This is a genomic window from Paucibacter hankyongi, assembly GCF_037482915.1.
Taxonomy (GTDB): Bacteria; Pseudomonadota; Gammaproteobacteria; order Burkholderiales; family Burkholderiaceae_C; genus Paucibacter_A; species Paucibacter_A hankyongi.
In genome coordinates, this window is sequence record NZ_JBBHJX010000015.1 from 1 (window position 1) to 115,343 (window position 115,343).

The following is a 115,343-nucleotide window of genomic DNA, read 5'->3' on the forward strand; positions in this document are numbered from 1 at the left end:
GGTGCAACGGGTTTAGTTTGGCTGGCTTGTTCTGGGTTCCTACCCCCTATGACTGGTGCATCAACAAAAATTTCGTGGCCCGGCAGTTGTGCCTGAGACAGGACCGTTACTGCCGCTCGGAGCGGTGAGTTTCGTGCCGGACTGAACGCCCGGTTTGGGCACCTTGCTGCCGCTCGAGCTTGGCGTTTCGATGTTCAATGCTGACTGCGTTTGAACACTTTGGCCTTGTCGGTGAGTTGTCACCGGGAACGCATTTAAGAAGAACTTAGAATGACGGTCAGCATCGGGGCAGGTGCCTCTGGTGATGGACTTCCTTATGCAAGGCTTGTACGAGGCTGTTGCAAGAACATTTGCAAGAACTCGGTAGAGTCATGTGTGAAAAACCCAGTATTTATGCGGGTTGGCGACTCGAGTTCAAGTGACCCCGGCCCACCATTGCAAATTCTGCCCAGCGGCAGAAGCGTTCATAAAGCCCTAAGTTTTTAAACACTTAGGGCTTTTTTCTTGTTCAATGCGACGACTGGCATGTGTTGTTGGTTCTCGTTCCATGGGTGCGCTATGAAAACCATTCTTCCCCTGCAATTGCTGCTGGCTCCGGCAAAAACTGACCCTCAGCCTTTGATCCTGTATCACGGCAAAGGTTGCTCCGATGGTTTTGCGGCGGCCCTGGCGGCTTGGATCTATTACGAGGGACAGGCTGAGTTCATCGGCTTGGATCACGGGCAAGTGCAGTCGATGGCCGATCTGCCGCCAGTCACTGGGCGTACGGTCTACATCCTTGACTTCTCATTCCCGGCGGAAATTCTGCAAGGCATTGAAGACGCCGGCGCGGCCAAGCTCGTGCTGCTGGACCATCACAAGAGCGCGGCCGAAAAGCTCACCGGCTTTGCTTGTCGCTGCGGCGTGCTGCATTTCGATATGAGCAAGTCCGGCGCGCGCCTGGCCTGGGAGTTTTTCCATCCCGACGCGGACATGCCCGCCTTGGTGCGCTATGTTGAGGATCGCGATATTTGGGCTTGGCAATATCCCGAAAGTGGCGCCTTCTTGTCCGCGCTGGACATGGAAGAAAAAGAGTTTTCCCGCTGGCAGGAGATCTCGGCCTTCACTCCCGAGCAACTGACGACCTTTATGGCACGCGGTGCGGCGATGGACGAGAAGTACCGCAAGCTCTGCGCAGACTTGGCGGAGGGCGCCCAGCCGCTCACCTTCAATGGCATTGAGGGGCTAATGGTCAATGCCCCTGGCATGTTTCACAGCTTGGTAGGCGATTTGTTGTCGGCCAAGTCAGGCACTTTTGCGCTGATGTGGAGCGCCGGGCAGGGCGGGGCGGTGAAGTGTGGGCTGCGATCGCAGCGCAACTTTGACTGCATCCCGCTGGCCGAAAGCATGGGCGGCGGTGGGCACGCGCAGGCGTGCGGCTTCCGGATGGGTGTGGAGCGTTTGCCGGGCTTGCTCAGCGGCAGCTTTGACGCGCTGAATGCGACTCAACAGCCCGGCAACTGAATCACTTTTCGAAGGTCAGCAGTTCGCTGGGAACGACCTTGATGGCAGCCAGGCACTTGCCCTTGGCTTCGGTGAATTTATTCAGCTCGCCCACTTCGCAGCGGTCGCCGCCATGCACTTGCAGGCGCGCGATGTCCCAGCAGGCAATGCCGTTGAACTGCACCGATTTGCTGCGCACTTCACTGGGCTTGATCCAGGCAAAGCTGGTCAGCTGGGTGGAGTGAATCAGGCCGTTGGCGCGGTAGGCCGAAAAGTCCGGCACCAGATTGCGCAGCTCAAACGGCAGCTTATTGGCCAAGGCCAGCTCAAAGGTGCAGCCGCCGGGGCTCTCAACGCGGCGAGTGATCTGCAGCTCCAGCATATTGTCCAACTTGACCTCGGCCTTTTCCTCGGGGGCCGACGCTGCGCCGTCCTTGGACTCGATGAATCGCCAGGTGCCGTTGTCCTTCAGCAGAACGCGGCGGCCCTTTTTGTCGACCAGTTCGAAATCGGCCCGCGCGGGGGCGGTGAACGCAAGGGCCAAGCCCAGCAGTGCTGCGCCCAAAAGAACGGTACGTCCCATGCTCTAAGTCCTTCGAAGAATGATGAATGCTGTGTTTGGATGAAAGGGACCCGCATCGGTACGGCCTGCCCTGATCATGGCGCGAGGCCAGGGGAGCGATTGTGCCGTCAATCAGTTGCTGGCGACCAAGCTCTCACCATGCAGTTGGCGCTCTTGTCGATCCAGCCGAAGCAAATGATCTTCGATGAAGTCCTTCTCAATCAGACTGCGCTCCAGCCGTCCTTCCAAGGCCTGCAGCTGTTTGCGTAATTTTTGCAGTTGGCTTTCATCGTCTTCGCTGCGCTGCAAGGCCTCTTGCAACTGAGCCTGGGCCTGCTGCAGTTGCTGGCGCTCCTTCGCGCTGGGGTCGGTGCGAGCGCGTGAGCTGTGCAGCTGCCGTTCGGCTTCTTGCTGCCGCTGCAAAGCGCTGGCCAATTGATCTTGGAGTCGGCGGCGCTGCTGCAGCACACGCTCCAGTTCCACCTGAACCGCACCGGGTTTCGTGGAGGCTATTTGGTAAGTGTCATGTCATAGCTGGCAAGACAGCTTGTTGACGGTAGTAGTTTGCCTCAGCTTCAGCGGGTGGGATGTGGCCAATGGGTTCGAGCAGCCGAACATTGTTGAACCAAGCCACCCAGGTCAGCGTGGCCAATTCAACCTCCTCGCGGGACTTCCATGAGGTGCGCCTGTGGATGACCTCGGCTTTGTATAGGCCGTTGATGGTTTCGGCCAGGGCGTTGTCATAGCTGTCTCCGGTGCTGCCGACCGAGGATTCGATGCCCGCCTCGCCCAGGCGCTCTGAGTAGCGAATGGAAAGATATTGCGAGCCTCTGTCGGAGTGATGAATCAGACCGCCGTCTTGACTGGGTTTGCGTGCGTAGACCGCTTGCTCCAGCGCGTCGAGAACGAAGTCGGTTTGCATGGAGGTGCTCACGCGCCACCCGACGATGCACCGAGCAAAGACATCCACCACGAAGGCCACATAGACAAAGCCCTGCCAGGTGGAAACATAGGTGAAGTCCGCAACCCAGAGTTGATTGGGGCGGGTGGCTTTGAACTGCCTGTTTACCTTGTCCAGTGGGCAAGGTGCTTTGGGATCGGCAATGGTGGTGCGCACCGGCTTGCCACGCACCACGCCCCGCAGCCCCAGTCGGCGCATCAGTCGCTCCACGGTGCAACGCGCCACGCAGACCTGTTGGCGCCGTAGTTGGAGCCATACCTTTCGAGGACCATACACCCGCAGGTTGTCATTCCAGACCTGGCTGATCTGGGGTAACAAATCCTCATCCCGCTTGCGCCGGACGCTGCGCTTGGTGGGGTCCCGCAGCTTGGCCATATGGGCGCGATAGCCGGAGGGTGCCATCTCCAGAGCTTGGCAGATGGGCTCGACACCCCACTGATGGCGGTGCTGTGCAACGAAGGCCCTCAGTTCTTGATGCGGCGGTCGAGCTCCGCCTGGGCGAAAAACGCGCTGGCCACCTTCAGGATCTCATTGGCCCGGCGCAACTCCTTGACCTCGCGTTCCAGCTCTTTGATGCGAGCCATGTCCATGCTCGTCGGGCCAGGTCTTTGTCCCAAATCCTTCTCTTGTTGCCGAACCCAACGTCGCAAAGTGTCGCAATTGCAGCCCATCTTGGCTGCCACCGAGCGAATTGCAGACCATTGGGACTCGTGCTCGTCCTGACATTCCAGAACCATTCGAACGGCTCGTTCGATCACCTCGGGGGCGTACTTCTTTGACTTATTCATAGCTCCATTCTCGTAAGTTGGAGCCTCCATGAATCTCGGTGCGGTTCAGATGGCGACCGGCTTGCTGGCCCATGACTGCTGGGCTCGATGGCTGCGGAGTGTCAGCGCAGTTCGGCAAGGTAATCGGCCGAAAAGCGCGGGGAACACCGGCTACTTCAGGGGTGGGGTCCGCTCTTGTGCGCTTTGCGCGCAATAGTTGGCGATTTGTGCCCGCCATGTCGCGTGCAGCCCTCGTTTTTTGGAGTGTTTCGGGGCCATTTGTGGTGCGACTCGCACAATACCCGAATGGATACAGTGGACGCAGTGGTGATTGGTGCCGGGGTGGTGGGCCTGGCGATTGGGCGGGCCTTGGCTCGGCAGGGCCAGGAGACGCTGGTGTTGGAGCGCGAAGCCCGCATCGGCAGCGGGGTCAGCTCACGCAGCAGCGAGGTCATCCATGCGGGCCTGTATTACCCGCCGGGCTCGCTGAAGGCCAGGCTTTGTGTCGAAGGGCGCGCCATGCTCTACGACTATTGCGAGACGCATCAGGTCGGGTATCGGCGTTGTGGCAAGTTGGTGGTCGCCAGTGATGCCGCTCAACTGGCCGGCCTGCAAGCGCTGGCGGCCAAGGCGCTGGTCAATGGGGTCGACGATCTGCGTTGCTTGAGCGCAGCCGAAGCGCGCGCGCTGGAACCGGCCTTGCGTTGCGAGGGTGCTTTGCTGTCGCCGTCCACCGGCATTGTCGATAGCCATGGGCTGATGCTGTCGCTACAAGGCGAGTTGGAGGCGGCCGGTGGGGCCGTAGCCCTGTGCTCCACCGTGCAGCGTCTGCGCCCGCAGGCCGGTGGCTGGTGTTTGGAGGTTGAAACGGGCGGCGCCGTGATGGAGTTGCTGGCCCGCCGGGTCGTCAATGCGGCCGGTTTGTGGGCGCCGCGGCTGGCCCAGCAGACCGAGGGACTCGGCGCGGCTTATCGACCCGCCGCGCACTTCAGCAAGGGCTGCTACTTTGCCTTGGCCGGCCGCTCGCCCTTTGACCGCTTGATCTACCCCTTGCCGCAGGACGCCTGGCTGGGCGTACACCTAACCCTGGATCTGGCGGGGCAGGCCCGCTTCGGGCCGGATGCGCGCTGGCTCGAGGCCGATATCCACAGTCCCGATCAAATCGATTACGCCGTGGAGGCGGAGCGCGCGCAGGCCTTTTATGCCGATGTGCGGCGCTATTGGCCGGGCTTGCCCGATGGTGCTTTGCAGCCGGCCTATAGCGGCGTGCGACCCAAAATTCATGGGCCGGGCGAGCCTGCGCCGGACTTCCGTATCGATGGCCCCGCCCAGCATGGCTTGTCCGGTTTGGTCAATCTGCTCGGCATCGAGTCACCGGGGTTGACCAGCAGCCTGGCGCTGGCGCGCGAGGTGCTGCTGCGACTGGAACTGGCCTAAGCCTAAGGCCCTAACGCCCCAAGAGCCAATGCCTTAAGCGCAAGACCTGACCCCAAACAGGGATCGGTGCAAGGCGATGCGGTTGTGACGCCACAACTTGGCCCTGAATCCGGCGTTAATTGAGTGCTTGGCCGGCGCCGATAGCGGGGTAGAGTAGCCGGGTGTCGATTGACCCGGGCCCAGGATGCTGATGCGTGCATTTCATCGTCGCTCAATTCGTCAACGGATCTTCCTGCTTGCCCTGGGCGCCTTCTTGCCGGCAGCCTCGCTGCTGGGGGCCAATCTACTGGCCGACGCGCGACGTAGTGAGGCTGCCGCGCATGAGCGGTTGCGACTCGTGGCCGACACCGTTGCGGCGGGCCTGGAGGCGACGCTGCAGCGAACGCAGGCGCAGCTGACCCGTATCGCCGCGCGGCCGCAGGTGCGGGCCTTGGACGCCAAGCACTGCGATCCCTTGATCGCCAGCTATGTGCAGATCAACCCGGAATTCACCACCCTGGTGGTGCGGGACCGCGAAGCCCGAGCCCTGTGCTCCTATCTGCCTCGCGCCATGGACTCAGTGGTGGTGAGCCGCTCCGCGTGGTTTGAGCAAGCCCTTGCCCACGACGGCTTCTTGGTCAGCGGGGCCCTCGTGGGGGCCAGCAGCGGCCGCTGGGTGTCGCCGATGTCGATGCCGATCTATGACATGGCGGGCACCAAGGCGGGCTTGCTGCTTGGCTCTCTCGACCTGCTGCAATTGAACGACGAACTGCTGGCGGGGTTGCCGCCGCATACCTTGCTCACGGTCATCGACCAAACGGACAAGGTGGTGTTGCGCTCGACCGAGCTGGCGGGGCAGGTCGGCAAACCCTTGTCGCGAGCGGCGTCCGCGCCGGGGTTGGCAACGGGCATGTCTGCGGAGCTGCCACCGGGTTTTTATCGCGCACTCGATCAGGACGGCGTGTCGCGGCGGTATTACAGCCGACCGGTGGCGGGCAGCGACTGGCGCTTGCAAGTGGGGCTGTCTGAAGACGCGTTGTTTGCCGAGCACCGCGCTAGGCTGCAGCGCAGCTTGTGGCTCAGCCTGGGCGCGGCGATCTTGACCCTGGTCCTTGCCCTGCGTTTGGGGCGCAGCATCATTGCGCCGATCTCTTCGATGACAAAACGATTGGATGAAGAGGCCGGCAATGATCGGGTGACATCGGATGAACTGGCGGAGAGTGGTGAGATCGAGCGGGTCGGGATCGGTCTCCAGCGCGTGCTGGTGGCACGGCGCGAGTCCGATGTGGCCTTGCGCGACAGCGAGGCGAATTACCGCGCCCTGGTCGAAAACTCGCCGGACTTGATCGCCAGCATCGACAAATGGGGGCGTTTCTTCTTTGTCAACAACGCCACCGAGGCGGTCTTCGGGCTGGCGCGGCAGGACTGTGTCGGTCAGTCGGCGCTGAGTTTTACTCATCCGGATGACCGTGAACCGACGCTACAGACCTTGCGGGCTTGGCTGGATGCGGGCGCGGCCTCGGTCTTGAAGCTGGAGAACCGGCAACTCGGTCGCCATGGGCGCCTGCACTGGTTGCAGTGGCATATCTGTGCCGTGCGAGGCAAGGATGGTCAAGTGCAACGCTTGAGCTGTGTGGGCCGCGACGTCACCGAGGTTCGCGAGCAACAGCGTCTGCTGAACGACACCCAGGCGGTTGCGCACATCGGCAGCTGGCGCTTGGACATCAAAACCGGTGAGCGCACCTGGAGCACCGAGACCTACCAACTCTATGGCGTGGAGCCGGGTGTGCCCTTGCCGCCGGCCTTTGGAGTCACCTACCTCGATCTTTTGCATGACGATGACAGGGCGGCCGTGCAGGCTTGGTTTTCCGCCTGCATGGCCGGCCAGTCGCCCGGCGGTATCGAGTTTCGGGTCCGTCCGCTGGGCGGCGTCAGCCGTTGGTTGCTGGGCTTTGGTGCGCTGGAGCGAGGCGCCGATGGCGAGGTGCTGAGCCTGCTCGGCACCGTGCAAGACATCAGCGAACGCAAGCTGGCCGAGGAACGTCTGCATCGGGCTCAACGGTTCAGCGGCGCCGTGATCGACGCGCTGACCGAGCAGATCGCGGTGTTGGACTCAAACGGTGTGATCGTCACCGTCAATCGGGCTTGGCGAGAGTTTGCCCGCAGCAACGGCGCCACTGGGCTGGCCGCCGAATCCATTGGCGTCAACTACCTGGAGGTGTGCCGGTCAGCCGGCGCTCAGTTGTCGGCAGATGAGGCCGCACCGGCCTTGCAGGGCATAGAGGCGGTGCTGTCAGGTAGTCGGTCTGAATTCAGCCTGGAGTACCCCTGCCACTCGCCGACACGGCGGCGCTGGTTCCGCATGCGCGCTTATGCGCTGGGATCACTCGGGGGCGGCGCGGTGATCAGCCATGAAGACATCAGCTCGCGCTGGTTGGCCGAGGAGGCGCTGGCGCAGAGTGAAGCGCGTTTCAAGGGGGCATTTGAATGCTCGGCCGTCGGTATGGCGCTGGTGTCCACAGAAGGTACTTGGCTGCGGGTCAATGCCAAGCTGTGCCAGATGTTCGGCTATTCCGAGCCTGAAATGTTGAGTCTGGACTTCAGGCAGCTCAGCGTTATGGACGATCTGCAGGCTGATTTGCGGGATATGCGCCGTGTCTTGCGCGGCGAGATCGACTCCTATGTGATGACCAAACGCTATTTCCACAAGGCGGGTCATGTGGTGTGGGGCTTGTTGTCGGTCGCGGCGGTCAAGGACGAGCAGGGTCAGGTCTTGCATTTGGTGACACAGGTCCACGACATCAGCGAGCAAAAACAGGCCGAGCAGCAGCTCTTGGCCGGCAAGGCCTTGCTGAAGGAATCGGCTCAGCACACCCAAGCCATTTTGGACAATATGGAAGATGGGGTGATCAGCATTGATGCCCAGGGCCTGATGATTTCCTTCAGCCAGGCCGCCAGTGAGATTTTTGGTTATGCGCCCGACGAGGTGCTGGGGCGCAATGTGTCGATGCTGATGCCCGAGCCGCATCGCAGCCATCATGACCATTACCTGGCGCTCTATGCAAAGGGCGGCGAGGCCCGCATGATTGGGCGGCCGCGAGAGCTGGAAGGGCTGCGCAAGGATGGCAGCTTGTTCCCGATGCTGCTGTCGGTGTCGGAGTTGACGCGCGAGGGGCGCAGCAGCTTTGTGGGCTTGGTGCGCGATATTTCATCCCGGCAACGGCACCTCGAAGAGATGCACCGGCTGGCCTTTTATGACCCCTTGACCGGCCTGCCGAACCGGCGCCTGCTCTTGGACCGACTCAGCCAGTCGATGCTGGCCTCGGGCCGCAGCGGCGAGCACGGCGCCTTGATGCTGCTGGATTTGGACCATTTCAAGCTGCTGAACGACAGCCTGGGCCATGAAGCCGGCGATGAGCTGCTGCAGCAAGTCGCCGAGCGACTGCGCGTCCATGTTCCCGAGGGCGACAGCGTCGCTCGCTTTGGTGGCGATGAATTCGTGATTCTGTTGGAAACCTTGGGGGTTCACAGCGCCGAGGCCGCCAAGGCGGCCGAGCAGGTGGCGGAGCGTTTGCTGCAGGTGCTGGCTCAGCCCTATTTGTTGAGCGGGCAGGAGCATGTCTGCACGCCCAGCATTGGCATCGTGGTATTCATCGGCGAGCAAGAAGACCGTCAAGAGCTGCTGAAGAAGGCCGATGTGGCGATGTACCAGGCCAAGGCCGGCGGCCGCAACCGGGCTTGTTTTTATGATCCGGTCTTGCAGGCTTCGGTGTCGGAGCGGCAGGCGCTGGCGCGCGACATGCGGCAAGGCCTGGCGGCGCAGGAGTTTGTTCTGTTCTACCAGCTGCAGGTCGATGCACAGGCCAAGCCGGTCGGCGTTGAGGCGCTGGTGCGTTGGCAGCACCCGGCCCATGGCTTGATGTCGCCGCTGTTCTTCATTCCCCTGGCGGAGGAAAGCGGGCTGATTCTGCCGCTCGGCCAATGGGTGCTGGAAACCGCCTGCGCGCAGCTGCGCAGCTGGGCCGAGGACCCTGTCACAGCGTCTTGGAGCATGGCGGTCAACGTCAGTGCCTTACAGCTGGCGCAAGCGGATTTTGTTGACTCGGTGGCGGCGGCATTGCGGCGCACGGGCGCCAATCCCTATCAGCTCAAATTGGAGCTGACCGAGAGCATGCTGGTTGCAGATGTGGAGGACGTCATCACCAAGATGCGCGCGGTCAAGGCCTTGGGCGTGGGCTTCTCCTTGGATGACTTCGGCACCGGCTACTCATCGCTGTCGATCTTGAAGCGCCTGCCGCTGGATCAGCTCAAGATCGATCAGTCCTTTGTGCGTGATCTGCTGACCGACATCAATGATGTGGTGATCGCGCGCACCGTGCTGGCTTTGGGTCAGAGCCTGGGGCTGAAGGTGATCGCCGAGGGCGTGGAGGGCGCAGGGCAGCTCGAGATCTTGAGCAAGATGGGCTGCCAAGCCTTCCAAGGTTATTACTTTGGCCGACCGGTGCCGGCGCAGGACTTGTTGGGCGCGCGCTGAGGTTCGGCTCAGACCGTGGCTCAGACTTTGGCTCAGGCCTTGGTTTCGCCCCGCGCTGTGGCCTCGGCGGTGTCGCACGCCCAGTTGCCGTCCCGCAGCAGCTGATAGGGCCTAAAACCGGTCTTGTAGGCCATCTTCGGGCTCTCGCCGATCCAGTAGCCCAGGTAGAGATGGTTGAGCTTCAGATCACGGGTCTGCTGAATTTGCCACAGCACGTTGTAGGTGCCATAACTGGCGCCCTCTTCGGGCTCGTAAAAGGTGTAGACGGCCGAGAGACCATCGCTGAGGATGTCCAGAATGGACACCATCTTCAGGGCCAGGCTGCCGTCGGCCTGCGGCTCACGGAACTCCACCAAGCGGGTGTTGACGCGGCTTTGCAGCAGGAACTGGGTGTACTGGTCGACGCTGTCGTGGTCCATGCCGCCGCCCGAGTGGCGGCCGGTTTGGTAGCGCAGATAGAGCTCGTAATGCTCTTGGCTATAGCCCAGGCGCATCACCTTGGCTTGCAGGGTTTGGTGTTGGCGCCAGGCGCGGCGTTGGCTGCGCGACGCTGCAAATTCGGCCACCGGTATGCGCATCGGCACGCAGGCCTTGCAGCCCTCGCAAAAGGGGCGGTAGGTGAACAGGCCGCTGCGCCGAAAGCCCGCCGCCACCAGGCCCGAGTAGGCGTCCGCATGGATCAAGTGACTGGGCGTGGCCACCTGCGAGCGGGCCTGCCGGTCAGGCAAGTAGCTGCAAGGATAGGCGGCGGTTGCATAGAACTGCAACTGCGTCAGCGGAAGTTCCTTCGGGTAGGTCACGGTCGAATGGGGGCTTGATGGTCGGGGCCGGTTTTCAGCATGGTCTGCGTATCCTGAGCGTCAGTATCACCGGTGGGCTCCTTGTCGCCACCGCGCAGGGCCCAAAACGAGGGATGAAATGACCAATCGGCTGGGGCTGGCTGCGCCAGGCTGCGCTTCAAATGCGCCTCGAAGGCCTCGCGTGGCACTTCGGCCGCGCCGAGCGAGGCCAGGTGCCGGGTATTTTGCTGGCAGTCGATCCAGTCGATGCCATGGCGGCGGCACAGGCAGACCAGGGCGGTCAGCGCAATCTTGGAAGCGTCGGTGCGGCGCATGAACATCGACTCGCCGAAGAACATGCGGCCCAGATTGATGCCGTAAAGCCCGCCCACCAAATGGCCATCGACCCAGGTCTCGATGCTGTGCACGCAGCCCATGCGCGCGCGCCAGTCCAGGTAAGCCGCTTGCATCTCGGGCAGGATCCAGGTGCCGGATTGGCCCTCGCGCGGTGCGCCGGCGCAGGCGCTCAGCACCTCGGGCAGGGCGCTGTCAACGCGGATTTCGCAGCCCGGCGTGCGAATGAAATGCTGCACCGTTTTGCGCAGCGAGCGTGCCAGTTTGAAATTGGCGGTCTGCAGCACCATGCGGGGATTCGGCGCCCACCACAGCGGCGGCTGTTGCGGCCCGTACCAGGGGAAGATGCCGCGCGAATAGGCGGCCAGCAAGCGCTCCGGGCGCAGGTCGCCGCCGGCGGCCAGCAGGCCGGGGGCGTCCGAGTCCGGCCCCAGCGCAGTGTGGCTGGGCGGGAAGTCCAGCGTGTGGTCATCAAGCCAAGGGATCATTGGCAATATGGTAGCGTGCCGCCCATGAAAATCACCGTCTACGGCATACCCAACTGTGACAGCGTCAAACGGGCGCGCGTCTGGCTCACCGATCAGGGCCTCGAATACGAGTTCCATGATTTCAAAAAGGCCGGCGTGCCGGCACAGGACTTGAGCGACTGGTGCGCAGCGCTGGGCTGGGAGCGGGTGCTGAACCGCGCCGGCACCAGCTGGCGCAAATTGGATGAGGCGACCCGCGCGGCCGTGCTGGACAGCGCTTCCGCCCAGGCCGTGATCATGACTCAGCCGAGCCTGATCAAGCGCCCGCTGCTGCGCTGGGCGGATGGTCGTCTGACCGTGGGCTTCTCGGCCGAGCTGTTCTCGGCGCACGCCTGATCCCGGCTTGGTGCATGGCTTGCACCTGCTTGGTGCTTTGATGGGCCAACGCGGCGACCCGTGATGCAAAACGGTGCGTAATTGGTGCCCCGTTTCAGGCATCTTTCTTGCTGAATTGGTGCATCAAGTCCCGCCTTCGGTGCGCCGCAGGTGGGACTGACCCGCTCCACCTCATCAAAGCAAGCCCGGATCCGCGATGGAAAATCTCAAACAAAGCGCCGACGCGCTCTTCATTCTGCTCGGCGCCATCATGGTGCTGGCCATGCACGCCGGCTTTGCCTTTCTTGAACTGGGCACCGTGCGCAAGAAGAACCAGGTCAATGCCCTGGTCAAGATCCTGGTGGACTTCTCGGTCTCCACCATCGCCTATTTCCTGCTTGGCTACACGGTGGCCTACGGCACCCATTTCTTCACCGGCGCCGAGACCTTGGCCTTGAAGAACGGCTATGAGTTGGTCAAGTTTTTCTTCTTGCTGACCTTTGCGGCGGCGATTCCCGCCATCATCTCCGGCGGCATTGCCGAGCGCGCCCGCTTTGGCCCGCAGTTGGCGGCCACGGCCGTCATCGTCGGCCTGATCTACCCGCTTTTCGAGGGCGTGGCTTGGAATCAGGCCTTTGGTTTCCAGGGCTGGTTGAAGGGGCAATTCGGCGCCGAGTTCCATGACTTTGCCGGCAGCGTCGTCGTCCATGCGGTGGGCGGCTGGATCGCCCTGGGGGCCGTGCTCTTGCTGGGCCCGCGGATGAATCGCTACCGCAAGGATGGCGCGATCAGTGCGCATCCGCCGTCCAGCATTCCCTTTCTGGCGCTGGGCGCCTGGGTGCTGGCGGTGGGCTGGTTCGGCTTCAATGTGATGAGCGCGCAAACGCTGGACAAGATGAGCGGCCTGGTGGCGGTGAATTCATTGATGGCGATGGTGGGCGGCACCTTGGTTGCCGTCTTGATGGGGCGTAACGACCCAGGCTTTGCCTACAACGGCCCCTTGGCCGGCTTGGTGGCCGTGTGCGCGGGCTCCGACGTGATGCATCCGATCGGTGCCTTGGTGGTGGGCGGTGTGGCCGGCGCCATCTTCGTCCGCATGTTCACCTTGACCCAGAATCGCTGGAAGATCGACGACGTGCTGGGTGTTTGGCCGCTGCACGGTCTTTGCGGCGCCTGGGGCGGCATCGCTTGCGGCATCTTTGGCCAAAGCGCCTTGGGCGGGCTGGGTGGCATCAGCTTTGTGGCGCAGTTGCTCGGTACGCTGGCCGGTATCAGCTGGGCGCTGCTGGGCGGTTTTGTGGTCTATGGCCTGTTGCGCCGCTTTGTCGGCCTGCGCTTGACGCAGGAAGAAGAGTTTGATGGTGCCGACCTGTCGATCCATAAGATCGGCTCGACGCCCGAGCGCGAGGTCAGCTGGTAAGCTCGGTGCTCCTCCCGATTTCGCTTCAAGCTTCCATGTTCACAGGCATTGTTCAAGGCGTCGCCAGCGTCGCCGCCATCACCGACCGACCCGGCCTGCGCAGTTTCACGCTGCAATTTCCGCCGGGTTTTTGCGCCGGTCTGGAGATCGGTGCCAGCGTGGCCAGCGACGGGGTCTGCCTGACGGTGACGCGGCTTGACGCCGAGGCGCAGCAGGCCGACTTTGATGTGATGCAGCAAAGCCTGGCCTTGACCACGCTGGCCGAGTTGAAACCGGGGAGCCGCATCAATGTAGAGCGTGCGGCGCGAGACGGCGCTGAGATTGGCGGCCATCCGCTCAGCGGCCATGTCGATTTCATGGCCACGGTGGCCGCAATTCGACGCCCCGAAAACAACCATGTGATCCGTATCCAGGTGCCTGCCCCGTGGATGCGCTACATCTTCGCCAAGGGCTATATCGCCATCAACGGCGCCAGCCTGACCGTGGCCGAGGCCGGCCGTGAGTCGGGCGGCGGCGGTTGGTTCGAGGTCTGGCTGATTCCCGAGACGCTGCGCATGACCAGCTTCGGCGATAAAGGTGAGGGCGCGCGGCTGAACATCGAGATCGAGCGTCAGACCCAGGTCTTTGTGGACACGGTGCGTGAGGCCTTGGACGAGAAGCTCGGCCCGCTCTTGCCAGCGCTGGAAAAGCTGCTGCAACAGCAGGGCTTGGACATCGACAGTCTGGCCACGCCGCCGGCCCGTTTGCCGGGTACCTAACGGGGTCAATCGCCGGTACAACGAGTCACAAGGGTCAAGCCGAGGCGCTGACCCTGTTCGACCTTAGTGCGGCTCGTCGGCCAGCGCCGGCCAGAGGATGCTGCTCAAGACATCGCTGTGCTGGGCTTGACCGGCACCAATGCCGGCGCCCACCAAGGCCAGCCGGGTGGCGGTACCACCGGCGAGCTTGCCGTCGAGTTGCTGGCGCACTTCGGCCACGTCGCGTTCCGCCATCGGCCGGCACAGCAGTTGCAAGCTCAGGCCGTGCGGCAGGGCGCCAATCCGGAGTCCAGACACCACACCGGCTTCGCCTTCCAGCAGACCCATCGTGACCTCGGCGATGGTGCGCGCCACGATGCGCGGCAATTCAGGCAAGGGGCCCTGATGCAAGATCGGCAGGGTACGCAGTTCGAGGCAGTGATGCGTTGCCAATTGACGCCGCAAGGTCACCAGCAACTCATGCTGGGGTTCGCTGCGGGCCGGGGCTACCCTGTCATGCACAAGGGGCTCAGGCGATTGCTGCAGGTCCGCCAGCAAGAGTTGCGAGGTTTCCAGCGCCGACTCGACGAATTCTTGAGCGCGCCGATGGGCCAGCCGACTGCGCCGCGAGCCTGGGCGACCGAGTTGTTCGAGTTGGCTCAAGGCCAGCGACAAGGCCTTGGTCAGCTCTTCCTGCAGGCCACGGGCCAAGCCAGGAGCGACCTGTTGCGGGCCGGCCGATTTGGCCTTGGAGAGGCCAAGCTCTTGCTGTATCGAGGGCATTGTTATCTCCCTTGAGGCGCCGGCAACCGACCATGCGCCGCCAAGGACAGCGCATGCGATCAACCGAAAAGCCAGGGGCCGATGCTATCGACGTGCCCGCTGCGCTGTCAATCGATATGCGTCGTTTTGGCGCGCAGCACCGTCACTTGTGGTCAGAAGTTCGGTAGAAACCTGGGCTTCTACGAGTAACTTGCCTCATGCTGGTCGCGGGTTTCAAGCACTGGCGTATCAGGCGTTCGAGTGTTTCGGAATATCAATAAAGTTTGATGTGAATTGAATACAAAGCGGCTCGGCCCTCCTACACTGCGATGCCATTCGATCAAGGCCCTTCGGTTCTTGATCAGTGAGGAGTGCTATGGATACATCGTCGTTGACGCCTGTTCAGCAACTGCGCTTGTGGTTGAGTGCATCCGCCGAGGATCAGGTGGCCGCCCTGGACGGCCTGCCGGTCGGCGCATTGCTGGACCACTGCCTGCTGAGCCTGGAGACAGGGCAAGCCGCAGCGCAGCATGAATTGAGCGTGTTGCAGGCCTTGATCGAGCGTTGGCTGCTGCGTTTTCGGGCCGATATTGCCGCCTTTCCGGACCCCGCCGTGGCAGTGCTGCAGCGGCAAAAGGCGCAACTGCTGGACACCTGCGCGGCCTTGGAACGCTTGCAGCAAAGACTGCTGCGGCTCCATGCCAGCCCAGCCCAAGCGCCAGACTGGACGCCTGCCCAGGCGGTCAACCCCGCGGGCGCTTGGCCCCGTTTTCGAGGCCCGCAGGCTGGGCGAGGGCATTGGCGCCGGGTGCAGGCGCAGCGTTAGCGCTTGGCGCTTGGCGCTTGGCGCTAAGGGTCAACTGGCGCGGTGTAGCTTGGCGTGAATCCGCCGGGTGGTTCGCCAAACCAGCCACAGCACCGCCGGGATCAAGGTGCCGACGGCAATTTCAGGGTTGACCGGCAGCCCGGCCGACTTCAGCGCCTTGGCGCCGTACAGTAGCAGGCTGATCACGTAATAGGAAATCGCCGCGATCGAGAGGCCTTCCACCGTGGTTTGCAGGCTCAGTTGCAGGTCTTGTCCGCGGGTCAGCTTGGCCAGCAGTTGTTGGTTTTGATGTTCGGTGGCGATGTCCACCCGGGTGCGCAAGAGCGCGCTGACGCGTTCGATTCGTTGCGACAGCGAGGCCAGTCGCTGGCTGGTGGCCGCCACAGTGGCGATCGCCGGTGACAAGCGGCGCTGCATGAATTCGCCCAGCGTTTGGGTGCCTGGGATCGGCTTTTCGCGCAATTCGGCAATGCGCTGGCGTACCAAGTTAGCATAGGCCTCGGTGGCAGCGAAGCGGTAGGCATGTTCGGCGGTGGCGCGCTCCACCCTTGCAGCCACATGGATCAAGGTGTCCAGCAACGCGCTCTCCGAAGTCAATCGAGCTTCCAACTTCAGCGTCACCTCGGCCAAGCCGGCCTCGGCCTCGGCCAGCACCGGCGCCAAGTCCTTGGCCACCGGCAGGCCGCGCAAGGCCATCAGCCGGTAGATCTCCAGCTCCAGCAGTCGCTGCGAGATGCGGCCGGCACGGGTCGGGCTGGTGCCCTTGGGGGCGATCACCAGCATGCGTTCGAAGCCGCTCGCCCGCAGGCGGAAATTACTCACCACCATCGAGTGGCCGAGACCCGCCAGTTCCTCGGAGTTGCCCATCATCGAGGCCAGCACCGTGCGCCCGCCAAACCATTGCTGGGCCAGCGCCAGTGCCTCCTCGGGCGGATTGATGTCCTGCTCCACCATCACCAGCTTGACAGCGGCCACCGTGCGCCCGGGCAGGCTGCGCAGCCATTCGGCATCAACGGCCAGCCCGCTCAGCAATTCCGGTTCGCTGGCGCCCAGCAGCGCACGCTCCGGCAACGCTTGGACAATGGCATAACGGGTGAACTCACTGTGGCGTTCCCACTTGACGGTGTGACCGTCGCCGCGCAGGCGCAAGAAGTTGCCCTGCATATCGGCCAATTGCAGATCGGCCTGGCCGGGCAGGCGGCGCAGGTGCTGGCACTCCATCTCTCGGCTGACACCCTCATTGAGCAGGGCCACCGTGACCACTAACGCCGGCAGCCTGATGCGTGCCGAGGGGCGGGCATGCACCTCATCATGCAGGGTCTGGCGCAGACCGTCATCGGGCGGCAGGATCCGCGCAGGCGCTAGGCAGACAGAAGCAGGGCCAGCGGCTTGCTGCTGAGTGTGGCCTGGGGGCACTCCGAGGGTCGAGGACGGGCTGGAGTTTGGGCTTAGGTCAGGGTCTTGATCGAGGGTCATGGCGAATCGGCTTCATGGCTGGACAGGGGCAAGAAATTCGATGGGCTGTGCGAGTTTCTTGAATCGCCGTGTCGCAAACATGAAGGCGCCGGCAGGATGTGCCGGCGCGCGTGGTGCATATTCGCCGAGCCCGCGGTCGCCATGTGTGGACGCCGCGGACCCCTGGGGCCAAGTTTAGGCCAAGTAAGAGAGAGTTACGCCAGGTTACGCAACTCCCGCAGCGCCACCGACAGCATGGCCAGGTCCACGCCCTTGGCCTCGCTCAACTCGGCCAGCAGCTTCTGGGCGCGTTCCAAGGCGTCGTGGTTGCGCTGGTCCCAAGCCGCCAGCATGCTGGCAGCGTCGGCGGCACCTTCGCTGTGGCCCAGCACATCGTGGGCAATCGAGCGTTGCAAGCCCGAGAGATCGTCGCCCAAGGCGGCCTTGGCCTGGGTTTGCCAATAGCTGCCCGCGGGCAGCGCCTCGATTTGCAGGCGCAGTCGCTCCAGACCCAGGCGTTCGCCCAGGCTGGCATGGACGGCGCAGACCACCTCGATCGGTTGCTGCGTGGCGTCGGCAATCTCGGCAATGTCGAGGGCCGCGAACAAGGATTCGGCACTCAGCACCTCTTGGGCAATTTCGCTCGGCACGCCAGCCTCGATCCAGCCCTCCGCCCGGGCTGACAGGACTGCCTCGCTGCCAAGGCGCCCGCGCAGGGCCGCAACCGCCGGTGCAAAGCGCTTGAACAGCGCCTCCATCGGCTCGTTGAGACGCCGGGAACGCAGGAACCACATCGTCGCGTGGCTGCCCAGTCGGCCCAGATCATTGATCATCTCGGCCTGCACCGCATCGGGCACCTTGTTGTCGAGCGCCTCGATCTTCAGCCACAACGGCACATAACCGAACACCTCACGGGTGGCCAGGTAGGCGCGCACGATCTGCGCCGGTTTGGCACCACAAGACTCGCTGAGGCGGTGCACAAAGGTCGAGCCGACTCGGTTCAACATGCTGTTCAGCACGTGGGTGACGATGATCTCGCGTTTCAGCGGGTGGCGCGGGATGTAGCCGGCAAACTTCTCGCGCAGCAGCGCGGGGAAGTAACGCTCTACCGCCGTGCCAATCCAGCCGTCCTCGGGCAGGTCCGAGGCCATCAGCTCATCCGACAGCCACATCTTGCTATAGGCCAGCAACACCGCCATCTCAGGCCCGGTCAGGCCGACACCGCGGGCCTTGCGTTGCTGAATCTCTTCATCGCTGGGCAGGAACTCGATGGCGCGGTTCAGCAGGCCCTGCTTTTCCAGGAAACGAATGAAGCGCGCTTGCTGGTCGATCAGGGCCACGCCCTGGCGACCGGCAATCGACAGCGCCTGGGTCTGGAAGTAGTTGTCGCGCAGCACCAGCGCGGCCACTTCGTCGGTCATCTGCGGCAGCAAGGTGTTGCGCTGTTTCAGCGTCATCTCGCCATCGCCCATCGCCAGGCCCAAGAGGATCTTGATATTGACCTCATGGTCCGAGGTGTCCACGCCGGCCGAGTTGTCGATGGCATCGGTGTTGATGCGCACGCCATGCAGCGCCGCCTCGACGCGACCGCGCTGGGTGCAGCCCAGGTTGCCGCCCTCGGCCACGACCTTGCAACGCAGCTCGGCGCCATTGATGCGCAGACCGTCGTTGGCGCGGTCGCCCACGTCGGCATGCACCTCACCGCCGGACTTGATATAGGTGCCGATGCCGCCGTTGTAGAGCAGGTCAACCGGCGCCTTCAAGATGGCGCTGAGCAACTCGTTCGGCGGCAGTCGATCGACCGTGATGCCCAAGGCGGCTTGGGCCTGTGGAGAAATCGGGATCGACTTTTCCGAGCGCGCCCAAACGCCGCCACCGGGCGAGATCAGCGAGGCGTCGTAGTCGGTCCAGGCCGAGCGCGGCAGCTTGAACAGGCGCTCGCGTTCGGCAAAGGAAACGGCCGCGTCCGGACTCGGATCGATGAAGACATGGCGGTGGTCAAAGGCCGCCAGCAGGCGAATGTGGGGCGACAGCAGCATGCCGTTGCCAAACACGTCGCCACTCATATCGCCGACGCCCACCACGGTGAAGTCCTGGCTTTGCGTGTCGACGCCGAGTTCGCGGAAATGCCGTTTGACCGACTCCCAGGCGCCGCGGGCGGTGATGCCCATCGCCTTGTGGTCGTAGCCGACGCTGCCACCGGAGGCAAAGGCGTCGCCCAGCCAGTGGCCGTACTCCGCGCTGACCGCGTTGGCATAGTCGGAGAAGGTGGCTGTGCCTTTGTCGGCGGCCACCACCAGATAGGGGTCATCCTCGTCCATGCGCCGCACCTGGGGCGGTGGCACCACTTGCGAGCCGGCGTAGTTGTCGGTCAGGTCGAGCAGGGCGCGCAGATAGTCTTGGTAGCAGGCAATGCCTTCCTTCATGAAGGCCTCGCGGTCAGCGGCCGGCGGTGCCTTTTTCAGCACGAAGCCGCCCTTGCTGCCGACCGGCACGATGACGGTGTTCTTGACCATCTGCGCCTTCACCAGGCCCAGCACCTCGGTGCGGAAGTCTTCCGGCCGGTCCGACCAGCGCAGACCGCCGCGGGCGACCTTGCCGCCACGCAGGTGGATGCCTTCGAAGCGCGGCGAGTAGACGAAGATCTCATACAGCGGCCGTGGCTCCGGCAGACCCGGCACCTTGTGCGAGTCGAGCTTGAAGCTGAGGAACTGGCGGCGTGGGCCGGCCGCGCCGCTGTGGCCGACGCCGGTGCGCCAGAAGTTGGTGCGCAGCGTGGCCTGGATCAGGGCCAACAGTTGCCGCAGCACCCGGTCTTCTTGCAGATTGGAGACTTTTTCGAGCGCACGCTCGATGCCATTGACCTGGGCGGTGGCGCCGAGTTCGTCATGCGCTTGCGGGTCGAAGCGCAGCTTGAACAGTGTCACCAGCATGCGCGCAATGCGTGGGTGCGCCGCCAAGGTGGCCTCGATGGCCGATTGCGACAGCGCAAAACCCACCTGGCGCAGGTACTTGGCGTAGGCGCGCAGCACCACGATTTCGTCATTGGCCAGGCCGGCGCGCAGCACCAGGCGGTTGAAGTCGTCGTTCTCGACCTCGCCATTGAAGACCTGCGCAAAGGTGTCCTCAAACAAACGCGCCAAGGCCTCGGGCTCGATCTCGTCGGAGACACTGGCCTGCAGCTCGAAATCATGCAGCGAAACCGCCGCGCCGGCGTTGCTGGCATCGGCAATGCGGTGGTTGTGTTCGCCCAGCACCCGCACGCCCATATGCTCCAGCATCGGCAAGCTGTCGGACAGGACCACGGCGCCGCCCATGCGGTAGACCTTGAAGCCCAGCGTGCCGGACTCCGCGCCCAGCGGCCGGTACAAGGCCAGGGCCAAGGGCGCATCGGTGCTCAGGCTGGCCAGCTTGACCACATCGGGCACGGCGGCGCGTGGGCTGATGCGCTCGCGATAGCCGGCCGGGAAACCCGCGCTCCAGCGCTTGAACAATTCCAGACCGCGGGCCTCGCCCTCGGCGTCGATCAGCGCGTCGCGCAGATCATCGTCCCAGCGGCGCGCGGCGGCGGTCAGTTTGGCCTCCACGTCCTTGCGGTCAAACACCGGCACCTGGCCCGGTGTGGTGCGCACGGTGAAGTGAATGCGGGCCAGGACCGCGTCACTCAACTGCACATCAAACTCGGCACTGCTGCCGCTGAAGACCTGCATCAGGATGGCCTGGAACTTGATCCGCATATCGGTCGAGTAGGCCTCGCGCGGTACATAGACCAAGCAGCTGAAGAAGCGGTCAAAGGGATCGCGGCAGACGAACAGACGCAGACGCTGGCGCTCGCCCAGGGCCAGGATGCCCAGCGCCGTCTCGAACAGCTCGTCATTGGAGATCTGGTACAGATCGTCGCGCGGATAGGTCTCCAGAATATGCTGCAGCGCCTTGGCCAGGTGGCCGCCGGGCGGCAGGCCGGCGCGTTGGGTGATGGCATCGACCCGGCCGCGCAGCAGCGGGGTCTCGGAGACGCGCGCACTGTAGGCGGTGGAGGTGAATAGGCCGATGAAACGGTGCTCACCGACCACTTCGCCGGCCGCGTTGTAACGCTTGACGCCGACGTAATCGGTATAGCCGGCGCGGTGCACCGTCGAGCGCGTATTGGCCTTGGTGATCACCAGCATCGGCGAGGGGGCGCGGGCCAGCGCGCGCGCGTTCTCGGGCAGAGCCGAGAAACTGGCGGAGAGCATTTCCTGCTCGGTCTCGCGCAGCAGCCCCAGGCCGCTGCCGGGCAGCAGGCGCAGCGCGTCGCCGCCGTTCTCGGCCACCAGTTCATGGGCGCGGTAGCCCAGCAAGGTCATGTGGTCATCGGCCAGCCAATGCAAAAAGGCCAGGCTTTCTTGCACCTCGGCGGGGTTCAGCGAGGCGGGCGCTTTTTCCATTTCGGCGATGGCTGCGCGCAGTTGCCCGACCATCGGTTGCCAGTCCTGCACGGCGGCGCGCACATCACCGAGTACGCGTTCGATGCCGGCCAGCAGCTCGGCGCGCTGCTGTGCGTCGATGATGCGGTCCACCTCGATGTGCATCCAGGATTCGCGCTTGATGTTTGCGCCGTCGCCGGCCTCGCTGCGCGGACGAATCGACTTCAGCTGACCGGCCTCATCGCGCTCCACCGCGTAGATCGGATGCACGATCAGGTGCAGGGTCAGGCCCTGGCGGTTGATCTCGATTGTGGTGGTGTCGACCAGGAAGGGCATGTCGTCGTTGACGATGTCGATCACCGAGTGGCGCGAGGCCCAGCCGTTGTCGCCCACCGTGGGGCTCAGCACCCGCACCAGGGTTTGGCCCGGCAGGCGTTTGGCGCCGAACTGCAGGTGTGAGAGCAGGGCGCCGAGCAGGTCCTCCGGCGTGCGGGACAGCAAGTCCTCGGCATCGACGCGGCGGAAGTACTCGCGTCCAAAATCTTCGACCATGGCCCGTTGTTCGGGCGCTTGTTGACGGGTGGCAGCCAGGGCCATTACCGCATCGATCCGTTCGCGTTGTAGCGCGTTGAGAGGGTCAGTCATTGCTTGTCTCCTTGGAACCGTGAGTGTGCCTCAGTGCCACGACGTCAAAAACAACAGCTGGCCGAAAAGACCGGCCTTCTTAGATTTCATCAAGCCGCCTGCTGAGCCCCAATCCAGGCATCGACCTTGCGGTCCAGCAGGTCCAGCGGTACGGCGCCGCCGTCCAACAGCATGTCGTGATAGGCCCGGATGTCAAAGCGCGCGCCGAGGGCTTGTTCGGCCCTGCGGCGCATCGTCAGCACGCGAATTTGGCCGATCTTGTAGGACAGGGCCTGGCCCGGCCAGCCGATGTAACGGTCCACTTCATTGACGATGTCGACCTCGGTCTTGGCCGCATTGGCGCGGAAATAGTCGATCGCCTGCTGGCGCGTCCAGCCCAGGGCATGCAGGCCGGTATCCACCACCAGTCGCACCGCCCGCCACATGTCGTAGGTCAGTTGACCAAAGTGTGAGTAGGGGTCGCGGTAGAGACCGAGCTCGAAACCCAGTGTCTCGGCATACAGGGCCCATCCTTCCAGATAGGCGTTGTAGCCGGCAAAGCGGCGGAACTTGGGCAGGTCCTGCTGCTCTTGCGCCAGCGCGATTTGCAGATGGTGGCCGGGCACCGCCTCGTGCACGGTCAAGACCTCGATCTCGTACTTGGGCCGCATCTCCGGCCGGTACAGATTGACGTAGTAATAGCCGGCGCGCAGGCCGTCGTCGGAGGGGCCGCTGTAGTAGGCGGCCGTGGTGTTGGGCGCGCTGGTCATCGGGATGGCCCGCACCCCGTACGGTGTGCGCGGCAGCTTGCCGAAGAGCTTGCACAACTCCGGCTCGATCTGCTTGGCGCAGACCACGTAGGCGGCGAACAGTTCCTCGGCCGTTTTGAAATAGAACTGTGGATCGCTGCGCAGGAATTCGAAGAACTGCGCCAGACTTCCTGTGTAGCCCAGGCGCGCCATCACGGCCTTCATATCGCCATGAATGCGCGCCACCTCGTCGAGCCCGATCTGATGGATCTCCTTGGCCGTCAGCCGGGTGGTAGTGTGGAACTCGATGCGGTTTTGGTAGTAAGCCAGGCCGTCCGGAGTGTCGCTGATGCCCACCGAGTCGCGGCAGGCCGGCAGGTACTCGTTTTCAAAAAAGTGTTTGAAGTCCCGGTAGGCGGGCAGCACCGCCTGCGCGATCACCTGTCGCGCCTCGGCTTGCAGACGGGCCGTGGCCTCGGCCCCGAAGCGGGCTGGCAGTTTGCTGAAGGCGCTGTAAAACGGGCTCAGGCTCGGGTCCGCCAGCAGCTCGGCATTGAATTGCATTGCCAGCTGCGGCAATACCCGTTCCATCAAGATGCGTGGCTGCGTGCGCCCCTGGCTTGCGGCTTGCCGCAGCACCTCGCTGTACTGGCTCAAATAGCTGGGCAGGCCGCGCAGGCGCTGCAGCCAGACTTCGACATCGGCCACGCTGTCGAGCGGCATGATTTCGACCAATTCGTTCAGGCTTTGAGGGCCTTCGCGCGCGCTGATCGCGTAGCCCAGCGGATGAAAGGGCAAGACCGCCAAGCGGGCCTGCAATTCATGCTGAAACAAATCGTAGTTCAGCTGCTCCGTGGCCGGCAGTGCCGCGCGAGGGATGGCCTGCAATTCGGTCAGGGCGGCCCTGTTGGCGGCTTCGCTGGCGGCCAAAGCGGCGGGACTCAGATCCGGCCACAGCGCGTTGAAACGGGTATCGCCGATATAGCTGGCGGTGATGGGGTTTTCGGCCAGCTCTCGCGTCCAGCAGGCCTCGAAGAGTGCATGCAGTTTCTGAACCTCTGTGGCGGCTGCGGTGGGGGACTCAGAAGTGCTGACGGATGAAGGCATGGGCGGCGTGGGGCTCGTGGGAATCATGGGAAGCGTGATTTCGGACGCTGGGGGCGCGGTGGCCGTTCACAAAAATTTTCAAACAGGCAATACCTGGCCCCCGTGGCAAACGGCATCATCCTAGGCATGAAAAGCTTATCCGTCTATGGGGCCGCACTGCCGGCGCGCCGACTGTTGCTGCAAGGCCTGCTGGCCAGCGCTTGCCCGGCCCTCGGCTGGGCCAAGGCCGCACCCGCCGCAAGCCCTTCAGCCGAGCCTTTGACTGCGGACGAGCGTGCTTTTCATGCCCTGAATCGCCTCGGTTTTGGGCCGGCCCCTGCCGATGTGGGGGCGATCCGGCGCCTTGGGGCATCGGCTTGGTTGGAGCAGTTTTTGCAGCAGCAGATGCAGGGGCCAGTGGTCTTGCCCGCCGGCTTGCAGCAGCAATTGCAGGCCATGGACAGCTTGCAGCTGAGTCAGGCCGAATTGCTTGGTCGCTACCGGAAGGCGCGCGAGCTCGGACGAGAGGCGGGGCGCTCCGACCCTGCCCCTGCGCAGGCCGCGGCCAGTTCGCCCGAGCTGAGCCGGCGTGATGTGATCCGCCCGCTGGTGCATGAAGCCTCCAGCCAGCGGCTCCTCCGCGCGCTGCAGTCGCCGGGGCAGTTGGAAGAGGTGCTGGTTGATTTTTGGTTCAACCATTTCAATGTGTTTGCCGGTAAGGGGCCGGTCGGCGCCTTGGTTGGCAGTTATGAGCGTGAGGCGATTCGGCCCTTTGTGTTCGGCAAGTTCCGCCAGATGTTGGGTGCCAGCGCCAAGCACCCGGCGATGTTGATCTATCTGGACAATGTGCAGAGCGTGGCCGCCAATTCGGCGGTCGGCCTTCGTCAGGCCCAGCGTGCGGCCGACGCCAAGCCGCGCGCCACCGGACTGAATGAAAACTACGCGCGCGAGTTGATGGAGTTGCACACGCTGGGCGTGGACGGCGGCTACAGCCAGCGCGACGTGACCGAGTTGGCGCGCATCTTGACCGGTTGGACAGTGGACTACCGCGCGGTGCTTCGTGCCGAGAAGAGCGCGGGGGCCGGCAGCGGACGATCCTTGTTCGTCTTTGATGCCTCTCGCCATGACAAGGGCCCTAAGCAATGGCTGGGTCGACAGATCGACTCGGCCGGCCAACAGGAGGGCGAACTGGCCTTGGACGTGCTGGCCGCGCACCCGGCCACCGCGCGCCACATCGCTTTCAAGCTGGCCCAGGCCTTTGTCAGCGATGTGCCGCCGCCGGCCTTGGTCGCGCATTTGGCCGAGCGCTTTTTGGCCAGCCAAGGCGATCTGCGGGTCTTGATACAGAGCCTGCTGAGCTCCGATCAGTTCTGGAGCCGCGAGGCGTTTCAAAGCAAGTTCAAGACGCCGTATCGCTACCTGCTGTCCAGCCTGCGCGCTATGGCGCTCGGGCCAGACGATGTGCCGGGTCTTTTGTCGCACCTGGCGCAGTCGGGCATGCCCTTGTATGGCGCGCCGACGCCGGATGGCTACAAAAACGTGGCCGAGGCCTGGATGAACCCGGAAGCGCTGGCGCAGCGCATGCAATGGACGCAGCGCCTGCTGCGCATGAACCGCAATTCAGTCGGCGGAAAACTTGGCAGCGAGGACCTGCAGGCCACTCTGGGCGCCAGCCTGTCGGAGCGCACGCGCAAGGCCGTGGCGGCCGAGCCGGCCGACCTGCGTCTGGCCTTGCTGCTCGGCAGCCCGGACTTCATGCACTACTGAACAGAGGACCGCAAGCCATGCAAGCACGCCGACGATTGATGGGCCAAGCTGCAGCGTTTGCTGCGCTGGCGGGCTGGGGCTTGAGGGCCTGGCCGGCTGGAAATGCCGCTGCCCAGGCCTACCGGCAAGGCGCCCGACAGGGCGCAGAGGCACGCCCGCGCAAATTGATTGTGTTGATGTTGCGCGGCGCGATCGATGGGCTCAGCGTGGTCGTGCCCTTCGCCGACCGCGACTACATCGCCGCGCGCAGCAGCACGCGCTTGGCCGCGCCGGGTGAGGCCGGCGGCGTGATGCGCTTGAACAGCCAGTTTGGTTTGCATCCGGCCTTGGCGCGGCTGCTGCCGCTGTGGCAAGAGGGTAGCCTCAGTTTTGTGCATGCCAGCGGTTCGCCCGACCCCAGTCGCTCGCACTTTGATGCGCAGGACTTTCTGGAAAGCGGCACGCCCGGCATCAAGACGACGCCGGACGGTTGGATGAACCGACTGCTGGCCACCTTGCCGGGTGAGCCCTCACCGACGCGGGCCCTCAGCATGGGCGCCACGCCGGCGCGCATTTTTGCCGGCGCTGCGGCGGTGGCGAACTTGGGCACCGGGCCCCGCGCGCTGGACAGCAAGGCCATCGATGACCCGCGTCTGCAGGCCGGCTTGGCCCGGCTCTATGCGCAGGACGCCGGCCTGTCGCGCAGCCTGCGAGACAGCACCGAGGGGCGTGCCGAAATGCAGCGCAGCATGGCGATGGCGGCCGACAGCAAGGACGCGCAAACCGTGGCGGGCCAAGCCGATATGGGCGCCGCATCGGCGCGCTCCTTTGCCGCCGATGCGCGGCGCATGGGGCAGTTGATCCGGCGTGACCCGCATACGCAACTGGCGTTCACCTCGGTCGGCGGTTGGGACACCCATGTCAACCAAGGTGGTGTCGAGGGGCAGTTGGCCAATAAGCTGGCGAGCCTGGGCGAGGGCTTGGAGGCACTCGGCCAGGGACTGGGCGATGCGATGCGCGAGACGGTCATCGTGGTGTGCAGCGAATTTGGCCGCACCTTGCGCCAGAACGGCACCGGCGGCACCGACCATGGCCGCGGCAATGTGATGTGGCTCTTGGGCGGGCCGGTCGCAGGTGGGCAGGTCTTGGGCGAGTGGCCGGGCCTGGACACGGCGGCGCTGGCCGAGGGTCGGGACCTGGCGGTGACCAGCGATTTCCGGCAGGTCTTTGCGGTGCTCTTGCAGCGCCACCTGGGGCTCTCGGAGGCTGGTCTGGCCCAGGTCTTCCCGCAACTGCCGGGTGCGTGGAGGCCCGGCGCTAGCTTGCTGCGGGCATGAAAATCTTGGGAGCCCGTGGGCCGGGCTTGGCGGGGAAAATCCCTAGCGCCTCTTGATCAGGAATCGCAGCCCTTTGGCCTAGACTGGCCCGATGCAAGCATCAGCCATTCTTTCAAGCGGCCTGGGGCGGCGGCGCTTGCTGGGCGCCGCGGCGGCTTGCTGTGCCGTCGGCCCGGTCCGCGCGGCGGCGAGCGTGATGACGGTCTGCCACGATATGCAGCCCTTGCAGGGCGAGGCAGATTCCTTCGCGCTATCGGTCTTGACCCTGTTGCTGAACAAGACGGTGGCCAGCCACGGCCCCTATCGTTTCGAGCCGATGGAGCCGCGCGACAACATCACGCAAAGCCGCACGATGCTGGAATTGCGCGATGCCAAATTGGATGTGGTGGCCAGCATGAATTCGCGGGCCCGAGATGCCGATGGCATACAGGTGCGCGGCTGCATGCGGCGCGGCCTGAATGGCATTCGCCTGCCGATCTGCCTGGCCAGCCGGCAGGCCGAGTTTGAGAACATCAAGAGCCTGGAGCAAGCGCGTCAATTCAGCATTGCGCAGGTCGCGCATTGGCCCGATGCCGCGGTCTTGGAGGCGAATGCCTGGCCGGCTCAGCGGATCCCCAAGCTGTCCATTTTCAGTGCCATGTTGACGCGGCATCGTTTTGACTTGTTTGCGCTGGCCTCCGACGAGGCCTATGGCATCGTTGACGTCATTCCGGAGTTGGTGGTGCTGAAGCAGTGGGCCATTGCCTACCCGTCCACCTTTGCGTTCATGGTCAGCCATCGCCGGCCCGAATTGGCCGAGCGCCTGCGCCATGGCTGGCGGGTGGTGCTGGCCGACGGCAGCTTTGAGGCCATGCATGACAAAGCGGTGGGTTGGCAGGTGCGCAAGGCCAATCTGGCCGCGCGCCGCTGGCTGGTCTTGCACAACCCGGACCAGCCGCCCGATGCGCTCAAGCAAGACCCGCGCTTGTGGAGCCCCTTGGTGCGCCAGCGCCTGATCGAGCCCTTGTTGCGCAAGGTTTGAATCTGCCGGGCTCGCCTTAGAGCCCCAACTCGCTCAAGCTCGGGTGATCGTCGGGCCGACGTCCCTGCGGCCAATGGAACTTCCGTTCACTGGCTTGGATGGGCTTGTCATTGATGCTGGCATGGCGCACGGCCATAAAGCCGGCCGCGTCGAATTCCCAGTTCTCATTGCCGTAGGAGCGGAACCAGTTGCCGGCATCGTCGCGCCATTCGTAGGCGAAGCGCACGGCAATCCGGTTGCCCTCATGGGCCCAGATCTCCTTGATCAGCCGGTAGTCCAGTTCGCGTGCCCATTTGCGCTCCAGCAGGGCCTTGATTTGATCGCGCCCCTGCGGGAACTCGGCGCGGTTGCGCCAGAGGCTGTCGGGTGTGTAGGCCAGCGCCACGCGCGCCGGGTCGCGGCTGTTCCAGGCATCCTCGGCCATGCGCACCTTTTGCATCGCTGTTTCGCGGCTGAATGGCGGCAGCGGCGGGCGCGGGGCTTCGGCAACCGGCGCTTGAGAGGCGTCGGGCGCGACGCTGGGGATGGAACTTGGGCTTGACGTTGGATGCATGGCTGGGCTCGGCGTGCCGATGAAGGGCGGCGGATGGCGGTGGAGGAACAGTGACGCACTGTCCCCGAATTGCCGCTTGGGCGGAAGTACCGCGCCGCCCAAGACTGCCTTGCGCAGAACGCAACAATGCGGTTTCAGTCCGCGCCATTCATCTCGCGCCACCTAGGCCTTGCTCAGTCCAAGCGTTGGCCCTGGGCATCAAACCAATGCAGGCGCTGGCGATCGAAGCCGAAGCGCACCGCGTCGCCGGCGGTCAGCGCGGCCTGGCCGGGCAAGACCGCGCACAGGCTGATCTCGCCCGCCGACATCCACAGCAGGTGCTGGTTGCCCAGCGGTTCGACCAAATCGACCATGCCGCTGAAGGGCTGCTCGGCGCCAATCAACACATCCTCCGGGCGCACGGCGAGGCTGACTTCCGCAGCTTCTGTCAAGGCCTGAGGACCGTCGAGTTGCAGCGGGCCGGCGCTGAACTGGCCGCTACGCAACTCACCGGCAAACTGGTTGATGGTCGGTGAGCCCACGAAGCTGGCCACGCGCAGATTGCGCGGCCGCTCGTAGACCTCGGCCGGGCTGCCGATCTGCAGGATCTTGCCCTGGTGCATGACGACGATGCGGGTCGCCAGCGTCATCGCTTCGACCTGGTCGTGGGTGACGTAAATCATCGTGTTGCCCAAGCGCGCATGCAGTTGCTTGAGCTCACGGCGCAGCTCGGTGCGCAGCTTGGCGTCCAGATTGGAAAGTGGCTCGTCGAGCAGCAGCAAATCGGCTTCGCGCACCACGGCGCGGCCTATCGCCACGCGCTGACGTTGGCCGCCCGAGAGTTGGGCGGGCCGGCGGTCCAGCAAGGGCTCGAGCTGCAACATCGCCGCAGCCTTGGCGATGCGGCCGTCCATCTCGGCCTTAGCTTGTCCGGCCATGCGCAGCGGAAAAGCCAGGTTGTCACGCACGCTCATGTGCGGATAGAGGGCATAACTCTGAAACACCATGCCCAGGCCGCGCTCGCTGGGCTGGGCCTGACTCATGTCTTGGCCGCCGATATGAATGCTGCCCCCGCTGATGGGGTTGAGGCCGGCGATGCTGTGCAGCAAGGTCGACTTGCCACAGCCGGATGGTCCCAGCAGGACGAGGAACTCCCCGGCGTTCACCTCGAGGTCCAGCCCTTGGATGACCGCGTGGCCAGCGAAGCTGATGTTCAAATTCTGGATGCGAACTTGGCTCAATTGATGCCCCTATAGCTACCCAAATGGCTGCCCAAAAAGCTGAGCGGGTCGGTGCTGACGAAACAGGAGCGCAGCATTCAGTTTTCCTTGTAGACGCGTACCCAGTCCACGCTCATCTGAGCGGGGAAGACGGTGCTGGCATCGGGCGAGCCGGGCCAATCGCCGCCGACGGCCAGGTTCAGAATCAAGAAGAAAGGCCGCTCAAACACCCAGCTGCCACCGGCCGGCAAAGTGGCGGGCGTCAGGCGGTGGTATTCGACGCCGTCGACCAACCAGATGATTTCATTCGGCCGCTTGATGATGCTGAAGACATGAAAGTCGTCGGCCACCGCCTGCTTGAAGTCAAAGGCCTTGCCTATGCCTTGGGCGCCCGAGTAGCCGGGGCCATGGGCGGTGCCGTAAGCGGCATTGGGCGTCTTGCCGACAAATTCCATGATGTCGATTTCACCCGAGGCTGGCCAAGGCAGCTGGTCCGCCCCCAGGCTCCAGAAAGCCGGCCATATGCCCTGGCCGCTGGGCACCTTGATGCGGGCCTCGATCTTGCCGTTGGTGAAGCTGAACTTGCCTTGGCTTTGAATGCGAGCCGAGGTGTAGGCGCAGGGCTTGCCGTTCCAGCAAGGCCCGGCGTCGGCCCTGCGCTCGGCTTTCAGGATCAAGACACCCTTGCCGTCCAGAAAGCTGTTGCGGGTCGAGGCGCTGTAGTACTGCAGCTCATGGTTGCCCCAGCCATTGTTCTCCTGATTGCCCAGGTCATGGTTCCAGAAGGCCGGGTTGGGCGTGCTGCCGGACGCGCCGTCGAACTCGTCCGACCAGAGCAGGGTCCAAGTGGATGTGGCAGGGCTTGCGGGTGTTGCGGCCGGAGACGCACTTTGCGGCGTTGCCGCCACGCTGCCGCCGCCGCAGCCGACCAAGCCGGCCAGCACAAGCGACATCAGTGGACGCAGCAGCCGTGGCGCTTGCACGGAAAGCTGGGACGCTGGCTTCATGGCTTTCCACTCGCCGGCTTCAAGCCGCGCCATTGGTTCAGGAAATCGCGGTACCAGAGCGCGCTGGCCTTGGGCGTGCGCTGCAAGGTCTCGTAGTCGACGTGGACGATGCCAAAGCGCTTGGCATAGCCATAACCCCATTCGAAGTTGTCCATCAGGCTCCAGACCATATAGCCGTCGACGCGCACGCCGCGATCGCGGGCGACGGCCAAGGCGGCAATATGTTCTTGCAAATAGCGCTTGCGGTCCAGGTCTTGCACATGGCCGTCGGCCACAGCGGCATCGGGGAAGGCGCCGCCATTCTCGGTGATGAAAACCGGCGGCAGATGCGGGTAGTCGGCCTTCATCAGGCAGAGGATGTCCGTCAGGCCTTCGGGGTAGATTTCCCATTCCATCTCGGAGACCGGTAGGCCATGGGCACGCGCGCTCCAGGGCAGGCCCGAGGCTTGCACCACATTGCGCGAGTAGTAGTTGATGCCCAGGTGGTCCATCGGCGTCTGGATGGCGGCCATATCGCCGGCCTCGATCTTGGGGGCGTCGGCGCCCAGTTCATCGATGATTTCTTGCGGGTACTGGCCGCGCAGCAAGGGGTCGCTGTACCAGCGGCGGCTCAGCGCGTCGGCGCGGCGAGCGGCGGCGATATCGTCGGGCATCGGCGAGGCGGGCACGCTGGGGCCCATATTCAAAACGATGCCCAGATTGGCGCTGGCGCCATCGGCGCGCATGGCCTGCAGTGCCAGACCGTGGCTGAGCATCAAGTGGTGCGAAACCTGCGCCGCAATCGCGCGGTTCTTGATGCCGGGCGCATGGATGCCGATGTCGTGGCCCAGGGTGGCCGCGCACCAGGGTTCGTTGTGGGTGGAGATCATGTGCAGTCGGTCGCCGAGCTGCTTTTGCACATGGCGCGCGTAGTCCACGAAGCGGTGCACCGTCTCACGGTTGGCCCAGCCGCCCTGGTCTTGCAGCGCCTGCGGCAGGTCCCAGTGGTAGAGCGTGGCCACCGGCTTGATGCCGCGCTTTAGCAAGCCGTCAACCAGGCGCTGGTAGAAGTCCAGGCCGGCGCTGCTGAAGGCACCTTGGCCCAGGGCTTGCACCCGCGGCCAAGCGATGGAGAAGCGGTAACAGTTGACGCCCAACGAGGCGATCAGATCGAGGTCGCTTTCCAGTCGGTGCACATGGTCGCAGGCGATGTCGCCATTGCTGGCATCGGCGATGGCGCCGGGCTGGCGGCAGAAGCGATCCCAGATCGATTCGCCACGGCCATGCTCATGGACGGCCCCTTCGATCTGGAAGCTGCTGGTGGCGACGCCAAACAGGAAGTCGGCGGGAAATTGCTGGTGCATGGGAGTGGCTTGCATTACTTGACAGCGCCGGCGGTCAAACCGGCGATCAGTTGGCGGGAGGAAATGACGAAGAGGACGATCAGGGGCAGGGTGGCAATGGCCGAGCCGGCCATGATGGCGCCCCACTCGGTGTTGACGGTGCTCTGCAGGCCGCGCAGGGCCAGCGGCAGGGTGTAGTTGTCGGCATTGCGCAGCACCACCAGAGGCGCCATGAAGTTGTTCCAGGACGCAATGAAGGTGATCAGGCCCAGCGTGCCCAAGGCCGGGCGCATCAGGGGCAGGGCGATGTGCCAGTAGATGCCCAACTCGCTGCAGCCATCGATGCGCGCAGCCTTGAGCAACTCGGCCGGCACCGAGGCGGCGGCGAACTGGCGCATCAGATAGATGCCGAAGGCGCTGGCGGCGCCGGGGATGTAGAGCGCGCGGTGAGTGTCGATCCAGCCTAAAGCGTCCATCACCATGAAGTTCGGGATCATGGTCATGAAGGGCGGCACCAGCATCGTGCCCATCACCAGCAGGAACAGCGGCTGCTTGAAGCGGAACTCCAGCATCGCAAAGGCATAGCCGGCCATCGAGCAAAACAGCAGGGTCAGCGCGGTGGACATCAAGGCCACATACAGACTCCAGCCGAGGTTGCGCCAGAAGGGCAGGCGGCTGGTCAGAGTGGCCATATTGCGTTCCAGCTCACCGCCAAACCACAGCGGCGGCGGCACATTGAAGATGGCCGCGTTGGACTGCGTGGCGAACACGAACATGAAGTAGAAGGGCGCCAGCATCAGCAGGGCGCCGCAGCCGACCACGACGTAGGCGGTAAGGCGGGAAGGCGTGGCTTTCATGCCTGGCGCTCCTTGAAGGCTTTGTTGGTCAGCCAGGTCATCAGCACCAAGAGTGCGAAGAGCAGCCAGGAGATCGCGTTGGCGGCGCCGAAGTCGCTGAAGTCAAAGGCCAGGCGGTAGACATACATGGCCACCGTCATCGCCGCTTGGCCGGGGCCGCCGCGGCCGCTGGTGAGGATGAAGGGCTCCTCGAACAACTGCATGCCGCCGATGATGCTCAAAGTTATGCCGAACAAAATCATCGGCTTCAGCGCCGGCAAGGTGATGAAACGGAACTGCGACCAGGCGCCGGCGCCGTCCAGCCTTGCGGCCTGATAAAGCTCGCGCGGAATGGTCTGCAAAGCGGCCAGGTAGAGCACCAGGTTGAAGCCGAGGTAGCGCCAGAACACCACCATGGCAAGCGCCGGTTTGAGGGTTTGCGGTTGCCAGAGCCAGTTAATCGGCTCGATGCCGAAGACGCTGTGCAGCACCACGTTGACCAAGCCGTAATCGGTCGACAGCAGCGAGGTGAACATCATGGCGATGGCCACCGTCGAGGTGATGTAGGGCAAAAAGTAGGCCGCCGATACCGTGTGGCCATGGCGCCCAAAGGCCTGGTTCACAAACACCGCCAGAGGCAGGGCCACCAAGTGCTGCGGCAGGCCCGAAACGACCGCCAGCCACAAGGTGTTTTGCAAAGACTTCCAGAACCAGGCGTCACCGAGCACGAAGACGAAGTTCTCTGTGCCGACGAAGCGCATGGCCTCGAGCCCGGCGGTGGGCTCCCAGCTCTGGAAGGCCATCCACAGCGAGAACAGCAGCGGGAACAGGCCGAACACCGCAAACAGCAGCAGGAAGGGGCTGAGCAAGAGGTAGGGCGCCCAACGCGGGGGCAGCAGGGGACGACGGGTTGTTTTCATCGTGTCGCTCGGTGCATCAGCAAGGCCTGCGCGTCGGCCAAGGCTTGGGGAATGGCTTTGCCATAGATCAGCACGTTGTCGAGTTCGCCATTGACCACCTCTTCGGCAAATTTATTTTGGCGGTGCAGCGGCCGCACCGGGATGCGCCGGGCCGCGTCGCGCCAGAGCTGGCGGGCGCGCTGGCCGCCGAGAAATTCCACCGGCTCGTCAAAGAACGGGTCTTCATGGGCCGACAACAGGGCCGGGAAGGCGTCCTGGCTTTTGAAGGCGCGCAGTTGCAGATCGCGGTTCAGCGTCAGGTGCTGGATCAATTCCCAAGCCAGCGCCTTCTTGGCCGGATCGGAGCGGCGCGGAATCGCGTAATAGGTGCCGCCCCAGCCGGCAAAGCTCTGGCCTGGCAGTTGCGCCACCCGCCACAAGCCCTTGGTCGAGGGCGCCACGCTATTGGCCAATTGCCCGGCCATCCAAGCGCCGGTGAGTTCGGTGGCCAGACGGCCGCGGCGCAGGTGCTCGCTCCAGTCATTGCGCCAGGTGTCGACGATGGCGTCCAGGCCGAGTTGACGTGCTTGCTGGGCCAGTTGGAAGGCGCGTTGAAAATGCGGCGAGGTGATGCTGGGCCGCCCTTGGGCATCGAAATAAATGCTCTGGCCGGACGGGGTGCTGGCAAACAGCACGATGTCCTTCAGGTAGCGGGCATGGGCGAAGAGATAGGCACCGGTGCGGGCCTTCAACTGCACGCCGGCTTGCACATAGCTCTCCCAACTCTCGGTCATCTCGCCGATGCTCAGGCCGGCGCGTTGCAGCAGGTCGATGCGGTAGAACAGCGAGCCGGGGCCGATATCGGTCGGCAGCGCCACCACCGCACCGTCGCGGTTGCGGGCCTGGTCAAAGGCAAAGGGCACAAAGCGGTCGCGCAAGCCCTCGGCCTGGTACGGTGCAATCGACAGGTTTTGTAGCCCGGCGCCGAGCGAGAAGCGCCCCATATACATGGTCTCCAGGGCGATCACGTCGGGCAGGTGGCCGCTGCCCGAGGACGACAGGGCCGTGGTCATCGCTGTGTGATGGTCGTCGTATTGACGGCTGATCACCTCGACGTCCAGGCCCTCATGCGACTGCTGCCAGGCGGGCAGGGCGCTTTTGATGATCTGGTCGACCATCGGGAAGGCGGCGACCACCAAGCGCTGCTTGGTTCCTGCGCCGCGTGCCAGACCGGCAATCGGGGCGATGGCGGCCGCAGCAATCAGCTGGCGTCGGAGGGGGGTGAACATGGGGTTTTGAATCTTTGAAAGCGTTTTCATAATTCTGGCGCGACTGCGCCGGAACACCAAGCCGCGTAAACCCTAGCACCGGCAGGGCCGCGGCGCCAAGTCAGCTGCTTTTTAGGCCTTTACACTTGCGCGCTATCGTCCAGAGGAATGTCAGTGCAAGCTAAAACTCCAGCCAAGAAAGCGCCTTCAAGCCGAGGGGAGGGCGTGGTGACCCTGGAGCAGGTGGCGCTTCGGGCCGGCGTGTCGCCCAGCACGGTGTCTCGAATCCTGAATGGCACGGCGATTGTCAGTGAGGCCAAAAAGGCGGCGGTGGATGAGGCCATCCAAACTTTGGGCTATCGGCCTAACCCGGTGGCGCGTGGACTGGCCGGCGGCCGCACCATGAGTGTCGGTGTCGTGACTCAGCGCATTGCCAGTCCTTTTTACGGCGAGGCGCTCAGCGGCATCGAAGTGGAGCTCGAGGCCGCGGGCTATGTGCCCTTGTTCGTCAGCGGCAACTGGAACGAGGTCGATGAGCGCAAGGCCATTGAAACGCTGATGTCGCGTCGGGTTGATGGTGTCATCGTGTTGGCGGGCCGCTTGGGCAATCAGGAGTTGACGCAGTTGCTGGCCTCGGTGCCCTCGGTGGTGGTCGGGCGGCAGCAGGCAGGGCCGGGGTTGTTCAGCTTCAGCTTTGACAACCGCGCCGGCGCGCGCCTGGCGACCGAACATTTGATTGAACTGGGGCATAGGCGCATCGCGCTGTTCCAGGGCGACTTGATCCATGAGGATGCGATCGAGCGCCAAAGCGGTTATCTGGATGCCTTGGCCGCGGCCGGTATTCCGGTCGATCCGCGGCTGATCGTGCAGAGCGATTACACCGAGTCCGGCGGCATGTTGGCCGTCAGCCGCCTGCTTGAGCGGGATGCCGCCTTCAGCGCCATCTTCAGCTCCAATGACCAGATGGCTTATGGCGCGATGTTGGGCTTGTCGCGACGCAATTTGCGAGTGCCCGACGATGTATCGGTGGTCGGTTTTGATGACCTGACCATGTCGCGCTACACCATGCCGCCCTTGACCACGGTGCGGCAGTCGGTCTACGAGACGGGCACCCAGGCGGCGGCGGCCATGTTGGCCTTGTTGCAAGGGGGCTTGCCTGCGGTCAATCTGCCGGCGCCGGAGTTGGTGCTGCGGGAATCTGCGCGCCGTATTGCACGTTGATGTCAGGGGGGCCTAGAAGCCCCTGTTGACGCGGATTGGCGTTGCTCAAACCCGCCAACCTAGGGTGTGTCCTAATTTGAAAGCGCTTGCAGATGGGCGATTCTTCGAGTCAATGAAAGCGCTTTCAGCGTTATTCATTCTATAAAAGCCCAAATCACATCGGAGACAAGCCCATGAGAAACACTCGACCCGTCTGCCGTCTGTCCCTCTTGGCCAGTGCGGCCGGCCTCTTGGTGGCCGGCATGAATGCACAGGCGCAGCAGAGCACAGCCGCAGCACCTTCGGCCGCCGCTTCAGCGCCGGCAGCCAAGTCGCAAGACGCACAGCAGCTGGATGCTGTGGTGGTGACAGGCATTCGGCAAAGCCTGGAAACCTCGCTGACCCTGAAGCGCAATGCGCGCGGCGTGGTCGACGGCATCGTGGCCGAGGAGATTGGTAAGTTCCCCGACGCCAACTTGGCCGAGTCGATGCAGCGTATAGCCGGCGTGTCCATCGACCGCAGCAATGGCGAAGGCTCCAAGGTGACGGTGCGTGGCGTGGGCCCCGACTTCAATCTGGTGCTGCTGAATGGCCGCCAAATGCCGGCCTCCAGCCTGGGTGCCACCTTTGCTTCGAACTCGCGTTCCTTTGACTTTGCCAATCTGGCTTCCGAAGGTATTGCCGCGCTGGAGGTCTACAAGACCAGCCGCGCCGACGCGCCGACCGGCGGCATTGGCGCCACCATCAATATCAAGACCGCTCGTCCGCTGGACAACCCCAAGCAAGTCGCCAGCATCGGCGTCAAGCTGGTCAGCGACGAGTCGAACAAGCGCTTGCCCGACTCGATGAAGGGCACCCAGGCCACGCCCGAAGTCTCCGGCATCTATAGCAATGTGTTTGCGGATGGCACCTTCGGTATCGCCCTGGTGGGCAGCTACCAAAAGCGCAACGGTGGCTTCAACCAGGCGGCAGTTGACGCCGGCTGGCGCACCTTCAAGGGTGATGAGCAGAATTGGGGCACCATCCCGCTGCCAGGCCAGGCAGGTGCTGACAAGATCACCAATCGGCCCAAGGCGACCGACCTGTATGTGGTGCCGCAAGAGTTGCGCTACAGCCTGAACGCCTTTGAGCGCGTGCGCACCAATGGTCAGCTGGTCTTGCAGTTCCGTCCCATCAAGGACCTGACGGCCACGGTGGACCACACCTATTCAGAAAACAAGATTCACTCCAAGCGCGCCGAGTTGTCGGCTTGGTTTAACTTCGGCCCTTCGTCCTCCAGTTGGACCAATGGCCCGATCGCGACCCCGACCAAATACACCGAGACTTATCCGGTGGACGGCGCTGCTGATGTGGCCATGGCCGGCAGCATCTACGGCACCAAGAACACCAATCAGTCGACCGGTGTGAACTTGGCTTGGAAGGCCTCGAACACCCTGTCCTTTGATTTTGATGCGCATCACTCGACGGCGACCTCCGCCGCAGACAGCCCTTATGGCAGCAACTCGACCTTGGGTGTGTCGATGCAAAACCGGGCCTTTGCCACGGCCGACTTCTCGCAGAAGTTCCCGATCCTGAGCATCGGTCTGCATGGCGACCCGGCGGCCTCGCCGAGCCTGCTGCAGGTGACCGGCTCGAGCTTCCGCAACAGCTATATGCGCAACGAGATCGACCAGGCCCAGTTGAAGGGCAAGTACGTCCTCTCTGAAAGCTCGGGTCTGGACTTTGGCGTGGGCTTCACCAAGGTGAAGAACCGCACCGCCTTCGCCAATGTGCAGCAAGACAACTGGGGGGGGCATAACACGCCTAAGGACTACGATGACAGCCTGTGGCAGCCTTCCCAGCTGCAGAACTATTTCGCCCATTCCTTTGGCTCGGCCAATGGCTCGGCCTTGTTCAATAACTTCTATCTGTGGGACTTTGAGGCGGTGCGTGCTGCTGCGATCAAGGCCGACAAGAGCGACAAGTGGTTTGTGCCTTCGTCGGACTTCACCGATGACCGCCGCACGCAAGAGAAGTCCTCTAACGCCTTCGTTCAGTATGTGAAGGACTGGGACTGGGGTGTGCCTATGAACGTGGCGATGGGCCTGCGTTACGAGCGCACGCAAGTGAACTCGCAAGCCTTGGTGCCCATCGTCACGGGCATCAACTGGGTCAGCGCGAATGAGTTCTCGCTGATCAAGGGCAAATCGGACTTCACGGCGCTGTCCGGCAGCTACAACTACCTGCTGCCCAGCATCGACTACGAGGCGGAGCTGAGTGACAAGGTCAAGATGCGGGCCAGCTATGGCGAGACCATTGGGCGCCCGGGTTGGGGTGCGATTCAGGGCGGCGTGACCTTGTCGGACTTCCGCGTCAATGGCGGCTCGGGCAGCCAGGGCAATCCTGCCTTGAAGCCGCTGCTGTCGAAGAACTTTGACCTCTCGGCCGAGTTCTACTACGCCAAGGGCAGCTATGCCGCCCTGGGCTTGTTCCAGAAGAACATCAGCAACTTCATCGGCTCCAGCACACTGCAGTCCAAGCCCGCCGGTTTGACCACACCGATCAACGGCCCGCTCTACAACGAAGCGGTGGCCAAGAACTGTGCGACCAAGGATGCGGTCTGCATTCGCAACTACATCTTGAACACCTATAACGGGACCCGAGGTGTGGTGCGTACGGGCTTCGACGGCACCGGCAATCCGGTTGGCACCATTGCCGGCCAAGCGGGTGATCCGGAAGCCGTGTTCACCATCAGCGCGCCGAGCAATCAGCGCAGTGACTCGATCAAGGGCTTGGAGTTCAACATCCAGCATGCCTTCGGCAGCAGTGGCTTTGGCGTCGCAGCCAACTACACCTTGGTGAAGTCGGGCCTGAAGTACGACAACAGCAATCTGACCGAGCAGAACGCGCTCTTGGGCTTAGGCAACTCGGCCAACTTGGTGGGCTTCTTTGAGAACTCGAACTTCAGCATTCGCGCCGCCTACAACTGGCGTGATGAGTTCCTCAGCAGCACCACGGCCGATGTGTTCGGCTCCGCTGGCCCGGCTTACACCGACGCCTATGGTCAGTGGGACCTCAGCCTGGGTTATAAGTTCAACAAGAACCTGAGTTTGAACTTCGAAGCGCTCAATCTGAACGACGGTCTCCAGCGCGTCCACGGTCGCGCCAAGGAGGAGACGCTGTACTCGACCCAAACGGGCCGTCGCTACAGCTTGAACGCACGCTACACCTTCTGAACGGCGAGATGACCTGATGCGTGCTGCTCTGCTTGATAACGTGACCCACCGGGATCTGTGTTTGCAGACCCGGCTGGATGCGGCTTGGGGAGATGCTGCGTGTGCCGTGCCCACGGTGCCCGCAGAGTTCAAGCAGTTGCAGGCGCATTTCCCTATCGTGTTCCAGCAAAGCGGCGACGCCAGCCGCTTTCAGCCGGTGGCCTTGCTCGGCTTGCTGGAATCGCGCAGCAGCTTTTTGGGGCCGCGTGGTTGGGAGGCCGGTCACATGCCCTGGGCCCTGGAGCGCCAGCCCTTGCTGGTGGGGCGTGATGGTGAGGGCTGGGTGGTTCATATTGATTTGGACAGCCCGCGCCTGAGCCTGAGCGAAGGCGCGCCACTTTTCTTGCCCAATGGCGGGCAGTCGCCGCTGTTGGAGCGTCGGGTGTCGGTGCTGCAAGCCTTGCATGAAGGCATGCAGACCTTGCCCGACTTCATTGACGCGCTCTTGCAGTACCAAATGCTGGAGCCCATGAGCCTGGATATTGAGCAGGCTGATGGTTCGGTGCGCCGTGTGGCCGGCTATTACGTCATCGACGAAGAGCGTCTTGCTGCCCTGCCGGGCGCCGCCGTGGCTGCGCTGCATGAGGCGGGACACTGGTTTGCCATCGCCATGGCGGTGGCCTCGCTGGCCAGGATTCCGGCCCTGCTTGAGCGCGAGCAGCGGCTGGCTCAGGCTTGAGATTGCGCTCATGCAAGCCCTCAGGGAATTCAAGGTCGATCAGCCCGGCCAGGTGCCGCCGCAGGTGCTCGCCATGGATGAGCCCTGTGTGCTGCGCGGTCTGGTTTCGCATTGGCCTCTGGTGCTGGCCTGTGAGCAGGCTGCCGGCGACGGTGCGGAGGCTGCGGCCACTTGTTTGAAGTCGTACTGGCGCGACGCCACCATCGGCGTGTTCCGCATGGCGCCGTCGACCGAGGGACGCATTGCGTATAACGAGGACTTCAGCGGCTTCAACTTCAGCCGCGAGTTCCTGCGCTTTGATCAGTTGCTGGACCAGTTGCTGGCCTACCGCGAGCAAGACCCGTCGCCCTATCTGTACATGGGCTCGACCACGGTCGATACCTGCTTGCCCGGTTTTCGTTTGAACCACGCGCTGCAGTTGGACTCGCAAGAAGAAGCCTTGGTGAGCCTGTGGATGGGCAACCAGATCACGGTGCCGGCGCATCAGGATTGGCCTTCGAATATTGCTTGCTGTGTGGCCGGCCGGCGCCGTTTTACTTTGTTCCCGCCCGACGCGGTGGCGGATTTGTATGTGGGCCCGCTGGACCTGACGCCCGCCGGCCAGCCCATCAGCCTGGCCGATGCGTCCCGGCCCGATGTGAAGCGCTTCCCGCGCTTTGCCCAGGCTCTGGATCGTGCCCTGGTGGCTGAGTTGGCGCCGGGCGATGCGATCTACATCCCGAGCCTGTGGTGGCATCAGGTTGAGGGGCTGGACTCGCTGAATGCCCTGGTCAATTACTGGTGGCGTCGCAGCCCCGCATGGGCGGATTCACCCAATACCGCGCTGTGGCTGGCCTTGGCCACGCTGCGTGATTTACCGCCGGCCGAGCGGAAGGCGTGGCGCGTGCTCTTTGACCACTATGTGTTTGAGGCCGATGCCAACACCGCCGCGCATATCCCCGCCCAAGCGCGCGGCCTGCTCGCGCCCTTTGACGAAACCGCCATGCGCCGCATGCGTGCATGGCTGATGAAAAAACTCAATCGATGAGGCTGCCCATGAATGTTCAAGCTTTTCCGACCGACATTGCTCGCGGCAGCCCGGCCCCGGTGCGCCGCGTTGTCATCGCCGGCGGCGGCACCGCCGGCTGGATGGTGGCCGCCCTGATGGGCAAGTTGATGGGCAAGCAGCTCGAGATCCGCTTGGTGGAGTCCGATGAGATCGGCACCGTCGGCGTCGGTGAGGCCACCATTCCTGCCCTGCATATGTTCCACGAGTTGCTGGGCATCAAGGAGGCCGAGTTCATGGCCGCCACTCAGGCCACCTTCAAGCTGGGCATCAAGTTCGAAGGCTGGAAGGCGCCCGGCGAGGACTACATTCACTCCTTCGGCATGACCGGCCAGGACCATTGGAGCGCCGGCTTTCAGCACTTCTGGCTGAAGGGCAGGCAGCGCGGCCTGGCTCAGCGCTACGGCGACTATTGCCTGGAGTTGCGCGCCGCCGAAGAGGACCGCTTTGCCCATCTGCCGCAGAACGGCATGAACTATGCCTACCACCTCGATGCCACGCGTTATGCGCGTTACCTGCGCGGCATCGCCGAGGCGCATGGGGTGCAGCGCATCGAGGGCAAGATCACCGAGGTCTTGCGCGTCACGCCCGACGGCGACTTGAGCGCGCTGCGCCTGGCCGATGGCGGCTTGGTGGAGGGGGAATTGTTTATCGACTGCACGGGCTTTCGTGCGCTCTTGTTGGGCGAGACGCTGGGTGTGCCGTATGAGGACTGGACCCACTGGCTGCCCTGCGACCGGGCCGTGGCCGTGCAGACCGCGGCGGTGCGCGAGGCCCCGCCTTACACCCGTTCGATCGCCCATCCCTTTGGTTGGCAGTGGCGCATTCCGCTGCAGCACCGGGTCGGCAATGGCCTGGTCTACAGCAGCCGAGAGCTGTCTGATGCCGACGCACCGGAGATGTTGACCCGCCATGTCGAAGGCGAGCTCTTGATGAAGCCGCGCCTGCTGCGCTTCACGCCGGGTCAGCGTCGCGAGGTCTGGACCCGCAATTGCATCGCGGTGGGCCTGTCCAGCGGTTTCATCGAACCGCTGGAGTCCACCAGCATCCACCTGATCCAGCGCGCCGCGATCCGCTTGATGCGCTTGTTCCCGGCCGGTGGTGTGCGTGAGGTGGACCGGGTCGAGTTCAATCGCCAGACCCAGGACGACCTTGAACACATCCGCGACTTCATCATCCTGCACTATCACGTCACCGAGCGGGACGACTCCGACTTGTGGCGCCATGTCCGCACGATGGCCGTGCCCGAGACGCTGCGTCACCGGATTGAGCTGTTCACCGAAACGGCGCGGGTGTTCCGCCCGCTGGACGAGTTGTTCGCCGAAAACTCCTGGATCCAGGTGATGCTGGGGCAGGGCATCAACCCGCGCCATCATCATCCGGTGGCGGACTTGATGGGCGACGCGGAGTTGCAGCAGTTCCTCGACAACATCCGCCGCCAGGTCTCGCAACGACTGGCCACCTTGCCTGCCCATGCCGCCTATGTGGACCGTTTGTGCGCGCCCTATCGTGCGGCCGCCTGAGCGGAGCGCAGCTTTGATGTTCTTCAGCCATTTTGATGGCTCCCTTTCTTTTGCAAGCTGAAGCTGTGATGACCGAAACCTACCCCCGTTTGCTGGGTGATATCGGCGGGACCAATGCCCGCTTTGCCTGGGCCGAATCGGCCTCAGGGCCGGTGGCGCGCTGCGTGAACTATCGCTGCGCCGATTACCCCACCATTGCCGATGCAATTTCAAGTTATGTCTCAGAGCATGCGCCGACTCGTCCGCAGGCGGCGGCCCTGGGCATTGCCAACCCTATCGATGGCGACCAGGTGCGCATGACCAATGGCAACTGGTCTTTTTCGATACAGGCCCTCAAACGCGATATGGGCGTGCAGCGCCTTTCGGTGGTGAATGACTTCACGGCCTTGGCGCTGGCTTTGCCCAGCCTGGAGGCGAGTCAGTTGCATGCCCTGGAGGGCGGCAGTTCGGTGGCCGGTGAGCCGTTGGCGGTGCTGGGGGCCGGTACCGGCCTGGGTGTCGCCGGCCTGTTGCCGCTGCCTCATGGCGCATGGCGACCTTTGTCGGGGGAGGGCGGCCATGCCAGCTTGGCCGGCCAGGACGCCTTTGAAGACGCCGTGATCGCGCGCCTGCGCTTGCGCTTCGGCCATGTGTCCGCAGAGCGTGCGCTGTCGGGGCCCGGTTTGGTCAACCTTTATCAGGCATGTGCCGAGATCGCTGTAAATGCTTCACATGCCGTACATGGCGCACCCGATCTGACGCCGCCCGAGGTATTGCTGCGCGCCGAGCAGGGCGACCCCTTGGCGGCACAGGCCATCGGGCTTTTTTGCAGTTTCTTGGGCAGCGTGGCCGGCAATCTGGCCCTGACTCTGGGCGCGCGAGGCGGCGTTTACATCGGTGGCGGCGTCGCTCCCCGCTTGCTCAAGGAGTTGCGACAGTCGAACTTCCGCGCTCGCTTTGAAGGCAAGGGCCGTTTTGCAGACTACTTGGCGGCCATTCCCTGTTTTGTGATTGATGCGGCGGTTTCGCCGGCCTTGGACGGCGCCTCGCGGGCGCTGGACCTTGGCCTGTAGTGGTTTTCGCCCGTCGCGCTCGTACCTCAGTTCGCGAGTTGACGGCGCCTGCGATGCCTTTCAGCATCATGGACCGCGAGGGCGGGAGGCATCGCCAATAGATGTGAATAGTCTGCGCTGCTAATCGATTAGTTGCCAGGCATTGATCGCTTGAAGAACAGCAAAAACCCAGTCACTCTCAGTCATGCATAGCACTCCACCAAAGCAACTCCGACTTCTGGCGCCGCTCTCCGGCGTCTTGTTGCCCCTCGAGCTGGTGCCCGACCCCGTGTTTGCGCAGAAGTTGGTCGGCGACGGCATGTCTCTGGACCCGACCTCGAATGAATTGCTGGCACCGTTAGCGGGCCGGATCACTCAGCTGCACGACGCGCATCATGCGCTCACCATCGCCAGCGATGCGGGCCCCGAGATCTTGCTGCATATCGGCGTGGATACCGTTTTGCTCAAGGGCGCGGGATTCAGCCCCTTGGTCAAGCAAGGGGATCGCGTGGTGGCAGGCCAGGCGCTGATTCGCTTTGATGCGGATGCTGTGGCGCTTGGCGCGCGCAGCTTGCTGACGCAAATCGTGGTGGCCAATGGGGAATCGGTGACGCATATCGCGCCGGCACGCGGCCGCGTGGTGGCCGGCCGGGACATCTTGATGGTGCTGGACTTGGCCCCCACTTCGGCTACTCGCAGCGAAATCAGCGCAGGCAGTACGCAGCGCTCAGCCCCCGTGCGCTTGCCCAACCCGGCAGGTTTGCATGCGCGGCCCGCCGCCGTGCTGGCCGCCGCCGCGAAGAAATACTTGGCCGATGTGCGACTGGTGCTTGGCGCCAAAGAGGCCAATGCCAAGTCTTTGGTGGCCGTCATGGCACTGTCGAGCCGGCAGGGCGATGAAGTGTTCATTCAGGCTTCGGGGCCGGATGCCGCCGAAGCGGCCGCGGCGCTGGCGGAGTTGCTGGCGCAAGGCTGCGGCGAAAACCTCGCGCAAGCCCCTGCGCCAGCCCGCATCGAGTCAGTAGTTCCAGCCGCCCCGGTCTCCGTGCGGGCTGTGGCCGGTGAACTCTTGGGCGTTTCGGCCTCACCCGGTTTGGCCGTGGGCCAGATCGTTCAGTACCGCCAGGGCGCGATTGCCGTCGAGCAAGCCGGCGGCACGCCCAAGCATGAACGAGCCCGTTTGGATGCGGCCCTGCATGAGGCCTATGCACAGTTGGAAACCCTCAAGACCGCCCGGTCCGACGCCAGCAAGGCACAGATCCTCAGCGCCCACCAAGAGCTCTTGGCCGACCCCGATTTGTTCGAAGCTGCGATTGCCGCCATCAGCGCCGGAGACAGCGCCGGCTACGCTTGGCGCAGCGCCTACACCGCCGCGGCCGCGCAACTGGAGGCCCTGGACAATGCGCTGCTGCGCGAGCGCGCCCATGACATCCGTGACGTCGGCCGCCGCGTGCTGTCTTTGCTGGCGGGTGTGGCGCAAGCGGCCATTCAAGTCCCTGACAACTCGGTTTTGATTGCCGAGGAGTTGAGTCCGTCCGACACCGCCGCCCTGGATCGCAGCAAGGTGCTGGGCTTTTGCACCACCACCGGCGGTGCCACCAGCCATGTGGCCATCTTGGCCCGCTCACTGGGCATTCCGGCCATCTGCGGCATTGATGCCGCAGCGCTGGATCTGGCCGAGGGTAGCCAGGTGGTGCTGGATGGCTCTAACGGCATTCTGCAGACCGCCCCCAGCGCCGCCGCGCTTGAATCGGCCCAGCAGCGCATGGCGCAGCAGGCACAGCGCCGCAGCGAAGAAGCGGCACAGGCGCATCTGCCCGCCGCGACGCTGGATGGGCAGCGCATCGAGGTCGTGGCCAATGTGCGCAATGCGGCTGACACGCTTGAGGGCTTGACCCATGGCGCCGAAGGCGTGGGCTTGCTGCGTTCCGAGTTCCTTTTTGATGAGCGCGACACGGCGCCCAGCGAAGACGAGCAGGCCCAGGCCTACAGCGCCGTGGCTCAAGCCCTCGGGCCTGAGCGGGTGCTGGTGATTCGCACGCTCGATGTCGGTGGCGACAAGCCCTTGCCCTATCTGCCGCTGCCCAAGGAGGACAACCCCTTTCTGGGCCTGCGCGGCGTGCGGGTGAGCCTGGCGCGGCCAGACATGTTCCGCACCCAGCTGCGCGCCATCTTGCGGGCCGCGCCGCTGGCGCAGCTGCACATCATGTTCCCCATGATTGCCACTCTGGAAGAGTGGCGTGAATCCCGGGCCATTCTGGCCGAAGAGCAGGCGGCGCTGGGCGCCCTTGAGGTCAAGGTCGGTTTGATGATCGAGGTGCCCTCGGCGGCGCTGCTGGCCGAGCAGTTCGCCCGCGAGGCGGACTTCTTTTCCATCGGCAGCAATGACCTGACCCAGTACACGCTGGCGATGGACCGTGGCCACCCACAGCTGGCCAAGCAGGCCGATGCCTTGCACCCGGCCGTGCTGAAGATGATTGCCCTGAGCTGCGAGGGCGCGCGCCAGCATGGCAAATGGGTGGGCGTGTGTGGCGGCCTGGCGTCCGAGCCGCTGGCCGTGCCGGTGCTGATCGGCCTGGGGGTGACGGAGCTGTCGGTGTCCGTGCCCGCCATTCCCGCCATCAAAGCCCAAGTCAAGCGCCTGAGCCTGGCCGCCTGCCAGGAACTGGCGCGCGAAATTCTGCTGCTGGGGAGCGCCTCTGAGGTGCGAGCCCGCCTGGCTGCCTTCGCAGCCCAGGCCGAAACAACAACTTAAAAACAAGAGACCACAGCCATGTTTCAAAACGCTTTTTCAGCGCTGCAAAAAGTCGGCAAGGCCTTGATGATGCCGGTGGCGGTGCTGCCGGTGGCCGGCTTGTTGCTGGGCCTGGGCGCCACAGACTTCCACACCAGCAACACCGTGTTCCTGGCGATTCTTTCGCTGATGAAGAATGCGGGCGATGTGATCTTCGGCAATCTGCCGCTGATCTTTGCCATCGGTGTGGCCCTGGGCTTTACCCAGAACGATGGGGTGGCCGCGATTGCAGCCACCATCGGCTTTCTGGTGATGACGGTGACCTTGGGCGTGATGGCCGGCATTCTCGGCATCAAGCCCGACATGATCATGGGCCAGCCCTCGATTCAAACCGGCGTGTTCGGCGGCATCCTGGCGGGCGGCATGGCCGCCATGATGTTCAACCGCTACTACCGGATTTCGCTGCCGGCTTATCTCGGCTTCTTTGCCGGCAAGCGCTTTGTGCCCATCGTGACGGCGCTGGGCGCATTGGCGCTGGGCGTCGTGCTGGCCTTCATCTGGCCGCCGATTGGCGGCGCCATCAAGGCCTTCTCGCACTGGGCTGCCGTCAGCGACCCCACCACTGCCGCCACGGTTTACGGCTTTTTCGAGCGCCTGCTGATTCCCTTCGGCCTGCACCACATCTGGAACGTGCCCTTCTTCTTTGAGATGGGCTCCTTCACCGATGCCTCCGGCAAGGTGGTGAGCGGTGACATCAACCGCTTCTTCGCCGGCGACCCGACGGCAGGCATTCTGGCCGGCGCCTTTTTGTTCAAGATGTTCGGCCTGCCCGCTGCCGCGATTGCGATCTGGCACACCGCCCGGCCCGAGAAGAAGTTGGCCGTGGGCGGCATGATGGTGTCGGCGGCGCTAACCTCCTTTTTGACCGGCATCACCGAGCCCATCGAGTTCGCCTTTCTGTTCGTCGCCCCGATGCTGTATTTCCTGCATGCCTGTTTGGCCGCCTCGGCCCAGTTCCTGGCCAACAGCCTGCATATGCATATGGGTTTCACTTTCTCGCAAGGTGGCATCGACTTCCTGATGTTCAACCTGATCGGGGACAAGGCCCAGCACGCCTGGTACGTGTTCGTGCTCGGCCCGATTTACGCCGCCATCTATTACGGCGTGTTCCGCTTTGTGATCGTCAAGTTCAATCTCAAGACGCCGGGCCGTGAAGTCGAGGCAGACGGCGCCGTGCCTGCCGCTGCAGCGGCCAGTGCAGGCCAATACGGCCGCGCACTCGATCTTGTCCTGGCCTTTGGCGGCCGCAGCAATATCGTCAATCTGGATGCTTGCATCACCCGGCTGCGGGTGACGGTCAAGACGCCCGCCAAGGTGGATCAAGCGCGGCTGAAGGCGCTGGGTGCCGCCGGGGTGGTGGTCGTGGGCAGCGGTGTTCAGGCCATTTTTGGCCCTGCGGCCGAGAACCTCAAAGGTGAGATGCAAGACTATTTGGAGGTGGCTGGCGCGGAAGCCGATGGCAAGTTGACCGGCGCAGCCGCCGTGGTGGCTGCGGGCGAGTTGCCTGTTGATGGCAGCGCTGATGGCCCCATCTCCGCTTGGGTGAATGAGGCCGCCGGGCCCCTGCTGGCCGCGCTGGGCGGCAAAGCCAATCTGCGCAGCCTGCAGGCCGTGGCCTACACCCGCTTGCGCGTGCAACTGCTCGATGCCGCTCGGTTTGACGAAGCTGCGGCGCTCAAGTCGGGTGCCAATGCGGTGATGCATGTCAACACGAACACGCTGCATCTGATCGTCGGCAGCGATGCGGCTCAGTTCGCGAAAGCCATGCAGTAGCCGCGCCGGCAAGAACCAGGCAAACAGCTCAGCATGTCGGCCGGCTGGCGCTTTGTCGCCATCGGCCAGGCCGCTTCCTTTTCGTATCTTTTCTTTCTCATCTCGTTTCATTCGCCGCCGCCCGCTGAGGGCGGCCCTCAAACCTAGGATGGCAAGGCAAGCCCTATGACGCAATTCTTGAAACGCAATTTGGCCCATCTGCCGGTCTATGCCGCAGGTGTTTTGAGCCTGGCAGCCTGCCAAAGCGCAGCACCGGTCGTCAGTTCGCCTGTAGTCGCGACAACGAGCGCCGTGGCGGCGAATGGCAACCCCGCACTCTGGCCAAAGCCTATTAGCCGTGTCGCCAAAGACCCGGTGATGGAAAAGCGAATCGACGCGCTCATTGCCAAGATGAGCCTGGAGCAAAAAGTCGGGCAAACCATTCAGCCCGAGATCCGCCACATCAGCCTGGCCGATGTCAGCAAATATCACATCGGCTCGGTGCTCAATGGTGGCGGTACCTTCCCTGGCAACAACAAATTCGCCAAGGCCCAGGACTGGGTGGCCCTGGCGGATGGCTTTTACCAAGCCTCGATGCAGCCGGGCCCGAACGGCGTGGCCATTCCCATCATGTGGGGCACGGACGCGGTCCATGGTCACAACAATGTGATCGGCGCGACCTTGTATCCCCACAATATCGCCCTGGGTGCGGCGAACAACCCGGAGCTGATCAAGCAGATCGGCGCGGCCACGGCCCGTGAAATTGGCGTCACCGGGATTGGCTGGAGCTTTGCGCCTACGGTGGCCGTGGCGCGTGATGCCCGCTGGGGCCGCACCTACGAGTCTTATGCGGAAAGCCCGGAGATCGTCAAAGCCTATGCCGGAAAGATGGTGGAGGGCCTTCAAGGCGAGCCCGAAACCAAGGGCTTTTTGTCCGAGCAGCATGTGATCGCCACCGCCAAGCACTACATCGGCGACGGCGGCACGCAAGGCGGTATTGATCGCGGCCAAACCGATGCCAGCGAAGCAGAGTTGGTCAGGCTCCATGCCCAAGGCTATGTCAGCGCGATTGAATCGGGCGTGCAGACGGTGATGGCGTCCTTCAGCAGCTGGCGGGGTGACCGTATGCACGGCCACAAATACCTGCTGACCGACATCCTCAAAGACCATATGGGCTTTGATGGCCTGGTGGTGGGCGACTGGAGCGGCCATGAGTTTGTGCCCGGCTGCACTCGCAACAATTGCGCGCAGGCCATCAATGCCGGCATCGATATCTTCATGGTGCCGGAAGACTGGAAGCTGCTTTACGAAAACACCTTGGCTCAGGCCAGAAGCGGCGAGATTGCGCTGGCCCGCCTGGACGATGCGGTGCGCCGCATTCTGCGCGTCAAAATGCGCGCCGGTTTGTTTGAGCGGGGCGCGCCGTCGACCTATGCCTTGGCAGGTAAGGATGAGGTGCTTGGCGCTCCCGCGCATCGCGAAATCGCGCGCCAAGCCGTGCGCGAATCGTTGGTCTTGCTGAAAAACAAGAAGCAGTTGCTGCCCATCAAGGCCGGCAGCAAGATCTTGCTGGCTGGTGATGGCGCGGACGATATCGGCAAACAAGCGGGCGGCTGGAGCATCTCCTGGCAAGGCACGGGCAATGTGAACAGCGACTTCCCCGGCGCCACCTCGATTTACCAGGGTATGGCCGCTGCGGCCAAAGCCAATGGCAGCCGGGTGACCTTGAGCGTCAATGGCGACTATCAGGAACGGCCAGATGTCGCCGTGCTGGTGTTTGGCGAGAATCCCTATGCCGAGATGCAAGGCGACATCAGCAAGCTGGATTTCGCCTCTGACAAGGAGTTGCAGGTCTTGAAGAAATTCAAGGCGCAAGGCATTCCGGTGGTTTCGCTGTTCATCACCGGCCGGCCGCTGTGGGTGAACCCGGAATTGAATGCGTCGGACGCTTTTGCGGTGATCTGGCAGCCCGGCACCGAAGGCGCGGGCGTGGCCGATGTGATCATGCGCGATGCCAGCAATGCCGTGCGTTTCGACTTCAAAGGCAAGCTGTCTTTTGCCTGGCCGGCAAGGCCCGACCAAGCGCACAGCTTGGCCGACGGCAAGGGCGATGCACCGCTTTTCCCTCGAGGCTATGGGCTGACTTATGCCGACAAGAGCGCAGTCAGCGACGATTTGTCTGAAGCCTGGCAGCTCGCCACGCAGTCTGCGCAAACGACGGCCACCATCTTCAAGAATCGAACGTTTGAACCGTGGCAGTTGACGCTGGCTGATGACCTCAATCACAGCAAGACCGTCACATCCAATGTGGCCAGCTTGGGGGCCATCAGCTACCGTGCCGTCGATCGCCTGGTGCAGGAGGACGCCATTCACTTGCAATGGAATGGCAAAGCCGCCGCCAGCGCAGGCTTCTTTGCCAAGGAGCGTGTGGATTACTCGGCCCTGGCTGGCAAGGCTTTGGTCTTTGATGTTCGCGTTAAGCGCGCACCCACGGCTGAAGTGAAGCTGGCCATGAATTGCGGCACCGACTGCTTGGCGGAGCTTGCCCTGACCCAAGCCCTACGCAAGGCCAAGCCGGACCAGTGGGAAACCGTGTCGATCAGCATGGCGTGTTTTGCTACGGCCAAGCTGGATATGTTGCTGTCGCCGTTTGCGCTGAGCACTGGTGGCGAGCTGGACTTGGTCTTGCACCATGTCCGCATTGAGGAAGTGCCAGCGGCGAGTGTGCGGTGCCCGTAATGGTTGTGAGTTAGCGCGAACGGGTGGGGTCGTTCGCGCTGCTCAAATCAAACTTGTAGCGCAAGTTCGAATTGCCACCGCGTGGCAGTGGAAGTGGCAGCTTGGTCATGCGACCAAGGCAATTGCTGCGCAATTACTCGAACTTGTGGCGCAAATTTGAACTGACGCAGCTTCGCTACATCAGGCTTGGCCTCCTAGGCCAAGCTAGCGCTTCGCGCTATTCAAATTTGTAGCGCAAGTTCGAATTGCCACCGCTGCGCGGCGGCAGGCTCGGTCCTTCAGACCGAGCCAAGTGCTCCGCACTTATTCGAACTTGTCCAACACCGCCCCTGAACTAGCGCTGGAGGCGTTCTTCGCGAACTTGGCCAGCACACCACGGGTATAGCGTGGTGCGGGCTTGACCCAGGCGGCCTTGCGATTCGCCAGCTCGGCCGCATCGACATGCAGCTCCAGCAGCAGCTGGTGGGCGTCGATGGTGATGCGGTCGCCTTCCTTGACCAGGGCGATCACGCCGCCTTCATAGGCCTCGGGCGCCACATGGCCGACCACCATGCCCCAGGTGCCGCCGGAGAAGCGGCCGTCGGTGATCAGGCCCACGCTTTCGCCCAGGCCTTGGCCAATCAGTGCGCCGGTGGGAGCCAGCATTTCGGGCATGCCGGGGCCGCCCTTGGGGCCCAGATAACGCAGCACCATCACGTCACCAGCAACGATCTTGCCGGCCATGATGGCGGCCAGGGCCGATTGCTCGTCTTCGAACACCCGTGCCGGACCGCTCATCACCGGGTTCTTCAGGCCGGTGATCTTGGCCACACAGCCTTCGGGTGAAAGATTGCCCTTCAGGATGGCCAGATGGCCTTCGGCGTAGATGGGATTCGTCACCGGGCGGATCACGGTTTGATCGGCGCGCAGCTCGGGCACATCGGCCAGGTTCTCGGCCACGGTCTTGCCGGTGATGGTCATGGCGTCACCATGCAGAAGGCCGTGCTTGAGCAACTCCTTCATCACCGCCGGAATGCCGCCGGCATGGTGCAAGTCAATCGCCAGGAACTGCCCGCTGGGCTTCAGATCGCACAGCACCGGCGTGCGGCGGCGCACACGCTCGAAGTCGTCGATGGTCCAGTCCACCTCGGCGGCATGGGCAATCGCCAGGAAGTGCAACACCGCATTGGTGGAGCCGCCGGTGGCCATGATGACGGCCACGGCGTTCTCAATCGCTTTCTTGGTGACGATGTCACGTGGCTTCAGGTCGGCCTTGACGGCCTCGACCAGCACGGCCGCCGCCTTCTTGACGCTCTGCACCACCTCGTCTTCCACATTGGCCATGGTCGAGGAGTAGGGCAGGCTCATGCCCAGCGCCTCAAAGGACGAGCTCATGGTGTTGGCGGTGTACATGCCGCCGCAGGAGCCGCTGCCGGGAATGGCCTTGCGCTCGATGGCGCAGAAGTCTTCCTCGCTCATCTTGCCGGCGCTGAATTGGCCCACGGCTTCAAAGACGCTGACGATGTTCAAATCCTGGCCCTTGTGCTTGCCCGGCAGGATGGTGCCGCCGTAGACATAGAGCGAAGGCACATTGGCGCGCAGCATGCCCATCATGCCGCCGGGCATGTTCTTGTCGCAGCCGCCGATGACGATGACGCCATCCATCCACTGACCGCCAACGCAGGTTTCCACGCAGTCGGAGATGACTTCGCGCGAGACCAGGCTGTACTTCATGCCCTCGGTGCCCATGGCCATGCCGTCGCTGATGGTGGGCGTGCCGAAGATCTGCGGGTTGGCGCCGGCTTCTTTCAGGCCGATCACGGCCGCATCGGCCAGCTTTTGGAGGCCGGAGTTGCAAGGCGTGATGGTCGAGTGGCCATTGGCCACGCCGATCATCGGCTTGCCGAAGTCGCTTTCCTGGTAGCCCATGCCGTAGTACATAGAGCGATTCGGCGCGCGGGCCACGCCCTCGGTGATGTTTTTGGAACGACGATTGGCAGGGGTCTGGCTCATGGGGTCTCCTCAGTTCGCTGGCAGTATCTCTGTTGACTACCTGCTGATCAAATATATTATTCAGTTCTTATTCATACGTTCTGTGAATCAATGATCGATTTGCGTAGCTTGCGTCAGTTCCTGGCGGTGGCGGAGGAATTGCACTTTGGCCGTGCCGCCGAGCGCCTGCACATGACCCAGCCGCCGCTGACCCAGGCCATTCAAAAGCTCGAGCAGGCGCTGGGCGCGACGCTGTTTGAGCGCAGCAGCCGCAGCGTGCGGCTGAGCGCGGCCGGGGCGGCCTTGTTGCCGAGCGCGCAGGCTATTCTGGCCCAGGCCGAAGGTTTGCCGGCCCTGGTGCAGGCCGCAGCCGATGGACGCCGGGGGCGGCTGAATCTGGGCTTTGTTTCGACCGTGGGCTTTGGGGATTTGCCGCGCTGGCTGCGCAGTTTTCGCGAGCTTTACCCGGAGGTGGCCCTGAGCTTGCGCGAGGCGACGCTGGATGTGCAGCTGCCGGAGTTTGAGCGGGGCGAGTTGGACGCCGGCTTCATCATCCATGCACCGGGCTCGCAGCCTGGGGGCTTTGAGCGACTGAAGATTGCCAGCGAGGCGATGGTGTTGGCGCTCAGTGCCGATGAGGCAATGGCCGCCGCGCCAAGCCTGGATGCTGCTGAAGTTGCACGTCAGCCCTTGGTGATCTTTCCGCGGGCGATTGCGCCGTCCTTGTTTGATGCGGTGCTGGACTTTTATCGCCAGCAACAGCGCGAGCCAGGCATCGTGCAAGAGGCCATCCAGATGCAGACCATTGTCAACCTGGTGTCGGCGGGTATCGGCGTGGCCTGGGTGCCTGCCAGCGTGATGGCGTTTCAACGGCCCGGTGTGGTGTACAAGCCGGTGCAGGGCGCAGTGCCGACCTGCGAGACCAGCTTGATCTGGCGCTCCGACGCCGCGCCTGCGGTGCAGCGCTTTGTGGCGCATATCAAGGCGCAATTGTTGTAAGGCAGCGGGCGCGCTAGCAAGCAAGTCATGCGTTTGAATCTGCATCTCGTCGCACCGAGGCCGGCAGAATGGGCGTCGCTGCACAAAATGCGCCCAGTTTCTCAATCCTGGCTAGGTGGACCATGCAACAGCGACCCTCTTTCACTCTTCGTGCTCTGACGGCTTTGGTTTTGGCCGCGGGGCTAGGGACGGCCCAGGCTGCTATCTTCAAGGATCCGCAGTTTGACGGCTTGGCCGACGCGAACAAATACGCTGATTTGGAGCAGCAGGCTCAAGCACGCTTGAAGGCAAATGCGGCCGATGTGGAAGCCAGCGCGGCCCTGGCCTTGGCGCTGTCGGCACTAGATCCGGCTGACGCCAAGCGCATGGAGGCCGGGGCCAAGCAGGCCAAGCAATGTGCGGATCAGCACCCAACAGCGGCCGTCTGCCAACTGGTGCGGGCGCAAAACCTGTATCTGCAGATGGGCGAGGCGGGCATGTTCAAGGCCGTGCGGCTGATGGACGGCGTCAAAGAAGCCTTGAACCGAGCCTTGGAGCTGGACCCGAGCAGCTTTGTCGCTCGAGTGCAGCTGAGCAAGCTTTACTTGTTCGCTCCCGGCATGTTGGGCGGCAGCACCGCCAAGGCCAAAGAGCTAGAGGCCGCAGTGCGCAACAGCCAGCCGGAGCAGGCTCGTTTGCTGCGCGCCTATATCGCCGCGGATGCCAAGAAATGGAGCGAGATGGAAAGCGAGTTGCTGGCGCTCAAGCCCGGCAAGGACACATCGCTGCTGGAAGAAGCTCGCGCCGCCTCCATGCAGCTGGCCACGCATTACCTGAAAGACGCGAAAGAGCCAGCCAAGGCCAAGACCGTGTTCGAGAATTTGCAACGCGAACAGCCCAGCTATGCCCATGGGCCTTATGGCCTCGGTCGGGTGTTTGCGGAAACCGGGCAGACCGAGGAGGCGGTGCGTTACTTTGAGCGCGCCAAAACCCTGGCCGGCGCCGATGAATTACCGATCGATCACCGACTCGGTGACGCCTTGCTGGCCAAGGGCGATAAGGCACAGGCCAAGGCGGCCTATGAGCGCTTCTTGAAGACCAAGCGGGCCAATCCCAACAATGTGGAAGCGGCCCGTAAGAGCTTGGCCTCCTTGGGGTGATTCCTTGTCGGCGGCCCGGGCGCTGATAATTTGTCGGTCCTCGTCTTGAGGACGGCCGAATGAGAATCGCCCCGTGACCCTGCCTCGCGTCTTGCCTACCTCGCCCGCTATTCAAGCCCTAGGATTTAGCTGGCCCAAGGCCGCGCCCTATTGCCTGCGGCATCGCTTCAGCACCGGTCTGTTGGCCTTGCTGATGACGGCGCTGGTTCCAGCCCTGGTGCCTGCGTTTGTTCCTTCCGCCCATGCCCTGGTGTTCAAGGACGCTTCGCTGCAACAGGCGCTCGAGGCCGGCAATGTGGCCGACCTGGAGCGGCTCGGTCAGCAGCGATTGGCCGCTGCCTCCGATGACCTTGAAGGTTTGGTGGCGCGGGCTTGGGCGCTCAGCCTGGGCTTCGATGGTAGGCAATTGGAAGCCGGGCAGAAGCTAGCGGAACAATGCGTGGCTCGAGCTGCCAATGAGGCGATTTGTCATTTGGCGCTGGCGCAGGTGCAGGGCAAACAGGTCTTGGTCGAGAGCAGGCTGAAGGGCATGAGTCTGCTGCCGAGGGTGCGGGCCAGCCTCAGCCGAGCCTTGGAGTTGGATCCCGATCTGTATGAAGCGCGCAGTAAATTGGCGCAGATCTATTTGCTGATCCCGGAGTTCTTGGGCGGCAGCGTCAAGAAGGCGCGCGAGCTGGAACAGGCGATCCGCAGCAAGCAGCCCGAGCAGGCGCGTTTGCTGCGCTCGCTGATCGCCGCGCGGCAAGACTCTTGGGACGAGGCTGAACGCGAGTTGATGGCGGTACGGGTCGGCACTGATGCCGCCTTGGCCGAAGACGTGCGGAACGCCTACGGAGAGTTGGGCCGCCACTGGATCAAGGCGCAGCAGTTCGAGCGCGTCAGGCGTTTGTACGAGCAGCTGCAAAAAGACCAGCCCGCGCAAGCGGCGGCGTCCTATTACCTGGGGCGCTTGGCGCAGGAGTTGGACCAAAACGCCGAGGCTGTGCGTCATTTTGAAAAGGCCTTGAGTCTGGCCGGCGCCGAAGGTTTGCCGATCGACCATCGCCTGGGCGACGCCCTGGTGGCGACCGGGCAGATCGAGCGGGCCCGCAGCGTCTACAAGCGCTATATCGACAGCAAGCGCGCCGAGCCGGGACATCTGAAGGATGCGCGTAAGAGTCTTGCTGCACTGGGCTGAGTGCCGCCATCGCGGCGAAAGGCACCGATCGCGCGCCAAGGAAGCGCCGCTAGCGCACCCGCAAGGCCAGGGCAAGTGCTTTGCGCGCACTATGATGCGCGGCTGATTTCTCCAAGCTGCGATCGTCTTTCGCAGCTGTTTTCAAGGATTTGCGATGTGGGTGCATCCCCAGTTTGACCCTGTAGCCATTCACCTTGGGCCCTTGTCCGTGCACTGGTATGGCCTGACCTATCTGGCCGCCTTTGGCATGTTCTTGTGGCTGGCCAACCGGCGCGTGGCGCGGCCCGAATTCGCGCAGGCGGGCTGGAGTAGCCGCGATGTCGATGACCTGCTGTTCTACGGTGTGCTGGGTGTGGTGCTGGGCGGGCGCCTGGGCTATGCGTTCTTTTACAAGCCTGACTACTACCTGCACAACCTGGGCGAAGTGTTGGCGGTGTGGAAAGGCGGTATGTCCTTCCATGGTGGGCTCTTGGGCGTGTTGGTGGCCATGGCCTTGTTTGCCAAGCTGCGTGGTCGCACTTTCTTTGAAGTGACCGATCTGATCGCACCTTGTGTGCCGACCGGTTTGGCGGCCGGCCGGGTGGGCAACTTCATCAACGGTGAGTTGTGGGGTCGGGTTGCGGACCCAAGCCTGCCATGGGCCATGGTGTTTCCGCAGTCGCCGACGCTAGAGCCGCGCCACCCCTCGCAGATCTACCAATTCATCGGCGAGGGTCTGTTTCTGTTCACGCTGCTGTGGCTGTATTCGCGCAAGCCGCGCCTGACCGGCCAGGTGTCGGGCCTCTTCCTGATCGGCTATGGTGCCCAGCGCTTTGTGACCGAGTTCTTCCGCCAGCCGGATGATTTCCTGGGGCTGCGGGCCTTGAATTTGAGCCAAGGGCAGTGGTTGTCGCTGCCCATGGTGGTGGCCGGCATTGGCATCTGGTTGTGGGCCAGCCGCCGCAAGGCCTGAGTCTGTTTTGAGAGTTTAGAAGTCCATGCGTCAAATCTTTTTCGACACCGAAACGACCGGCCTGGCCGCCGAAGGCGGCGACCGCATCATCGAGATCGGCTGCGTCGAGATGATCAACCGGCAGTTGACCGGTAACAACCTGCACCTCTACATCAACCCGCAACGCGCCAGCCATGAGGACGCTTTGCGGGTTCACGGCCTGACCGAGGCCTTCCTGTCCGACAAGCCGCTGTTCTCTCAGATTGCAGAGCAGCTGCTGGAGTTCTTGGCCGGTGCCGAACTGGTGATTCACAACGCGCCTTTCGACATTGGCTTTGTCAACGCCGAGTTGCGCCGCTTGAGCAAGCCGCCCATCACCGACATCGTCGGCAGTGTGCGCGACACGCTGCTGATGGCGCGCGATCTGTTCCCCGGCAAGGCCAACTCGCTGGACGCCTTGTGCCGCCGCCTAGAGGTGGACAACTCCAACCGCAAGCTGCACGGCGCGCTCTTGGATGCGGAGCTGCTGGCCGAGGTCTATATCCGCCTGACGCGGGGACAAGATTCCTTGGTCATGGATGACTCGGGCGAGAGCAGCCAGTCGAGTGAATTCAAACTCGCGGCCGTTGACCTGAGCAGCTTTGTGCTGCCGGTGCTGACCGCGGACGAAGCCGAGCTGCAAGCGCATGAGAAGGTGCTGGGCGAGCTCGATAAAGCCAGCGGTGGAAAAAGAATCTGGCAAAGTGCTTGAGTAACTGAAAACATTCATGGCATAATCGTGGGCTTCCCGGTTAGCGAATTAAGTAATTGATTCGCAAGCGATAAAAAGCAAGCGGCAAACAAACAACCGGGCGGTTAGCTCAGTGGTAGAGCACTGCCTTCACACGGCAGGGGTCGCAGGTTCGAACCCTGCACCGCCCACCAGAACAGCACTTCGGTGCAGCCTAAGCAAAGGCACTTGTACTTGTTGCAAGGGCTCAGCGAAAGGCAAACAGTCTTGGCAATCGAATCAAGACACTCTGGTCGAATGTTTGTCTAGCCCCAAATACCGGGCGGTTAGCTCAGCGGTAGAGCACTGCCTTCACACGGCAGGGGTCGCAGGTTCGAACCCTGCACCGCCCACCAAACTGGTCTCGGCAATCGCATCGAGGCTGCCCTTTCAAAAGGGCGCAATCAATCCACCCCGCCTTCCGGCGCAGGTGGATTTTTTGTTGCCTGTTCGATTGGCTGCTGCTTCATCTCAAGGCTGCCGATTCAGTTGAAGCGCATGTCGGGTGTCGTAGTTTTGCCGCGCCTTGTGACGAGCCTATGGCGAGTTATGTGTGGATTGGGCGACACTTGCGCACCGTCATGATGCAAGCCATTTCAAGGACAGTCCATGCGCCGTCACAGCCCAGCTTGGTTCGATGCTCAGTACAACAACCGACTCCGGGTGAGCAATAGCGCGGAACTGCTGGACCGCTGGGCGCGGGCTTCGCAGTTGGTGCGGGAGAAGATGTTTTGCAAGCTCAATTTGGCCTATGGTGAAGGGCCAATGGAGCGGCTGGATCTGTTTCCGACCGATGTTCCCAAAGCGCCGATCTTGGTGTTCCTGCATGGCGGCTATTGGCGCGCGCTCGACAAGTCGGATTGCTCCTTTCTGGCCAGTGCCTTCTCGGATGAGGGGGCGATGGTGATCGTGCCCAACTATTCGCTGTGCCCCGAGGTCGGCATAGACCGGATCGCCATGCAATTGGTGCAGGCGCTGGCCTGGGTTTGGCGAAATGCAGCCGATCATGGCGGTGACCCGAATCGCATCGTGCTGGCCGGGCACTCGGCGGGCGGTCATTTGGCGACCATGCTCAACTGCTGCGACTGGAAGTCGGTGGCGCCCGATCTGCCGCATCATCTGGTCAAGGGCGTGCTGTCGATCTCCGGCGTGCATGACCTCGCACCGATGCGGCAGACGCCGTTCTTGCAAGCCGACTTGAAGTTGGATGCCGAGGCGGTGAAGCGGCTCAGCCCAGTCAACTTCCCGGCGCCGGACGCGCCTGTTTACGCCATCGTTGGCGGCGACGAGAGCGACGAGTTCAAGCGACAAACCCAGCTACTCCGGCAGGCCTGGGGGCAGCGCGCGGTGCCGGTCTGCGAGGAGGTGCCCGGCTTTAACCACTTCGATGTCTTGCACGACCTGGCCGACCCCGAGGGACGCAGCCACCGCTTGGCTCGCAAGTTACTTAAGCTGCGTTGGTACAGCGCCTTGCTCTGAGCTTGTTGCTCGACGGTAAGTGACTCGCGCGCTTTTTTGGGTCTGCGCGGGTCTGTGCGGGTTTATGCGGGTGAAGTCCGGCACTTTGGCGCGGCGAGAAGGGCTCTGAGAATTGTGGTCAGCGGCTTGTGCCGTGACTCATCTCACCCCTCCCAGGAATCCCTTCATGCAGATCCGGTCACACTGTCTGGCCGTCTTGTTCGGCTTGTCCTTTTCCTTGAGTGCTCAAGCGCAGTTGCCGGTCCAGGCCCATGACGATCATGCGCAAATGCTTGCCGCAGCGGATCCCGTGGCCGCGGCCAACAAGCGTCTGGTCTACGATTTTTGGCGCGAGGTCTTCGAGGGCGGACGTCTGGAGGTGGCCGACAAATACCTGACCGAAGGCTATATCCAGCACAACCCTAGCGTGCCCACCGGGCGCGATGGTTTTGTCAAGTTCTTCGCCCAGTTCAGCAAGCCCAAGCCGGTCGAGTCTCGCGTCAAAGCTCCCTTGGTGGCGGTGTTGGCGGAGGGCGACAAGGTGGTGCTCGCTTTTGTGCAAACCTTGTCCGACCCCAAGGATGCCGGCAAGACCTACACCAGCACCTGGTTCGACATGTTCCGCATCGAGGGCGGCAAGATCGCTGAACACTGGGATCCCGCGACCAAGCGCTGAGTACACGGAATACGCTGACTACGCTGCGTACTGCGAAGGCTTAGTAGTGTCAAACCGCCAGATAGCGTCCAGGCCGGTGATTGACGGCCAGGGCCGCATTGATGGCCAGCATGCCCAGCAAGGACATGCCGACTTTTTCTGCCGGCACAAAAGCCAGGGCGCTGAGCAGGATGATGCCGTCCAAGGCGGCCTGCACATAACCGGCGCGCCAGCCGCGCTTTTCTTGCAGATACATCACCACCACATTCAAGCCGCCCAGCGAGGCGCGGTGGCGGAACAAGATCAACATGCCAGCGCCTATCAGCAGGCCGCCGGCGATGGCGGCAAACCAGATGTTCAGTTGCGCGAATTGCAGCCAGCGCGGCAAGACCTCGGCCAACACGGCCATCACGCTGACGGCGCAAATCGTCTTCAGCGTGAAGGGCAGGCCCATGCGCTTGTAGGCCAGCCAGTAAAAGGGCAGGTTGATGCCAAAGAACAGCGCGCCGAAGGGCAGGCCCGAGGCGTAGTGAATCAGGAAGGCGATACCGACGGTCCCGCCGGTCAAGAGGCCGGCTTGCTTGAACAGCGCGACGCCAAGGGCCACGAACAAGGTGCCCGTGATCACGGCCTGCGCATCCTCCAGCAGCGAGTGGCGGAAGGTGCGGGTGGCGGTCTTGCGGATGTTCATGAACCGAGGCCAGACATGAACCACTTGATCGCGCCCTTGGCCAGGAAGCCGACCATGCCAAAGCCCAGGCCCAAGAGCAGGATGAAGGTGCCAAAGCGTCCGGCCTTGGACTCGCGCGCCAGCTGCAAGATGATGAACACCATGTACAGCATGAACGCGCCGACGCCCCAGGTCAGGCCGAGCTGGGCGATTTCTTGTTCGCTGTATCCAAACATCCTGGTACTTCTCGTTCTTGGTGTTTGATTCAGTCTCGGGTCGAGACCAGGTCGCGGTAGGCGTGCCAGCTGGCGTGGCCCAGCCAGGGCATGATGACGATGAAACCCAGCATCAGCGTGACCATGCCGAACAGCGTCAGCAGCATGATCATTGCGGCCCATAGGGCCACCGGTGCGGGGTACTCCATCACCACGCGCCAGCTGGTGAAGACGGCACCTAGGACGCTGACCTCGCCGATCTGACGGTCCAGCAACAAGGGCACGGCGATCATGGTGGAAGCAAACATCGGCGCGGCCAGCAAGGCACCCAAAGCCAACCAGGCTTCGAACAGATGTGACTCTTCGTTCAGCACCACATGGCGCAGAAAGTCGATCGGCTCATGGATCGGAGTGCTGGTGAAGCCGGTGATCAGCGAGGCTGAGGTCAGGACCCAGCCGACACCGGCGAAGGCCAACAGCACGCCGAACACAACCAAGCGCCCATCGCGGGGACGCCAAGCGCGCAGCACCGAGGCGAAGCTTGGCTTCAGGCCGCGTTCCAGGTCGCGGCTGATCACGTACAGGCCGGTGGCCAGCACCGGAGCAACCAGCAAGAAGCCGCTGAAGGCGCCCGCCAGCAACCAGAAACGGTGACGCGCGATCAAAAAGATCAGGGCGCCAATGACGGCCAGCACCACGCCATGCGCCAATGAAGGGCCGGGGCAGCGCACCAGATCGCCCCAACCGCGCGCCAACCAACCCAAGGGGCGCAGCAATGGGATCGGCTTCACGCCAAACTGGCGGGATTGCTGCAGGGCCTTTTCGGTTTCTAGGATGTGCATGGGGTATCGGATCGAGCTATGCATGCTGCCATGCTCGCATGAGGCGGGCCTTGATGGGCATCAAGACAAACACCTGTTTCATGCGCAAAGTTGAAGGGAGCGGGTCAGGCCGGCGCGAGCAATTCGCGCGCACCAGCTTCCAGCGCGAGCGGTCCGGCGTCGGCCAAGGTCAAACGCCGGGCCTTGGACAGTTGCGGGTAATGGCCGGCCAGCGAGCGTTCGTAGCCGGGGTCGTAATGCTCCAGCATCAACTCGCGAAACACCGCGGCCCAGTCGCCCGCTTGGGCCAGGCCTTGCCAGCGCTTGATGCGTTCATGTCCGCGCATCGGAATCAGCGCGTCGAGCCGGGCGCAGAAGAGTTCGGGCTTGACCATGAAGTGCCCATAGTCCTGCAGCAGCAGCTCGACCCGCGCCTCCTCGCTCATCTCCAGCCAGTAGATGTGTTCGCTATTGCGCATCGCTTCATACAGCGAAGCAGGCATGCGCAACTGGCCGATCTTGCGGCTTTCGCTTTCGACAAAAACCGGCCGAGCCGGGTCGAATTGGAGCAGGCGTTGCCACAACAAGGTGTCAAAACCTTTTTGGCTCGGCTGGGCCTGTTCGGGCAGGGCGCCTAAGACAGAGCCTCGGTGCAGGGCCAGGCCTTCCAGGTCCAGCACCTGCGCACCCAGGCGTTCCAGCGTGTGCAGCAGACGTGTCTTGCCGGTGCCGGTGCGACCGCAAAGGACGTGAAACTGAAAACCATTGGGCTGGGTTTCCAAGGTTTCGCGCACCTGGGCCCGGTAGGCCTTGTAGCCGCCTTGCAACTGGCGAGCCTTGAAGCCGATCTGACCCAGGAACCAAGTCATCGATCCGGAGCGCTGCCCGCCGCGCCAGCAATAGACCAGCGGCCGCCAACCGCGTGCCAAGGGCTCGGCGTGGGCATCCAGGTGGCGCGCGATATTGCGGGCCACCAGTGCCGCGCCGATCTTGCGCGCCTCAAACGGTGAGGTTTTGTAGAGCAGGCCGACGCGGTGGCGTTCTTCGTTGTCCAGCACCGGCCAGTTGAGCGCGCCAGGCATATGGTCCTCGGCGAACTCGGCCGGCGAGCGCACGTCGATGATGGCGTCGAACTCGCTGAGTCTGGACAGCGCCTCGTTGATCTCAATCAGGATGGAGGGCGGTTTCATAGTTGCAACGATACGGCGTCAAGCAATTCGCTTTCGATCTGCAACTGCGCCTTGTTCTGTTGCAGCGCGGCACCGTCGACCAAGAAGGTGTCTTCGACCCGCTCGCCCAAGGTCGAGATCTTGGCCAATTGCAGATTGATGCCGTGGCGGGCCAGCACGCGGGCAATCGCGTACAGCAGGCCGGCGCGGTCGCTGGTGCTGATGGACAGCAGCCAATGCTGCGCCCGCTCGTCCGGGCGCAGGGCAATGCGCGGCGTGAAAGGGAAGGACTTGACGCGCCGCGACAAGCGCCCGCGGCGCGGCTCGGGCAGTGGGCCATCGGCCATCAGCGCCTGGGTCAGCTTGGCTTCGACCAGCGAGACCAAATCGCGGTGATGCAAGTCGACATCGGGGCTGAGCACCTGGAAGGTGTCCAGCGCAAAGCCCTGGCGGGTGGTGTGAACCTTGGCGTCCAGGATGTTGAAACCGGCGCCGTCGAAGTAACCGCAAATGCGAGCGAACAGATCTTGCGCATCGGGCGCGTAGACCAAGACCTGCAAGCCTTCCCCGATGGGTGAGGGGCGGGCTCGCACAATCGGTTTGTCCGTCTGCACATGGCGCCACAGCGAGCGCGCATGCCAAGCCAGATCGCCGGCCTCATGGCGGGCGAAGTAGCTGACCTCCAGCGTTTGCCAAAGCGGCGCCTCGGTGCCCGGCAGCATCGAATGCAGGGCCAGCGCTTGGCGGGCCTCCTGCTTGCGGGCTTCGATGTCGGCCATCAGATTCGGCTGGGCGCCGCCCAGGGCCCGCAGGCTGATGCGGTAGAGATCTTCCAGCAGCTTGCTTTTCCAGGCGTTCCAGACTTTGGGGCTGGTGCCGCGAATATCGGCCACGGTCAGCAAATACAGCGCGGTCAGGTGGCGCGCATCGCCCATTTTCTGGGTGAAGCGGCTGATGACATCCGGGTCGGACAGGTCTTCTTTTTGCGCCACCCTCGACAAGGTCAGATGATGCTGAACCAGGAACACGGCCAGCTCGGTGTCCTGCTTGCTCAGGCCATGGTCACGGCAAAAACGTCGAGTCTCGACGGCACCCAAGTCCGAGTGGTCGCCGCCGCGGCCCTTGGCCACATCGTGGAACAAGGCGGCGATATAGAGCAGCTCCGGCTTGTCCCATTGCGCCGCCAACTGTGAGCAGAAGGGGTACTCGTGCGCGTGCTCGGGGATGAAGAAACGGCGCACATTGCGCAGCACCATCAGGATGTGCTGGTCGACCGTGTAGACATGGAAGAGGTCGTGCTGCATCTGCCCGACGATGCCGCGGAACACCCACAGATAGCGGCCCAGCACCGAGGTCTGGTTCATCAGCCGCATCGCATGCGTTTGCCCTTCGGACTGCCGCAAGATCTGCATGAAGGTGGCTCGATTTGTCGGGTCACGCCGGAAGGCGCTGTTCATCAACTCGCGCGCGTTGTAGAGCGCGCGCAGCGTGCGTGCCGACAAGCCCTTGATGCCCGGAGTTTGCTGGTAGACCAAAAAGGTGCGCAGGATCGCGTGCGGCTCACGGGTGTAGAGGTCGTCGCTGTCGACTTCCAGCATGCCGGCGCGGTCTAGGAAGTGCGGGTCAATGCGCCGCATCAACTGCTGCTGCGAGCCGTTGACCTGCTCCTCCAGATTCAGCAGCAAGATCTGGTGCAACTGGGTCACCGCCTTGGCCGCCCAGTAATAGCGGCGCATCAACACTTCGGAGGCGCGTTGGCCGCGGCTGGCTTCATAGCCAAAGCTCTCGGCCACCGCGTTCTGCAGGTCAAACACCAGTCTGTCTTCGCGCCGACCGGCGACGCTGTGCAGACGCGCGCGGATCAGCTTCAGCAGGCCTTCATTGCGCTGCAACTGGCGGCTCTCAAATGCGGTGATCAGGCCGCGGGCCGCCAGCGCTTTCCAGGTCTTGCCCAGGCCCGCCGCACGAGCAATCCAAATCAACACCTGCAGGTCGCGCAGGCCGCCTGGGCTTTCCTTGCAATTGGGTTCGAGCGAATACGGCGTGTCGTCGTACTTGGTGTGGCGCTGCTGTGCCTCCAGAGTCTTGGCACGCAGAAAGGCGCGGGCATCCATGGCGGCCATCAGCGCCTGTTCCAACTGCTTAAATTGGACGCGCTTGCCGCTCAGCAGACGCGCTTCCAGCAAGGCGGTCTGCACCGTCACATCGCCGGCCGCCTCTTGCAGGCATTCGCCCAGCGTGCGCACCGAGGAGCCGATTTCCAGGCCGATGTCCCAGCAGGCGGTGATGAAGGCTTCGATGCTCGACTTGATGGCGCCAGGGGTATGGGCTTCGACGCCATCGGGCAAGAGCACCAGCACATCCACATCGGAATGCGGATACAGCTCCGCCCGCCCATAGCCGCCAACGGCCACCAGGCAAGCGCCGGCCGGCATCTCGGCGCGGTCCCACAGCTGCTGCAGACTGGCGTCGACGTGGCGCGCCAATTGCCGCAACAACTTTGCTGCGGCCAATTGGGTCGGCGGCGCCGCGCGGAATTCGGTGATCAGGGCCAGCTTGCCGGCCTTGAAGCGCTGGCGCAATTCCGCCAGGCTGGGCAGGGGCACTGCGGCGCCGCTGTTTGCGGTGGCCTCCGGCAAGTGGCTGCCCATCGACTCAGGCGCCGATGAAGGCGGGCGGCGGCGGGCTGCCGGCCGACAGGGTGAAGACTTCGTAACCGGTCTCGGTCACCATCAAGGTGTGTTCCCACTGGGCCGATAGCGAGCGATCCTTGGTCTTGATGGTCCAGCCGTCGTTGTGCTCACGCATATGGCGCTGGCCGGCATTGACCATAGGCTCGATGGTGAACACCATGCCGGGCACCAGGATGTCCAAGGTGCCGGGGCGGCCGTAATGCAGCACCTGCGGCTCTTCATGGAAGACCTGGCCGATGCCGTGGCCGCAAAACTCGCGCACCACCGAAAATCCAGCGTTTTCAGCAAAGGTCTGAATGGCGTGGCCGATGTCGCCCAGGTAGGCGCCGGGCTTGACCTTGGCAATGCCCTTCCACATCGCTTCGTAGGTGAGGGCGCACAGGCGCTTGGCCGCGATCGAGCCCTCGCCGACGACGAACATGCGGCTGGTGTCGCCATGCCAGCCGTCCTTGATGACGGTGACGTCGATGTTGACGATGTCGCCGTTTTTCAGCGCGCGACCATCGGGAATGCCGTGACAGATCACGTCATTGACCGAGGTGCAAATGGACTTGGGGTAGGGCGTATAGCCGGCGGGCTGGTAGTTCAGCGGCGCGGGAATGGCCTGCTGCACATTGACGATGTAGTCATGTGCCAGCTTGTCGAGTTGTTCGGTGGTGATGCCTGCTTGGACATGCGGCGTCAGCATGTCCAGCACTTCGGAGGCCAAGCGCCCGGCCATACGCAGAGCGGGGATATCGGCGCCGGATTTGATCGTGATCGTCATCCGGGCATTTTAGCTTTGCGGCCGAAGCCACCGAGCGAGTCGGGCTATCGTTTGGCGGCTGGTTCGGCTTGGCGAGCGCTGCATGCGCGGGCCGCGGGGTCAGGACTTGCCCCCAGCGGCCTGCGCGAGGGTTCAGCGCATCAGTCCGCCCAGACCACCAAACCGCTCCATGCCGTGGCCAGCACGATGATGCCGAAGGCGATGCGGTAGTAAGCGAAGGGCACAAAGCTGTGGCTGGAGATGTAGCGCAACAGCCAGCGCACACAGATCCAGGCGCTCAGGAAGGAGAACAGCAGACCAACGCTGAACATCGGGATGTCCGCGGCGCTGAGCAGGGCACGCTCTTTGTAGAGGCTGTAGATGCCGGCGCCGATCAAGGTCGGGATGGCCAGGAAGAAGGAAAAGTCGGTGGCCGCCTTGCGCGACAAGCCCATCAACATGCCGCCGATGATGGTCGAGCCGGAGCGGCTGGTGCCCGGCACCATGGCCAGGCATTGGATCAGGCCCACCTTCAAGGCATCCAGCGGGCTCATGTCATCGACGGTTTGAATGCGCACCACGGCTTGCTGGCGGCGCTCCGCCCACAGAATGATGAAGCCGCCCAAGATGAAGGTGGTGGCCACCACGGTGGGGGTGAACAAGTGCGCCTTGATCGCCTTGCCAAACAGCAGGCCCAGCACCACTGCCGGCAGGAAGCCGATGGCGACATTGATCACAAAGCGGCGCGCGCGGGCATCCGAGCCCAGGCCGGCGGCCACTTCGCGCAGACGCTGGCTGTAAACCAAGATGACGGCAAAGATCGCGCCGGTCTGGATGGCGATGTCAAACACCTTGCTTTTGGCGTCATCAAAGCCGAGCAGGGCGCCGGCCAGTATCAGGTGACCGGTGCTGGAAATCGGCAAAAACTCGGTCAGGCCTTCGACGATGCCCATGATGGCGGCCTTGATCAGCAAAATGGCGTCCAAACGCTACTCCCTCAAAATGAATGGCCGCGATGATAGCCGGCGCTCATGTCGGTACTGGAACCCGCGATCGGTGGCGCCGGCGGCAAGGCCATGCGGATGGACCTTTCGGGGTCAGGCCTTGACCGCTGCGAGGGCGGGCGAATACATTAATGACCAATTGGTCATTAGCGACTTTGGTCGACCATCCCCACTTGAGTACATCCCCTCGTCAGAGACGCAAAGAAGCTCGCCCGCAGGAGTTGCTGGCGGCTGCGCTGGCCCTGTTTGTTGAGAAGGGCTTTGCCGCTACGCGCTCGGAAGAAGTGGCGGCGCGCGCCGGCGTGTCCAAGGGGACGCTCTACCTCTACTACCCGAGCAAGGAAGAGTTGTTCAAGGCGGTAGTGCGCGAAAACCTGTCGGCTCGCATCGCCGAAGCGGTGGAACTGGCAGCCCAGCACCAGGGCTCGGTGACCGACTTGCTGCGCCATGTGATGCAGGCCTGGTGGCAACAAGTGGGCTCCAGTGCTGCCGGAGGCATCACCAAGATCATGATGGCCGAGGCCCGCAACTTCCCCGATCTGGCGCGCTTTTATGTCGACGAAGTGGTGGAGCCGGTGCATCGGCTTCTGGGCGGCCTGATCGAACGCGGCATTCGCAGCGGCGAGTTCCGCGCGGTGCCGCCGGCCGAGACGGTGCATGTGTTGATCGGCCCGATGCTGCACATGATTCTTTATGAACACTCCTTTGGGGCCTGCCGTTTGCATGGCCCAGCCATCGACGCGCCCGCTGTGTTGGCGGTGCAGATGGACCTGATTTTGCGTGGCCTGTTGGTCGAACCACCTCGGCTTTGAAACCGGCACGTCGGCACACCGCTGAACCTATTCCCCTTTTTTTCGAAAGCTCCCCAACGATGAAGCCTTGGTTGAAAGTGACGCTGCTGCTGGCCGGTTTGGGGCTCGCGGGTGTGGTGGGTATGAAGCTGCTCAAGGGCCGGCAGATGGCGGCGCCGGTGATGGCCAAGGCCGCCAGTGGTCTGGTGTTGGGTGAGATTGATGTGTTGCGGGTACAGCGTCAGCGCTTTGCCAGCACGCTGGAGATTTCGGGCAATTTGCGCGCGGTGGATACCGCCATGATCAAGGCCAAGGTGGCCGCCGAATTGGCGCAGCTGACGGTGCGCGAAGGCGATACGGTGCGCGTCGGCCAGTTGCTGGGGCGGCTGGATACGGTGGAGCTGGATTGGCGCTTGAAGCAGGCGGAGCAAAACGCTTCCGCGGCCAAATCACAGCTAGACATTGCACGGCGTACGCTCGAGAACAACCGTGCCTTGGTGACCCAGGGCTTTATTTCGGCCACGGCCTTGGACACCGCGGTGGCCAGCGCGGCCGGCGCCGAGGCGAGCTTGCTGGCCGCCAAGGCCGCGGTGGAGTTGGCCCGCAAGGCGCAGGCGGACGCGCTGTTGATTGCGCCAATTTCCGGGCAGGTTTCGCAGCGTTTGGCCCAACCGGGTGAGCGTGTGCCGATCGACGGCCGCATTTTGGAAATCGTCAATCTGGGGCAGATGGAGTTGGAGGCCGCGGTGCCGGCCGAATTGGCCGCCGGCCTGCAAGCCGGCGCCAAGGCGCTGCTGCAGGTGGACGGCATGTCCGCGGAAGTGCCGGCCGTGGTGGCTCGGATCAATCCGTCCGCCCAAACGGGTTCACGCGCGGTATTGGTGTACCTGAAGGTGCAAGGACAAAGCGGTTTGCGCCACGGTATGTTCGCCCGCGGACGTTTGCTGCTGGACGAGCGCGAGGGCTTGGTGGTGGCGCCCAGCGCGGTGCGGGTCGAGAAGGCCAAGCCTTATGTGCTGCAAATCGTGGATGGCAAGACGCGTTCCCAAGGTGTGACGCTGGGGCGCAGCGGCGAGATCGCCGGGCAGGCCGTGCTTGAGGTGCTGACGGGCCTGAACCAGGGCGATCTGCTGCTCTCCGGCGCCGCCGGTCAGGTGGCCGATGGCACGCTGGTGAAGTTGGCCGAGCCCGCCAAGGCCGGCTCGTCGCCTGCTGCGCTCCCCGTGTCTTCCGCACCCGCTTCGCGCTGAACCGGGGTCGCTCGCCATGTGGTTCACACGCGTTTCGATTCAAAACCCGGTGATGGCCGTGATGGTCATGCTGGCCTTTGTGGTGCTGGGCTTGTTCAGCTACCAGCGCTTGTCGGTTGATCAGTTCCCGAATATCGACTTCCCCACCGTGGTGGTTCAAATGGACTATCCCGGTGCCTCGCCGGAGATTGTCGAGAGCGAAGTCACCAAAAAGGTCGAAGAGGCCGTCAACACAGTGGAGGGCATCAACACCTTGACCTCGCGCTCTTACGAGGGCTCCTCGGTCGTCATCATCGAGTTCAACCTCGATGTCGATGGCCGCAAGGCCGCCGAAGATGTGCGTGAGAAGGTCGCCTTGATGCGGCCGACCCTGCGCGATGAGGTGAAAGACCCGCGCATCTCGCGCTTCGACCCACAAAGCACGCCGATCTTTAACGTCGCCGTGCTCTCGGAGGATGGCCAGCGCAGCACCCAGGAACTGACAACCTGGGCCACCCAGGTGTTGCAAAAGCGCCTGGAGAATGTGCGCGGTGTCGGCTCGGTCAGCGTGGTGGGCGGATTGCAGCGCCAGGTGCAGCTGCGGCTACGCCCGCAGGCGATGGAGTCCTTGGGCGTCACGGTGGATCAGGTGTTAGCGGCGGTGAAAAGCGAGAACCAAGAGCTGCCGCTGGGCTCGATCCGCTCGGCCGATCAGGAACGGGTGGTGCAAATCAATGCGCGCTTGAAGACGCCCGCCGACTTCCGCGACATCGTGGTGGCGCGCAAGGCCGGCAATTCGATCAAGCTGTGGCAAATCGCCGAGGTGGTGGACGGCCCGCAAGAGGTCGAAAGTCTGGCGCTGTACAACGGTCAACGCACCGTGCTCTTGAGCGTGCAAAAGAGTCAGGGCGAGAACACCATCGAGGTGGTGGACGGCCTGAATCGCGCCTTGAAGGAGGCCGCCCCCATCACGCCCAAGGGCATCATGACCGAGATCAATCGCGACAACTCGCGGGCGATTCGGGTTTCGGTGGCAAATGTGCAGCGCACCTTGTTCGAGGGTGCGGCGCTGACGGTGCTGATCGTGTTCCTGTTCCTGAACTCCTGGCGCTCCACCGTCATCACCGGCCTGACCTTGCCGATTGCCTTGATCGGCACCTTTCTCTTCATGTACTTGTTTGGCTTCACCATCAACAACATCACCATGATGGCGCTGAGCCTGTGCGTGGGCCTGTTGATTGACGATGCCATCGTGGTGCGAGAGAACATCGTGCGCCATGTCGCCATGGGCGCTAGCCCCAAGCAGGCGGCGTTGGACGGCACGGCCGAGATCGGCCTGGCGGTGCTGGCCACCACCTTGTCCATCGTGGCGGTGTTTTTGCCGATCGGTTTCATGGGCGGCATCGTTGGCAAGTTCTTCCATGAGTTCGGCATCACCATCGTGGCGGCGGTGCTGATCTCGATGTTTGTGAGCTTCACCTTGGACCCGATGCTGAGCAGTGTCTGGCATGACCCGCAGGCGCATGGCGTGCACCGCGGCCCACCGGTGACGCTGTACGACAAGACCTTGGGGCGTGTCACGCTGAAGTTCGATGACTTCACCGAGTGGTTGTCTGAGGCCTATCAAAAGATTCTGGCTTGGTCCTTGCGCCACAAGGGCGCGACGCTGGGTATTGCACTGGGAACTTTTTTGTTCAGCTTTGTCTTGCTGGGCGGCGTGGGCAAGGAATTCGTGCCCAAGGCCGATTTGTCTGAAACCCAGATCAATTTCTACACGCCGGTGGGCTCCAGCCTGGAGGTGACCGAGGCACGCGCCAAGCAGATCGACCTGCTGCTGCGTGAGTTGCCCGAGGTGCGCTACACCGTCACCACCATCAATAGCGGCTTTGCCGCCGGCAAGATCTACGGCGCTATTTATGTGCGCCTGGTGGATCGCAAGGATCGCTCGCGCTCGGTGGCCGACTTGGCTCAGCCGATCCGCGAGAAGTTGGCCACGGTGGCGGGTATCACCGTCACCAATATCGGCCAGACCGATCTGGGGGGCGGCAAGAGCCTGCAGTTCTCGATTCAAGGCGCAGACCTGGGTGAACTGGAGCGCTTGTCCAAGCAGGTGCAGGCCGAGTTGCTCAAGATCCCCGGTCTGGTGGACCTGGACACCACGTTGAAGCCGAACAAGCCGACCGTGGCCATTGAGGTCAAGCGCGATGCCGCTGCCGATGTGGGTTTGAACGTCAACGCGCTGGCGGGCTCGCTGCGCACGCTGTTTGCCGGCACCACGGTGGGTAATTGGCGCGCGCCGGACGGCGAGAACTATGACGTGGTGGTGCGTCTCGGGCCGGATGGGCGTAACGCCTTGTCCGATCTGCAGCGCCTGCCAATGAATGTGGCGCCGGCGGCGGATGGTTCGGCGCGGGTAGTGCGCTTGTCGCAGGTGGCCGATGTGCATGCTTCGACCGGACCGAATCAGATCAATCGCCGTGATATGAGCCGCGAGATCACGATCGATGCCAATGCCCTGGGTCGCAGTTCGGGTGAGATTTCGGTCGACATCAAGGCCGTCTTGGACGGGATCGCCTTCCCGCCGGGCTATCGCTACACCTTCGGCGGCTCGACCAAGAATATGAATGAGTCCTTCCAGTACGCGGTGGGCGCTCTGGGGCTGGCAATTGTGTTCATCTACATGATCCTGGCGAGCCAGTTCAAGAGCTTTTTGCAGCCTCTGGCCTTGATGAGTTCGCTGCCGCTGACCTTGATCGGCGTGATCTTGGCCTTGTTGATGTTCCGCTCGACGCTGAATATGTTCAGCATCATCGGCATCGTGATGCTGATGGGCCTGGTGACCAAGAACGCGATTTTGTTGATCGACTTTGCGATTCGCTCACGCGAGGGGGAACATGCCCACGGCGTCGATGCCGAACCGATGGGGCGCGAGCAAGCCCTGCTGCACGCCGCCAAGGTGCGTTTGCGCCCCATTCTGATGACCACCTTGGCGATGGTCTTCGGCATGGTGCCGCTGGCCTTTGCGCTCAGCGAGGGCTCGGAGCAGCGCGCGCCGATGGGGCAGGCGGTGATCGGTGGGGTCATCACCTCGTCTTTGTTGACGCTGGTGGTGGTGCCGGTGATCTATTGCTATCTCGATGATCTGGCGGCCTGGGCCAAGCGCCGCTGGTCTGGAAATAGAATCGCCGCAGAATGAATGTGCTGCGGCGTGCCCGCGCTGCTGAATGCCAAGGAAATGACAAGATGAATATCGAACAAGCCCGCTTCAATATGATTGAACAGCAGATCCGCCCTTGGGATGTGTTGGACGCCGACGTGCTGCAGCTGCTGGCCGTGGTCAAGCGCGAAGACTTTGTGCCTGCGGCCTACCGCGCCATGGCCTTCATGGACACCGAACTGCCTCTGCCTGGCGAGCAAAAGATGCTGGCCCCGCGTGTGGAAGCCCGCTTGTTGCAAGAGCTGAAGGTGGCTCGCCACGAGAAGGTGCTGGAAATCGGCGCCGGCAGCGGCTTTATGGCCGCACTGCTGGGCCATCGGGCTCAAAAGGTATTCGCGCTGGAAATCAATCCGGAGCTGGCGGCGTTGGCGGCTGCCAATTTGAAACGTGCCGGCGTCACCAATGTGACCGTGCGCGAGCAAGATGGCGCCCGTGGCCTGGCCGCCGAGTCGCCCTTTGATGTGATCCTGCTGTCCGGCTCGGTGGCCGAGGTGCCGACCGAGCTGTTGAATCAGCTCAAGGTGGGAGGTCGTCTGGCGGCCATCGTTGGCGACGAGCCGGTGATGCAGGCGCAGTTGATCACCCGAGTCGGCGAGAAAGAATTCCGTACCGTCAATTTGTTCGACACGGTGGCGCCGCGCCTGCAGGGCTTTGCCGCGGGCAAGTCTTTCAGCTTCTGATCCTGCCCGGCATGCGAATTCAGATCGGGGTGGGCGAATTGCGAACGCTGTGCCAATCGGCGCAGCCACCGCTGTTGTTGGATGTGCGCGAGCCCTGGGAGGCGCAGCTGGCCAGCATCCGTGTCGACGGCGTGCGCAGTCTGCTGATGCCGATGGGGCAGGTTTCGGCCCGCTTTGAAGAACTGGATCCAACGCAGCCCGTCGTCTGTTATTGCCATCACGGGGTGAGAAGTCTGCAAGTCGTCGCATTTCTGCAGCGCGCCGGCTTCGAAAGCGTCTATAACCTCGCCGGTGGCATCGATGCATGGTCGAATGAGGTCGACCCTGCGGTGCCGAGATATTGAATTCAATTATTGAAACGCTGAGCGCCGAAGTCGAACGAAGACCCGGCCGCGGAACGTTCAGTGCCCAAAACCGTCAACACCAACAACCAAATCCCAAATGAGGAAGCTCATGCCAGTCCATCAAGCAAACACATTGCGCCGCCCCTTGACCCAAGTCGGTATGGCGTTGCTGATGGCCTTCGGTGCCGCCGGTGTGGCGCGCGCGCAAAGCCTGCTGGAGCTCTACGACACCGCGCGTGCTTTTGACCCGACTTATCTGTCGTCGCGCGCGCAAGCGGACACAGCGCAATACCGCCTGGGCCAGGCCGAGGCGCTGATCAAGCCGACACTGGGCTTGGGCGCTAGTGCCAATACCAGTCAGGTGGACATGAAGAAGTTTGGCTGGACCGGCACCAACTCCGTCCAGGCTGGCCTGAACGGCAGCTACAGCGTCTACAACAAGAGCAACCGACTCACCGTTGAGCAAGCGCGTTTGGGCTTGGATCTGGCTGCGGCCGATCTGGAAACTGCCGAGCAAGACCTGATCGTGCGTGTGGCGCAGGCCTATTTCGACGTCTTGTCGGCCAAGGATGCGTTGACCACGACACGCGCCGGCAAGGCCGCGTTTGCTGAACAACTGGCCTCGGCCAAGCGCAACTTTGAGGTGGGTACCTCGACCATTACCGACACGCGTGAAGCGCAAGCCAAGTTTGACTTGGCTGTGGCCGCTGAGATTGCCGCGGACAACGACCTGCAGGTCAAGCGTCTGAAGCTGAACCATTTGGTGGGTAAGGTCGCCGAGCCCAAGCCCTTGGCTGTGCCTGTGGCGCTGCCGGCCGTCGTACCCGCTAGCGTTGAACCTTGGGTCAATTTGGCCGAAGAGCAGCACCCTCAAATCCGCAAGGCCAAGGTAGGCGTTGATTCTTCCATTTTGGATACCGGCAAGGCGCGTGCTTCGGACGGCCTGACGGTAGATCTCACCGGTAAGCTGGGCGCCATCAACTCGCGCGGTGCCGGTGCCGATTTGGCCGGAAGCACGGGTACCACGTCCAGCGGCAGCCTGGGCTTGTCGGTAACCTTGCCGCTCTACACCGGTGGTGCGAGCCAGAACAAACTCAAGGAAGCCTTGGTGCTGGAAGAAAAAGCCAGGCAAGATCTGGCCAATGCCCGCCGTGGTGTGTCCGAAGGCACACGCACCTACTTCTTCGGCCTGGTGTCCCAAGCCGCGCAAGTGAAGGCGCTGGAAGCCGCTGAGGCCTCCACCAAGCTGGCCCTGGATGCGACTCAGCTGGGCTACAAGGTCGGTGTGCGAGTCAATCTGGATGTCTTGAACGCCCAGACCCAGCTCTTCACCACCCAACGCGACCTCTCCAAGGCCCGCCACGACGCCGTCTTGCTGAACTTGAAGTTGCGTCAGGCTGCGGGCGTCTTGAAGCCCGAGGACATTGCAGCCACCAACCAGTTGCTGGCCAAGTAAGTCCGGCATGGCGTGACACTCGCCGCCTGCGCGTAAAAATGGCCCGCTTCTTGCGGGCCTTTTTTTATGCTTGAGCGATACCGAGAGGCCTGCGCATCTGGTGCCCGTTGATTGACTGTCATGTGTCAGGGTTTTGTCGTTGAGTGGGGGCGACAGAGACGGTGCCAATTGATCTGCGGCGAGAATGGCGCCCATGCTTTATTTGATTTCTCCCGCCAAGTCGCTCGACTACGAAACCCCGACCCCAGCGCCGCTGCAGGCCTTGAGCAGCCAGCCGCAGTTCGTGCCGCAATCCAGCCAGTTGATCAAGCTGCTGAAGCGCAAGTCGCCCCTTGAAATTGCCGAGATGATGGACCTGTCACCGGCCTTGGCCGAGTTGAATGCGGCGCGCTTTCAAGCCTGGAGCCCCAGCTTCACCCATCACAACAGCAAGCCGGCCGTGCTGGCCTTCAATGGTGATGTCTACGAGGGTTTGGATGCCCCCAGCCTGAGCCCGGAGCAACTGCAATGGGCGCAGCAGCATCTGGCCATTCTGTCGGGGCTGTACGGCGTGTTGCGGCCGCTGGATTTGATCCAGCCCTATCGCTTGGAAATGGGCAGTCGACTGGAGAACCCGGCCGGCACCACGCTGTACAAATTTTGGGGCGACCGCCTGGCCGAACACCTGAACGAGAAGGCCGCCGCGGCGCAGGTGCCGGTGATCGTCAACCTGGCTTCGCAGGAGTATTTCAGGGCCGCCGATCGGCCGGGCCTCAAACCTCGGGTGATTGAATGCGTGTTCGAGGACTGGAAAAACGGTCAGTACAAGATCATCAGCTTTTTTGCCAAGCGCGCGCGTGGCCTGATGGCCCGTTACGCCATCACCGAGCGGGTAGACACGCCGGCCGGACTGCAGGCCTTCAAGGCCGAGGGCTATGGCTATGAGTCGGCACTGTCGACCCCCGAGCGATTGTTGTTCCGGCGCCGCCTGGCCTGAGGAATCGGGCTCGGGATCGCGCAAAATATTGCCATGACTGGACAGCAGCAAATCACCCCGGACTTGCGTCAATGGATCGAGGCGCAACTCGCTCAGGGCTTCGGGCGGGAACAGATCGTGCCCTCTATGATCAGCAGTGGCTGGCAAGCGGCGGTGGCCGAGCAGGCCTTTGATCTGGTGCTTGAGAAAACCCGTGTTGGCGGCGCCATCATGGGGCTAGATCATCCCCGGCAAGCGAACCATCCGCTGCCGGAGCCTGATTTGAGCGCCGGTACGCCGACCTTGTGGCTGGGTGATCGACGCGTCAATGTCTTGCTAAGCCTGAATCATCCGCGCATCGTCTTGTTGGGCGGGCTCTTGTCGGACGAGGAGTGCGACGCGATGGTGGCGGCGGCCGAGGTTCGCCTGGCGCGCTCGGAGACAGTGGCGTCGAACCCGAACGGTAGCGAGGTGAACGCCGCGCGCACCAGCGACGGCATGTTTTTTGAGCGCGGTGAAAATGATGTGGTGCGGCGCATCGAGGCTCGCTTGGCTCAATTGCTGAACTGGCCGGTGGATCATGGTGAGGGCCTGCAGGTATTGCGTTATCGCCCCGGTGCCGAGTATTTGCCGCACTACGACTATTTCGATCCCCATATGGCTGGCTCGGCAGCGATCTTGAGTCGCGGCGGGCAGCGTGTCGGCACGGTCGTGATCTACCTCAATACGCCTGCAGCGGGCGGGGCGACGATCTTCCCGGACGTCAAACTGGAAGTCTTGCCGGTCAAGGGCAATGCGGTGTTCTTCGGCTATGAGCGGCCCGACCCGTCGACCCTCACATTGCACGGCGGCGCGCCGGTTCGCGAGGGCGAGAAGTGGGTCGCGACCAAGTGGTTGCGCGAGGGCGTGTTTGTCTGATCTCGGTGGCGCTCGATGTGGTGCTCGGTGCGCCCTTGGTCCGCGCGGCCATGACTGACGAGACCGCCTGAGCGGCTTCGGTCAGCGGCGTAGCGGGAGCTGGCTTTGCTTCAGCTGGCGCAGCACAAAGCTGGACTTGCTGTGGCGTATGCCGGGGATTTTGTAGAGCCGCTCGCGCAGAAGGCGTTCATAGTCCCGCGTGTCGGCCACCGCGATGCGCACGTAATAGTCATAGTCGCCCGAAACTAGGAAGGCCTCCAGGACCTCGGGGATTTGCTCCAGGGCCTGGCCAAATTCGAACAAGGCTTCGTCGGAGTGGTTGTCCAGCGTGACCTGCACGATCACCGTGTCCGCAAGGCCGATCTTGGCGGCGTTGACGCGCACCGAATAGCCTTCAATCACCCCTGCTTCTTCCATGCGCTTGATGCGGCTCCAGCAGGGCGAGCTGGTCAATCCCACTTGTTGGCTGAGTTCCTGCAGGCTGATGCGGGCGTCCTGCTGCAGCGCAGAAAGAATGGCGAAATCCAATTTATCTAGATTCATGCTGTGGAACTTACTTTTTGCAGGATGATTTTCTGAATTCGGCTGATTTTATGGAAATTTCAGCAGCCTTTGCTGCGCGAGTTTCGGCACAGTGTTGGCATGAATCACCTGTTTGATGAGAAGCCTTTGCCGCTTGCTGCGGAGCCCCAAGTCGATACACCGTTCAACGGCGCGCGAGCCTTGATTGCGGCCTTGCTGGGCCTGGGTGTGGACACCGTGTTTGGCTATCCCGGCGGCGCCGTGCTGCCCTTGTACGACGCCCTGCATGCCGAACCGCGCCTGCGCCATGTGCTGGTGCGGCATGAGCAGGCCGCCGTCCATGCGGCCGAGGGCTATGCGCGCAGTTCCGGCAAGGTGGGCGTGGTGTTCGTGACCTCGGGTCCGGGCATGAGCAACACCACCACGGGTTTGCTGGATGCCTTGTGCGACTCGGTGCCGGTGCTGTGCATCAGCGGGCAGGTGGCGACCAGCGCCATCGGCACCGATGCGTTTCAGGAATGCGACGCGCTGGGCATCTCCAAGCCGGTGACCAAGTGGAATGCGCAGATCCGTGATGTGAACGAGGTGGCGACCCTGGTGGCGCGGGCGCATGCCTGCGCCGCGGGCGGGCGCCCAGGGCCGGTCTTGCTGGACTTTCCAAAAGACCTGCAGTTGGCCAGTTTGCCGTGGCCCGCCGATCGGCCGTCGAGCGCCGCCTTAGAGCCCTCGGCTGAGGTCAGTCCAGCGACTGCTCAAGCCGTGGTGCTGCCCTTTTGCCCGCGCAGCAATCAAACCTTGTTGGATCGGGCCGTGGCGCTGCTAGCGCAGGCGCAACGGCCGGTGTTTTATGGCGGCGGCGGGCTGATCAATGCCGGCGCATTGGCCTGCGCGGCGTTCAAGCGTTTGGTTCAGCTGACCCAAGCTCCCTGCACGCTGACCTTGATGGGGCTCGGCGCCTTCCCGGCCTCCGACCGGCAGTACCTGGGCATGCTGGGTATGCACGGCACGCTGGAGGCCAATCTGGCCATGCACCATGCGGATCTGGTGGTCTGCGTTGGCGCGCGATTCGATGATCGTGTGACCGGGCGTCTCGACGGGTTTTGTCCGGACGCCAAGATCATTCATCTGGATGTGGACCCGCGCTCGATCGGCAAGGTTGTGCCTACCGAGGTGGGGTTGGTCGGAGATTGCACCGACAGTCTGCTGGCACTGGAACGCGTCTGGGCCGAAGGCCAGAGCCAGCCGGCGGACCTGCGGGCTTGGTGGCAGCGTATCGAATGCTGGCGGGCCGAGGCCTCATTGGCTTTCGAGGAGCCAGCCGAGGGAGCGATCCTGCCGCAGGCCTTGATGACGAACTTGCAGGCTGCCATTGCGACCCGCGACGCCATCGTAGCTACCGACGTGGGGCAGCACCAGATGTGGGCCGCCCAGCACATCCGTTTGGAGCGTCCTCGGCGCTGGCTGAGTTCCGGCGGCGCCGGCACCATGGGCTACGGCCTGCCGGCCGCCATCGGTGCACAGATTGCGCATCCGGACAAGTTGGTGGTTTGCGTCAGCGGCGATGCCTCGGTGTTGATGAATATCCAAGAACTGTCGACCGCCGTTCAGCACCGCACCCCGGTCAAGCTGGTCTTGTGCAATAACGGCCGCATGGGCATGGTCAGACAGTGGCAGGAGCTGATTCACGGCGGCCGCTACAGCCATAGCTACACCGAGGCGCTGCCCGACTTTGTCGCTTTGGCCAAGGCCTTTGGATGGCAGGCGGCGCGGGTCGAGCGGCGCGAGGATCTGGCGGCCGCGCTGCAAGAATGTTTGAACGCCTCCGGGCCGTTCTTCCTGGATGTGGTTGTGCAGTCCGAGGAAAACTGTTTTCCGATGATCCCCGCCGGCGCCGCTCATCACGAGGTCTGGTTGGGCAAGGACCGCGCCTTTGTGGAAGCTTAAGCCCGGCGACCTTCGGTGGCGGCAAAGGCATAGCGCATCGGCCAGGTCATGCAGACGGGCATAAAGCCCATCGCTTGCAGAATCGGCCGGCTCATCGGTGAGGCGTCAACGGCCATCCATTCAAAGCCGCGTTCGCGGGCTTCCTTGAAACGGCATTCAAACAGCGCGGAATAGACGCCGCGCTGGCGCCAGGCCGGCAGCACCCCGCCGCCATGCAATTCGGGGAAGCGAGAGCCGGGCGGGTAGTCGGTCCAACCGGTGCCAATGGCTTGGCCTTGAACATAGGCGCAAAACATGCTCATGGTGTCGGCCTGCTGCAAGCTGCGCGCGAGCTTGTCGCGCAGCCATTCAAAGTCGCGCCCCCAGATGGCCGCCTGCACCGCGAGCACATCGTCCAACTGAGACGGATCGACGATGCGGCGCACTTCAAGGTCCGCCGGCAGGCCGCTGCCGGATGCGCTCTCGGGCTTGCTTTGCCGCGTCAATTCGTCGTTCAAGGGGTAGAGCATGAAGCACTCGGGCTCGTCGGCCACAAAGCCCTTTTCTTCGAGCAGTTGGCGCAGATGAGCGGGCCGCTCCAGCGCGTAGACCTTCCACTCGAAGTCTTGGCTCAGGGTGCGAAAGTGAGCCAACTGGGCCTCGATCTGTTGCTCTTCCTGGCCCGCGTCGAGTTGGCTGAAACAAATCAGAGCTTCGCCCCCAGCCGACCCGGCCAGCGGCAGATGGCGTCGCAAATGAGGCAAACGCTCGAGCTGAAAGCCAGCGATTTCATGGTCGATGCGATCCTGTCGGTACGCTTCAAACAGTTCTGATTCGAGGCTCATGGGATGGGCTTTCAAGCAATGCTTCTGAAGCGGGGAGGGCCGGATCGATTGGCGAAAAAAAAGGTGCCCATGGACACCTTTTCTTCGTGCAGGACACCTGGGTGCCTGTGGTCAAGCCGCGTTTAGACGCGCTTGCGGTACTCGTGGGTGCGCGTGTCGATTTCGATCTTGTCACCTTGGGCCACAAAGATTGGCACTGGGATTTCGAATCCGGTGGAGATTTTGGCAGGCTTCAGGACCTTGCCCGATGTGTCGCCCTTGACGGCCGGCTCGGTCCAGGTCACTTCACGCACCAGCGAGGTGGGCAGTTCAACCGAGATGGCCTTGCCGTCGTAGAACACCACTTCCACAGGCATCGCGTCTTCCAAGTAGGAAACGGCGTCGCCCATGTTCTCGGCTTCCACTTCGAACTGGTTGTACTCGGCGTCCATGAACACATACATCGGGTCAGCGAAGTAGGTGTAGGTGCAGTCCTTCTTTTCCAAGATGATTTGGTCCATCTTGTCGTCGGCCTTGAACACGACTTCGGTGCCGGAGTTGTTCAGCAGGCTCTTCAGCTTCATGCGCACGGTGGCGGCATTGCGGCCACCGCGGCTGTATTCGGTCTTCAGCACAACCATCGGGTCCTTGCCGTGCATGATCACGTTGCCGGCGCGGATTTCTTGAGCGATCTTCATGAGTGTTCCGTTTTGGAAAAAAGGTTCTTCGGGGCGGCCAATTCAATTCGCCTGGTTCGCCTGGTGTTTTCGCTTGAAAGCTTGGAATTCGATCAAGCCGGCGCAGACAAATGAATGCAGGGGGCGCGAATTCGAAAATCCGGCGAGCCTGATTCAAGGCCTGTCCAAATGACGTTGCAAGCTCACGCCAGAAGGTTCCGTGGCGCAGCAAAGCGTCGGATTTTAGCCTGTTTTGCGACTCAGACCGAGCAGCTGGCTGCTCAAATCACTGTGGAGCAGTAATTGCTCACGCCAGGCGAGGGCATGCGTGTGCGCCTCGTCCAAGTCCATCAATCCGCTCGACCCCGCCTGCAAGCCATTCCAAGCGCGCCACAAGTCGCGCGACGCTGCGGCCAAGCTAGCAGGGGCCTGCGCCAGCCACAGGTCCATGAAGGCCTCCAGCTTGGGGCCGTGGGCGCCATCCGCTTGGGGATAAATCTGCCAGACAAATGGTTTGCCGGCCCATTGAGCTCGCACAAAAGAGTCTTCGCCGCGCACGAAGTTCAGGTCGCAGGCCCACAAGAGCCGATCAAAGTCGGGCTGACTCACATGGGGCAGGGCATGCCAGCGCAGATTCGGCCAGGGCTGGGTGCTGAGTAGCTGTTCGACGGCCGGCTGCACGGCTCCGGGGCAGACCAGCAGCAATGTGGGCTGGCGGGCCAATTCCGCCAGCAAGTCGGGCAGCCTTGGGTTGGGGTAGGCAAAAAGGCTGACGATGCGTTCGCCGGTGCGGCGCTGCAGGCCATGCCCGCTCAGCCAAGCCTGGGCGTCGAATCGGGCCTGTTGGTCCAGCAAGCCTGGTTCGCGCAGCAGGCCGCCGGTGCGGGCCGTGAAGCCTGGGTAAAAAAACTGTTTGCTGAGTCCGCGTCCGGCGCCGCTGAATTGCGGCGAGGCCAGCCCGTGGCTGCGTTCCACGTAGGACTCGGCACTGAGGTATTCCAGATTCAGCCAGAGAGGCGGCCTTGGTGTCTTGCTGGCCATTGTGGCCAGGAAGGCCTGTGGCAACTCGCAGCCAAAGGTTTCGACCACCACATCGCCGCAGTGGTCCACGCTTAAGCTTTCGACCCAAGGTAGGACTTCGATGCGATCGGGGTGAGGGCCGGGCGCCATCCATTGCAGGGCGCTGGCGTCGTCGATCCACAAGCGCACCGACTCGCCTCGTTCGGCCAAATCACGTGCCAAGCGCCAGCCTACGCCGACGTCGCCGAAATTGTCGATCACTTGGCAAAACAGATCCCACTTCAGTCCCACGAGCTTCCTTGTGCTGCTGGCTTGCGGGAATTATCAACGCCACATCGCGGCACAATCGCGCTCCATGCATGACTCCGATTCCCATTCCGCCGCTGCAATGCCTTCTACGAGTGATGGCGGTCCAGAAGAACTCCAAGAAGCGGGCGCGGCCGCGGTCGGGGCACAGAAGCAAGCCGAATGGGCGGCCGAGCGTCAGTTGATCGAGGCGGCCGAGGCCGAGCGGGTGGCCGAGGTGGAGCAGGCCGCCCGAGAAGGGCGAGAGCGCTTGCTTCAAGAGGTGGCAGCCTTGCCGGGTCTGCCGGGGGTGTATCGCTACTTCGATGCCCAGAACCAAGTGCTGTATGTGGGCAAGGCCAAGCACCTGAAGAAGCGGGTGTCCAGCTATTTCCAGAAGGACCATGGCGGCACACGCATCGGCATGATGGTGGCGCGCATTGCGCGCTTGGAAACGACGGTGGTGCGCACCGAGTCCGAGGCTTTGCTGCTCGAAAACAATCTGATCAAGACGCTGAACCCCAAGTTCAACATCTTGTTTCGCGACGACAAGAGCTACCCCTATCTGAAGCTCAGCGGCCACGAGTTCCCTCGTATCAGCTACTACCGCGGCGCGGTGGATCGGCGTCATCGTTTTTTCGGCCCCTTCCCGAGTGCCTGGGCGGTGAAGGAATCGATTCAGCTGATTCAAAAGGTCTTCAAGCTGCGCACCTGTGAGGACACGGTCTTCAACAACCGCAGCCGACCCTGCTTGCTGTATCAAATTCGACGCTGTTCCGGCCCCTGTGTGCCGGAAGGTCAGGGCGAGGACTACGCCCGCAATGTCAGCAATGCCGAGCGGTTTTTGCTGGGCGAGACCGAGGCGGTGATGGATGGCTTGCAAGTTCAGATGATGGCCTTCGCGGACAAGCTGCAGTTCGAGTTGGCCGCCGAGGTGCGCAATCAGATCAGCGCGTTGGCGCGGGTGCTGCAGCAGCAGTCTGTGGATGAAAACAGCGCTACCGGGCGCGACCGCGATGTCGACATCATTGCTGCCAAGGTGCAGGGTGGTCGTGCTTGTGTGAATCTGGCCATGGTGCGCGGCGGCCGGCATCTGGGGGACCGCGCCTTCTTCCCGAAGCATGTGGAAGAGGCGACCTCGCTGGCCTGGTCGGATGAAGGGCAGCAGGAGCTGGTCGCTTCGCCCGAGCGCCTGGTGCTGGAGGCCTTTATTGCGCAGCACTATCTGGATGCACAAGTGCCGTCCTTGATCGTGTTGAGCGAGGCGGTGGATGAGTCCTTGTGCCAGGCCTTGAGTGAGCAGGCGGGTTTCAAGGTCACGACCCAGGCCCAGCCCCGCGGGCAGCGACGCATCTGGCAGGAGATGTGCATCAAGGGTGGTGAGTTGGCTCTGGCGCGCTTGCTGTCGGAAGAAGGCTCGCAGCAGGCGCGCACGCGTGCCCTGGTGGAGGCGCTGGACTTGTCGGTGCAGGAGCTTGATGCGTTTCGGATTGAGTGCTTTGACATCAGCCACACGGCCGGTGAGGCCACCATGGCGTCCTGCGTTGTCTTTGAGTCGCACCTGATGCAAAGCAGCCAGTACCGACGCTACAACATCGAAGGCATCACCGGCGGCGATGATTACGCAGCGATGCGACAGGTGCTGACCCGGCGCTACAGCAAGATGGCCGAGGCGGCGCAGCTCGGAACGGGGCGCCTGCCTGACTTGGTCTTGGTCGATGGCGGCCGCGGCCAGGTCTCGATGGCGCGCGAGGTATTTGAAGAGTTAGGTTTGGACTTGGGCCTGATCGCCGGCGTTGAAAAGGGCGAAGGGCGCAAGGTGGGGCTGGAAGAGTTGGTGTTTGCAGATGGTCGCCCCAAGGTTTACCTGGGGCGCGATTCAGCAGCGCTGATGCTGGTGGCGCAAATCCGCGACGAGGCGCACCGCTTCGCCATCACCGGCATGCGGGCCAAGCGGGCGGCGGTGCGCACCGGTAGTTCGAGGCTCGAGGATGTGGACGGCATTGGCCCCAAGAAGCGTGCCCAACTGCTGCAGCGATTTGGTGGCGTGCGCGGTGTGGCCGAGGCCAGCGTCGAGGAGATAGCAAGTGTCAAAGGCATATCCAGGGAACTGGCCGAGGAGATCTACCGTGTTTTGCATTGAATCAGAATCGAAGTGGAAAGAGTCGGGGGTCAGGTCTTGCCTGCCTCGAGTTGCCCTAAGCATGGGCGTGGGCCTGGTTGCTTTGTTGAGCGGTTGTTCCAATGCCCCGAGCTTGTCGAAGCCGGCCGTTACGCCGGCAGCGCCCAGCCAGGTGCGTCCCGAGCCGGCGCCGGTGGAACGCAGCAATCCGGTCGCGCCTGCCGTGCCCGAGGCCGCCAAGCCCACCGGTCTGGGCCCACCGAAGCAACCGCGCAGCCATGCTGAACTGCGTACGCAGGCCGCGGAGCGACTGGTGGCGGCCAATCCGGATCACACCTATCTGGGCGAGGTGCCCCCCATCTTGTTGGCCATACCGGTGTTGGAGGTGGAGCTTCGACACGACGGCAGCATCAAGAAAATCAATGTGCTGCGCCGGCCTGGTCAGGCTCCAGAGACCCTGCAGATGGCCATTGACGCGGTGCATCGCGCCGCGCCGTTTGGCAACGTCTCGCGTTTGCCGGAGCCTTGGAAGTTCAGCGAAACCTTCCTCTTCAACGATCAACGGCGATTCAAGCCGCGCACGCTCGATTGAGGGCGCTTCAAGGTCCGCACGAGCGCTTCGCCGTGCGCGCACGGACTGCCTTGCTGAAACCGCTGCATCATTAAAGCCACATTGTTTGGCAAGGGGTCAAGTGATGCCCCATTGTTGGGCACAATGACTGCTATGTTTTTCAATCTGCCAACACTGTTCACCTGGGCCCGCATCGTGGCCATCCCCTTGATCGTTGGGGTGTTCTACTTGGACTTGGAGAAACAGACGCAAAACTTGTTTGCGACCGTTCTGTTTGTCGTGGTGGCGCTGACCGATTGGCTGGATGGCTATCTGGCGCGCAAGCTGAATCAGACCTCGGCCTTTGGTGCGTTTTTGGATCCGGTGGCCGATAAGTTTTTGGTTTGCGCCGCGCTGCTGGTGTTGCTGGAACTGGGGCGCGTCAATGCCTTGGTGGCCTTGGTCATCGTGGGGCGTGAAATTGCCATCTCTGCGCTGCGCGAGTGGATGGCACAGATCGGTGCTTCTGGGAGTGTGGCGGTGCATATGGTGGGCAAGTTGAAGACCACCGTGCAAATGGTCGCGATTCCCTTCCTGCTGTTTGATGGCAATTTGTTTGGGCTGTTTCATACCCGCATCTGGGGCACCGTCTTGATGTTGGTGGCCGTGGTGCTGACCATCTGGTCGATGGTGTATTACCTGCAAAAAGCCTTGCCGGAAATCAGGGCCAAGGCGCGCTAAGACTGTCGGTCCGACCGTCGCGCCTGGAGGCTCCGGCGCGAATCAGGTGTGTGCAATAGCGCAAATCTGTATCGGGCTTTCACCTGCTCTAGGCTGCCTATGAATGCGCTTAGAATGCGCTTCCCTCGCTTGTGGCGCCTGGCTTTGTGATGAAGGCAATGGGCTCGCCGGCGATGTGGCCAAGATTCAATGGGTGAGCGCCGGCCAAGGCGGGCGAGTCTTTTTGAGAGGTATTGAAGTGAACAAGTCCGAACTGATCGAGCACATCGCAACGCAGGCTGACATTTCCAAGGCCGCCGCAACTCGTGCGCTGGAAGCCTTGATCGGTGGTGTGAAGACCACGCTCAAGAAGAATGGTTCGGTTTCTCTGGTAGGCTTCGGTACCTTCAGTGTGACCAAGCGCGCAGCTCGCGCTGGCCGTAACCCACGCACCGGCGACGCCATCAAAATCAAGGCGGCCAAGGTGCCCAAGTTCAAGCCCGGCAAGGGGCTCAAGGACGCGATCAATTAAACTGGTCGCTCACACAGAATTCCGGTTGATCCGGGTGCTTAGCTCAGTTGGTAGAGCGTCGCCTTTACACGGCGCAGGTCGGCGGTTCGAGCCCGTCAGCACCCACCATAAATGCCCAAGCCCAGCGTTGCGCTGGGTGTGGGCCATGGCCACCGTGCCACCCCACGCAAAGGCGAACCCCGGTTCGCCTTTGTCGTGTCTGCCCGTCTGAGGTTTTAGAAGATGTTTGAATTCGTTCGCAAGCACAACCGACTGTTTCAGCTGATCTTGCTGATCCTGATCCTGCCTTCCTTCGCTTTGGTCGGCATGCAGGGTTACACCAGCTTTATGGACGCCTCCAATGCGGGCGTGGCAACCGTCAATGGTCGCAAGATCACCCAGGTCGAATGGGACGCGGCGCATCGCCAGCAGGTTGAGCGCATGCGCCAGCAGATGCCGAATCTGGATGCCAAACTGTTTGACTCGCCGGAAGTCCGCCGCGAAGCGTTGGACGGTTTGGTGCGTGAGCGTGTGATGCAGGCCGCGGCTGCCGAGCAGCATCTGATGGTCAGCGACGATCGTTTGAACGTCATTTTCCGCAACGATCCGCAGTTCGCCTTTTTGCGCAATCCCGATGGCACCCTCAACAAGGGCGTGATTGCTGCCCAAGGCATGAGCTCGCAGATGTTCCTGGAGCGCCTGCGTCAAGACCTGACCCTGCGTCAGGTGACGGCCGGTGTCGGCGGATCGGCAATTGCCTCATCGGCCAATTCTGCGGTGGCTTTCGATGCCTTGCTGCAGCAGCGTGAAGTGCAGATGCAGCGCTTCGATGCCAAGGACTATGCGGCCAGTATCCAGCCCACTGAAGCGCAGATTGAAGCCTTCTACAAGGACAGCGCCAATGCGGCCCAGTTCCAGAAGCCTGAGTCGGCGCAGATCCAGTATGTCGTTTTGGATCTGGAGGCGCTGAAGGCTGGTGTTAGCTTCACCGAAGAAGATCTGCGCAAGTACTACGCTGAAAATGCTTCGCGCTATTCGGTGACCGAGGAGCGCCGAGCCAGCCATATCCTGATCAAGGCTGAAAAATCAGCGTCGGCTGAAGCGCGAAGCAAGGCCAAAGCCCGGGCTGAAGAGCTTTTGGCTCAGGCCCGTAAGACACCGGCGGCCTTCGCTGACCTGGCGCGTAAGAATTCTCAAGACGAGGGCTCGGCCGCCAATGGTGGTGATTTGGATTTCTTTGGTCGCGGTGCGATGACCAAGGTCTTTGAAGACGCTGCCTTTGCGCTCAAGTCGGGCGAGATCAGCAATGTCGTCGAGTCCGAATATGGCTATCACGTGATTCAGCTGACTGGTGTTCGCGGCGGCGACAAGAAGAGCTTTGATGTCGTGCGTGCCGAAATCGAGGCCGAAGTGCGCAAACAATTGGCTCAGCGTCGCTATTCCGAGGTGGCTGAGCAGTTCAGCAATGTGGTCTACGAACAATCGGACAGCCTGCAGCCGGTGGCCGATAAGCTCAAGTTGAGCCTTCAAACAGCGACCGTGCAACGTGCGCCGGTGCCTGGTGCTGTCGGGCCTTTGGCTTCGGTCAAGTTGTTGGATGCCGTTTTTGGCAACGAGTCATTGCGTAACAAACGCAATACCGAAGCGCTGGAGACCGGTCCAAGCCAGATGACGGCCGCTCGCGTGGTGGAGCACAAGCCTTCGCATTTGCAGCCGCTGGCGGAAGTGCATGACAAGGTGCGTGCCCAGTTGCTGCGCCAGTTGGCGAACGCCGAGGCTGTGAAGGCCGGCCAAGCGCGTCTTGCGGCGCTGCAAAAGGGTGGCGATGACGCCGGCTTGGCGGCACCGGTCTTGGTGTCGCGTGCGGTGGCTCGTGATTTGCCCCGCAAGGTGCTGGATTCGATCTTGGTGGCTGATGCCAGCAAGTTGCCCGCTGTGATCGGCCTGGATGCTGGCGACGGCGTGTTTGTGGTGGCGCGTTTGACCAAGGTCTTGCCCCGCGATCCGGCTGTAGTGGACGCCAAGCGCGCGGCTCAACAGTACGCTCAGGCGTGGAACGTTGCTGAGGGCGAAGCCTTTGTCGATGCCATGAAGGCGCGTTTCAAGGTGACAGTCAAGGCGCCAGCGGCGGCCGCGTCGAGCGCTTCGTTGTAGAATAGAGTCTGACTCGAGGTGAGCGCGGTTTTTAATAGACAGCAAAGCTAACCTCGAGTTCCATGGAACTAGATTTTTGCTGCTGCAAAAGATTTTTCGAAAATCGCTTGCCGACCTCGTAAAAGTCCTTCTATAATCTTAAGCTCTGCGGTGGTTGTAGCTCAGTTGGTAGAGTCCAGGATTGTGATTCCTGTTGTCGTGGGTTCGAGCCCCATCAGCCACCCCAAAATTGAAGGACTTAGAGGCGCGAGCTTCTAAGTCCTTTTCATTTTCAGCGGCAATATTTGTCGTCGTGCTTTTCCTGCTTATCTCCTGATGCTGGCCGTCAGTGGATTGGTGGACGTAAAAAAGCCCACTTCGGTGGGCTTTGCTGTTTTTGACTCGGTTCTGCGAGGGCTGCCGCGAGCCAGGTCTTGTTGCTTAAACCAAGCCTTGCTTGCTGGCCAGTACCGCCGCCTCGGCGCGACTGGAGACATTGAGCTTTTTGTAGATCGACTTGATGTGGTCATTGACCGTGAACCACTTGATGCCCATCAGATTGGCGATCTCTTTGATGGTGAAGCCTTTGCTCAGATAGGTCAGGACTTCACTTTCGCGCGGCGTCAGGCGCTCCCATTCTGGCGGCGGGTCAAGCACGACACTGCGGCCGGCGCTGAATGTGGCGCTGGAGGATAGGGCGCCAAAGCCAGAATTCAAGGCCATCGGGCCGGAGTCTCCGCTCGAGGTCGGGCGGAAATGCGACAGCAGGCGCCTGGCAATGGCGGGGGACAGTGGGGGTTGGCCGCGCACAATGCGCTGCAATTCTTCAACCAGCACTTCGAAACGGTCTTCCTTGAGGAGGTAGCCGTCGGCGCCGCATTGCAGCGCGGGGAAGAGGTGGTCATCGTCCGAATACAGCGTGGTGACGATTTTCAGTGCCGGTGTACCGGCTAGCTCGGCCAAAAACTCCATGCCGTTGCCGTCAGGCAATTCAAGGTCAACAAGAATCAGCTTGAAGCTGGCGTCGGGTGAGGTTTCGGCCAGTTTGGCGACGTGGCGGCGGGCGCCCTCAAGATCTCCGGCCTCGGTGATCTCCATGGGGTCGCTGAAGCTCTCGCGCACCACTCGGCACAAGAAGCTGCGGGCAACCGGATTGTCTTCAATGATCAGTACTTTTACGGCCATAGCATGGAGTCCCAGGTAACTTCCATCCTATCGCACAACGGAGGCCTTCAGGCCGGCGGAACCCTATGGGAGGCCCCTGATTCGCGGGGCGCATTTACCCGTTGTTACTTCGAGTTAGGGGTTGCGTAAAACAATCTTACTGATTCCTTCTCCCTTGCTCAATCGCACGATGCCGAAGTAATCGCTCCGTCGTGGCGATGGTGCGCGGAATTGCGCAAGTCTCGCCTTCAAGCCGCCGCAGCGTTAACTGACCTTGTGTATTGGTATTTTTTACTGGTTCTCGTTTTGTGAATTCACCCCAAAACACGCCGGCAAGAGGTGGGCGTGGCGCCTTCATGTCGGTCAGGAAATCTGCCAATTCAGGCTTGGGTCCGGGTGTGCTGTCTTGTCAAATGGGAGCGGCATGGCCGCTGGGGGTGCTTTAATGCCAAGCGTTCAAAAAGCGTCGTAGTCAAGGGTGGGTTGACGCCGGGTCGTCCGGGTGTTGGGGGTGCCTACAATGGCCGAATGCGCATACTGATAGCCAATGATGATGGATACCTGGCGCCGGGCCTGCAGGCCTTGGTGAAGGCTTGTGAGGGGCTGGGGCAGATCGACGTGATCGCGCCCGAGCAAAACGCCAGTGGCACCTCCAACTCCCTGACGCTGGGGCGGCCTCTGTCGGTCTATACGGCGAGCAATGGTTTTCGCTACGTCAATGGCACGCCGTCGGACTGTGTGCACGTGGCCTTGACGGGCCTGTTGGGCTATCGGCCCGATCTGGTGCTTTCGGGCATCAACAATGGCGCCAATATGGGTGATGACACCTTGTACTCGGGCACGGTTGCCGCTGCGACCGAGGGCTATTTGTTTGGCATTCCTTCGATCGCTTTTTCTCAAGTGGAGAAGGGGTGGGGGCATCTGGATGCGGCTGCAGCCTTTGCGCGGCAGTTGGTGGAGCAGGTGGTCGCGGGCGGTCTGACTCAGCCGTTTTTATTGAATGTCAATATCCCCAACCAAGCCGATGCGCCGACCTTGCCTCAGCGCGTTACCCGTTTAGGCCGCCGCCATGCCAGTGAACCGGTGATCTGCCAGCAGAGTCCACGCGGCGAAACGATTTATTGGATTGGCCCTGCTGGTGATGCCCGTGAGGCAGGAGAAGGCACTGACTTTCATGCGACGGCGGCCGGGCAGATCTCGATCACTCCCCTGCAAGTGGACTTGACGCACCATGCCGAGTTGAGTGCTTGGGCGCAGCGTTTGGGGTCGGGCGCATGAGCAATTCGCCGCTGCGGCCGTCGCGGTTCCCGTTGCCTTTGGGTAAGTTGGTCAAGGGCAGTTCGAGCGGCCATGTCGGGGGCGCCGGATCATCTGGGTCGACAGGGGCGGTGCGCGAGGTACTGATGCCGCAGCGTCATTTGCGTGAGGCGGCCGCCGATGCGGCGCGCTTGACCGCGCCACGCGGCTTGGGGTTGGACTCCGACATGGTGCGTCGACGCATGGTTCAGCGTCTGCAGCAAGAGGGTTTGCGCGATGAGCGCGTGTTGCAGGCTTTGGCGACCGTGCAAAGGCATGAGTTTGTCGACAGTGCGCTGGCCATTCAAGCCTATGAGGACACGAGTCTGCCGATTGGCCATGGGCAGACGATCTCAAAGCCCTCGGTGGTTGGGCGCATGATTGCCATGTTGCTGGGTGGGTCTACCGCCAGCCAACAAGGGCATTTGGGTCGGACCATGGAAATTGGTACCGGCTGCGGTTATCAAGCCGCAGTGTTGGCGGAGTTGTCGCGGCAAGTGGTCTCGATCGAGCGATTGCGCCCCTTGCATGACAAGGCTCGGCTCAATTTGGCCGCTGTGCGCACACCCTCGCAGATTCGTTTGGTTTATGGGGACGGTCGATTGGGCTACTCGCAAGCCGCGCCCTTTGACAGCATCATCGCGGCTGCCGGCGGTGATGATTTGCCTCCGGCCTGGCTGGCGCAACTGGCGCCCGGTGGGCGTCTGGTCGCGCCAATGGTCGCGCCTAGCGGTCGCGGGCAGATTCTGGTGGTGATTGATCACTTGGTCGAATCGGGTGTGAGTCGGTTTGTGCGTACCGAGCATGAAGCCGTCTTGTTCGTGCCTCTAAAATCAGGCGTGGTGTGAGTCGCGCGATCCTTGCGCGCTCCCTTGTCATCACCGCGCAGTGAACTCGATTTCGAGTTTTTGCAAACGCCTGTCACTTCAGTCTTAGCGACGCATGCAAAAGAATCTCCTTAGTTTTTCGAAGTCCGCGCTGATCGTCAGCGTGCTGCTGAGTTTGGCGGCTTGCAATTCGACGCCCAATCGTGCGCCGGTCGAGGACCGCAAAGTTGGCGCGACAGCCAAGGCGCCCCCAGCAACCGCGCCTAGCGCCAGCGCCAATGTGGCGCAAGCCGAAGTGAAGCCATTGCCCGGCGCCGAGAACGCCGGCAAGCCCGGCTATTACACAGTTAAACCCGGCGACACCTTGATTCGCATTGCTCTGGATAACGGCCAAAACTGGCGGGATGTGGCCAAGTGGAACGGGCTGGACAATCCCAATCTGATCGAGAAGGGTCAGGTTTTGCGGGTGTTGGCGCCTGGCATTGATGCGGCCGCGGTGACGACCAAGTCGGTCAGCAGCGCCAAGGTTGAAACGCGCCCCTTGGACAGCAAGACTGCTGCTACTAGTGCGCCAGGTGCGACGGCCGCTTCTGGTTCTGTTGCTTCAGCGCCTGCGTCTAGCCCCGCCGCGCAAGCTGCCGCAGCCTCTATTGCAGCGCGCGAGAGCGATGAAGATCCGGTGTGGGCATGGCCGGTGACTGGCGCCGTCAGCGCTGGATTTGATGAGCAGCGTAACAAGGGCTTGGCTTTTGCCGGCAAGGCCGGTGACCCGGTGATGGCGGCCGCCGATGGTCGGGTGGTTTATGCCGGATCGGGCTTGCGCGGATACGGCAATCTGGTCATCATCAAGCACAACGCAACCTACCTTACCGCGTACGCGCACAACCAGGCTTTGTTGGTCAAAGAAGACCAGGCGGTGCGCAAGGGTCAAAAAATAGCTGAAATGGGTTCCAGCGACACAGACCAGGTCAAGCTGCACTTTGAAGTGCGCAAGCAGGGTAAGCCGGTCGATCCGGCCAAGCTGCTCCCAGGTCGCTAGAGCCAGGTCGGCGCAGCCAGATCGAGTCCATGAAACATTCTGCGCCGAACCATTCCTCTCCAGCTGATCATGCGGCCGCATCCGCCCTGGGTGAAACCGGGCGGACGCTTGATGGCGACGATATGCCAGCTCCCACCATGGGGCTGCTTGCGAATGGCGAAGTTGAACTGGGCAACGCACTGCAGGCCTATCTGCGTGATATTCGGCGCACGCCGCTGTTAACGCCTCAGGAAGAGTTTGACACCGCCGTGCAGGCACGCGCGGGCAGCTTTGAGGCGCGCCAGTCGATGATTGAGCACAACCTTCGTCTGGTGGTCAGCATCGCCAAGAATTTTCTCGGTCGTGGTCTGCCGATGAGTGACCTGATCGAAGAGGGTAATTTGGGGCTGATGCACGCCATCGGCAAATTTGAGCCCGAGCGGGGCTTTCGCTTTTCAACCTATGCAAGCTGGTGGATACGGCAGAGCATTGAAAGTGCGCTGATGCATCAAGCTCGCCTGGTGCGCTTGCCGGTGCATATCGTGCGCGAGTTGAATCATGTCTTGAAAGCGCGCCGGGCCCTGGAGGCCATGCAGTGCCAGAACGGCGGCGATGGCAAAGTTCGCGCGGAAGATATTGCTGCGGCAGTGGGTAGGCCCATGGCGGAAGTGGCCGAGTTGCTGGCCTTTGCAGAATTGCCCAGTTCGCTTGATTCGCCGGCCGATCGTTCTGCTGAAAATGGCGAAACGGTGGTGGATTTGGTGGCGGATGAGCAGGCGGTTGACCCGCTGGGCTTGCGGCTCAGCCATGAAATGGATGAGCTCTTGGAGCATGGGCTTGCGGCCTTGAATGAGCGTGAGCGTGAGGTCTTGGCGGGGCGCTATGGCTTGTCCGATCGAGAGCCCGAGACCCTCGATGTGCTGGCCATACGGCTGAACCTGACGCGCGAACGGATTCGTCAGATCCAGATCGAAGCCTTGGCCAAACTCAAGCGCAATATGATGCGGCACGGCATCAGCCGGGATTCGATTTTTTAGTCTGCATGCAGGGTCTGCGCCGATGTGGCCGCCGAGGCTGGGATAATCTCCCGCATGACTCAAGTTTCAGAATGGCTCAAGGTCGAATCGCTCGATCTGGAAGCGCAGGGCGTGGCCCACAACACCGAAGGCAAAGTGGTTTTCATCGAGGGCGCATTGCCCGGTGAAGAGGTGCAGGTTCAGGTCGGCCGCAAGAAAAGCAGTTGGGAGCAGGCCACCTTGACGGCGATGCGGCGCGAAAGCTCACAGCGCGTGCGACCCGGTTGCCCTCATTTTGGCTTGCACGCCGGCTCCTGCGGTGGTTGCAAAATGCAGCATTTGCACGCTTCGGCCCAGGTGGCCGTCAAGCAGCGGGTGATGGAAGACAACCTCTGGCACCTGGGCAAGGTCAAACCAGAAATGCTCTTGCGCCCCATCGAAGGCCCGACTTGGGGCTACCGGTATCGTGCTCGTTTCTCGGTGCGCTATGTGCCGAAAAAGGGTCAGGTCTTGATCGGCTTTCATGAGCGCAAGAGTCGCTATGTGGCCGATATGCAGGTCTGCAAAGTGGTGCCCGAGAAGGTCAGCAATCTGTTGATGCCCTTGCGCGACTTGATCGCCAGCATGGCCGAGCGCGACCGCTTGCCGCAGATTGAGTTGGCCATGGGCGATGCCGTCATTGCCCTGGTGCTTCGCAATCTGGCCCCGCTGCCGGACTCGGACAAAGCCAAGCTCCGCGAGTTCGCTCTGCAGCACGGGGTGCAATGGTGGCTGCAGCCCAAGGGGCCGGACACGGTGCATCTGCTCGACGAAGGCGGTGAGCAACTGTCTTACAGCCTGCCGGAGTTTGGCGTGGTGATGCCCTTCAAGCCTACGGACTTCACCCAGGTCAATCCGCATATCAACACCAGTCTGGTGGGGCGCGCTTTGCGCTTGCTGGATGTGAAGCCCGACGAGCGAGTGATTGACTGGTTTTGCGGCCTGGGGAACTTCACCTTGCCGCTGGCGACACGGGCTCGCGAGGTTCTGGGCATTGAAGGTAGCGAAGCTCTGGTGCAGCGCTCGCGCGAGAACGCTCGCTTCAATGGCCTGGCCGACAAAACGGCGTTTGTCGCACGCAATTTGTTTGAGATGACGCCCGCCGTTTTGGTGGCGGATGGCCAGTCAGACAAATGGCTGGTGGATCCGCCGCGAGATGGTGCTCATGCGCTGTCGCAGGCCTTGGCGGATATTGTTCAGGACCCGAGCTTGGCGCCTGGCTGGCAGCCGCCTAAGCGCATCGTTTACGTCAGCTGTAACCCGGCAACCTTGGCGCGAGATGCGGGCATCTTGGTCAATCAAGGGGGCTACCGTTGTACGGCGGCCAGCGCGGTGAATATGTTCCCGCATACCTCGCATGTGGAGAGCATCGCGGTCTTCGAGCGAGCCTGACGATCAGCAGTGCAGACATAAAAAAACGGGATCCTAGGATCCCGTTTTTTGTTTCGCTTGAGACCGGACTTCGATCAGTCGCGCTCACCGCCAAAGATGCCCAGCAGTGACAGCAGGCTCTGGAACACGTTGTAGATGTCCAGGTAGATGGCCAGCGTGGCGCTGATGTAGTTGGTCTCTCCGCCGTCGATCACGCGCTTGATGTCATACAGCATGAAGGCAGAGAACACGACCATGGACAGCGCCATCATCGTCAGCATCAGTGCCGAGGACTGGATGAAGATATTGGCCAAGCCCACCACCAGCAAGATGATGGCGCCCACAAACAAGAACTTGCCCATCGAGCTCAGGTCGCGCTTGATCACTGTGGCCAGTGAGGCCATGGCGAAGAAGATGGCGCCGGTGCCGCCAAAAGCCAGCATGATCAGGCTGCTGCCATTGCGGAATCCGAGGATGCCGGCCAGCAGGCGCGACAACATCAGGCCCATGAAGAAGGTGAAGGCGAGCAGGGCGTAAACACCGGTGCTGGAGTTCTTGGTCTTTTCAACCACGAACATCAAGCCGAAGGCGCCAGCAAAGAACAAGATCATGCTCATGCCCGAGCCCATGGCGGCCATGATGCCGGTCGTCACGCCGACCCATGCGCCAAGAACTGTGGGCACCATCGACAGTGCGAGCAGCCAATAGGTGTTGCGCAAGACACGCTGGCGATCAGCGGCCAAGCCGCCGTTCAAGGTGCTGCCGTATTGGGTTTGCAGGGTTTCGTTCATCGTCAATCCTCCTAACAAAGATGGGTGCGGCCTTGTGCTTGGGCCTCGTGCACCTCAGGCTGAACTGTAGCTTGAGTTTGGCATGGGCGCTCCAAGGTCTCTCGGGCCCGTTTTGGGTGTCATGTCTTTGAGGCGCTGCGACGGAGTCGCTGCGTTGTGTCAACGATTAAAGTGAGGGCTTTCCTTGGGAATTCAATGTCATGAAACAAAAGCCATTCTTGGGTCTGGATGAAGTGAAGCGAATTGCTGCAGCAGCAGAGGCGGAGGCTTTGGCCAATCAGTGGGCCGTCTCGATCGCCGTCGTGGACGATGGTGGCCATCTGCTTTGGTTGCAGCGCTTGGATGGCGCTGCGGCGATCTCTGCGCAAATCGCTCCGGCCAAAGCGCATACGGCGGCATTGGGTCGCCGAGAGTCCAAGGTGTATGAAGACATCATCAACCAAGGGCGCGTCTCTTTCTTGAGCGCGCCTGGGTTGAGTGGTTTGCTCGAGGGGGGCGTGCCGATTTTGGTCGACGGATTCTGCGTTGGTGCGGTCGGGGTGAGTGGAGTCAAATCCACCGAGGATGCGCAAATTGCCCGTGCAGGTATTGCTGCGCTGGCCTGAGCTCTGAATGAGGTTGGGACCGCTGGCGGGATCTGGCTTGGTGAGGGTGGTTTTTGCTGACGCGTCGCTTCGGCTGACATCAAGTTGTCAAATAAAAGCGCGCTGAAGCCTCAGTGATAACCCTGCTCGGTTATACTCAGCAGGTTTACCCGCTACCCAACGCACCCAGCGAAACTCAAACCAGTTTCCCCCTTCCGGACTCAGGCAACTTGGCATCCCGCCCAAGTATTGCAGCAGAGCTGGGCGCGCACATATTGGAGTTTCCCGTGCTGCCCGATCTGCTCAATTCCCCCAAAGCGATTCTTGCCCTGGCAGACGGCACGGTCTTCAAAGGCTCCTCCATCGGTGCTGCTGGCCACACGGTCGGCGAAGTGGTGTTCAACACCGCACTCACCGGTTACCAAGAAATCCTCACCGACCCCAGCTATTGCCGTCAGATCGTGACCCTCACGTATCCGCATATTGGCAATTACGGTGTCAATGAGGAGGACGTCGAGGCGCAGAAGATTCATGCCGCAGGTCTGATCATCAAGGAGTTGCCCATCCTTGATTCCAACTTCCGCAAGACACGTACTCTGGCGCAATACCTGAAGGATGAAGGGACGGTGGCGATTGCCGACATCGACACCCGTCGCCTGACGCGTGTGCTGCGCACCACCGGCGCGCAAAACGGCTGCATCATGGCGCTGGCCGCAGGCCAGGCCATCACCGATGAGTTGATCGCCGACGCCGTAGCCAAGGCCAAGGCCGCGCCCAGTATGGCCGGCTTGGATCTGGCCAAGGTCGTCAGCGCTGTTGAGAGCCACAGCTGGACCGAAACCGAGTGGACGCTGGGCAAGGGCTACGGCAAGCAAACTCAACCGCGCTTCCACGTCGTGGCCTATGACTTTGGCGTGAAGAGCAATATCTTGCGCATGCTGGCCTCGCGGGGCTGCAAGATCACCGTGGTGCCTGCACAAACGCCCGCTTCGGCGGTTTTTGATCTGGAGCCGGATGGTGTTTTCTTGTCCAACGGCCCCGGCGACCCACAGCCTTGCGATTACGCGATCGCTGCAGCCGCGACCCTGATCGAATCAGGCATCCCAACTTTCGGTATTTGCCTGGGTCATCAAATCATGGCTCTGGCCTCGGGTGCCAAGACCTTCAAGATGAAGTTCGGTCACCACGGTGCCAACCATCCGGTCAAGGATCACGACAACCAGCGCGTGAGCATCACCAGCCAGAATCACGGTTTTGCGGTCGAGCCCGACAGCCTGCCCGCCAATCTGCGCGTGACGCACACCAGCCTGTTTGACGGCACCATTCAGGGTCTGGCCCGGACCGACAAGCCCGCCTTCTGCTTCCAGGGTCACCCTGAAGCAAGCCCTGGTCCCCACGATATCGCTTACCTGTTTGACCGCTTCATCGGTCTGATGGCCAAGTCCTGATCAAGGCCTGATGGAGTAAAGACATGCCAAAACGTTCTGACATTAAAAGCATTCTGATCATTGGGGCCGGCCCCATCATCATCGGCCAGGCCTGCGAGTTCGACTACTCGGGCGCACAGGCTTGCAAGGCGCTGCGCGAAGAGGGCTACAAGGTCATCTTGGTGAACAGCAACCCAGCCACCATCATGACGGACCCGGATACTGCTGACGTCACCTATATTGAGCCCATCACCTGGCAAGTGGTCGAGAAGATCATCGCCAAGGAGCGCCCCGATGCAGTGCTGCCGACCATGGGCGGGCAAACGGCGTTGAACTGCGCTCTGGACCTGCACAAGCACGGCGTGCTGGCCAAGTACAACGTGGAGATGATCGGCGCCAACGAAAAGGCGATCGACAAGGCCGAAGACCGCCTGAAGTTCAAAGACGCGATGACCAAGATTGGCCTGGACTCGGCCAAGTCGGGCATTGCGCACTCGATGGAAGAAGCGCTGGCGGTGCAAAAGCGCATTGCGCTCGAGACCGGCAGCAATGGTTTCCCGATGGTGATTCGCCCCAGCTTCACGCTCGGCGGCAGCGGTGGTGGTATTGCCTACAACCCGGAAGAGTTTGAGGAGATCTGCAAGCGCGGCTTGGATCTTTCGCCGACCAATGAACTCTTGATCGAAGAGTCTTTGATTGGTTGGAAAGAGTACGAGATGGAAGTGGTCCGCGACAGCAAGGACAACTGCATCATCGTCTGCTCGATCGAAAACCTGGACCCGATGGGCGTGCACACCGGTGACTCGATCACCGTGGCCCCTGCGCAGACCTTGACCGACAAGGAGTACCAACTGCTGCGCAACGCCTCGATCGCGATCCTGCGCGAAATTGGCGTGGACACCGGCGGCTCCAATGTGCAGTTCTCGATCAACCCGGTCAATGGCCGGATGACGGTGATCGAGATGAATCCGCGCGTTTCGCGTTCCTCCGCACTGGCCTCGAAGGCAACTGGCTTCCCGATCGCCAAGATCGCCGCCAAGCTGGCCGTGGGCTACACCCTGGATGAGTTGCGCAACGACATCACTGGCGGCGCAACGCCTGCATCGTTCGAGCCCAGCATCGATTACGTCGTCACCAAGATCCCGCGTTTTGCCTTCGAGAAGTTCCCGATGGCGGACTCGCGTTTGACCACGCAGATGAAGTCCGTGGGTGAGGTGATGGCCATGGGCCGCACCTTCCAAGAGAGCTTCCAGAAAGCCCTGCGCGGCCTGGAGACCGGCATTGATGGCCTGAGCGAGCGCTCCGACGATCGCGAAGAGATCATCCAGGAAATCGGCGAGCCTGGTCCCGAGCGCGTGCTGTTTGTGGCGGATGCCTTCCGCATCGGCATGAGCTTGGCTGAAGTCTTTGAAGAGACTGCCATCGATCCGTGGTTCCTGGCTCAGATCGAGCAACTCGTGAAGATCGAGCTCTCGCTGGCAGGGCGCAGTCTGGACTCTTTGAGTGCGGATGAGCTGCGCTTGCTGAAGAAGAAGGGTTTCTCGGACAAGCGCCTGGGTAAGCTGCTGGTGTCTAACCAACACGAGGTGCGGCGTGCGCGTCACGCCTTGGCCGTGCGTCCGGTCTACAAGCGCGTTGACACCTGCGCTGCAGAGTTCGCAACGCAGACCGCCTATATGTACTCGACCTACGAGGAAGAGTGTGAGGCCGAGCCTAGCGACAAGAAGAAGATCATGGTTTTGGGCGGTGGCCCGAACCGTATCGGCCAAGGCATCGAGTTCGACTACTGCTGCGTTCACGCCGCACTCGCCATGCGCGAAGACGGCTATGAAACCATCATGGTCAACTGCAACCCCGAGACCGTGTCGACCGATTACGACACCTCGGACCGCTTGTATTTCGAGCCGGTGACTTTGGAAGACGTGCTGGAAATCGTCGACAAGGAAAAACCTGTCGGCGTGATCGTCCAGTACGGTGGCCAGACGCCGCTGAAGCTGGCGCTCGACTTGGAAGCCAATGGCGTGCCCATCATCGGCACCTCGCCCGAGAGCATCGATATCGCCGAAGATCGCGAGCGCTTCCAGAAACTGCTGCATGACCTGGGTCTGAAGCAGCCGCCGAACCGCACCGCGCGTACTGAAGAGGCGGCGCTGGTCTTGGCGCGTGAGATTGGCTACCCCTTGGTGGTTCGTCCGAGTTATGTCTTGGGTGGCCGCGCGATGGAAATCGTGCACGGTGACAAGGACCTGGAGCGCTATATGCGCGAAGCGGTGCGCGTGTCGGACAAGTCTCCGGTGCTGCTGGACCGTTTCTTGGAAGATGCGCTGGAAGTCGATGTGGATTGCATCAGCGATGGCGTCGATGTGATGATCGGAGGCATCATGGAGCACGTCGAAGCGGCCGGCATCCACTCTGGTGACTCGGCTTGTTCGCTGCCGCCTTACACCTTGTCGAAGGCCTTGCAAGACGAGTTGCGCAAGCAGACTGCAGCCATGGCGCGCGGCCTGAATGTGGTGGGCTTGATGAATGTGCAGTTCGCCATTCAGGGCAATGTGACCGGCGGCCTGGAAGGCGCCACCGTTTACGTGCTCGAAGTGAACCCACGCGCTTCGCGTACTGTGCCTTTTGTCTCCAAGGCCACCGGCCAGCAACTGGCCAAGATTGCCGCGCGCTGCATGGCGGGCCAAAAGCTGAAGGACCAGAAGGATCGCAAGGGTCGTGTGCCGACCGAGGTGATTCCGCCTTACTTCAGCGTCAAGGAAGCGGTCTTCCCCTTCAACAAGTTCCCCGGTGTGGACCCGATCCTGAGTCCAGAAATGCGTTCGACCGGTGAAGTCATGGGTGCTGCCAAGACCTTTGGTGAAGCCATGTTGAAGAGCCAGTTGGGTGCTGGTTCGCGCCTGCCGCGCCAGGGCAATATCCTCATCACCGTGAAGAACGGCGATAAGGCGCGCGCCGTGGCCGTGGCCAAGGACCTGCATGCCTTGGGCTTCGGCGTGGTGGCGACCAAGGGTACCGCTGCGGCTATCGCTGAAGTGGGCGTGCCGGTTCGTGTAGTCAACAAGGTCAAGGACGGCCGGCCACACATCGTTGACATGATCAAGGGCGGCGAAATCCAATTGGTCTTCACGACCGTGGATGAAACCCGCACCGCGATTGCGGACAGCCGTCATATCCGTCAGGCCGCATTGGCTGCGCGCGTCACCTACTACACCACCATGGCCGGCTGCGAAGCGGCGGTGGAGGGGATGAAGCACCAGAACGGTTTGCTGGTGCAATCCCTGCAAGAACTGCACGCCGAACTGCACTAAACTTCGGTCTCAAGAATTCCGCCGCCGCGCTTCGGGTCGCCCCGAGCCGCAGCGGCGGATTCATTTTGTCTTTCAAGGTTTACGAAATAAATCATGGCCACGATTCCATTGACCAAGCGCGGTGCTGAAAAGCTCAAAGAAGAATTGCATCGCCTCAAGAGTGTTGAGCGGCACGCGGTGATCAATGCAATCTCCGAAGCGCGTGCTCAAGGTGATCTGTCCGAGAACGCTGAGTACGAAGCGGCCAAGGACAAGCAAGGCTTTATCGAAGGCCGCATCTTGGAAATTGAAGGCAAGTTGGGCGCTGCGCAAGTGATCGACCCTGCGGAGGTGGATGCCGGTGGGCGCATTGTTTTCGGCACGACGGTGGATCTGGAAGAAGAGGCCAGCGGCGCCGAGGTTACCTATCAAATCGTCGGTGACGATGAGGCGGACTTGAAGCTGGGCCTGATTTCAATCAGCTCGCCGATTGCCCGTGCCTTGATCGGCAAAGAGGCGGGCGATGTGGCCGAGGTGAAGGCACCGGGCGGCATCAAGCGCTACGAAGTGGTGGAAGTTCGTTACGTGTAAGGTGACGCATCGATTCGCTATGTTGAATCGCCTTAGAGCCCTGTTGGCCGCCCTGTGGGGCGGCCTTTTGTTGACGGTGGCCTGGGTGGCTGCACCTTCGGCATTTGCGGTCCTTGAGCGAGCCCAGGCTGGCTTGGTGGTGGCGCACTTGTTCTCTTTAGAGGCGCAGCTTTCTCTGGCGGCCGGCCTGCTTTTGATGCTGATGGAGCGACGCTGGGCCCGAGATCGTGGCTTGCCGGCAATTTCTGCCGACTTCCTTCTGCCCGCAGGGGCTCTGTTTTGCACCGTAGCAGGGTACTACGGCCTGCAGCCGATGATGGCTGCAGCCAAGGCGGGCCAAGGGCCATGGGGTTTCATGGCTTTGCACGGCGTGTCTTTGGGCTTTTACGGCCTCAAGGTTTTGCTGGTGCTGGCCTTGGCGTGGCGCAGCACGGCAGCAATCACTTCGGTTTCGTTTACTGATCCTGTGCGTTCTTCTTGACGCTGGTCAGGCGGCGCTTGGCACGCTTGATCTCGCCGCCTTGGGCGACGCGCTCATTGCCAAGTACGCGAAGCTTCTTCACCTGAGGGCGATGGTTGCCACTCTTGGAGAACTTCACAATCTTCACCACGCGTGGGCCGGCTTTGCCGTCTTCACGCTCGGCGTCCACTTTCTCCGGCATCGGACGCCAGATGATCAACAGCTTGCCGATGTGCTGAATCGGCGCGGCATTCAGTTCGCCGCACAGAGAGGCAAAAATGCTCTCGCGGTTGGCGCGGTCGTCCGAGAAGATGCGCACCTTGATCAGCCCGTGGGCATTCAAGGCAGCGTCGGTCTCTTTGACGACGGCAGGGGTGAGTCCATCCGCGCCTATCATCACGACCGGGTCGAGATGGTGGGCATCGGAACGTTTTTCCTTGCGCTGGGCAGGGGTCAATTGAATCGCAGGCATACGCGTATTATCCGTGCAACATGAAGTTCACAACAAAAAGCAAGAAACTTAATAAGGCGTGGTTGCATGATCACATCAACGACCCCTACGTCAAGATGGCGCAACGGGATGGTTACCGTGCGCGCGCAGCTTACAAGCTGAAGGAAATTGACGAGGAGCTCAAGCTGATACGTCCGGGTCAGATCGTCGTCGATTTGGGTGCGTCACCCGGTGCTTGGAGTCAGTATCTGCGCCGCTGCTTTGCGCCCAAAGAGGCGGGCGTGGGCGGTGCTGCGGTCGGTGCACTCAACGGCACCATCATCTCGCTGGATTTGCTGCCCTGTGAGCCGATCGAAGGTGTGCAGTTCATCCAGGGGGACTTTCAAGAAGAAGCCGTGCTTCAGCAATTGGAGCAGGCCTTGGGTGGGCGGCCAGTGGATGTGGTGGTGTCCGATATGGCGCCGAATCTGTCGGGCATCGAGGGCGTTGATGCAGCGCGAGTTGGCGGTTTGATTGAGTTGGCCATCGATTTCTCAATTCATCACCTGAAGCCTGAAGGCGCCTTGGTCGCCAAGGTTTTTCACGGCAGTGGCTACAGTCAGTTGGTGGAATTGTTCAAGGCCACCTTCAAGAAGGTCAAAGCGGTCAAGCCCAAGGCCTCCCGGGATCGCTCATCCGAGACCTTTTTGGTAGGCATTGGTCTTAAATCCCCTGCCAAACCACGCTGAAGCGATATTGAGTCCTAGGTTTTGCCGAGGACTCGGTAATGTCTGGCAATGTCCGCTGGCTCATGGGGCTATGCAAAAGCAGATGACCCCCTTGACTGCAATAGAATCAACCCCATATGCCGTGCACAAGACCGCCATTGGTGCGGTCGGGCGAATTGAATGAAGGAGTCGCGGTGAACAATCAGTGGTTCTCGAAGGTAGCTGTTTGGATAGTGATCGCCTTGGTGCTGTTCACTGTCTTCAAGCAGTTCGACCGAGGTGCATCCCAGGGGAACCAAATCGGTTACTCGGAATTTCTGGACGAGGTTCAGGCGCATCGCATCAAGCAGGTCACTTTGCAAGAGGGTGGTGCGGGGACTGACATCCTGGCCGAAACCAATGAAGGCAAAAAGCTGCGCGTTGCAGCGACTTATTTGGACCGCGGCCTGATCGGTGATCTGCGCAACAACGGCGTTAAGTTCGATGTCAAGCCGCGCGAGGAGCCTTCCTTCCTGATCAATATGTTGATTAGCTGGGGCCCAATGTTGTTGTTGATCGGCGTCTGGGTCTATTTCATGCGCCAGATGCAGGGTGGCGGCAAGGGTGGCGCGTTCAGCTTTGGCAAGTCCAAGGCCCGCATGCTCGACGAGGCCAACAACACCACGACCTTCGCCGATGTGGCTGGCTGCGATGAGGCCAAGGAAGAAGTCAAGGAATTGGTCGACTTCCTGAAGGACCCGCAAAAGTTTCAAAAGCTGGGCGGTCGTATCCCTCGTGGCGTGCTGCTGGTAGGCCCTCCCGGCACCGGCAAGACCTTGTTGGCCAAGGCCATTGCGGGTGAGGCCAAGGTGCCTTTCTTCGCAATCTCCGGCTCAGACTTCGTCGAGATGTTCGTTGGCGTTGGCGCAGCCCGCGTGCGCGATATGTTCGAGCAGGCCAAGAAGAGTGCGCCTTGCATTATCTTTGTCGATGAAATCGATGCGGTCGGTCGCCACCGTGGCGCCGGCCTCGGCGGTGGTAACGACGAGCGTGAGCAGACGCTGAACCAGATGCTGGTCGAGATGGACGGCTTCGAGACCAATCTCGGCGTCATTGTGATGGCCGCGACCAACCGTCCGGACATTCTGGATCCTGCCTTGCTGCGCCCCGGTCGTTTTGACCGTCAGGTTTATGTGACGCTTCCCGATGTGCGTGGCCGCGAGCAGATTCTGAATGTGCACATGCGTAAGGTGCCCGTTGGCCAAGACATCCGCGCCGATATCTTGGCTCGCGGAACGCCCGGCTTCTCGGGTGCTGATTTGGCCAATTTGGTCAATGAGGCTGCCTTGTTTGCGGCGCGCCGCAGCGGTCGCGTGGTCGAAATGGTCGACTTTGAAAAGGCCAAAGACAAGATCATGATGGGCCCCGAGCGCAAGTCCATGATCATGCCGGAGGAAGAACGCCGCAACACCGCCTATCACGAAGCAGGCCATGCACTGGTGGCGCGTCTGATGCCCAAGACCGACCCTGTCCACAAGGTCACCGTGATTCCGCGTGGCCGCGCCCTGGGCGTGACGATGCAACTGCCCGAAGGTGACCGCTACAGCATGGACAAGGAGCGCATGCTTTCGACCATTTCGGTGCTCTTCGGTGGCCGCATTGCGGAAGAGGTGTTCATGAATCAAATGACCACCGGCGCCTCCAATGACTTTGAGCGCGCCACTGCGATTGCGCGCGATATGGTGATGCGCTACGGCATGACCGACGAGTTAGGCCCGATGGTGTATTCGGACAATGAAGGTGAGGTCTTCCTGGGCCGCTCGGTGACCAAGACGACCAATATGTCTGAAGAGACGATGCGCAAGGTCGATACGGTCATTCGCCGCATCATTGATGATCAGTACGGTATCGCGCGGCGTTTGATTGAAGAGAACAAAGACAAGATGCACGCCATGGCAACCGCCTTGTTGGAGTTTGAAACCATCGATGCTGACCAGATCGAGGACATCATGACCGGCAAGCCGGCGCGGTTGCCCAAGGACTGGACACCATCCGCCAGCAGCAAGTCTGATGGCGGTGTGCCACCGGTCTCACCCGGTAGCGCTGCTGCTGTGGTGTGATGGTCTGGCAGTTGGTGGTTTGAGCTTGCATTCGATTTGAATCTGCTCTTGTCGCATATTGTTTTGCCGGACTAGTCGCCCGGTGACCGCATGGGGTCCGTCTGCAAAGACTGGCCCCGTTTTCATTTCAGAATCATGAGTACGAGCGAGAAACCAGAGACATTGGATCCGGCTGATTCGAACGCCGTAAGGACCTGGCAAACCGCACGTTTTGAGATTGATTTGAGGCGGCCCCAGGTGATGGGGATCGTCAATGTGACACCGGACTCCTTCTCGGATGGCGGCCAGCACGGCAGTGCAGATCAAGCGGTGGCCCATTGCCGGCGCTTGGTGGAAGAGGGCGCCGATATTCTGGATATTGGCGGGGAGTCGAGTCGACCCGGATCAGTCAGTCTCAGCCTTGAGCAAGAGTGGGCGCGCATTGAGCCCGTGCTTGCGGTGGCTTTGACTCTGGGTGTGCCGGTATCTGTGGATACATGCAAGGCCGGCGTGATGGCGCGGGCCTTGGCGATGGGCGTTGACATCATCAACGACATCAAGGCGCTGCAGGATGAATCGGCGCTGTCTTTGCTTAGCGCGCATGCCAAGGCCGGGGTGTGTTTGATGCATATGCGCGGCGAGCCCGGCACCATGCAGTCGATGTGCGACTATCGGGATGTGGTTGTCGAGGTCGCCGAGTTTTTGGGCTCGCGGGCGGCTTGCGCCGTGGCTGCGGGTATTGCGCCGAACCGCATCGTTCTGGATCCAGGCTATGGTTTTGCCAAAACCACGCCACAAAACTTTGAATTGTTGCGGCGGCAGTCCGAACTGCTGAGCTTGGGGTTTCCCTTGCTGGCCGGGTGGTCCCGCAAGCGCTCCTTGGGTGATGTGACAGGGCGGCCGGTGGATCAACGTCAGGCCGCGAGCGTGGCCGCGGCTTTGCTGGCATTGAACAACGGTGCAAGAGTTTTGCGTGTGCACGATGTCGCGCCCACCGTGGATGCGGTCAAGGTTTGGTGCGCCGCAGCCGGCTCACTTGAAATTGCGTCATGCGACTGATGGACAATCGATCAATAGCTATTCAGGAGGGTGCTCTGTATGAGCCGTAAGTATTTCGGAACCGATGGAATTCGTGGCACGGTAGGACAATCGCCGATCACACCAGACTTCATGCTCCGCCTGGGACACGCGGTGGGTCAGGTCCTGCGCAAGTCTGGCGCTCGCCCCAGTGTTTTGATTGGCAAGGACACGCGAATTTCCGGCTACATGATTGAGTCGGCGCTCGAGGCTGGCTTCGCTTCGGCAGGTGTCGATGTTCTGCTGACGGGACCCTTGCCAACGCCTGGCGTTGCTTACTTGACGCGTGCTTTGCGGCAGGACTTGGGCGTGGTGATCAGCGCCTCGCACAATCCATTTGCTGACAACGGGATCAAGTTCTTTTCGGCCAAGGGTGAAAAGCTGCCCGATGCCTGGGAGCAGTCGGTCGAGGCCGCGCTTGAAGAGCCGCCGACTTGGATCGATTCCGCAAACCTGGGGCGAGCGAAACGCATTGCTGACGCCCGCGGTCGCTATATCGAGTTTTGCAAGAACAGCTTCGGCTCGGATCTGACGCTGAAGGGCCTGAAGATCGTCATCGATGCGGCCAATGGTGCGGGCTACCATGTGGCGCCCGATGTCTTCCATGAACTGGGCGCCGAGGTCATTTCGATCGGTTGCAGCCCGGACGGTTTCAATATCAATGCCGGCTTTGGTGCTACCTCGCCTGCGGCCCTGGTCAAGGCAGTGCAAGAGCATGGCGCCCACTATGGGGTGGCGCTGGATGGTGATGCCGATCGGCTGCAGTTGGTCGACGCACAGGGTCGTCTCTATAACGGGGACGAGCTGCTCTATGTGATGGTCGCAGACCGCTTGGCGCAGGGGCATCGGGTGGCTGGTGCGGTGGGCACCTTGATGACCAATATGGCGGTCGAGTTGGCGCTCAAGTCCCTGGATGTGGACTTTGTTCGCGCCAAGGTAGGCGATCGTTATGTGTTGGAAGAGCTGAGCGCGCGTGGCTGGCAGTTGGGTGGCGAGGGCTCCGGTCATTTGTTGGCCCTGGACAAGCACACTACGGGCGACGGCATCGTCAGCGCCTTGTTGATTTTGCAGTCGGTGTGCCGGACCGGCCGCAGTCTGGCTGATCAATTGGCGGACGTCAGCTTGTTCCCGCAGACCTTGATCAATGTGCGCTTGCAGGCGGGGCAGGATTGGAAGAGCAACCCCCATCTGGCTCGCGAACAGGCTGAAGTCACGGCTGAATTGGGCAACCGGGGCCGCGTGCTGATTCGTGCCTCGGGCACCGAGCCCTTGTTGCGCTTGATGGTGGAAGCCAGCGATGCAGGCTTGGCCCAGCGTTGCGCACAGCGTTTGGCGGACGCGGTCAAGCTGCCGGCTTGACCTTGAGGGCTTGTCGGCCCAGTTCAAATTGAAAGGCCCGCTGCAATTGACTTGCAGCGGGCCTTTTTGCTGGACTGATTCCAGGGGCGAGCCTCCCAGAATCAGGCAACTCGACGAATTGCTTACTTCTTCGGCGGTGTCAGCACCCGGTCAATCACGTGGGCGACGCCATTGGTGGCCACGATGTCTGCTTGCTGGACCATGCCATCTTCCACGGTCACGAAATCACCTGCGCGGCTCAAGGCCAGGTTGGCACCCTGAACGGTCTTCACATTGCCGTTCTTGACATCCGCAGCGGCCAATTTGTTCGGCACCAGATGGAAGTTCAGCAGCGCTTGCAGTTGAGTCTTGTCTTGGCTCAGTGCTTCCAGCGTCTTGGCCGGCACTGTTTTGAACGCTTCATCGCTGGGGGCGAACACAGTCAAGGGGCCGGCAGCTTGCAGGGACTCTTTCAGGCCGGCTTGCTCCACCAGGCGATTGAAGGTGCTGAGTTGCGGATTGCGTGCCAGCGTGTCAGCCAAATTGCTGGGTGCTGGGGCGGTCGCGCAAGCGCTGAGTGCCAAAGCTGCCGCAATCATGCTGGTCACCGTCAGCGCGCGTCGAATCGTGTTCATGTTGGAAGTCTCCACAAATAAGGGCAGTGGAGGAGCTTAAGCAGGCAATATGACGGTTCAATGAATCTTGTATGGCGAAAACTTGCTTTGTGACATGATCCGTTGGTGCGTTTAGTCGCGATAGCGCCGTCACGGTCATGTCATATTGGAGTCATAACATGGCGGCTGTTGTTACTCCAAGCACCAATAGGACGCTCATGAAATTCAATTTGCCCAGCACTGGAATTTTCTTCGCAGCCGGTATGGCTGTTCTGCCCTTGGCTCATGCCCAAGACGTGACCGGCGCAGGTGCGACTTTCCCGGCTCCCCTGTATGCCAAGTGGGCCGACGCATACAACAAGGCTTCGGGTGCGCGCATCAACTATCAGTCGGTGGGTTCGGGTGCTGGCATTCGCCAGATCAAGGCCAAGACCGTGGACTTTGGCGCCAGCGACATGCCGCTGAAGGACGATGAATTGGCCAAAGACGGCATGATTCAATTCCCCACCGTGATCGGCGGCGTCGTGCCGGTGGTCAACATCAAGGGCATCGCTCCGGGTCAAATCAAGCTGACGGGTCAACTGTTGGGCGATATCTATCTGGGCAAGATCACCAAGTGGAATGACGCCGCCCTGACGGCGCTGAATCCTGGTGTGCCGCTGCCTGACGCCGCCATTTCTGTGGTGCGTCGTGCCGATGGTTCGGGTACCTCCTTCATCTTCACAAACTACCTGTCCAAGGTGAATGACGAGTGGAAGAGCAAGGTTGGCGAGGGCACGGCCGTGAACTGGCCTACCGGCGCGGGCGGCAAGGGCAATGAAGGCGTTGCCGCCTTCGTGCAGCGTCTGCCTAACTCGATCGGTTACGTCGAATACGCCTACGTCAAGCAAAACAAGATGACCTACACCATGCTCCGCAACAAGGATGGCAATTTTGTCGCCCCAAGCGAAGACGGTTTCAAGGCTGCAGCGGCCGGTGCTGACTGGAAGAAATCCTTCTATCAAATCACCACCGAGCAGCCTGGCAAGGATGCATGGCCCTTGGCTAACCCCACCTACATCTTGATGTACAAGACGCAGGACAAACCGGTCAATGCCGCCAACACGCTGAAGTTCTTTGAGTGGGCCTTCATCAATGGCGACAAGAGCGCCGATGAGTTGGACTATGTGGCATTGCCTGCAAGCGTGAAGGACCTGATCCGCAAGCAGTGGGCCGATAACCTGAAGGACGCTTCGGGCAAGGCCATCAGCTACAAGTGAGTTTGAGCTGAGTCCTTGACGACAGCCCGGTAGCTAGAAAGCCTGCCGGGCTGTTGTCGAATCAGCCGCTTCGATTTCTTCAACGCAGACCATGCGGAGGCCCCGTGGCCGCAATACTTCCAGCCAATACCTATGACTCCGGGCAGCCGGGTGCGCGTGTTCAGCCCTTGGCCAGTCCGCCGACTCGGCGTGCTGTAGCGCCTTGGGCGGACAAGCTGTTTTCTTTTTTTGCGCATGGGGCCGCTTGGCTGACCCTGAGCTTGTTGGTGGGCATCATCGTGTCCTTGGTGATCGGCGCTGCGCCCGCTATCAAGGAATTTGGCCTGGCTTTCTTGTGGACCAGTGAATGGGATCCGGTGCAGGAGAAGTTTGGTGGCCTGGTGATGATCTACGGCACCTTGATGACGTCCTTCATCGCCTTGTTGATTGCCGTGCCGGTGAGCTTCGGTATTGCACTGTTCTTGACCGAGTTGTCGCCAAGTTGGTTGAAGCGCCCGCTGGGCGTGGCGGTTGAGTTGTTGGCTGCCGTGCCGTCCATCGTGTACGGCATGTGGGGTCTGCTGGTGTTCGGGCCGATCTTGTCCACCTATGTTCAGCAGCCCTTGCAGCGTCTGCTTGGCGATGTGCCTTTCTTGGGGACCTTGGTTTCGGGCCCGCCGGTTGGTATTGGTATCTTGTCTGCAGGCATCATCCTGGCCATCATGATCATTCCCTTTATCGCCTCGGTGATGCGTGATGTGTTTGAGGTGACGCCGGCCATGTTGAAAGAGTCGGCTTACGGACTGGGCTCGACCACTTGGGAAGTGGTGTCTCGGGTGGTGTTGCCTTACACCAAGACCGGTGTGGTTGGCGGCATCATGCTGGGCTTGGGTCGCGCCCTGGGTGAAACCATGGCAGTCACCTTTGTCATCGGCAATATGAACCAGTTGAACTCTCTGTCGGTGTTTGAGGCTGCCAACAGCATTACCTCGGCACTGGCGAATGAATTTGCAGAAGCAGGCGAGGGCCTGCATCAAGCGTCCTTGATCTATTTGGGCCTGGTCTTGTTCTTCATTACCTTTGTTGTCTTGGCCTGTTCCAAGGTGCTCTTGTCGCAGTTGAAGAAGAGTGAAGGAGCCCGTTCATGAACAGCCCAGCAATGAAACGTGACCCCGGCCTGGACGCCAAGCGTCTGGCCATGCACCGCAAGCGCAAGCGCGTCAATGGCGTGGCTTTGACGCTCTCCATGGGCGCGATGGCTTTCGGCCTGTTTTGGTTGATGTGGATTCTGTTTGAGACCGTGCGACTCGGTTTCGGCGGCTTGAATCTGGCCACCTTCACCGAAATGACCCCGCCGCCGATGGCTGAAACCGGTGGCTTGGCCAATGCGATTTTTGGCTCGCTGGCCATGGTTGGACTGGCCACGCTCTTGGGCACACCGATCGGCATCATGGCCGGTATTTATCTGGCCGAGTATGGCCAAAAGACTTGGCTGGGTTCCACGGTGCGCTTCATCAACGACATTCTGCTGTCGGCACCGTCCATCGTTGTGGGCCTGTTTATTTATGGCCTGGTGGTGGCGCGCATGCACAGTTTCTCTGGCTTTGCGGGCATCTTGGCCTTGGCCTTGATCGTGATTCCCGTGGTGATCCGTACCACCGAGAACATGTTGAGCCTGATCCCGAATGCGCTGCGTGAAGCTGCCTACGCGCTGGGCACGCCGAAGTGGAAGGTTATCTTGTCGGTGACCTTGAAGTCGGCCCGCGCGGGTGTGCTGACCGGTATCTTGCTGGCCCTGGCGCGCATCTCGGGTGAAACAGCACCGCTGTTGTTCACGGCGCTGTCCAATCAGTTCTGGACTTCGGATCTGAGCCAGCCCATGGCCAGCTTGCCGGTCACCATCTTCAAGTTCGCCATGAGCCCCTATGAAAACTGGCAGAAGCTGGCTTGGGCAGGTGTCTTCATCATCACCATCGGGGTGTTGGCGTTGAACATCTTGGCGCGCGTACTTTTCAAGAATAAGCATTGATAGAGCGGAGTTCACCATGGACGCAAAAGTTGATATGCCTGTCACCGAGCGGGCAAAGCTCTCGGTTCGGAACCTGAACTTCTACTACGGCAACTTTCTTGCCTTGAAGAACATCAATCTGGACATTCCAGAGAACAAGGTCACCGCTTTCATCGGCCCCTCGGGCTGCGGTAAGTCGACCTTGTTGCGCACGCTGAACCGCATGTTCCAGCTCTACCCGGAACAGCGCGCCGAGGGTCAGATCTTGCTCGACGGGCAAGACATCCTGACCAGCAAGGAAGATGTTTCGCTGATCCGCGCCAAGATCGGCATGGTCTTCCAAAAGCCGACTCCGTTCCCGATGTCGATCTACGACAACATCGCTTTTGGCGTGCGTTTGTTTGAGACCTTGCCTCGTGTTGAGATGGACGAGCGCGTCGAGTGGGCCTTGAAAAAGGCGGCGTTGTGGGGTGAAGTCAAGGACAAGCTGAACCAAAGCGGCTCGGGTCTGTCTGGCGGTCAGCAGCAGCGTTTGTGCATTGCCCGTGGCATTGCCATCAAGCCTGAAGTGCTGCTCTTGGACGAGCCTTGCTCGGCGCTGGATCCGATTTCCACCGGCAAGATCGAAGAGCTGATTCATGAGCTCAAGAACGACTACACCGTGGCCATCGTGACCCACAACATGCAGCAGGCCGCGCGCTGCTCGGATTACACAGCTTATATGTATCTGGGCGACTTGATCGAGTTCGGTCCCACGACCGAACTGTTCATGAAACCCAAGCGCAAAGACACCGAGGACTACATCACCGGCCGCTTCGGCTGATTGATGGTTTTCGTTCGGCGCACTTCACAACAAGACAAGCAGTACCCCTTTCAACGAACCCGCACCTTGCGGTCAGCAGGTTCATCGGAATACTTCAGGATCAAGCCATGGGTGACAAACATCTCTCCACACAATTCGACACTGAGCTGAGCGGCATTTCCACGCGAGTGCTGGAAATGGGTGGCTTGGTGGAGTCCCAGGTCGCGCAAGCGGTCTTGGCCTTGACCTCCTTCAGTGGCGACATTGCCAGCGTGGTGCTCAAGCAAGAAGAGCAGGTCAATGCCATGGAAGTGGATATTGACCGCGACCTGTCCGGCATCATCGCCCGGCGCCAGCCGACGGCGCGTGACTTGCGTCTGCTGATCGCCATCTCGAAGACGATTGCCAACCTCGAGCGCGTCGGTGACGAGGCGGCACGCATCGCACGCACGGTGCAGCGCTTGATCAACTCAGGTGTCTCCAGCCGTTTGCGCTTGCCGATGTCTGACCTGGCGTTCGAAGCCGAGTTGGCCACAGCCTTGTTGCGCAAGGCCTTGGATGCATTTGCTCGACTCGACGTTGAGAAGGCCGTCGAGGTGCTCAAGCAGGACGATCAGATCGACAAGGAATTTGACGGCCTGATGCGCAAGCTGATCACCTACATGATGGAAGACCCGCGCACGATCTCGTCTTCGATCGACCTGGTGTTTGTCGCCAAGGCCATTGAGCGTGTTGGCGATCACGCCAAGAACCTGGCTGAGGTCATCATCTATGTGGTCAAGGGTACCGACGTGCGCCACAACACACCCGAGGCCGTGGAAACCATGGTTCGCTGAGCTGCTTTCTGCCTGCTTAGAAACACTGTTTACATTCATTTTCACCAGGGCTGAGTCCAGCCCTGGTCCGCTGAGCTGAGGAGCAAGCGCATGAGTCGAGTTCTTGTGGTGGAAGATGAGTCTGCAATTGCAGAACTGATCTCCATTAATTTGCGTCACGCTGGTTTTGAGGTCACGCTGGCCGCCAGCGCCGACCAGGCCCAATATGAAGTCGACCGGGTCCTGCCGGACTTGGTCGTGTTGGATTGGATGTTGCCGGGTCAGTCTGGCCTGGCCTTGGCACGTCAGTGGCGCGGCGCGAGTCGTACCAAAGAGTTGCCCATCATCATGTTGACCGCCCGGGCCGAAGAAACCGACAAGGTGTCGGGTCTGGATGCGGGCGCCGATGACTATCTGACCAAGCCTTTTTCGACCAACGAATTGCTGGCGCGCATTCGCGCAGTGTTGCGGCGCAAGGCGCCCGAGGCCTTGGACTCGCTGGTGGAAGTTGGTGGGCTGAGCCTGGATCCGGGTACCCGTCGAGTGAGCCGGGATGGCGCCGAGGTCAAGCTGGGCCCGACGGAATTCCGTCTGCTTCATTTCTTCATGACCCATCCCGAGCGAGTGCACAGCCGCTCGCAGTTGCTGGACCGGGTCTGGGGCGATCATGTGTTCATTGAGGAGCGCACGGTCGACGTGCACGTCAAGCGCTTGCGCGAAGCGCTTGAGCGCGTGCAGTGCGCCCGCATGATCGAGACGGTTCGTGGTGCAGGCTATCGTTTGACTCAACAGGTCGCCGCTTTGCCGGCATGATGCTCGCTGTGGTCCTTGCCCCTAGCCAGGAGTTGGTGTGAGTTGGTTGCTGCCACGATTCGTATTGGCCTTGTTGGCGGTGTTGCTAGGAACTGCAATTGGCATCTGGTTTGAGCATTGGCTGAAGCTGCCACTGCTGGCCGAGGTGTTCAGTGCCGCTTGTGCGGTGGTTGCTTTGGTGCTGGTGGACGCTATTCGCGGCCACCGCCTGCTTCAATGGTTGCGCGGTTCGCAGTTGGAGACTGCGCCGCGTGACAGCGGTTTGTGGGGCGAGTTGGCCTACCGGATCGAGCGCGCTGTGCGCGACCGCGACAAGACCATTGCACGCGAACGCATGCAGTTGGATCAGTTCTTGTCGGCCATTGAAGCCTCGCCGAATGGGGTGATGATGCTCGATGAGCAGGATCAAATCCACTGGTGCAATCGAGTCGCTGCCGATCACTTCTCGCTCGATCCGCAGCGTGACTTGCGTCAGCGCGTGACCAATTTGGTGCGGTCGCCTGCCTTCGTGGCCTTCTTGCAAGCCGGCCAGTTTGACAAGCCGCTGATCCTCAGCAATGTGCGCGGCTTGGGGACGCTGTCTGTGGTGGTCAGGCGTTATGGCGAGGGCATGACCTTGGTCTTGTCTCAGGACATCACTGAGCGCGAACGTGCAGACGCGATGCGTCGGGACTTTGTGGCCAATGTGTCGCATGAAATCCGCACGCCCTTGACGGTGCTGTCTGGCTTCATTGAAACCATGAGCTCCTTGCCGCTGACCGAAGCCGAAAGGCGTCGGGTCTTGACCTTGATGGGGCAACAAACCCAACGCATGCAGGGGCTGGTCAGTGATCTGTTGACGCTGGCCCAATTGGAGGGAAGTCCGCGGCCCGCGCCCGACCGTTGGGTTGGCTTGGATGCCCTGCTTGGGCGCATCAATTCCGACGCCCTGGCGCTATCGTCCGGGCGGCATCAGATTCGCATCCAGCTGGATACCCATATTGAGCTGGCCGGGGTTGAATCCGAGCTGCTCAGTGCTGCGGCCAATCTGGTGACCAATGCGGTGCGTTACACGCCCGAGGGCGGTGAGGTGGAGGTCAGCTGGCGGCTGCTGTCCGACGGTTCGGGTGAACTCAGTGTGAACGACACCGGCCCCGGCATCTCTCGCGAACATCTGCCTCGCTTGACCGAGCGCTTTTATCGCGTCGATGGCAGTCGCTCGCGCGAAACGGGGGGCACGGGCTTGGGCTTGTCCATCGTCAAGCATGTGCTGCAGCGCCATGGTGGCG

94 protein-coding genes, 4 tRNA genes and 1 other annotated feature (1 of these 99 running past the window's edge) are annotated in these 115,343 nt (G+C 61.9%); of the genes, 66 read left to right on the top strand and 32 right to left on the bottom strand.

All coding sequences use genetic code 11. The features are described 5' to 3' along the window. Positions 1–558: 558 nt before the first annotated feature. Positions 559–1,503, top strand: coding sequence for a DHH family phosphoesterase (locus WG899_RS18040; protein ID WP_339597047.1), 945 nt, complete (start codon positions 559–561; stop codon positions 1,501–1,503). A 1-nt stretch (position 1,504) separates the two neighbouring features. Here the strand turns inward: WG899_RS18040 and WG899_RS18045 are convergent, their stop codons facing one another. The 3 genes from WG899_RS18045 to WG899_RS18055 all read right to left on the bottom strand — a co-directional run bounded on the left by WG899_RS18045 (position 1,505) and on the right by WG899_RS18055 (position 3,793). Next, on the bottom strand, positions 1,505–2,065 hold the full coding sequence (locus WG899_RS18045; protein ID WP_339597048.1) for a hypothetical protein: 561 nt from the start codon (positions 2,063–2,065) through the stop codon (positions 1,505–1,507). Between the two features lie 111 nt (positions 2,066–2,176). Beyond that, positions 2,177–2,527 (bottom strand): hypothetical protein, encoded by a 351-nt coding sequence (locus WG899_RS18050; protein ID WP_339597049.1) that lies wholly within the window; start codon positions 2,525–2,527, stop codon positions 2,177–2,179. A gap of 40 nt (positions 2,528–2,567) precedes the next feature. Beyond that, a protein-coding gene (locus tag WG899_RS18055; RefSeq protein ID WP_339597135.1) for an IS3 family transposase occupies positions 2,568–3,793 on the bottom strand; the annotation gives its coding sequence in 2 pieces (ribosomal slippage) (positions 2,568–3,505 and positions 3,505–3,793; 1,227 coding nt in all). Continuing rightward, positions 3,399–3,515 (bottom strand) — a sequence feature (AL1L pseudoknot). Its footprint overlaps the gene before it by 117 nt. A gap of 285 nt (positions 3,794–4,078) precedes the next feature. On the opposite strand from WG899_RS18055, the gene WG899_RS18060 reads away from it, so the two are divergent. Beyond that, positions 4,079–5,209 (top strand): NAD(P)/FAD-dependent oxidoreductase, encoded by a 1,131-nt coding sequence (locus WG899_RS18060; RefSeq protein ID WP_339597050.1) that lies wholly within the window; start codon positions 4,079–4,081, stop codon positions 5,207–5,209. A gap of 190 nt (positions 5,210–5,399) precedes the next feature. After that, positions 5,400–9,722 (top strand): PAS domain S-box protein, encoded by a 4,323-nt coding sequence (locus tag WG899_RS18065; protein ID WP_339597051.1) that lies wholly within the window; start codon positions 5,400–5,402, stop codon positions 9,720–9,722. A gap of 32 nt (positions 9,723–9,754) precedes the next feature. Here the strand turns inward: WG899_RS18065 and WG899_RS18070 are convergent, their stop codons facing one another. Together WG899_RS18070 and aat are read right to left on the bottom strand one after the other, a co-directional pair. Next, complete coding sequence (locus WG899_RS18070) at positions 9,755–10,522, bottom strand: arginyltransferase (RefSeq protein ID WP_339597052.1); 768 nt, start codon at positions 10,520–10,522, stop codon at positions 9,755–9,757. After that, positions 10,519–11,343 carry a leucyl/phenylalanyl-tRNA--protein transferase gene (gene aat, locus WG899_RS18075; RefSeq protein WP_339597053.1) on the bottom strand — a complete coding sequence of 275 codons (825 nt, stop codon included), beginning with the start codon at positions 11,341–11,343 and terminating at the stop codon, positions 10,519–10,521. The genes WG899_RS18070 and aat overlap by 4 nt, the downstream gene beginning before the upstream one ends. A gap of 24 nt (positions 11,344–11,367) precedes the next feature. Between aat and WG899_RS18080 the strand changes: the two genes are divergently transcribed. The 3 genes from WG899_RS18080 to WG899_RS18090 all read left to right on the top strand — a co-directional run bounded on the left by WG899_RS18080 (position 11,368) and on the right by WG899_RS18090 (position 13,875). Continuing rightward, complete coding sequence (locus tag WG899_RS18080) at positions 11,368–11,718, top strand: ArsC family reductase (protein WP_339597054.1); 351 nt, start codon at positions 11,368–11,370, stop codon at positions 11,716–11,718. 196 nt (positions 11,719–11,914) lie between these two features. After that, positions 11,915–13,117 (top strand): ammonium transporter, encoded by a 1,203-nt coding sequence (locus tag WG899_RS18085; protein ID WP_339597055.1) that lies wholly within the window; start codon positions 11,915–11,917, stop codon positions 13,115–13,117. A gap of 35 nt (positions 13,118–13,152) precedes the next feature. Continuing rightward, positions 13,153–13,875, top strand: coding sequence for a riboflavin synthase subunit alpha (locus tag WG899_RS18090; RefSeq protein ID WP_339597056.1), 723 nt, complete (start codon positions 13,153–13,155; stop codon positions 13,873–13,875). A 63-nt stretch (positions 13,876–13,938) separates the two neighbouring features. Here the strand turns inward: WG899_RS18090 and WG899_RS18095 are convergent, their stop codons facing one another. Next, positions 13,939–14,637: a hypothetical protein gene (locus tag WG899_RS18095; protein WP_339597057.1), complete on the bottom strand. Its 699-nt coding sequence runs from the start codon at positions 14,635–14,637 to the stop codon at positions 13,939–13,941. A gap of 355 nt (positions 14,638–14,992) precedes the next feature. On the opposite strand from WG899_RS18095, the gene WG899_RS18100 reads away from it, so the two are divergent. Further along, complete coding sequence (locus tag WG899_RS18100; protein ID WP_339597058.1) at positions 14,993–15,442, top strand: hypothetical protein; 450 nt, start codon at positions 14,993–14,995, stop codon at positions 15,440–15,442. Positions 15,443–15,472: 30 nt separating this feature from the next. Here WG899_RS18100 and WG899_RS18105 read toward each other — a convergent pair whose 3' ends face one another. The 3 genes from WG899_RS18105 to WG899_RS18115 all read right to left on the bottom strand — a co-directional run bounded on the left by WG899_RS18105 (position 15,473) and on the right by WG899_RS18115 (position 23,783). Beyond that, on the bottom strand, positions 15,473–16,918 hold the full coding sequence (locus tag WG899_RS18105) for a DUF3422 family protein (protein ID WP_339597059.1): 1,446 nt from the start codon (positions 16,916–16,918) through the stop codon (positions 15,473–15,475). A 194-nt stretch (positions 16,919–17,112) separates the two neighbouring features. Beyond that, entirely contained in the window at positions 17,113–21,948 is a 4,836-nt protein-coding gene (locus WG899_RS18110) for an NAD-glutamate dehydrogenase (RefSeq protein ID WP_339597060.1), read from the bottom strand. An 89-nt stretch (positions 21,949–22,037) separates the two neighbouring features. Then, the gene (locus WG899_RS18115; RefSeq protein WP_339597061.1) at positions 22,038–23,783 is read right to left on the bottom strand and encodes a DUF885 domain-containing protein; all 1,746 of its coding nucleotides are present in this window, start codon (positions 23,781–23,783) and stop codon (positions 22,038–22,040) included. Between the two features lie 126 nt (positions 23,784–23,909). On the opposite strand from WG899_RS18115, the gene WG899_RS18120 reads away from it, so the two are divergent. The 3 genes from WG899_RS18120 to WG899_RS18130 all read left to right on the top strand — a co-directional run bounded on the left by WG899_RS18120 (position 23,910) and on the right by WG899_RS18130 (position 27,866). Further along, the gene (locus WG899_RS18120; protein ID WP_339597062.1) at positions 23,910–25,529 is read left to right on the top strand and encodes a DUF1800 domain-containing protein; all 1,620 of its coding nucleotides are present in this window, start codon (positions 23,910–23,912) and stop codon (positions 25,527–25,529) included. 17 nt (positions 25,530–25,546) lie between these two features. Continuing rightward, a complete protein-coding gene (locus WG899_RS18125) occupies positions 25,547–26,845 on the top strand; it encodes a DUF1501 domain-containing protein (RefSeq protein WP_339597063.1) in 1,299 nt (432 codons plus the stop codon). Between the two features lie 91 nt (positions 26,846–26,936). After that, entirely contained in the window at positions 26,937–27,866 is a 930-nt protein-coding gene (locus WG899_RS18130; RefSeq protein WP_339597064.1) for a type 2 periplasmic-binding domain-containing protein, read from the top strand. Positions 27,867–27,882: 16 nt separating this feature from the next. Here the strand turns inward: WG899_RS18130 and WG899_RS18135 are convergent, their stop codons facing one another. The 7 genes from WG899_RS18135 to WG899_RS18165 all read right to left on the bottom strand — a co-directional run bounded on the left by WG899_RS18135 (position 27,883) and on the right by WG899_RS18165 (position 34,971). After that, positions 27,883–28,419 (bottom strand): nuclear transport factor 2 family protein, encoded by a 537-nt coding sequence (locus tag WG899_RS18135; RefSeq protein WP_339597065.1) that lies wholly within the window; start codon positions 28,417–28,419, stop codon positions 27,883–27,885. Between the two features lie 173 nt (positions 28,420–28,592). Then, on the bottom strand, positions 28,593–29,639 hold the full coding sequence (locus tag WG899_RS18140) for an ABC transporter ATP-binding protein (protein WP_339597066.1): 1,047 nt from the start codon (positions 29,637–29,639) through the stop codon (positions 28,593–28,595). 77 nt (positions 29,640–29,716) lie between these two features. After that, complete coding sequence (locus WG899_RS18145; RefSeq protein ID WP_339597067.1) at positions 29,717–30,625, bottom strand: glycoside hydrolase family 16 protein; 909 nt, start codon at positions 30,623–30,625, stop codon at positions 29,717–29,719. Next, positions 30,622–31,968, bottom strand: coding sequence for a GH1 family beta-glucosidase (locus tag WG899_RS18150; RefSeq protein WP_339597068.1), 1,347 nt, complete (start codon positions 31,966–31,968; stop codon positions 30,622–30,624). The genes WG899_RS18145 and WG899_RS18150 overlap by 4 nt, the downstream gene beginning before the upstream one ends. A gap of 14 nt (positions 31,969–31,982) precedes the next feature. Then, complete coding sequence (locus WG899_RS18155) at positions 31,983–32,804, bottom strand: carbohydrate ABC transporter permease (protein WP_339597069.1); 822 nt, start codon at positions 32,802–32,804, stop codon at positions 31,983–31,985. Next, on the bottom strand, positions 32,801–33,703 hold the full coding sequence (locus WG899_RS18160) for a carbohydrate ABC transporter permease (protein ID WP_339597070.1): 903 nt from the start codon (positions 33,701–33,703) through the stop codon (positions 32,801–32,803). The genes WG899_RS18155 and WG899_RS18160 overlap by 4 nt, the downstream gene beginning before the upstream one ends. Continuing rightward, the gene (locus WG899_RS18165) at positions 33,700–34,971 is read right to left on the bottom strand and encodes an ABC transporter substrate-binding protein (RefSeq protein ID WP_339597071.1); all 1,272 of its coding nucleotides are present in this window, start codon (positions 34,969–34,971) and stop codon (positions 33,700–33,702) included. Before WG899_RS18165 ends, WG899_RS18160 begins: the two co-directional genes overlap by 4 nt. Positions 34,972–35,124: 153 nt before the next feature. Between WG899_RS18165 and WG899_RS18170 the strand changes: the two genes are divergently transcribed. The 9 genes from WG899_RS18170 (at position 35,125) to WG899_RS18210 (ending at position 50,967) form a co-directional block, all read left to right on the top strand. Further along, positions 35,125–36,171 carry a LacI family DNA-binding transcriptional regulator gene (locus WG899_RS18170; RefSeq protein WP_339597072.1) on the top strand — a complete coding sequence of 349 codons (1,047 nt, stop codon included), beginning with the start codon at positions 35,125–35,127 and terminating at the stop codon, positions 36,169–36,171. 173 nt (positions 36,172–36,344) lie between these two features. After that, a complete protein-coding gene (locus WG899_RS18175; RefSeq protein WP_339597073.1) occupies positions 36,345–39,365 on the top strand; it encodes a TonB-dependent receptor in 3,021 nt (1,006 codons plus the stop codon). 16 nt (positions 39,366–39,381) lie between these two features. After that, positions 39,382–40,083, top strand: coding sequence for a SapC family protein (locus tag WG899_RS18180; protein WP_339597074.1), 702 nt, complete (start codon positions 39,382–39,384; stop codon positions 40,081–40,083). 10 nt (positions 40,084–40,093) lie between these two features. Then, positions 40,094–41,110 (top strand): cupin-like domain-containing protein, encoded by a 1,017-nt coding sequence (locus WG899_RS18185; protein WP_339597075.1) that lies wholly within the window; start codon positions 40,094–40,096, stop codon positions 41,108–41,110. Positions 41,111–41,118: 8 nt separating this feature from the next. After that, the gene (locus WG899_RS18190; protein WP_339597076.1) at positions 41,119–42,651 is read left to right on the top strand and encodes a tryptophan halogenase family protein; all 1,533 of its coding nucleotides are present in this window, start codon (positions 41,119–41,121) and stop codon (positions 42,649–42,651) included. A 68-nt stretch (positions 42,652–42,719) separates the two neighbouring features. Continuing rightward, positions 42,720–43,703 (top strand): glucokinase, encoded by a 984-nt coding sequence (gene glk / locus WG899_RS18195; RefSeq protein ID WP_339597077.1) that lies wholly within the window; start codon positions 42,720–42,722, stop codon positions 43,701–43,703. A 184-nt stretch (positions 43,704–43,887) separates the two neighbouring features. Next, positions 43,888–46,437 carry a phosphoenolpyruvate--protein phosphotransferase gene (ptsP, locus tag WG899_RS18200; RefSeq protein ID WP_339597078.1) on the top strand — a complete coding sequence of 850 codons (2,550 nt, stop codon included), beginning with the start codon at positions 43,888–43,890 and terminating at the stop codon, positions 46,435–46,437. An 18-nt stretch (positions 46,438–46,455) separates the two neighbouring features. Continuing rightward, on the top strand, positions 46,456–48,249 hold the full coding sequence (gene ptsG / locus WG899_RS18205; RefSeq protein WP_339597079.1) for a PTS glucose transporter subunit IIBC: 1,794 nt from the start codon (positions 46,456–46,458) through the stop codon (positions 48,247–48,249). A 165-nt stretch (positions 48,250–48,414) separates the two neighbouring features. Beyond that, on the top strand, positions 48,415–50,967 hold the full coding sequence (locus WG899_RS18210) for a glycoside hydrolase family 3 protein (protein ID WP_339597080.1): 2,553 nt from the start codon (positions 48,415–48,417) through the stop codon (positions 50,965–50,967). Positions 50,968–51,270: 303 nt separating this feature from the next. Here WG899_RS18210 and ilvD read toward each other — a convergent pair whose 3' ends face one another. Further along, positions 51,271–52,959, bottom strand: coding sequence for a dihydroxy-acid dehydratase (gene ilvD / locus WG899_RS18215; protein WP_339597081.1), 1,689 nt, complete (start codon positions 52,957–52,959; stop codon positions 51,271–51,273). Between the two features lie 90 nt (positions 52,960–53,049). Here ilvD and WG899_RS18220 point away from each other — a divergent pair, with 90 nt between their 5' ends. From WG899_RS18220 to WG899_RS18260, 9 genes are all read left to right on the top strand, one after another. Then, positions 53,050–53,937: a LysR family transcriptional regulator gene (locus tag WG899_RS18220; RefSeq protein WP_339597082.1), complete on the top strand. Its 888-nt coding sequence runs from the start codon at positions 53,050–53,052 to the stop codon at positions 53,935–53,937. Positions 53,938–54,059: 122 nt separating this feature from the next. Then, positions 54,060–55,076: a tetratricopeptide repeat protein gene (locus tag WG899_RS18225; RefSeq protein WP_339597083.1), complete on the top strand. Its 1,017-nt coding sequence runs from the start codon at positions 54,060–54,062 to the stop codon at positions 55,074–55,076. 73 nt (positions 55,077–55,149) lie between these two features. Beyond that, positions 55,150–56,253, top strand: coding sequence for a tetratricopeptide repeat protein (locus WG899_RS18230; protein WP_339597084.1), 1,104 nt, complete (start codon positions 55,150–55,152; stop codon positions 56,251–56,253). Positions 56,254–56,407: 154 nt separating this feature from the next. After that, complete coding sequence (gene lgt / locus WG899_RS18235) at positions 56,408–57,205, top strand: prolipoprotein diacylglyceryl transferase (protein ID WP_339597085.1); 798 nt, start codon at positions 56,408–56,410, stop codon at positions 57,203–57,205. Positions 57,206–57,230: 25 nt separating this feature from the next. Next, positions 57,231–57,935, top strand: coding sequence for a DNA polymerase III subunit epsilon (dnaQ, locus tag WG899_RS18240; RefSeq protein WP_339597086.1), 705 nt, complete (start codon positions 57,231–57,233; stop codon positions 57,933–57,935). 98 nt (positions 57,936–58,033) lie between these two features. Further along, a tRNA-Val gene (locus tag WG899_RS18245) sits at positions 58,034–58,108 on the top strand. A gap of 126 nt (positions 58,109–58,234) precedes the next feature. Next, positions 58,235–58,309: transfer RNA gene (locus WG899_RS18250), tRNA-Val, on the top strand. 253 nt (positions 58,310–58,562) lie between these two features. Next, positions 58,563–59,432, top strand: a complete 870-nt coding sequence (locus tag WG899_RS18255) for an alpha/beta hydrolase (protein ID WP_339597087.1) — start codon at positions 58,563–58,565, stop codon at positions 59,430–59,432. Positions 59,433–59,598: 166 nt separating this feature from the next. Beyond that, the gene (locus WG899_RS18260) at positions 59,599–60,087 is read left to right on the top strand and encodes a nuclear transport factor 2 family protein (protein WP_339597088.1); all 489 of its coding nucleotides are present in this window, start codon (positions 59,599–59,601) and stop codon (positions 60,085–60,087) included. 49 nt (positions 60,088–60,136) lie between these two features. Here WG899_RS18260 and WG899_RS18265 read toward each other — a convergent pair whose 3' ends face one another. The 7 genes from WG899_RS18265 to WG899_RS18295 form a co-directional block, all read right to left on the bottom strand. Beyond that, positions 60,137–60,757 carry a YitT family protein gene (locus WG899_RS18265; protein ID WP_339597089.1) on the bottom strand — a complete coding sequence of 207 codons (621 nt, stop codon included), beginning with the start codon at positions 60,755–60,757 and terminating at the stop codon, positions 60,137–60,139. Next, positions 60,754–60,972 carry a DUF2788 domain-containing protein gene (locus WG899_RS18270; RefSeq protein WP_339597090.1) on the bottom strand — a complete coding sequence of 73 codons (219 nt, stop codon included), beginning with the start codon at positions 60,970–60,972 and terminating at the stop codon, positions 60,754–60,756. Before WG899_RS18270 ends, WG899_RS18265 begins: the two co-directional genes overlap by 4 nt. Before the next feature lie 29 nt (positions 60,973–61,001). Continuing rightward, on the bottom strand, positions 61,002–61,793 hold the full coding sequence (locus WG899_RS18275; protein WP_339597091.1) for a DUF2189 domain-containing protein: 792 nt from the start codon (positions 61,791–61,793) through the stop codon (positions 61,002–61,004). A gap of 104 nt (positions 61,794–61,897) precedes the next feature. Further along, positions 61,898–62,962 (bottom strand): tRNA 2-selenouridine(34) synthase MnmH, encoded by a 1,065-nt coding sequence (gene mnmH / locus WG899_RS18280; protein ID WP_339597092.1) that lies wholly within the window; start codon positions 62,960–62,962, stop codon positions 61,898–61,900. Further along, positions 62,959–65,592, bottom strand: a complete 2,634-nt coding sequence (locus WG899_RS18285) for a [protein-PII] uridylyltransferase (RefSeq protein WP_339597093.1) — start codon at positions 65,590–65,592, stop codon at positions 62,959–62,961. The genes mnmH and WG899_RS18285 overlap by 4 nt, the downstream gene beginning before the upstream one ends. Positions 65,593–65,596: 4 nt before the next feature. Then, positions 65,597–66,400 carry a type I methionyl aminopeptidase gene (map, locus tag WG899_RS18290; protein WP_339597094.1) on the bottom strand — a complete coding sequence of 268 codons (804 nt, stop codon included), beginning with the start codon at positions 66,398–66,400 and terminating at the stop codon, positions 65,597–65,599. Between the two features lie 140 nt (positions 66,401–66,540). Next, a complete protein-coding gene (locus tag WG899_RS18295) occupies positions 66,541–67,365 on the bottom strand; it encodes an undecaprenyl-diphosphate phosphatase (RefSeq protein WP_339597095.1) in 825 nt (274 codons plus the stop codon). Positions 67,366–67,556: 191 nt separating this feature from the next. Here WG899_RS18295 and WG899_RS18300 point away from each other — a divergent pair, with 191 nt between their 5' ends. The 8 genes from WG899_RS18300 to WG899_RS18335 all read left to right on the top strand — a co-directional run bounded on the left by WG899_RS18300 (position 67,557) and on the right by WG899_RS18335 (position 76,973). Further along, positions 67,557–68,195 (top strand): TetR/AcrR family transcriptional regulator, encoded by a 639-nt coding sequence (locus tag WG899_RS18300; RefSeq protein WP_339597096.1) that lies wholly within the window; start codon positions 67,557–67,559, stop codon positions 68,193–68,195. Between the two features lie 59 nt (positions 68,196–68,254). Then, positions 68,255–69,424, top strand: coding sequence for an efflux RND transporter periplasmic adaptor subunit (locus WG899_RS18305; RefSeq protein WP_339597097.1), 1,170 nt, complete (start codon positions 68,255–68,257; stop codon positions 69,422–69,424). A 16-nt stretch (positions 69,425–69,440) separates the two neighbouring features. Beyond that, on the top strand, positions 69,441–72,599 hold the full coding sequence (locus tag WG899_RS18310; protein WP_339597098.1) for an efflux RND transporter permease subunit: 3,159 nt from the start codon (positions 69,441–69,443) through the stop codon (positions 72,597–72,599). Positions 72,600–72,646: 47 nt separating this feature from the next. Further along, on the top strand, positions 72,647–73,300 hold the full coding sequence (locus WG899_RS18315) for a protein-L-isoaspartate O-methyltransferase family protein (protein ID WP_339597099.1): 654 nt from the start codon (positions 72,647–72,649) through the stop codon (positions 73,298–73,300). An 11-nt stretch (positions 73,301–73,311) separates the two neighbouring features. Next, a complete protein-coding gene (locus tag WG899_RS18320; protein ID WP_339597100.1) occupies positions 73,312–73,644 on the top strand; it encodes a rhodanese-like domain-containing protein in 333 nt (110 codons plus the stop codon). A gap of 109 nt (positions 73,645–73,753) precedes the next feature. After that, entirely contained in the window at positions 73,754–75,100 is a 1,347-nt protein-coding gene (locus tag WG899_RS18325; protein ID WP_339597101.1) for a TolC family outer membrane protein, read from the top strand. A 193-nt stretch (positions 75,101–75,293) separates the two neighbouring features. Continuing rightward, complete coding sequence (gene yaaA / locus WG899_RS18330) at positions 75,294–76,076, top strand: peroxide stress protein YaaA (RefSeq protein WP_339597102.1); 783 nt, start codon at positions 75,294–75,296, stop codon at positions 76,074–76,076. A 33-nt stretch (positions 76,077–76,109) separates the two neighbouring features. Further along, positions 76,110–76,973, top strand: coding sequence for a 2OG-Fe(II) oxygenase (locus WG899_RS18335; RefSeq protein ID WP_339597103.1), 864 nt, complete (start codon positions 76,110–76,112; stop codon positions 76,971–76,973). Between the two features lie 81 nt (positions 76,974–77,054). Here WG899_RS18335 and WG899_RS18340 read toward each other — a convergent pair whose 3' ends face one another. Further along, positions 77,055–77,516 carry an Lrp/AsnC family transcriptional regulator gene (locus WG899_RS18340; protein WP_339597104.1) on the bottom strand — a complete coding sequence of 154 codons (462 nt, stop codon included), beginning with the start codon at positions 77,514–77,516 and terminating at the stop codon, positions 77,055–77,057. A 99-nt stretch (positions 77,517–77,615) separates the two neighbouring features. Here WG899_RS18340 and ilvB point away from each other — a divergent pair, with 99 nt between their 5' ends. Then, positions 77,616–79,439 (top strand): biosynthetic-type acetolactate synthase large subunit, encoded by a 1,824-nt coding sequence (gene ilvB / locus WG899_RS18345; RefSeq protein WP_339597105.1) that lies wholly within the window; start codon positions 77,616–77,618, stop codon positions 79,437–79,439. Here ilvB and WG899_RS18350 read toward each other — a convergent pair. Then, complete coding sequence (locus WG899_RS18350) at positions 79,436–80,263, bottom strand: GNAT family N-acetyltransferase (RefSeq protein WP_339597106.1); 828 nt, start codon at positions 80,261–80,263, stop codon at positions 79,436–79,438. The two genes, ilvB and WG899_RS18350, sit on opposite strands and share 4 nt — an antisense overlap. A 122-nt stretch (positions 80,264–80,385) precedes the next feature. Next, positions 80,386–80,940 carry an elongation factor P gene (efp, locus tag WG899_RS18355; protein ID WP_263536664.1) on the bottom strand — a complete coding sequence of 185 codons (555 nt, stop codon included), beginning with the start codon at positions 80,938–80,940 and terminating at the stop codon, positions 80,386–80,388. Here efp and WG899_RS18360 point away from each other — a divergent pair. After that, positions 80,939–81,112, top strand: coding sequence for a hypothetical protein (locus WG899_RS18360; protein ID WP_339597107.1), 174 nt, complete (start codon positions 80,939–80,941; stop codon positions 81,110–81,112). The genes efp and WG899_RS18360 overlap by 2 nt on opposite strands. A 50-nt stretch (positions 81,113–81,162) precedes the next feature. On the opposite strand, the gene earP is transcribed toward WG899_RS18360, so the two are convergent. Next, positions 81,163–82,224, bottom strand: coding sequence for an elongation factor P maturation arginine rhamnosyltransferase EarP (gene earP, locus WG899_RS18365; RefSeq protein WP_339597136.1), 1,062 nt, complete (start codon positions 82,222–82,224; stop codon positions 81,163–81,165). Positions 82,225–82,327: 103 nt separating this feature from the next. On the opposite strand from earP, the gene uvrC reads away from it, so the two are divergent. The 7 genes from uvrC to WG899_RS18400 all read left to right on the top strand — a co-directional run bounded on the left by uvrC (position 82,328) and on the right by WG899_RS18400 (position 88,507). Continuing rightward, positions 82,328–84,367 carry an excinuclease ABC subunit UvrC gene (gene uvrC / locus WG899_RS18370; protein ID WP_339597108.1) on the top strand — a complete coding sequence of 680 codons (2,040 nt, stop codon included), beginning with the start codon at positions 82,328–82,330 and terminating at the stop codon, positions 84,365–84,367. 112 nt (positions 84,368–84,479) lie between these two features. Continuing rightward, on the top strand, positions 84,480–84,938 hold the full coding sequence (locus WG899_RS18375) for a hypothetical protein (protein WP_339597109.1): 459 nt from the start codon (positions 84,480–84,482) through the stop codon (positions 84,936–84,938). A gap of 132 nt (positions 84,939–85,070) precedes the next feature. After that, complete coding sequence (gene pgsA, locus WG899_RS18380; RefSeq protein ID WP_339597110.1) at positions 85,071–85,637, top strand: CDP-diacylglycerol--glycerol-3-phosphate 3-phosphatidyltransferase; 567 nt, start codon at positions 85,071–85,073, stop codon at positions 85,635–85,637. Positions 85,638–85,875: 238 nt separating this feature from the next. Continuing rightward, a complete protein-coding gene (locus tag WG899_RS18385; protein ID WP_339597111.1) occupies positions 85,876–86,148 on the top strand; it encodes an HU family DNA-binding protein in 273 nt (90 codons plus the stop codon). Between the two features lie 32 nt (positions 86,149–86,180). After that, a tRNA-Val gene (locus WG899_RS18390) sits at positions 86,181–86,256 on the top strand. Positions 86,257–86,370: 114 nt separating this feature from the next. Further along, entirely contained in the window at positions 86,371–88,281 is a 1,911-nt protein-coding gene (locus WG899_RS18395) for a SurA N-terminal domain-containing protein (protein WP_339597112.1), read from the top strand. Positions 88,282–88,431: 150 nt separating this feature from the next. Then, positions 88,432–88,507: transfer RNA gene (locus WG899_RS18400), tRNA-His, on the top strand. Between the two features lie 194 nt (positions 88,508–88,701). Here the strand turns inward: WG899_RS18400 and WG899_RS18405 are convergent. Beyond that, positions 88,702–89,445, bottom strand: a complete 744-nt coding sequence (locus WG899_RS18405; RefSeq protein ID WP_339597113.1) for a LuxR C-terminal-related transcriptional regulator — start codon at positions 89,443–89,445, stop codon at positions 88,702–88,704. Between the two features lie 507 nt (positions 89,446–89,952). Between WG899_RS18405 and surE the strand changes: the two genes are divergently transcribed. The 5 genes from surE (at position 89,953) to rlmD (ending at position 95,012) form a co-directional block, all read left to right on the top strand. Continuing rightward, the gene (gene surE / locus WG899_RS18410) at positions 89,953–90,702 is read left to right on the top strand and encodes a 5'/3'-nucleotidase SurE (protein WP_339597114.1); all 750 of its coding nucleotides are present in this window, start codon (positions 89,953–89,955) and stop codon (positions 90,700–90,702) included. Beyond that, the gene (locus WG899_RS18415; protein ID WP_444718872.1) at positions 90,699–91,568 is read left to right on the top strand and encodes a protein-L-isoaspartate(D-aspartate) O-methyltransferase; all 870 of its coding nucleotides are present in this window, start codon (positions 90,699–90,701) and stop codon (positions 91,566–91,568) included. The genes surE and WG899_RS18415 overlap by 4 nt, the downstream gene beginning before the upstream one ends. A gap of 94 nt (positions 91,569–91,662) precedes the next feature. Further along, the gene (locus WG899_RS18420; protein WP_339597116.1) at positions 91,663–92,586 is read left to right on the top strand and encodes a peptidoglycan DD-metalloendopeptidase family protein; all 924 of its coding nucleotides are present in this window, start codon (positions 91,663–91,665) and stop codon (positions 92,584–92,586) included. A 29-nt stretch (positions 92,587–92,615) separates the two neighbouring features. Further along, positions 92,616–93,602 carry an RNA polymerase sigma factor RpoS gene (rpoS, locus tag WG899_RS18425; RefSeq protein ID WP_444718873.1) on the top strand — a complete coding sequence of 329 codons (987 nt, stop codon included), beginning with the start codon at positions 92,616–92,618 and terminating at the stop codon, positions 93,600–93,602. 54 nt (positions 93,603–93,656) lie between these two features. Next, positions 93,657–95,012, top strand: coding sequence for a 23S rRNA (uracil(1939)-C(5))-methyltransferase RlmD (gene rlmD / locus WG899_RS18430; RefSeq protein ID WP_339597117.1), 1,356 nt, complete (start codon positions 93,657–93,659; stop codon positions 95,010–95,012). A 74-nt stretch (positions 95,013–95,086) separates the two neighbouring features. Here the strand turns inward: rlmD and WG899_RS18435 are convergent, their stop codons facing one another. Further along, the gene (locus tag WG899_RS18435; RefSeq protein WP_339597118.1) at positions 95,087–95,782 is read right to left on the bottom strand and encodes a Bax inhibitor-1/YccA family protein; all 696 of its coding nucleotides are present in this window, start codon (positions 95,780–95,782) and stop codon (positions 95,087–95,089) included. Between the two features lie 200 nt (positions 95,783–95,982). Between WG899_RS18435 and WG899_RS18440 the strand changes: the two genes are divergently transcribed. From WG899_RS18440 to WG899_RS18460, 5 genes are all read left to right on the top strand, one after another. Continuing rightward, the gene (locus WG899_RS18440; protein WP_339597119.1) at positions 95,983–96,387 is read left to right on the top strand and encodes a GlcG/HbpS family heme-binding protein; all 405 of its coding nucleotides are present in this window, start codon (positions 95,983–95,985) and stop codon (positions 96,385–96,387) included. 266 nt (positions 96,388–96,653) lie between these two features. Beyond that, positions 96,654–97,814: a glutamine-hydrolyzing carbamoyl-phosphate synthase small subunit gene (carA, locus tag WG899_RS18445; protein ID WP_339597120.1), complete on the top strand. Its 1,161-nt coding sequence runs from the start codon at positions 96,654–96,656 to the stop codon at positions 97,812–97,814. Between the two features lie 23 nt (positions 97,815–97,837). Further along, positions 97,838–101,104, top strand: coding sequence for a carbamoyl-phosphate synthase large subunit (carB, locus tag WG899_RS18450; protein ID WP_339597121.1), 3,267 nt, complete (start codon positions 97,838–97,840; stop codon positions 101,102–101,104). Between the two features lie 93 nt (positions 101,105–101,197). Continuing rightward, on the top strand, positions 101,198–101,674 hold the full coding sequence (gene greA / locus WG899_RS18455) for a transcription elongation factor GreA (RefSeq protein WP_339597122.1): 477 nt from the start codon (positions 101,198–101,200) through the stop codon (positions 101,672–101,674). Positions 101,675–101,693: 19 nt separating this feature from the next. Beyond that, positions 101,694–102,155, top strand: a complete 462-nt coding sequence (locus WG899_RS18460; RefSeq protein ID WP_339597123.1) for a DUF4149 domain-containing protein — start codon at positions 101,694–101,696, stop codon at positions 102,153–102,155. Here WG899_RS18460 and WG899_RS18465 read toward each other — a convergent pair. After that, entirely contained in the window at positions 102,130–102,606 is a 477-nt protein-coding gene (locus WG899_RS18465; RefSeq protein WP_339597124.1) for a YhbY family RNA-binding protein, read from the bottom strand. The two genes, WG899_RS18460 and WG899_RS18465, sit on opposite strands and share 26 nt — an antisense overlap. A 20-nt stretch (positions 102,607–102,626) precedes the next feature. Between WG899_RS18465 and WG899_RS18470 the strand changes: the two genes are divergently transcribed. From WG899_RS18470 to glmM, 4 genes are all read left to right on the top strand, one after another. Next, on the top strand, positions 102,627–103,313 hold the full coding sequence (locus WG899_RS18470; protein ID WP_339597125.1) for an RlmE family RNA methyltransferase: 687 nt from the start codon (positions 102,627–102,629) through the stop codon (positions 103,311–103,313). 173 nt (positions 103,314–103,486) lie between these two features. Continuing rightward, the gene (gene ftsH / locus WG899_RS18475) at positions 103,487–105,391 is read left to right on the top strand and encodes an ATP-dependent zinc metalloprotease FtsH (protein ID WP_339597126.1); all 1,905 of its coding nucleotides are present in this window, start codon (positions 103,487–103,489) and stop codon (positions 105,389–105,391) included. A gap of 135 nt (positions 105,392–105,526) precedes the next feature. Further along, the gene (gene folP / locus WG899_RS18480; RefSeq protein ID WP_339597127.1) at positions 105,527–106,429 is read left to right on the top strand and encodes a dihydropteroate synthase; all 903 of its coding nucleotides are present in this window, start codon (positions 105,527–105,529) and stop codon (positions 106,427–106,429) included. A 39-nt stretch (positions 106,430–106,468) separates the two neighbouring features. Beyond that, positions 106,469–107,806 carry a phosphoglucosamine mutase gene (glmM, locus tag WG899_RS18485; RefSeq protein ID WP_339597128.1) on the top strand — a complete coding sequence of 446 codons (1,338 nt, stop codon included), beginning with the start codon at positions 106,469–106,471 and terminating at the stop codon, positions 107,804–107,806. Between the two features lie 122 nt (positions 107,807–107,928). Here glmM and WG899_RS18490 read toward each other — a convergent pair whose 3' ends face one another. Continuing rightward, positions 107,929–108,420 (bottom strand): fasciclin domain-containing protein, encoded by a 492-nt coding sequence (locus WG899_RS18490; RefSeq protein WP_339597129.1) that lies wholly within the window; start codon positions 108,418–108,420, stop codon positions 107,929–107,931. 197 nt (positions 108,421–108,617) lie between these two features. On the opposite strand from WG899_RS18490, the gene pstS reads away from it, so the two are divergent. From pstS to phoR, 7 genes are all read left to right on the top strand, one after another. After that, positions 108,618–109,658, top strand: a complete 1,041-nt coding sequence (pstS, locus tag WG899_RS18495; protein ID WP_339597130.1) for a phosphate ABC transporter substrate-binding protein PstS — start codon at positions 108,618–108,620, stop codon at positions 109,656–109,658. Between the two features lie 167 nt (positions 109,659–109,825). Further along, positions 109,826–110,785 (top strand): phosphate ABC transporter permease PstC, encoded by a 960-nt coding sequence (gene pstC / locus WG899_RS18500; protein WP_339597138.1) that lies wholly within the window; start codon positions 109,826–109,828, stop codon positions 110,783–110,785. Between the two features lie 11 nt (positions 110,786–110,796). Then, entirely contained in the window at positions 110,797–111,666 is an 870-nt protein-coding gene (gene pstA / locus WG899_RS18505; protein WP_339597139.1) for a phosphate ABC transporter permease PstA, read from the top strand. A 16-nt stretch (positions 111,667–111,682) separates the two neighbouring features. Next, positions 111,683–112,468 (top strand): phosphate ABC transporter ATP-binding protein PstB, encoded by a 786-nt coding sequence (gene pstB, locus WG899_RS18510; protein WP_263536635.1) that lies wholly within the window; start codon positions 111,683–111,685, stop codon positions 112,466–112,468. 107 nt (positions 112,469–112,575) lie between these two features. Further along, positions 112,576–113,283, top strand: a complete 708-nt coding sequence (gene phoU / locus WG899_RS18515) for a phosphate signaling complex protein PhoU (protein ID WP_339597131.1) — start codon at positions 112,576–112,578, stop codon at positions 113,281–113,283. 90 nt (positions 113,284–113,373) lie between these two features. Then, the gene (gene phoB / locus WG899_RS18520) at positions 113,374–114,075 is read left to right on the top strand and encodes a phosphate regulon transcriptional regulator PhoB (protein WP_339597132.1); all 702 of its coding nucleotides are present in this window, start codon (positions 113,374–113,376) and stop codon (positions 114,073–114,075) included. A gap of 37 nt (positions 114,076–114,112) precedes the next feature. After that, positions 114,113–115,343, top strand: partial view of a phosphate regulon sensor histidine kinase PhoR gene (gene phoR / locus WG899_RS18525; RefSeq protein ID WP_339597133.1) — the 5' portion only. Its footprint extends 131 nt past the window's final position; 1,231 of the gene's 1,362 nt are visible here — the first part of the coding sequence; its start codon is at positions 114,113–114,115; its stop codon lies off the right edge, out of view.

Coding starts and splice junctions, on each gene's coding strand:
- WG899_RS18180 (WP_339597074.1), top strand. CDS start 39,382: ATGCGTGCTGCTCTGCTTGATAACGTGACCCACCGGGATCTGTGTTTG.
- glmM (WP_339597128.1), top strand. CDS start 106,469: ATGAGCCGTAAGTATTTCGGAACCGATGGAATTCGTGGCACGGTAGGA.
- aat (WP_339597053.1), bottom strand. CDS start 11,343: ATGATCCCTTGGCTTGATGACCACACGCTGGACTTCCCGCCCAGCCAC.
- phoU (WP_339597131.1), top strand. CDS start 112,576: ATGGGTGACAAACATCTCTCCACACAATTCGACACTGAGCTGAGCGGC.
- WG899_RS18360 (WP_339597107.1), top strand. CDS start 80,939: ATGAGTGTTCCGTTTTGGAAAAAAGGTTCTTCGGGGCGGCCAATTCAA.
- WG899_RS18145 (WP_339597067.1), bottom strand. CDS start 30,625: ATGAAGCCAGCGTCCCAGCTTTCCGTGCAAGCGCCACGGCTGCTGCGT.
- WG899_RS18090 (WP_339597056.1), top strand. CDS start 13,153: ATGTTCACAGGCATTGTTCAAGGCGTCGCCAGCGTCGCCGCCATCACC.
- WG899_RS18105 (WP_339597059.1), bottom strand. CDS start 16,918: ATGACCCTCGATCAAGACCCTGACCTAAGCCCAAACTCCAGCCCGTCC.
- pstS (WP_339597130.1), top strand. CDS start 108,618: ATGAAATTCAATTTGCCCAGCACTGGAATTTTCTTCGCAGCCGGTATG.
- carB (WP_339597121.1), top strand. CDS start 97,838: ATGCCAAAACGTTCTGACATTAAAAGCATTCTGATCATTGGGGCCGGC.
- WG899_RS18190 (WP_339597076.1), top strand. CDS start 41,119: ATGAATGTTCAAGCTTTTCCGACCGACATTGCTCGCGGCAGCCCGGCC.
- WG899_RS18340 (WP_339597104.1), bottom strand. CDS start 77,516: ATGAATCTAGATAAATTGGATTTCGCCATTCTTTCTGCGCTGCAGCAG.
- glk (WP_339597077.1), top strand. CDS start 42,720: ATGACCGAAACCTACCCCCGTTTGCTGGGTGATATCGGCGGGACCAAT.
- WG899_RS18220 (WP_339597082.1), top strand. CDS start 53,050: ATGATCGATTTGCGTAGCTTGCGTCAGTTCCTGGCGGTGGCGGAGGAA.
- WG899_RS18175 (WP_339597073.1), top strand. CDS start 36,345: ATGAGAAACACTCGACCCGTCTGCCGTCTGTCCCTCTTGGCCAGTGCG.
- WG899_RS18260 (WP_339597088.1), top strand. CDS start 59,599: ATGCAGATCCGGTCACACTGTCTGGCCGTCTTGTTCGGCTTGTCCTTT.
- WG899_RS18125 (WP_339597063.1), top strand. CDS start 25,547: ATGCAAGCACGCCGACGATTGATGGGCCAAGCTGCAGCGTTTGCTGCG.
- WG899_RS18440 (WP_339597119.1), top strand. CDS start 95,983: ATGAAACAAAAGCCATTCTTGGGTCTGGATGAAGTGAAGCGAATTGCT.
- WG899_RS18335 (WP_339597103.1), top strand. CDS start 76,110: ATGACTGGACAGCAGCAAATCACCCCGGACTTGCGTCAATGGATCGAG.
- ilvB (WP_339597105.1), top strand. CDS start 77,616: ATGAATCACCTGTTTGATGAGAAGCCTTTGCCGCTTGCTGCGGAGCCC.
- WG899_RS18415 (WP_444718872.1), top strand. CDS start 90,699: ATGAGCAATTCGCCGCTGCGGCCGTCGCGGTTCCCGTTGCCTTTGGGT.
- WG899_RS18270 (WP_339597090.1), bottom strand. CDS start 60,972: ATGTTTGGATACAGCGAACAAGAAATCGCCCAGCTCGGCCTGACCTGG.
- uvrC (WP_339597108.1), top strand. CDS start 82,328: ATGCCTTCTACGAGTGATGGCGGTCCAGAAGAACTCCAAGAAGCGGGC.
- WG899_RS18405 (WP_339597113.1), bottom strand. CDS start 89,445: ATGGCCGTAAAAGTACTGATCATTGAAGACAATCCGGTTGCCCGCAGC.
- WG899_RS18325 (WP_339597101.1), top strand. CDS start 73,754: ATGCCAGTCCATCAAGCAAACACATTGCGCCGCCCCTTGACCCAAGTC.
- WG899_RS18100 (WP_339597058.1), top strand. CDS start 14,993: ATGGATACATCGTCGTTGACGCCTGTTCAGCAACTGCGCTTGTGGTTG.
- efp (WP_263536664.1), bottom strand. CDS start 80,940: ATGAAGATCGCTCAAGAAATCCGCGCCGGCAACGTGATCATGCACGGC.
- pstB (WP_263536635.1), top strand. CDS start 111,683: ATGGACGCAAAAGTTGATATGCCTGTCACCGAGCGGGCAAAGCTCTCG.
- WG899_RS18150 (WP_339597068.1), bottom strand. CDS start 31,968: ATGCACCAGCAATTTCCCGCCGACTTCCTGTTTGGCGTCGCCACCAGC.
- greA (WP_339597122.1), top strand. CDS start 101,198: ATGGCCACGATTCCATTGACCAAGCGCGGTGCTGAAAAGCTCAAAGAA.
- WG899_RS18315 (WP_339597099.1), top strand. CDS start 72,647: ATGAATATCGAACAAGCCCGCTTCAATATGATTGAACAGCAGATCCGC.
- WG899_RS18095 (WP_339597057.1), bottom strand. CDS start 14,637: ATGCCCTCGATACAGCAAGAGCTTGGCCTCTCCAAGGCCAAATCGGCC.
- WG899_RS18460 (WP_339597123.1), top strand. CDS start 101,694: ATGTTGAATCGCCTTAGAGCCCTGTTGGCCGCCCTGTGGGGCGGCCTT.
- WG899_RS18310 (WP_339597098.1), top strand. CDS start 69,441: ATGTGGTTCACACGCGTTTCGATTCAAAACCCGGTGATGGCCGTGATG.
- WG899_RS18130 (WP_339597064.1), top strand. CDS start 26,937: ATGCAAGCATCAGCCATTCTTTCAAGCGGCCTGGGGCGGCGGCGCTTG.
- WG899_RS18085 (WP_339597055.1), top strand. CDS start 11,915: ATGGAAAATCTCAAACAAAGCGCCGACGCGCTCTTCATTCTGCTCGGC.
- rlmD (WP_339597117.1), top strand. CDS start 93,657: ATGACTCAAGTTTCAGAATGGCTCAAGGTCGAATCGCTCGATCTGGAA.
- WG899_RS18135 (WP_339597065.1), bottom strand. CDS start 28,419: ATGCATCCAACGTCAAGCCCAAGTTCCATCCCCAGCGTCGCGCCCGAC.
- WG899_RS18065 (WP_339597051.1), top strand. CDS start 5,400: ATGCGTGCATTTCATCGTCGCTCAATTCGTCAACGGATCTTCCTGCTT.
- WG899_RS18165 (WP_339597071.1), bottom strand. CDS start 34,971: ATGTTCACCCCCCTCCGACGCCAGCTGATTGCTGCGGCCGCCATCGCC.
- phoB (WP_339597132.1), top strand. CDS start 113,374: ATGAGTCGAGTTCTTGTGGTGGAAGATGAGTCTGCAATTGCAGAACTG.
- WG899_RS18155 (WP_339597069.1), bottom strand. CDS start 32,804: ATGAAAGCCACGCCTTCCCGCCTTACCGCCTACGTCGTGGTCGGCTGC.
- WG899_RS18490 (WP_339597129.1), bottom strand. CDS start 108,420: ATGAACACGATTCGACGCGCGCTGACGGTGACCAGCATGATTGCGGCA.
- folP (WP_339597127.1), top strand. CDS start 105,527: ATGAGTACGAGCGAGAAACCAGAGACATTGGATCCGGCTGATTCGAAC.
- WG899_RS18420 (WP_339597116.1), top strand. CDS start 91,663: ATGCAAAAGAATCTCCTTAGTTTTTCGAAGTCCGCGCTGATCGTCAGC.
- WG899_RS18040 (WP_339597047.1), top strand. CDS start 559: ATGAAAACCATTCTTCCCCTGCAATTGCTGCTGGCTCCGGCAAAAACT.
- ptsG (WP_339597079.1), top strand. CDS start 46,456: ATGTTTCAAAACGCTTTTTCAGCGCTGCAAAAAGTCGGCAAGGCCTTG.
- pstA (WP_339597139.1), top strand. CDS start 110,797: ATGAAACGTGACCCCGGCCTGGACGCCAAGCGTCTGGCCATGCACCGC.
- WG899_RS18225 (WP_339597083.1), top strand. CDS start 54,060: ATGCAACAGCGACCCTCTTTCACTCTTCGTGCTCTGACGGCTTTGGTT.
- WG899_RS18060 (WP_339597050.1), top strand. CDS start 4,079: ATGGATACAGTGGACGCAGTGGTGATTGGTGCCGGGGTGGTGGGCCTG.
- WG899_RS18320 (WP_339597100.1), top strand. CDS start 73,312: ATGCGAATTCAGATCGGGGTGGGCGAATTGCGAACGCTGTGCCAATCG.
- WG899_RS18305 (WP_339597097.1), top strand. CDS start 68,255: ATGAAGCCTTGGTTGAAAGTGACGCTGCTGCTGGCCGGTTTGGGGCTC.
- WG899_RS18115 (WP_339597061.1), bottom strand. CDS start 23,783: ATGCCTTCATCCGTCAGCACTTCTGAGTCCCCCACCGCAGCCGCCACA.
- ptsP (WP_339597078.1), top strand. CDS start 43,888: ATGCATAGCACTCCACCAAAGCAACTCCGACTTCTGGCGCCGCTCTCC.
- mnmH (WP_339597092.1), bottom strand. CDS start 62,962: ATGAAACCGCCCTCCATCCTGATTGAGATCAACGAGGCGCTGTCCAGA.
- WG899_RS18435 (WP_339597118.1), bottom strand. CDS start 95,782: ATGAACGAAACCCTGCAAACCCAATACGGCAGCACCTTGAACGGCGGC.
- WG899_RS18465 (WP_339597124.1), bottom strand. CDS start 102,606: ATGCCTGCGATTCAATTGACCCCTGCCCAGCGCAAGGAAAAACGTTCC.
- rpoS (WP_444718873.1), top strand. CDS start 92,616: ATGAAACATTCTGCGCCGAACCATTCCTCTCCAGCTGATCATGCGGCC.
- surE (WP_339597114.1), top strand. CDS start 89,953: ATGCGCATACTGATAGCCAATGATGATGGATACCTGGCGCCGGGCCTG.
- yaaA (WP_339597102.1), top strand. CDS start 75,294: ATGCTTTATTTGATTTCTCCCGCCAAGTCGCTCGACTACGAAACCCCG.
- map (WP_339597094.1), bottom strand. CDS start 66,400: ATGACGATCACGATCAAATCCGGCGCCGATATCCCCGCTCTGCGTATG.
- lgt (WP_339597085.1), top strand. CDS start 56,408: ATGTGGGTGCATCCCCAGTTTGACCCTGTAGCCATTCACCTTGGGCCC.
- WG899_RS18110 (WP_339597060.1), bottom strand. CDS start 21,948: ATGACTGACCCTCTCAACGCGCTACAACGCGAACGGATCGATGCGGTA.
- WG899_RS18470 (WP_339597125.1), top strand. CDS start 102,627: ATGAAGTTCACAACAAAAAGCAAGAAACTTAATAAGGCGTGGTTGCAT.
- WG899_RS18395 (WP_339597112.1), top strand. CDS start 86,371: ATGTTTGAATTCGTTCGCAAGCACAACCGACTGTTTCAGCTGATCTTG.
- WG899_RS18350 (WP_339597106.1), bottom strand. CDS start 80,263: ATGAGCCTCGAATCAGAACTGTTTGAAGCGTACCGACAGGATCGCATC.
- WG899_RS18120 (WP_339597062.1), top strand. CDS start 23,910: ATGAAAAGCTTATCCGTCTATGGGGCCGCACTGCCGGCGCGCCGACTG.
- pgsA (WP_339597110.1), top strand. CDS start 85,071: ATGTTTTTCAATCTGCCAACACTGTTCACCTGGGCCCGCATCGTGGCC.
- dnaQ (WP_339597086.1), top strand. CDS start 57,231: ATGCGTCAAATCTTTTTCGACACCGAAACGACCGGCCTGGCCGCCGAA.
- WG899_RS18265 (WP_339597089.1), bottom strand. CDS start 60,757: ATGAACATCCGCAAGACCGCCACCCGCACCTTCCGCCACTCGCTGCTG.
- WG899_RS18285 (WP_339597093.1), bottom strand. CDS start 65,592: ATGGGCAGCCACTTGCCGGAGGCCACCGCAAACAGCGGCGCCGCAGTG.
- WG899_RS18080 (WP_339597054.1), top strand. CDS start 11,368: ATGAAAATCACCGTCTACGGCATACCCAACTGTGACAGCGTCAAACGG.
- WG899_RS18185 (WP_339597075.1), top strand. CDS start 40,094: ATGCAAGCCCTCAGGGAATTCAAGGTCGATCAGCCCGGCCAGGTGCCG.
- WG899_RS18210 (WP_339597080.1), top strand. CDS start 48,415: ATGACGCAATTCTTGAAACGCAATTTGGCCCATCTGCCGGTCTATGCC.
- ilvD (WP_339597081.1), bottom strand. CDS start 52,959: ATGAGCCAGACCCCTGCCAATCGTCGTTCCAAAAACATCACCGAGGGC.
- WG899_RS18160 (WP_339597070.1), bottom strand. CDS start 33,703: ATGAAAACAACCCGTCGTCCCCTGCTGCCCCCGCGTTGGGCGCCCTAC.
- WG899_RS18255 (WP_339597087.1), top strand. CDS start 58,563: ATGCGCCGTCACAGCCCAGCTTGGTTCGATGCTCAGTACAACAACCGA.
- WG899_RS18045 (WP_339597048.1), bottom strand. CDS start 2,065: ATGGGACGTACCGTTCTTTTGGGCGCAGCACTGCTGGGCTTGGCCCTT.
- WG899_RS18275 (WP_339597091.1), bottom strand. CDS start 61,793: ATGCACATCCTAGAAACCGAAAAGGCCCTGCAGCAATCCCGCCAGTTT.